The organism is Dissulfurimicrobium hydrothermale (assembly GCF_022026155.1).
Taxonomy (GTDB): domain Bacteria; phylum Desulfobacterota; class Dissulfuribacteria; order Dissulfuribacterales; family Sh68; genus Dissulfurimicrobium; species Dissulfurimicrobium hydrothermale.
In genome coordinates this window covers 861,531-976,873 of the sequence record NZ_CP085041.1, presented here as the reverse complement: position 1 = coordinate 976,873, position 115,343 = coordinate 861,531, and the positions used below count along the sequence as shown (strand labels likewise).

The window sequence follows — 115,343 nt, the reverse complement described above, 5'->3', positions numbered from 1 at the left end:
TGCGCCATCGAACCCACCGGTCCGGCAGGTCTTCCCATATCCCGCCGCATCGTCTCCGACCTTTCTAACGCCGGTTTTCCAAAAAGACCAATCCTGCCTCACACACAGATAGTCCACGACCGCCTTGGCGTGGAAATTGCCAGGGGATGCACACGCGGCTGCAGGTTCTGCCAGGCAGGGATCATCTATAGGCCTGTGCGGGAACGTACCCCTGAACAACTAATGGATATATTTGAAAGCGGACTCAAGACCACTGGCTGGGAGGAGATATCCCTTCTTTCTCTCAGCACTGGCGACTACGGGTGTCTGGGCCCACTCCTTTGCACCCTTATGGAGAGATTTACACAGGAGAACGTATCTGTGTCCATGCCGTCTCTGCGTGTCGGGACCCTTACGCCAGAGATGATGGCCCAGATAAGGCGGGTCAGGAAGACCGGCTTTACGCTTGCCCCGGAGGCCGGGAGCGAGAGGCTAAGGCGCGTGATAAACAAGGGGATCACAGAAAAGGACGTTCTCGAAACCGCATCCCAGGTCTATGCCATGGGCTGGAACGGAATAAAACTCTACTTCATGATCGGGCTTCCAACAGAAACCATCGAAGACGTCCTTGCGATAAGCGAGCTTGCTAAAAAGGTCCTCGCCCATGCAATAAAAGGAAGACAGGGCTTAACGGTAAGCGTGGGGACCTTCGTCCCTAAACCTCACACACCGTTCCAATGGGAAAGACAGATCACAACCGACGAATCATGGGAACGGATCAGACTCTTAAAGACAAAGATAAGGGGCCATGGCCTTAAACTGAAGTGGCATGACCCAAGACAGAGCCTCCTCGAGGGCATATTTGCACGAGGAGACAGGAGGCTCCTCCACGTCCTTTTAAAGGCGTGGCGGCTTGGGGCAAGACTAGATGCCTGGAGAAATCACTTGAGGGCTGACCTATATTATGAGGCGGCAAATGAGGAGGGGATTGATCTTTCTAGCTATCTTAACACCATCGAAATAGGCAGGGTGCTTCCATGGGGCCACATCCAAACAGGCGTAAGGATGGACTATCTCTTAAATGAACGCGAGCTAGCATTTAAAGAGGCGTACACACTGGATTGCAGAAGCGGGGCCTGCTATGGCTGCGGTGTATGCAATTTCAAGGAAATAAGGCCGATCTTGTTTAAAAAATGTAGTCTTTCTCCTGAGAAATCAGATGACGCCGAAAAGGCGAAGAGGTGCACAGGGGGGAGATATTTTTACAATATTGCATTCATACAGATGGGAAATGCACGATTTATCGGCCACCTAGATCTATCCCATACCATCCACCGGGCGGCAAGAAGGGCCGGCCTTCCCCTTCTGTACTCGCACGGCCATCACCCGATGCCGCATATCTCATTCGGCCCCCCCATCCCACTCGGCATGGAGTCCCTTTGGGAAACCATGATAATAGGACTTACGGAGCCGATCGAGGAGTCGGACGTATTCCAAGCGCTGGAAAGAGAAATGCCTGATGGGATAACGCTTACATCGATAAAACTCACGACCTCACCCCGCATCCATTATACTGACGAAAAGACCGCTTATCTTATATACCTCCCGGGATTGGACACCGAACAATGTAAAAGGGCAATTGACCGTTTCATGAAGGCGGGGTCATGGCCTGCAATGCGGCACAAAAAGGGCATTGAGACCGTGTTGGACCTCAGGAAGGCTGTGAAGTCCCTACACATCCTTATGCCTGATAAATTCGAAAACGATCAAGCAATCCATCCATGGATCTCCAGCCTTGCTGAAGAGACAAAAAATAATGATATAAAACAAGCCTTTCTGGGCCTTGAAATGCAGCGCATTAACGGACCACAACCAAGACCATCCGAGATAGCAGCGGCCCTCTTCGGTCTGACGGACGGAGAGGTGCTGAAGCTCAGAATACTTAAACTGGCCCCGAATAATGGACTATAGAAAAATCATATCAAAACAACGAATTATATCCGAAATTTCTATTAGACACATCGACATCACGTGTTTAGATTAACTTCGACATAGGGATGGTGAAAGATATGGAAACACGGGATTGCCGCGGCCTTGCATGTCCAAAACCGGTACTTGTGGCCAAAGAACTTATCGAGACACATCCGAACGAAATAATCGAGGTCATCGTTGACAATGAGGCATCAAGACAAAACGTCACCCGCTTTTTAAAGAGCCAGGGCTGGGAGACTGCTGTAAAGGCATCAGAAAATGGGGTATTCGTCATAAGTGGGGCACCCCCCACATGCGCCATCGAATTAGGCGCCAAAGGGACAGGACAAAAAAGATCAGAGGCCGCAGAAGGACATCAAAAGATACTCATCATTATACCTACGGATGTATTCGGCCAGGGGGACGAAGACCTCGGCCGCGCCCTGATGAAGAACTTTATTTCCACGCTCAAGGAAATGGGAGATGACCTCTGGAGGATCGTTCTGCTGAACAACGGGGTAAGGCTCGCCATAACCGGCTCAGAACACCTTGATGAATTAAAAGGGCTTGCACACAGAGGTGTTGACATACTGGTATGCGGCACATGCCTCAATCACTTCCGTCTTCTTGAGAAAAAGGCTATTGGCGAGACCACTAACATGCTCGACATCGTCACATCTATGCAGCTTGCCACGAAGGTCATAAGGATTTAGACCGGTTATCAATCAGGGCCGGCAACTAAAAATCTCGCTAATAGCATGGTTGCATAAGGGTCTTTCCCTTACGAAAATGCCCTCCCGATGCATATACCATCACACCCCCCCCTGAGAAATATCTTGAAATGGCACTGCATTTTGTGTTAATTATGCAATTAGATCATGTCATGAATCCCTCCTTTATCACCCTGAAAGACGATAACCAGCCCATCCTCATACTAAGCGGCCGATGGCTGCTTGGAAATCTTTCTTCCATAAAAAAGGAATTTGAAGGCCTTAAGGCCAAACTCCCAAGGACCGGGGTCATCTTTCTCGACTGTAAGGACATCGAAGAGATGGACACGGCATCGATGCTCTTTTTTATCAGTATGCGCAAGTCATTGAAGTCCGGTCTCAAGGTCTCGGCAAAGGGGCTGAACCCTTCTTTTTTAAGGCTCTTTAAGGTCATGTCGCTCTGCTATGTCGAGGCCGATTTTAAACCAAGGCATCCAAGGCTTGTCTCGCGCCTGCTCTATCATATCGGCGAAAATACCGCCCAAGCGGTAGGCGACTTCCGCTCGTTTCTGGATTTTACAGGCCGTTCGACGCTGGCCTTTCTAAAAGACCTGGCCCATCCAAGCGGCATCCGACTGAATGAGCTCGCTGTTAACATTCAAAATATTGGCGTCATGGCCGTACCCATCATTGCGCTTTCCGCCTTTCTGATCGGGGTCGTAATCGCCTTTCAAAGTGCCGTACAACTGAAAAACTACGGGGCGAACATCTTTATTGTGGACATGGTGGGCATCTCCATACCAAGAGAGCTCTCTCCTCTCATCACCGCTATCGTGGTTGCAGGCCGAAGCGCATCCGCCTTTACCGCGCAGATCGGGGCCATGAAAGTCACCGAGGAACTGGACGCAATGGAGACCCTCGGCTTTGACACCTATCGCTTCATCATCCTCCCTCGCATTTTGGCCACGATCATTACCCTTCCGCTCCTCATCTTTTTTGCAGACATAGTCGGCATCTATGCAGGCATGCTCGTCTCAAGCCTTCAGCTCGACATAAGACCCGCACAGTTTCTGGAGCGCCTTGAAGAGGCGGTGAGCATAAGACATTACCTCATCGGTCTGTTAAAGGGCCCGTTTTTCGCCCTGGCCATTGCATCCATTGGCTGCTTCAGGGGCCTTCAGGTCTCTCGAAACACGCAGAGCATCGGCCGCTACACCACTGTAAGCGTGGTAAATTCCATCTTCGCAGTCATCTTTTTGGATGCAGTCTTTTCGATCATCTTTACGGAGCTTAAACTGTGAAAAAGGCAGTTATCGAGACGAAACACATAGAAACCCGTTTCGGCGACACCGTCGTTCACAAAGACGTCTCCTTTACCGTATATGAAGGTGAGATATATGGCCTTCTCGGTGGAAGCGGCTCAGGTAAGACCACCCTCCTGCGGCAAATGATCATGTTGAGCAGGCCATCCAATGGGAGCATAACGGTGCTGGGAAGAAATATACTTTCTATGACCGAAAAGGAAGCCCATGCCCTAAGGACGAAATGTGGGGTATGTTTCCAATTCGGGGCGCTTTTTACATCCCTTACGGTCTTCCAGAATATAGCGGCTGTATTAAGGGAATACACCGACCTAGACGAAGAAGACATAGACCGCATAGTCCGGGCGAAACTCAAGATGGTAGGGCTTGAACCGAGAGCGGGGGATCGTTATCCATCGGAACTGAGCGGAGGCATGGTAAAGCGTGCCGCACTTGCAAGGGCGCTCGCAATGGACCCAAAACTACTCTTCCTTGATGAACCCAGCTCAGGACTTGATCCAGTAAGCGCCGAGGCATTTGATAACCTTATACTTACGTTGAAAAATCTTCTCGGATTAACCATTGTAATGATTACTCACGACATGGATACCATCTTCAATGTCCTGGACCGGATGGCTGTTCTGGCGGATGGCGTTGTGGCGGCGGAAGGCAGGCTCGACGACATCTTGAAAAAAAATGACCACAGGTTCATTAAGGAATTTTTTGGCACGAACCGTGCGTTAAGCAGGGCAGAAAGGAGGAAGGCTCCATGGAAACCAGGGCTAATTACACCATAGTAGGCCTCTTTGTAATGATTTTTACAATAGGAGCGCTGGTATTCGCCATGTGGCTCGGCGGCTTTTATAAGAAAGACAGGTTTAAGTACTATTACACGGAACTTAAAGAATCGGTGTCCGGACTGAATAAAGATGCGCCTGTCAAATATATGGGCGTGACCATCGGAAGCGTCAAAGACATAATGATCGATCCTTCCAACCCCACAAAGGTGCGGATACTGCTGGAGGTCCAAAAAGACACCCCTATTCTCCAAGGCATGTATGCGACCCTTAACTTTACCGGCATAACCGGCATCGCATATATTGAGATCAGAGGCGGCAAGCAAGGCGCCTTGCCCTTAACGGCAAAAAACGGTGGGATCCCCGTTATCCCTTCAAGGCCGTCCCTCTTTTCAGAGGTAGGGATGTCAGCGGCCAACATAACTGGCAAGCTCGAACAGGCAATCGATCGCATAAACAGGCTGATGACCGATGAAAATGCAGATCATCTCAATGCCTTCCTGCAACATCTCGATGAACTGTCAGGTCGGTTGAACGACGGATTTTCTCCAAAAACTATAGACAACATCCGTTTACTCGTAGAAAATCTAACTGAGGCCTCGCAAAGACTGAAAAACATCGCGACGGAGGCCGACAGCCTGAGACCTATGGCCAGGGAGCTGTCCCAAAAGGCAGACCTCACCCTGGACAGGCTTGCCTCCGCCTCTTCAAATATCGACGAATTAAGTCTAGAACTGGACAAAAAGGTAAAGGCAGGCGACTACGATATAAAACCCATGCTTGAACCGTCTGTCTTTATGCTGAACGACACACTTCGCGAGGCTAGATCCCTGCTTTCGACACTGCATGAAGAGGCAAAGGCGATCGGAAACAGCCCAGCCGACCTCCTCTTAAAGAGATCACGTCCACTCCTCGGACCAGGCGAGGAATCGGAAAAATGAAGACGAAAACAGTAAAAATAGTCCTTTTCTTACCTGTTTTTTGCCTTTTCTTGTCCTCGTGCGTAAAAGTAAAAGAGGTCCCGCCTATCCACTATTACCGCATAGCTATAGAGACCAGGGGGCTTAAAGCCGTCGATATACCGGCCTATGGCTCAATCAAGGTGACAGTGAAGGGCATGATGAGCAGGTCGATATATTATCTAGACAAAAAATACGGCAAAAACGCCTTTTACTTGAACAGATGGGCGGAACCGCCGGATGATATGATCAAGAAAAAGATAATTTTAGCTATTAAGGAAACCGGTCTTGCAACCGATGTCCTGTCCGCAGACTCCCTAGCCTCGACGCAATATCTTCTCGAGATAGAGATAGACGACCTTTCGATGCACATACAGGATGATGGCGGCGAGGGGGTTGTGGTAATTTCAGCAGTCCTTGTCGATACAAAGCATTCCAGACCGATAAAAAACAGTCTTTTCAGGTGCGGCAGCCCCTCGAGCGCTGTAAGCCCGATGGACTCTGTGGATGCAATCAACAAGGCTGCGGACAGATGCGTGACAAGGATTTATGACTGGCTTGCAAAGTAGTCGCTAGAAACGCGACCTTGCTGAACTGATATTCTTAAACGCCAGGCGAACCTTACTGGAGCCAAGACAAGATCCATCCAGGCCGTAGTAAATTTGTATGGATGATTGTGCAATAATCAGGGACCTCATTGCTTGTCCGGATGGCTGACGTTCGATGATGTAGAATTCTGAGGACCGCCGCCTCCCAACACCTTATATAAGGTCACCAAATTCGTCAGACGGGCCAAACGGATGGCGATCAACCCCTGTTGGGCGGCATAGAGAGATCGTTGGGCGTCCAGTACGTTCAGATAGCTGTCGATCCCTTTTTCATAGCACGACATGGAAAGATGATATGTCGCAGCCGCTGCATCCGTCAACGACCGCTGCGCCGCCGCCTGTTCATCAATAGTCCCTCGCTGGGCAAGGGCATCGGCCACCTCTCTAAATGCCGTCTGTATCGCCTTCTCATATCTGGCCAATGCAATATCGCGATCAACCTTTGCCGCCCTCAGATTGGCGCTCGATGCACCGGCATCAAAAATCGGAAGGATCACCTGCGGCACGAAACCCCAAGTATCCGATCCTGACTTGAAGAGTCTTGAGAGCTCCTCGCTCATTAGGCCGATATTGGTAGTGAGGGTAATACGCGGAAAAAAATCTGCACGGGCGGCGCCAATGTTTGCATTGGCCCCCTTGAGGATATCCTCGGCCTGGAGGATATCAGGACGCCTCAACAGGACATCTGATGGCAGGCCTGGGGCAACCTCTTTCACAGCAGCCAGTGTTTCGGAAAGGTCATGCGGAAGCAACTCAGGAGGAACTGACTTTCCTACAGCCAGATTCAAGGCGTTTTCATCCTGCGCTACAAGGGTGGTGTAGCGGGCTACATCAACTTTCGCCGCCTCCACCTGCATCTGAGCCTGCCGCAGGTCCAGTTCAGAGGAAACGCCCAGCTCGAAACGGCGCCGAACCAGCTGATAGGCATCCTGACGGTTCTTCAGGGTGTCTTGGGCCAACTTAAGCTGCTCTTGGTCGGCGGCCAGCGCCAGCCAGGTGTTTGCAACTTCGGCTACCAGAGATATCTGCACACCCCGCTGTGCCTGTTCCGTAGCGGAAAATTGCTCCAAGGCCTGTTCTTTCAAGCTCCGGATGCGCCCAAAAATATCGAGCTCCCAAGCGCTTATCCCTAACTCAACGCTATAGCGTTTGATTGTAGGACTTTGCGCCCCTCCTGGGAGACCGCTGATCAGTTGGTGTTCCTTACTCCAGCTGCCGGATGCATCAATACCCGGGAAAAGCTCTGAGCGTTGGATCTGGTACAAGGCGATCGCCTTTTCTATATTGAGGGCCGCCACTCGCAGATCACGGTTGTTCTCCAAGGCCATAGCGACCACTTTACGCAATTTAGGATTGATAAAAAACTCTTGCCATGAGATAGAAGGTTGAACGCCAGACCAGCGGGCCTTATATGCCTCTCCTTTAGGCCACTGAGCCGAAACCGGGGCCGCTGGTCTGAGGTACTTTGGGGCCAAAGAACAACCGCCAAGGCAGAGAAAAAACCCTGACATGATACAGAAACAGATGACCGTCATCGTGCGTACCATATCAATTTACCCCCCGGACGTCCGAAGAAGTAATGGATTTTACAGAAAGCGGTCCCGGCTGCCCTTTCCTGAACAGTCTTGATATCAATACAAAAAAGAATGGGATAAAGATCAAATCGATAAAGGTGGCCGAGAGCATCCCGCCGGTGACTGCTGTACCGATGGCGTTTTGCGCCCCGGCGCCGGCCCCGTGGGTGAGGGCCAACGGCAAGGTGCCGAAAAAAAACGCCAATGAGGTCATAAGGACCGGACGAAGCCGGATCTTTATCGCGGCGAGTGTAGCTTCAATCAGACCAACCCCTTGACGCAATTGGTCTTTGATGAACTGAATGATCAGGATTGCGTTCTTTGTAGAAAGTCCCATGGTGGTCAAGAGCCCGATCTGGAGATAGACGTCATTCGACAATCCACGTAAAGTCGTCGCCGTAACAGCCCCGACAAGGCCCAGCGGCAGCATCAGCATATTGACAAATGGTATGGTCCAACTTTCATACAACGCAGCTACAGATAGAAACACCACCAGGAGCGAGATGGCATAGAGCGCAGGCGCCTGTTTTCCGGCCTGCTTTTCTTCATATGAAAGACCAGTCCATTCATAGCCGATCCCCGATGGCAGTTTGGCAGCCAGCCTCTCCATCTCGGCCATGGCCTCGCCTGTGCTCACCCCAGGCGCCGCCTGCCCCATAATCTCAACAGAAGGGATGCCATTATAACGCTCAAGCCGCGGCGAGCCATACTGCCATCTGGCGGTCGAAAAGGCTGAGAAAGGAACCATCCTACCCTGTTTATTGCGTACATACCATCTGTAGATATCTTTGGGCAGCATTCGGTACGGCGCATCGGCCTGAAGATAGACCTTCTTGACCCTGCCGTTTTGAATGAAATCATTGATATAAAGACCACCCCATGCAGCGGACAGGACATTATTGATGTCATCCAAGGAAATCCCCATACTGGCCGCCTGTACATCGTCGATATCGAGCTTAAATTGAGGGGTGTCATCCATACCGTTGGGCCGTACAGCCATCAATTTCGGATCTTTCATGGCCATACCCAAGAGCTGGTTGCGGGCCTCCATCAACCTTTCATGACCAAGGCCGGCCCGATCTTCAAGCTCGAAATCAAAACCGTTGGCCTGTCCCAACTCTATGGCCGGCGGCGGAATAAAGGCAAATACCACCCCGTCCCTGATTCGGGAAAATCTGGCCATGGCACGTCTCAAAACCGCAGGTGCCCGCAGTTCCGGGGACTGGCGCAACTTCCAGTCACGCAGCTTGATAATGGCCAACCCCATGTTCTGGCCACGGCCGGCGTAGCTGAAGCCGGCCACGGTGATCACCGCATTCACCGCCTTTTTCTCATCCTCCAGAAAATAGTGCTCGACCTGTTTCATCACATTCAATGTTCGTTCAAAGGTTGCCCCGGCAGGCAGCTGTATCAAACTATAAATAATGCCCTGATCCTCATCCGGCAGAAAGGCAGTGGGCAGGCGCAAAAAGAGAAAGACCATACATGCGACAATTATGCAGTAAACAATCAGATAACGTGCCGTCTTGCCGAATGAACGCCTGACGATCGACTCATATTGAACCCTCCTGCGATCGAACCATTTATTGAACCAGCGAAAAAAACCCTTCAACAAACCAAATTCGCCGAAATGATATCCCCTTTCCACCGGCTTGAGCATGGTAGCGCATAAGGCCGGGGTCAAGGTCATTGCAACAAAGACCGAAAGGATCATAGCGGAGATGATAGTAATTGAGAATTGACGATATATGACACCTGTGGAACCACCAAAAAAGGCCATCGGCAGAAAGGCTGCTGTCAGCACGGTGGCGATACCCCAGAGGGCGCCCGTGATCTGCCCCATGGACTTGACCGTGGCGTCATGCGGCGACAGCCCCTCTTCCGACATAATCCGCTCAACATTCTCCACCACCACGATGGCGTCGTCAACCAGGAGGCCTATGACAATGACCATTGCGAACATAGTCAAGATGTTGATTGAAAAACCAGCTGCATATAACACCCCGAATGTGCCCAAGAGCACCACCGGAACCGCTATGGTCGGTATCAGTGTGGCTCGGATGTTCTGGAGGAATAGAAACATGATCACAAAGACCAGACATACCGCCTCGAACAAGGTCTTGACCACCTCTTCGATGGAGATCTTGACGAATGGGGTGGTATCATATGGATAAACTACCTTCATATGTGGGGGAAAATATCTTGACAACTCCTCCATCTTGGCCTTGATCCGGCCGACCGTCTCCAGCGCATTCGCTCCTGACGCCAGCCTTATGGCCATAGCCCCAATCGGTTTCCCATTATAGAAGGCCTGTACGTCATAGCTCTCGGTACCGATCTTGCAGTCGGCCACATCCCTCAATCTGACGGTGGAACCATCACTGTTCGTCTTCAAAACGATCGCGCCGAACTGCTCCGGTGTCTGCAACAAGGTGCGGGCTGTTATGACGGCGTTCAGCTGTTGCCCAGGCGCAGCTGGAGCGCCGCCAAACTGACCGGCAGAGACCTGAACGTTTTGGGCCTCTAGTGCAGCGATAACATCGTTGACGGTCAAATGATAGCCGTACAACTTGAAGGGATCCAACCATATCCGCATGGCATTCTGGGTGCCGAACAGCTGCACCTCGCCCACACCTTCAAGCCGGCTGATGGTGTCCTGGATATTGGAGATCAGATAATCAGTCAGGGCGTTGCGGTCCATGGACCCGTCTTCTGACACCAGACCAAGTACCAGCAGGAAGTTCTTGGTGGACTTGACCACCGCAATCCCTTGTCTTTGCACAACCTGAGGCAGCAGCGGCATGGCCAGCTGCAGCTTGTTCTGTACCTGCACCTGGGCGATGTTCGGGTCGGTGCCGGGCTTGAAGCTCAGGTTGATGGCCGCCGCCCCTGATGAATCGCTAGTGGACGACATGTATATCAGGTTGTCGATCCCGTTCAGCTTCTGTTCGATCACCTGCGTTACCGTATCCTGCACCGTCTGCGCCGATGCCCCTGGATACATGGCGTTGATGGTGATCATGGGCGGTGCGATAGGAGGATATTGAGAGACCGGCAGGGTCTTGATCGCCAAGAGACCGGCCAGCATGATCATGATGGCTATCACCCAGGCAAATACAGGGTGGTTTATAAAAAATCTGGGCATGATGCACCTTTACTTTTTGATCACCGCAGGCTTTGAAATGCCGGCAGGAGCTGCGGATTGAGGGACGCTGAATGCCACGACCTTGACCGGCGCTCCCGGGCGCACCCGCTGGAGCCCTTCCATAACGACCCGATCGCCTGCCTTAAGCCCTTCATTCACCAGCCACTTATCGCCAATAGTACGAGATACTTTAATAATCCGCGGTTCAACCCTTTCTCCGGCCCCTACCACCATGACCACGGCATCACCTTTTTGATCGCGGGTCACAGCGCGCTGTGGGACCAAGATCGCATGCTCATCGACCCCTTCTTTTACAATCCCGCGGACAAACATCCCTGGCAATAGTATATGTTTTGGATTTGGGAAGACGGCCCGCATAGTGACTGAGCCGGTATCCTGTTCCACCATAACCTCCGAAAACTTCAGGACGCCAGGCAATGGGTAGCGGCTTCCGTCTCCCATAAGCAATCCGACCTGCCCCAGATCGGCGGATGCGCTGCGTTTGAGCACGCCTTCCGCCATCTCACGCTCCAACTGCAGCATCTCAGCGCTGGATTGAGTTAGATCGACATAAACGGGGTCAAGCTGTTGGATCGTGGCCAATGCAGCAGGTTGATCGGCCGTTACAAGCGCACCGGCCGTCACCGCCGAGCGCCCGATGCGCCCTGAGATCGGCGCCCTTACCCTGGTGTAGCCCAGATTGATCCTGGCCGTCTCCACTGCGGCCTTGGCTGATGCAAGCTCGGCTTCGGCCTGCTTAAATGCGGCATAGGCATCGTCGTAGTCCTGCTGGCTCACTGCCTTGATCTTAACCAGTTCTCTGTAGCGCTCTTCCTTTAGACGGGCCGGGATCAAATTGGCCTCAGCCTTGGCCAAAGCGGCCTTTGCGTTGTCGTAGGCCGCCTGAAAGGGTGCGGGGTCGATCTGATACAGCACCTGCCCGGCCTTGACATCCGAGCCCTCGGTGAACAGCCGTTTCTGGATGATGCCACTTACCTGCGGGCGCACCTCTGCAACACAAAAGGCCGATACCCTGCCAGGCAATTCAGTGGTGAGTTCAACTTGTTCAGGTTGCACCGTTATCACAGCTACCTCAGGGGTTCTAGGCTGTGGCGGACCGGCCCCCTTTTTTTGCTCGCCGCAGCCGTACAACAATAGGCCGACGGCGAGGACCGCGGCCATCACAAACCTCACCCTGTTCATATTTCTCATGCCTAGCCCCTATTTAAATTTTTTGATCGTCGGAATTGTTTTCGGATGCCCGATCCCTGGCCAAAGATCCATTAAGAAACAGATCGACAATCAGCTGGGTACTCATTCCATAAGCATGTCGGTCCAATTCCTCCAGCCAAAAAAAGAGAAAGGTTCTGGTCAACCCCTCCAGGGCCAGGGCTAAATGATGAGGATCTATACTGCGAAACACCTTTGTGCGGACGCCCTTTTCCATCACGGAGCTCAGGGCCTTTAAGGTATCTCTATGCAGCTTGCGTATGTCTTGGTCAATACCTGCCTTTATGTTGAAACTTACCCCTTGCGTTTCGGCAAAATAGAGGCGTAGGATGGGTATGTTGTCGGCGAAAAGCCTTGCCTTTGTAACGACATAATCTCTAACGACCGCCAGGACATCGTCGTCTCTAGAGAGGACCTCGTTTAGGGTGTCGTGAAATTCCATGGCCTTTTCAAGCATCAAGGCCCTATATAGGTCTTCTTTGTTTTTAAAAAACTTATAAAGCGTCCCGATAGCAAACTCGGACCTTTCTGCGATCTCATGCATAGAGACGTTGTGATAACCCTTCTCGGAGAAAAGCTCCAGGGCAGCGATAAGCATCTCTTGACGTTGAGCCAACCTTTCCCTTTCCCTACGGGTAGGCCTTATATCCATCATCACTTTGCCCTTGAGACCCATATAAAATATACATGACACCTTATTTTATAAAATGACGTTGATTTCAGATTTTATAACAAGACGTCTATTTTGTAAATAAAAAATAGATCAATAAATGAATCAATCGCATCCGCCTTCGCTGTCCGCGATCTTAAACCTATATCCAACCCCTGGTTCGTTGATAAGAAATCTTGGCCGTGCAGGATCGGTCTCAAGTTTATGACGGAGCTGGGCCATATAGACCCTCAGGTATTGGGTCTGATGGATATAAAGGGGCCCCCATACCTCTTTTAACAACTGACTGTGAGTGAGCACTTTTCCTGCATTGCGGACCAAGGTGGCAAGCAACTTGTATTCGATCGGGGTAAGGTGCACGTCTTTCCCATCCAGAAAGACCCGGCGCTTTAGAAAATCCACCTCTAGGTTGCCGGAAATAAAGCTAGGCTGTTGTCGATCAGCCTTCCTCATCACCATATTGCGCAACGCCACCCTGATGCGGGCAAGCAATTCACCGGCGCCAAAGGGTTTAGTCAAATAATCGTCCGCTCCCAGGTCAAGCGCCCTCACCTTGTCTCTTTCCTGCTCCCTGGCCGAGATAACTATGATAGGGACGGAATTCCATTCGCGCATCCTCTGTATGACGCTGAGACCGTCCATATCAGGAAGGCCGAGATCCAACAAGACCACGTCGGGATTCCTGACAGCCACCTGTGTAAGCCCATCTTCCCCACTGGTGGCCTCGGCCAGCCTATAACCATGGCCTTGAAGGATTATCTTGAGAAAACGAAGCATCTGGGGCTCGTCTTCTATAAGAAGTATCTGTTCTTTATCACCGCTGGTCATGCCACATTCCGCATCTCTTCCTCAGGTTCCGGCATGGACGGCTTACCTTCAATGGGCAGGGTGAATTTAAAGACAGCGCCGCCTCCAGGCCTGTTTTCAGCCCATATACGCCCCCCATGCGCATTAACAATGGCACGGCAGATGGTCAGCCCCAATCCTATCCCCCCCCCCCCCTGCGACAGAACCACGCACAAACTTTTCAAATATCCTCTCTTCATCACCCGCCGGGATACCCTTTCCCCTATCCGCCAATTCCACAAGAAGGACATCTTCCTTGATCCTGGCGGTTAAATTGATCTGGGTACCAGCTGGGGTGTATCTGATGGCATTGTCCAGCAGGTTCATGAGCACTTGCTCGATAAGTAATGGATCAAAAGGGACCAGCGGAAGGTCGGCAGGGATATCTACTTTGAGCTCGCGGTCTTTCAGCTTTTCGGAAAGACGGTTCAGCACCACCCCGACGACCTCTTCAATCGATTGCCACTCCTTTTTTACGCTTATAGCCTTGGTCTCAAGCCTGATCATATCGAGGACATTGCGTATAATCTCATTGAGATGTTCAGCCTCTTCATATATAGTCGAGATCAATTCATGCATACCTTGCTGATCAATGTTTATATCCCTCTGAAAAAGTGCTGTTGCAGCCCCGGTAATAGCCGCCAGAGGTGTGCGCAAATCGTGGGAAATGGAGCTGAGCAAGGTATTCCTGAGGCTCTCTGTCTCGGCCTTTAAGACAGCGCGTTGCGCCTCTTCAGCGAGGAAGGCCCGTTCAAATGCAACGGCTATTTGGTTGGCAAAACTCTCAAGCAGCTGTATATGCTCCTGATCAAAAATACTTGCCGGTTCGTTAGGCAGAATACCCAAGACACCCACCGTCCTCATCGAGGTAGCAAGGGGTAGATACAAAGCCATCGCACCTGGCAGCGTATCTGTTCCCAGACCAGCCCGTTGTCTGTGTTCAAAGACCCAATGGGCAACACTGAACTCCCTCTGATCAAGGGCGAAGGTCTCTTTGCCAGTGACAGGAACGGTCAGGGCACCTTTTTCATCCGGTACAAGGATGACAACCTTGCAAGACAAGACCTCGTTCAGATGTTTTATGATGGTAGAACTCAGCTCAGGGATCCCACGTTCATGCACCAGCTCGCGGCTTAGCCTATAGAGGGCCGCCGTCCTTCTTTCCCGCCGCCTGGCGGCATTTGCCTGCTCACGAACCCGCAGGGTGAGTTTGCTGATGACAAAAGCTACAAAAAACATGACGATGAACGTAAAAAAATACCTCATATCCAAGACGGAAAAGGTGTATACAGGGGGTACAAAGAAGAAATCTAGGGCTGTGATGCTGGACATCGTCGCAAAAAGAGATGGCCATTTGCTTGTACGGCTCGCCACAAGCACAATGCCGAGCAGGTATGTCATCGCCACGTCTACAAGCGTTAAATAAGGACGCATAATAATAACAAAAACAGTGAAAGCTGCGACAATTCCGATGCTGAAAAACCATTCCTTTGCATCCGTCCGCCGTTGCTGCGGCCTAGCAATGGGACTCGGCGACGGCTCGCCTGAGTCACCTGTAATCACATAAACGTCTATATCGCCGCTCCCTCTGACCACTTCATCCAGGAGGGAACCGAATATCCTGTCCTTCCAGCGTGGATGGGTCGGCTTTCCTATAATGAGTTTGGTGACATTGCGGGAACGGGCATAATTGAGTATCTCTTCGCTGGCCTTATGACCGGAGAGTATTACCGCCTCCGCCCCAAGACTTTCAGCAAGCCGCATATGTTCGGATAGCCGCCTAAGGTCGTCTTTCGATGGCTTCACCGTCGATGGGGCCTCAACAGTAACCGCTATCCAGTCCGCCCTGAGGCCTGCCGCCATCCGCCTGGCAGCGCGGATGAGACGGATCGAACGCGGATTTGCCCCAATACATACCATGATACGTTCCGCTGCTGGCCATATAGCCTTGACTCCTTTCCCGATCCTATATTTCAGCATCTGATCGTCAACACGTTCAGCAGTACGGCGCAATGCAAGCTCCCGCAAGGCCAAAAGGTTGCCCTTCCGGAAGAAATTCTCCCTTGCGTGAATGGCCACCTCAGGGATATAGACCTTTCCTTCCTTTAGGCGCTGAAGCAGTTCATCAGGCGGAAGATCTATGAGCTCTATGTCATCAGCACGGTCGAGCACGGAATCCGGCAAGGTCTCACGAACCCTGACCCCGGTAATCTGGGCGACTACGTCATTGAGGCTTTCAAGATGCTGAACATTCAGCGTAGTGTATACGTTTATCCCTGCCGCAAGCAGCTCAAATACGTCCTGCCAACGCTTCTTGTGTCGGCTCCCTGGCGCATTGGTGTGGGCCAGTTCATCAACAAGAATTATCCCAGGTCTGCGGGCAAGCGCCGCATCAAGGTCGAATTCCCTGAGAACAGTGCCTAGGTATTCAACCTCGCGCCTTGGGATAATCTCCAGGCCCTCAAGCATGGCCCCTGTCTCAGGGCGACCATGGGTCTCTACTATTCCAACTACGATATCGGCGCCCTCGGCAAGTTTCTTTCTAGCCACATTGAGCATGGCATAGGTCTTTCCGACACCAGGGGCGGCTCCGAAAAAAATCTTTAATTTCCCTTCTTTTTTTCGCCTCTCTTCCTCTTGCACCTGCGCTAAAAGGAGATCAGGGCTTGGCCCGGCCTCTTCCATTCTTCTTTTCCTCGTCTCATTTAATGCACGATTACCCGTTCATACCATGGCTTAGCCCGACAGTCTTTTTCCAGCTGTGGACATCCTGTGCACAAAACACACAGAGGCCATCCGGGCCTCCTTGTTGTCGAGATCCAGATCCTCCCAGAACAGTGGCACAACAATACAGAGGTTTTATGATTTTATAGGTCATCGAGTGCCAAATTCAACTTAAGGACATTGACCCTGGGTTCCCCCAATATCCCGAATTCACGTCCTTCGGTATTCGCAGCTATAAGGGCACGAATCTTTGCCTCACTGATACCACGCGCCAAGGCGACCCTCCGTACCTGATATTCCGCCGCAGCCGGGCTTATATGCGGATCAAGACCGCTGCCTGAGGCCGTGACCAGGTCCACTGGTATCTTTGCCGTATTGCCTGGGTCTGCCGCATGGAGGGCCTGAATCCGTGCCTGTACCGCCTTTATAAGTTCAGGGTTGTCAGGCCCCAGATTGGAGCCAGAAGACAAGGAACCATTATAGGGATAGGGAGTGGTCGCAGAAGGTCTTCCCCAGAAGTATTTCGGGTCGTCGAACTGTTGACCGATCAGTGCAGACCCTACCGGTTTGCCGTTCTTTACTATGATGCTGCCGTTTGCCTGATATGGAAATATTGCCTGCGAAAGTCCGGTCACAAGCAGTGGATATGCAATTCCAGTAAGAAGCGTGAGCAGGATCAAAGCCATGAACGCTTTACGAATTATTATGAACACTTTAATATCCTCCATTTTTTTATCAACCTCAATCTTATCAATGCAATAGGCTGTTATACAATATGCAGGGCTGTTATCAGCATGTCGATCAACTTGATCCCGATGAACGGTATAACGAGCCCGCCACCGCCATAGATCAGAACGTTATTGCGCAGTACTATCTGTGCGCCCATAGGACGATATTTTATACCGCGAAGCGCAAGGGGAACCAGAAAAAATATGATCAGGGCGTTAAAAATCACCGCGGAAAGGATGGCGCTTTGCGGAGAGGTAAGCCTCATGATGTTCAACACCCCGAGTGACGGATAGATCGAAATAAAGGCGGCAGGCAGGATGGCAAAGTATTTGGCCACATCATTCGCTATACTGAAGGTGGTAAGTGCGCCGCGTGTCATGAGGAGCTGCTTTCCGATCTCAACGATCTCGATCAACTTTGTCGGGTTTGAGTCCAGATCCACCAGATTGCCAGCCTCCTTCGCGGCCTGTGTCCCGGTATTCATGGCCACAGCGACATCCGCCTGGGCGAGCGCGGGCGCATCGTTTGTACCGTCGCCTGTCATGGCGACCAGCCTGCCGCCTGCCTGATACTCCCTTATGAGCTTCAGTTTCGCCTCAGGCGTTGCCTCGGCCAGAAAATCATCAACCCCTGCCTCTGCAGCAACCGCGGCCGCCGTGAGCGGATTGTCTCCTGTTATCATGACCGTCTTGATTCCCATCTTCCTCATTTCCGCAAAGCGCTCCTTGATACCGCCCTTGATTATGTCGTTTAAACGAATAATACCGAGCACCTTTGCCCCTTCAGCCACAACGAGAGGCGTAGCTCCCTGCTTGGCTATATCGTCGGCCATGGTACGGACAACATGCGGGAATATCCCCCCCTTTGATGAGACATATTTTTCCACGGCGTCCACAGCGCCCTTGCGTATCTCCCGTCCCTCGAGATTTACGCCGCTCATACGCGTCTGGGCGGTAAAGGAGACAAATGTTACACCAAGCGAATGAATATCCCGTTCTCGAAGACCGTATTTTTTCTTTGCCAGAACCACAATACTCCTGCCCTCAGGAGTCTCGTCTGCAAGGGAGGCGAGCTGGGCTGCATCGGCCAGGGTCTGGATGTTGATTCCAGGTGCAGGCAGAAACTCAGTGGCCTCCCTGTTGCCCAGTGTTATAGTCCCTGTCTTGTCGAGCAGCAGTACATCAACGTCGCCGGCCGCCTCTACGGCCCTGCCGGACTTTGCAATCACATTGGCCTGAATCATTCGATCCATGCCTGCTATGCCTATGGCTGGAAGCAGCCCACCTATGGTCGTTGGTATAAGGCAGACCAAGAGTGAAACGAGGACAGTGATGGTTACAGGGCTACCTTGAGCTGCGACCTTGGCGCTGAATATGGAGAAAGGAAGAAGCGTCACGGTTACCAGCAAAAAGATGATGGTCAGACCTGCCAAGAGGATATCCAGGGCTATCTCGTTAGGTGTCTTCTGGCGTTTCGCACCTTCAACCATTGAAATCATTCTGTCCAGAAATGTCTCTCCGGTATCAGCGGTTATCCTTATGACAAGCCAATCCGAGAGGACGATCGTCCCTCCTGTAACCGCGCTTCGATCCCCTCCGCTTTCCCTAATTACAGGCGCACTCTCTCCGGTTACGGCGCTTTCGTTGACAGAGGCCACTCCGGCAATGACTTCACCGTCGCTGGGGATGATATCCCCGGCCTCCACCAGGACAATATCCCCTTTTTTGAGCCGTGAAGAGACAACCTGAGTGACTTCCGCATCTGGCTCGGGCTTTGAGAGCTTTTTGGCCATGATATCTCGGCGTGTCTGGCGCAGTGCATCGGCCTGTGCCTTGCCGCGCCCTTCTGCCATGGATTCTGCAAAGTTTGCAAAAAGCAAGGTGATCCAGAGCCAGACTGATATTTGCAGGATAAAAAGGGGCGATTCCCCGGTGTTTCCTAAGAGAGAGCGGATAAAAAGGAATGTGGTAAGCATGCTTCCCGCCTCGACGACAAACATCACAGGGTTCTTGATTTGATGGGCTGGGTTCAGCTTACTGATCGAATCTAACAATGCCCGCTTCACGATGGCCGGCTCGAAGAGAGAGCTTTTAGATTTTCTGTTCATTATTCCCTCGCTGATAAGATATTATCTACCTATCATCATGTTCATGTATTCGGCGATCGGTCCAAGGGCCAGACTGGGCAGGAAGGCCAAGGCCCCTACTATAAACACGACCCCGATCAAAAACATGATGAACAAGGGGGTATGCGTCGGCAACGTCCCAAGGCTCGCAGGCACATGCTTCTTCCTGGCCATAGATCCCGCGATCGCAAGGACCGGGAGTATCACCCAGAAACGGCCTAAAAACATCGTAATTCCAAAGGCAGTGTTGTAAAATACCGAGTTTGCATTGAGACCGGCGAAGGCACTGCCATTGTTATTTGTAGTGGATGTAAAGGCGTAGAGTATCTCTGAAAATCCATGGGGTCCAGGATTTGCAATACCAACAACACCAGCCTTTGTAGAAACCGCAATTGCCGCGCCAACCATGACGAGTCCATTGACAATCAGGATCACCAGCGAGGCCATCTTCATCTCAAACGCCTCGATCTTCTTACCGAGATATTCAGGCGTGCGGCCTACCATCAGTCCGGCGATAAAGACAGTAATAATTGCAAATATAAGCATGCCATAAAGCCCTGAACCCGCACCCCCGAATACAACCTCACCCAATTGCATCAGAAACATTGGACAGAGACCGCCGAGGGGCGTGAATGAATCGAACATAGAATTTACCGAGCCGTTCGAGACGGCCGTGGTCACTGCTGTCCAGAGGACGGAATCGATGATTCCAAAGCGTGTCTCCTTGCCCTCCATGTTGCCGCCAGGCTGAAGCGCGCTCGCTGTCTGATCAATGCCGAGCGTGGCGAAATTTGGATTGCCGCGCTGTTCGCTCCACAGACACAGGGACATCAGCGCGATTAAGATGATCAGCATAGCTGCAAATAGCGCTCGGCCTTGTCGCACATCGCCAACCATTTTTCCAAAGGTTATACAAAGCGCAGCCGGTATCAGCAAAATCGCCAGGAGCTCCAAAAAATTCGACAGCGGCGTCGGGTTCTCAAAGGGATGGGCGGAATTAGCACCAAAAAACCCCCCGCCGTTTGTGCCGAGTTGCTTGATGGCGATCTGAGAGGCCGCGGGTCCAAGCGGTATAACCTGTTCCCTTGTCTGCACCTTTTCAACAACAGGTTTGCCGCTTGCGTCAATGACCGGCCTTCCGTCGCTGTCGAGCCTTACCCTGTCGTAGCTGACGCCCTGGACGAGCCTTACAATCTTATACCCGCTTAGGCTCTGTACCACACCTTGAGATACGAGGAACAGCGATAATATCAGCGATAGTGGCATAAGGATATATAATATCGATCTAGTGAGATCGACCCAGAAATTGCCGATGGTCTGAACGGAACGCCTCTTGAACCCGCGGATCAGGGCCACGAGTACGGCCATTCCCACAGCTGGCGAGACAAAATTCTGCACAGTAAGCCCTATCATCTGCGTCAGATAACTCATCGTAGCCTCTCCACTATAGGCCTGCCAGTTAGTGTTTGTCACATAGCTTACAGCGGTGTTAAAGGCAAGGTCGGGAGGGACTGCCGGAAAGTTCTGAGGGTTAAGGGGCAAGACGCCCTGGATGCGCTGCAGAAAATAGAGCAGGAATATACCGCCAACATTGAAGATAAGCACAGCCATGGCATATTCCTTCCAGTCCATCTCTTCGTTTTGACTGACGCCGCAAAGCCTATAAAAAATCCGCTCCACCGGCCCTGCTATGCAATCCAGGCAGCATGGCTCTCCTTCATAAACATGGGCCATATAAACTCCCAGCGGTCCTGCCAGGAGCAATAGGACGCCAAAATATAAAACAACTTGTAGGATGCCGTTTAATGTCATGAGAACATCTCCGGTTTCAAAAGTGCTATTATGAGGTAAACAAATACCCCAAACGTCACTATACCCACTATCCAATAAAAGATATCCATCTTTCCTCCTCTCCTTAGATGCCTTCCAGTAACTTCAGGAACAACCATGACAACCCTAAGAACGCCATAACTAAAGCGGTATAAAATACATCCATAAAACTTCCTCACCGACTTATTTTTTTAATAAGGATATCAAAAGAGAGATAAAATTGATGCAAAAAATGGGCTGAAAGATATAAAAATTTTATAAAGATCATGAGCGCCGCTTTGAACGTTTTCCAAACCCACTCTATGGGAGGTGCTGATACATATTTACAAATCAACACTAATTACATTATAGTCATCGGCCATTCCCCGGAAAGGAGCAATGACCTTGACTGAAACGGAATGGAATGGGGCCTCTCCGGAAACTGGATACGCCCACTGGCAGACAGGTTCATTAAAGGTATTAGGGGCCATCAGTTTTTCCCATTTTTTGAACGACACCATCCAATCATTGATCTTTGCAATATATCCCCTTCTAAAAAACAATTTTGCGCTCACATTTGTCCAGGTCGGTACGATCTCCCTAGTCTATCAGATTACCGCCTCTCTGCTCCAACCGATGGTAGGGTTCTATACGGACCGGCATCCCAGGCCTTATTCCCTGGCCTTTGGCATGGGCTGTACCCTATGCGGCCTCCTGGTCCTGGCTATGGCCTGGAACTATGACGCGTTGCTCATCGCTGCCGCCATGGTAGGCATGGGGTCATCGGTCTTTCATCCCGAATCCTCACGCGTTGCGAGAATGGCATCAGGCGGAAAATATGGGTTTGCACAGTCCATTTTCCAAGTAGGTGGCAATGCGGGCACTGCCATGGGGCCCCTAATGGCGGCCTGGATCATTATCCCATGTGGGCAACACAGCATCTTATGGTTTTCGTTTCTTGCCATGCTTGCAATCGTGGTACTTATAAATGTAGGGCATTGGTATGGACGCCGCCGCACATATAAAGGCGGGGGATCCAAAGGCCATCAGGATGCAAAATCAGCGTTTTCCAGGCGCACAGTCACCATCTCCCTACTGATCCTTTTGGCGCTCATATTCTCCAAATATTTTTATCTGGCAAGTATCACCAATTACTTCACCTTTTATCTAATGCACCGCTTTCATCTGCCAATGCAGCAGGCACAGTATTACCTCTTCACATTTCTATTCGCCGTTGCGACGGGTACGCTCATCGGCGGGCCAATCGGCGATCGGATAGGGAGAAAAAAGGTCATCTGGCTCTCTATCCTCGGGGCTGCACCATTTACCCTTGCCCTGCCCTATGCAAACCTGACATGGACTGGTATTCTGGCCTTTGCAGGCGGTTTCACTCTGGCATCCGCCTTTTCCGCCATCTTAGTGTTCGCCCAAGAACTCATTCCAGGCAAGGTGGGCACCATTTCCGGCCTGTTCTTCGGACTTGCCTTCGGTATGGCCGGTATAGGCGCTGCCGTGCTGGGGAAACTGGCTGACATGTATGACATTGAATTCGTCTATCATATCTGCTCATATCTCCCATTACTTGGGGTGCTGGCCGTATTCCTGCCGGATATCCGACTTAAAAAAGGGATAGACGATTAATTTATCTTGGCAATTTATGACGGCCATTTATACTTAGATAAAAATCCGAGAGATTTTTTAAAGAGGCCCCTGCATGGGATTGTGGAGCGATATGGACATTGACGATAATTTTATTATCACGGACGATGCTGGCGGACAGCAGACAATAGAAATACCGGATGAGCTGCCACTTATGGCGCTGAGGGATGTAATAGTATTCCCTTCAATGGTAGTCCCGCTCTTTGTCGGCAGAGAGGCCTCAGTAGCGGCTGTAAACGAGGCGCTGAGGTCAAATAGACTTATCTTTCTAACGGCCCAGAAAGACCCAGCTGAAGAGACCCCGGACAGAGACGACTTTTATCATCTAGGCGTGGCGGCTGCAATCATCAGGACGCTTCAGCTCCCTGATGGGCGACTGAAAATCCTTGCCCAGGCCTTAATAAAGGGCGAGATATTAGAATTCCTACAGGAAGAACCATATATCAGGGTGCGCATAAGACCAATAAAAGAGGAGGAACCCGGCGAGATCACAGTAGAGATCGAGGCGCTTATAAGAAATGTCAAAGAACAGGCCGAGAAACTCTTTGCCCTGAAAGGGGTCTTCAGCCCAGAGATAGGGGCTGTATTGAACAATCTCTACGAGCCTGGCCGGCTTGCCGATATGGTGGCATCAAATCTGAAGTTAAAGCCTGCCGACGCACAGAATCTTTTAGCAGTTGCAGACCCTGTTGAGAGACTAAAGGTTGTAAACGACCTCCTTGCCAGGGAACTTGAGGTCACGACCGTACAGGCCAAAATCCAATCCGAGGCCAAGGAGGAAATGACCAAGACCCAACGTGAATACTTCCTCAGGGAGCAGTTGAACGCCATAAAGCGCGAGCTCGGCGAGATAGACGACAGGACTGAAGAGCTCAGCGAGCTCAGGAAAAAGGTCATAGAGGCCCGCATGCCGCCCGATGCCGAAGAAGATGCGTTAAAACAGATAGGGCGTCTGGAATCCATGCACCCCGATGCCTCAGAGGCCTCGATAATCAGGACCTATCTAGACTGGTTGATTGAACTGCCGTGGTCCAGATCCACAAACGACAAACTGGATGTCGCAAGGGCACAGAAGGTATTGGATGAAGACCACTATGACCTCGAAAAGGTCAAAGAACGCATCATAGAATACATAGCTGTAAGGAAACTGAATCGATCTGTAAAAGGACCTATCCTTTGCTTTGTCGGACCGCCCGGCGTCGGCAAGACCTCCCTCGGCCGCTCTGTGGCAAGGGCCCTGGGTCGCAAATTCGTCAGGGTCTCGCTTGGCGGCGTAAGGGATGAGGCGGAGATACGCGGTCACAGGCGCACCTATATAGGGGCACTCCCAGGCAGAATCATCCAGGGAATCAAGAGGGCTGGGACCAACAACCCTGTATTTATGATGGATGAGGTGGACAAGATTGGCACTGACTTCAGGGGCGACCCCGCTGCTGCCCTCCTGGAGGTTCTTGATCCAGAGCAAAACAACACATTTTTCGACCACTACATAGACCTTCCGTTCGACCTTTCAAGGGTTCTCTTTGTACTGACGGCCAATGTGACTGACTCTATCCCGTCCGCCCTCCTGGACAGGCTTGAACTCATAAGGCTATCAGGTTATACGACCGACGAAAAGGCGGCCATTGCAAGGCGCTATCTCCTTCCGCGCCAAATCAAAGAACACGGCCTTAAGAAAGATACACTCGATATACCTGACACCACCCTTATGAAGATAATAGAGGAATACACACGTGAGGCCGGTCTCCGTGAACTCGAGCGTCAGATAGCAGCGGTCTGTAGAAAAGCGGCCCGCCGTATCGCAGAAGGGGAAAAGGGGCCGTTTAAGGTCACGGCCCTAAGTCTCAGCAGATATCTCGGCATCCCACCGTATCAACCTGAGCTCGCCCAAGAAGAGAGTCAGGTTGGGGTGGCGACGGGTCTTGCGTGGACACCTTTCGGCGGAGAGGTCCTGAGGATTGAGGCCACACTTATGAAGGGTAAGGGCGGCCTTACCCTTACAGGTCTCCTTGGCGAGGTTATGAAGGAATCTGCCCAGGCCGCCCTGAGTTTTGCAAGATCAAGGGCCGAGTCCCTGGGTATTGATCCACAGACATTTGAGAACAAAGACATCCACATACATGTCCCGGCAGGGGCCATACCAAAAGACGGGCCTTCTGCCGGCATAACCCTCACGACCGCCCTTGTCTCCGCGCTGACAGACCGGCCTGTAGATAAAGACGTGGCAATGACGGGGGAGATCACCCTAAGGGGCCGGGTGCTCCCCATCGGCGGACTCAAGGAAAAGGCCTTGGCCGCCCTGAGGGCCGGCATCTCAAGGGTTGTGATCCCTGAAGGAAATTTGAAAGACCTTGAGGAGATACCTCGTCATATCCGAAAAAAAATAACCTTCCATGTAGTAAAATATATGGACGAGGTACTAAAGATCGCTATCAAACAGGACGTGGACAAAAATGAGAAAAAAAGAGATAAGACCTGATTTAAGGCGCCTTTCTGATACCTTTATGGAGCTTGTCAAGATCAACAGCCCGTCCAGGGAGGAAGCTGCGGTCTGTGCGTGGCTCAGGAGACATTTTTCAGACCTTGGATTTGAGGTAATCGAGGATAAAACCAAGTCCGAGACTGGATCCAGCAGCGGCAATCTAATAGTGCGCACCCCTGGCGTGAAAGACGTCCCTCCACTCTTTTTCAACGCCCACATGGACACGGTCGAACCAGGAAGGGGTATAAAACCCATCTTCAAAGAAGGTGTCTTTTCCACTGACGGCTCGACAATCCTCGGCTCTGACGACAAAGCGGCCATAGCCATCCTGATAGAGGTTGCAAATCTCTTAAAAGAATACGATGTGGCCCACGGCCCTGTGGAGTTCCTCTTTACTGTTTGCGAGGAGATAGGGCTCCTGGGTGCCAAGGCTTTTGACCCTGCGCTTCTTAAAGCCAGGGCAGGCTATGCCCTTGACGCCACCAACCCGGATATGCTCATCACCATGGCCCCTGCCGCGATCAGATTCCATCTAAAAGTAGTTGGAAAGGCCGTGCATGCAGGCATCAGGCCGGAAGACGGGATAAACGCCATAAGGATTGCGGCCAATGCCCTCTCTACAATCCCGATGGGACGCATAGACGATGAAACAACGGCGAATATCGGGGTCATCCGGGGCGGCAATGCGACAAATATCGTACCAGGCGAAGTGGAGATGGACGGTGAGGTGAGGAGCCATAGCCCGAAGAGGCTCCGTGAGGTGGAGGACGAGATCATAGGGCGCTTTCACAAAGTGGCCTCTGAATTCAGAAAGGATGGCTTGGACGGCCTCCCGTTAGTACAGGCTGAGGTAAGAGACGACTACCCTGCCATGTCCGTCCCCGACGACCACCAACTTGTCAAGGCCGCGATGGATGCTGCAAGGGTCTTGGGTAGGGATATTAAGACCGGAAAGACCGGCGGCGGGAGCGATGCCAATATCTTTAACGGCAAGGGGCTTTCAACTGTTATCATGGGGATAGGTATGCAAAATGTCCACAGCACCAGTGAATTCATAAGACTGGAGGACATGGCAAGGGTTTGCAGGCTTGTGATTGAGATAATCAAGAGCTGGCCAGGTTGTTGAAAAAACCCTTCTGCTACTTTACATCCTGCCCATGGCTCGCCGTTGCAGCGTACTTTAGGCGCCCACGCCTCACCATTTCTCGCACGCCTCCATCTGACGTTTGAAAACCCGAGAGGATTCTTAGCGGCGGCCGGAGCCAGCAATGAATTGTTTTCTACACCTTTCAGAGCAGAAATAATGGATCTTGCCATCCATTATAAGCGCAACAGCCTGCCTTTTCGGGACAAAGACCCCACAAACAGGATCCCTTACGAGTTCATCGTGGATGGGTGGTGGAGGCTGGATCGCACCCCTCGTATTGCCAGTCGCACCGCGATAGCCCCTTAAGAAGGGTTTGATGAAGGAGAAATAGATTACCCCATATAGCAAGATAAAGAAAATAAATTTCAAGACCGCGATCCCTTATCCATCATCCTGACCGACGGTATTTCTGGCAGTCGGCTTAAAAGCATTGCGACCGTTTCACCTTCTGGGCCGATATTGAGATCAGGCGCTATTTCGACCAATGGGGCAAGGACAAAACGCCTCCCAGACGCCCTTGGATGAGGAAGTGAAAGGCCGCCTTCGTCTATCTTAACGCCTTCATAATAGAGGAGATCAATGTCTATCGTCCTGTCAGGGCCTTTTGACCTGTCCCTCCCGAGTTTATGTTCGATCTGCAAGAGCATATCAAGGAGGGGGTACGGCAGAAGACTGGTCTCTATTCCAGCTGCCGCATTTACAAAGAGATGCGTTGTGTCGACCCCTACAGGCTCTGTCTCGTAAAATCTCGACATGGAGACAACCCTGATCTCAGGCGTCTTTTTAAGGAGCTCGATCGCTAAAAGACAATTTTTGCGCCTTGGCCTTAGATTCGCTCCAAGGCCTATGTACGCCATCTTCCATGCCATTTCTGTTAGTTCAGCACCTTTTCAAGCCGCCCAATGGCCTCTTCAAGCCTCCCGACCGGCACCGTTAGTGCCATTCTTACGTAACCCTCGCCCGGTGCACCGAAGCCGCTTCCAGGGGTACAGACTATCCCAGCCTTTTCAAGAAGCAGACCCGAGAAACTCTGGGACGTATGGCCCTTCGGCACAGAGGTCCAGACGTAGAAGGTGGCCTTTGGAAATGGGGCCGCAATCCCAAGACGCCTGAGCCCCTTGACCAACATGTCCCGCCGCTCCGAATAGACCTTCCGCATCTCCTCTATAAAGGACTGATCGCTTTGGAGTGCGGCTATGGCCGCCTCCTGTACTGCATTGAACTGTCCGGAATCCACATTGGACTTCACCTTCTTGAGCCCTGCTATCAGATCCGGATGTCCTATGGCAAAACCAATCCGCCAGCCTGTCATATTGTAGGTCTTGGAGAGCGAATGGAACTCTATGCCCACGTCTTTTGCTCCGGGAATCTCAAGAAAGCTCGGCGCACGGTACCCATCATAAGTCATCTCGCTGTAAGCCGCATCGTGACAGACAATGAGCCTGTGCTCCTTTGCAAATGCAACCACCTTTTCGTAAAATCCTTCCGGTGCAATCGCCGCCGTGGGATTATTGGGATAGTTGAGCCACAGGACCTTCGCACCTTTGAGCACCTCTGGGGCTATGGAGTCAAGATCGGGAAGGAATGCATTTTTTTCAACAAGCGGCATGAAATGGGTCTTTGCGCCTGCAAAGAGGGTACCTATGTGATAGACGGGATAGCCAGGGGTTGGAACCAACGCCACATCGCCAGGGTTTAAAAATGCAATCGGGAAATGGGCGATCCCCTCCTTTGAACCGATCAGACATGCAACCTCTCTATCAGGATCAAGCACCAGACCGAAACGCCTCCTGCACCACTCCGCGACCGCACACCTGAATTCCGCCATGCCGGCGGAGGACGGATAGCGGTGATTCTGCGACCTTCCCGCCGCCTCTTTGAGCCTCTCCACAACAAACTGCGGGGTTGGGAGGTCGGGGTCTCCGATACCCAAGTCTATGACATCTACGCCCCGTCTCATCACCTCTTCCTTCTTGCGGTCAAGCTCCACAAAGAGATACGGCGGGAGCGATGAAAGCCTTTCTGATATCTTAAAATCCATATCGACCTCTTATATGACCTTGTTTCTGAGTTCGCCTATGCCCTCGATACTTACAATGACCTCGTCTCCAGGATCCATCGGTCCTATGCCCTTTGGCGTCCCAGTGGATACAACATCGCCAGGTTCAAGCGTCATTATATGTGAGATGAAACTTATCAATTCAGGAACATCGTGAATGAACTGACTGGTCCTCGACGACTGTTTGAGCTCACCGTTTAACCTGCATTCGACAAGGGCGTCGGATGGATCGAACTCCGTCTCTATCCATGGTCCGATGGGGCAGAATGTGTCAAAACCCTTCGCCCTGGTAAACTGCACGTCCTTCATCTGCAGATCCCTGGCCGTTACGTCGTTTATGCAGGTATAGCCTAGGATGTAACCCTTTGCCATTTGCGGAGGCACATTTCTTGCTTTTCTGCCTATAACCACGCCTAACTCTGCTTCATAGTCCACGCGATTTGACTGTCCGGGCCTCACGATCTCATCGCCTTGACCTATCACAGAAGAAGGGGGCTTTAAAAAGATAAGCGGCTCATCCGGCAGAGGCATCTTGAGCTCTTCGGCATGGTCCTTGTAATTCAATCCGACGGCCACTATCTTTGATGGTGTGCATGGGGCAAGAAGGATGACCTCATCGGCCTGGTACGTCTCGGATGTCCCCACGATCATACCCTCGAACGGGTCGGCTACGATCACACGGACATATCCGTCCCGCCAGATGCCGTAACGGGGCGACTTTTTTTCTTTTGTCATAAACCTGACCAGTTTCATCTGCCTCCCTCCCTCATTCCAACGGAAGATCAGGTCAATGCCCTTTTATTTCAAGCCCAGGACATCCTGCATATCGTAAAGGCCGGGGCCCTTTCCAACAACCCATTTTGCGGCCCTGACCGCACCCTTTGCGAAGGTATCACGGCTTGAAGCCTTGTGTACCAATTCAATGCGTTCGCCGATCCCGCCGAAAAGCACGGTGTGTTCGCCTACGATGTCGCCGGCGCGGACGGTCTGGATGCCAATTTCCTTAGCTGTCCTCTCGCCTATCAACCCATGTCTGGCATAGACACCCACCTCTTCAAGCTTCCTTCCCACAGCAGCAGCTGCAACTCTACCGATCTGCAAGGCCGTACCGCTCGGCGCGTCTTTTTTCATCCTGTGATGGGCCTCGATTATCTCAATATCGTAGTCGTCACCAAGGGTCTTTGCTGCCATCTCGACCAGTTTGTACAAGAGATTGACGCCAACGCTCATGTTCGGGGCGAGGACGCATGGAAACGATCTGGCCAGATTTCTGATCTCATCGATCTCAGCGGCGGAAAGACCGGTAGTGCCTATCACCATAGGCTTTTTGGCGCCGGCTGCAATGCGGGCATGATTCAATGTGGCCTCATGGAACGTGAAGTCGATTAGTACATCCCCCTCATCGATCACGCCTTCAAGACCTTCTTGGACAATTATACCGAGGGCCCTATTGAGCCCTGCGACTATGCCAGCGTCCTGTCCCGCGAACCGTGATCCCTTTCTCTCAAAGGCGGCGGCAAGCGTAATGTCTTTATCGGCCTCTATAATGTTGATTATACGACCGCCCATGCGGCCCCCGGCGCCTGCTACTATTGCGCGGATCATATCTTCCCCCCATGGTAGGCTGTTGAAAAAACGCCTGTCGCTGCATTGCGCTCACGGTTCATCATTGCGGCGCGCCATAACTACGCCTCATCATTCACCTTTCGCGCCCTTATACCAGACGCTTTTGAACAGCCTGCATAATTTTAGTCAGCTATTGAAAACCCCCACACCGGATATTTTTGCACACCGTGCATTTTAAATCAGATAAGCCCGTAACCCTTGAGCACCTCTTTCAATCTTTCCTGATTTGCATTGCCCATCTGGCAGAGCGGCAACCTCAACTCGCCGGACGGTATCTTCCCCATAAGCGCTAAAGCAGCCTTGGCCGGCACAGGATTTGTCTCGATAAACAAGGAATCGAACAGGGGAAAGAGTTTTAGGTGCATGTCTCTGGCCTTATCCATATGACCGCTCAACGCTGCATCCATCATGGCAGCCATCTCCTTCGGCATAACGTTTGACGCAACTGATATGACGCCCTCTCCGCCTATCGCAACAGTCGGCATGGCCGTGAAATCATCTCCGGAAAGCACGATAAAGCCCTTCGGACACAGCCTTATCACATTCGTAACCTGTCTCAGGTCGCCTGTCGCCTCTTTTATGCCGATTATATATCTGTTTTGGGCACAGCGCGCGACCGTCTGTGGGAGCATATTTACGCCTGTTCTGCCCGGGACATTGTAGAGGATCATCGGGAATTTGCACTCATCCGCCACCTTTTTAAAGTGTTGATAAAGCCCTTCCTGCGTAGGCTTGTTGTAGTAAGGTGTTATGACCAAGGCCGCATCAGCCCCTGCCTTTTTGGCGTGCCTGGTCAACATGATGGTCTCGTCAGTGGAATTGGACCCTGTACCTGCTATGACCGGCACGCGCCCGTTTACTGCAGCTACGGTGACCTCGACGACCTTCATGTGTTCTTCGTGGCTGAGCGTCGCCGACTCACCAGTGGTCCCGCAAGGCACGATCCCATGGGTTCCAGACTTTATCTGCCACTCAATAAGGTCTTTCAACGCCTGCTCATCCAACACCCCATCTCTAAAAGGAGTGACAATCGCAACAATGGCACCCCCTATCTTCTTATCTTTTTTCATCGTTGCACCTTCCTTTTTGCACGCCCTGGCGCTGCATGCCATGATCGGACCCTCCATATATAGTTTTGGCCAGATCGGCCTTCCAAATGCCTTTTGACCAGATTAAGATAAATTATTAAAGGGTTTGTAGAAAATGGGCAAGTAGTTTAAACAGGTTATTTATGATGACCGAAAAAGACTTCCTGGGCCATGGGGCGCTTAATCTGGATATCATCTATGAAATAGACGACCTTGATGCCCTGCGCAACGATGGTTTCGCCCTTGAACCAGGACACGAAATCACAGGCAGCCACGAAGACGCCATCAGGCTCTTAAGGCGTCTTGACACCTGCGGAAGGCTGATTACAAAAAGCGGCGGCGGCTCTTCCGCAAACACGATCTGCGCCCTGGCGCGTCTCGGATTCAAGACAGGCTTTCTGGGCGCTGTAGGCAAAGACATCGCTGGGGAATTCATTCTTGGCTCCATGTCGGGCGTAGAGACCTCCATGGTGACTCGCGTGGGCAGGAGTGCCATATGTGTGGTAGTTCTCGACACGGCAAGCCGCGACAGGGCGATGATGGTCATCCCGCCTGATCAGGAATTCACCCTTACTGACTGGGCACCAGCCGATTGTTTAAAAGGGACGCGCTGCCTCCATCTTAGCTCGGTAGTGACGAAAAGAGGTCTCGAGAACCAGATCAGGCTGGTGAAGGCCTTACTTCCAGACCAGATATTGAGCTTTGACCCTGGTGAAATATACGCATTGATGGGCCTTGAAAGACCTATCATAGAGATATTCAAGAGGACTGATATCCTCTTCGTCACAAAGACGGAGGCAGGCCTTTTCACAGGAAAAACCGGCACCGAAGCCGCCAATTGCCTGCTCCCCATGTTGAATCACGATCCCATGTTATCAAAAAGGCGACCGTTTTTCACTGAGACAAGGGGGCCTGCAATAATCCTGAAACAAGGGGCAATGGGGGCATCTCTCCATTCAAGAGGGCTTACCGCTCATGTCCCGACGGAACCGCTTAAATTTGAAATAATTGACAATACTGGGGCAGGCGACGCCTTTAATGCAGGCGTTTTGGCAGGCATATTCAAAAACAAAGACGTCACGGCATCTCTTGCAACAGGGGCGCGACTTGCAGCGCATTCTCTTTCGGCCTTTGGCAGGACATGGATGGATGGACTCGACGGCCTTATTATTTAATTTAACATGCAGATCGGTTGATTCAAACGGAGGTGATTCAACAAGATGAACGTCATACCGACTGTCATCCCCGAAGTACTCATCATCGAACCGAAGGTCTTTGGGGATGAGCGTGGTTTTTTCTTCGAAAGTTACAATAAAAAAAGGTTTATGGAGCTTACCGGCATAGACCGTGAATTCGTACAAGACAACCACTCACGCTCAATCATGGGCGTGCTCCGCGGCCTCCACTACCAGATCAGGCAGACGCAGGGGAAACTCATCAGGGTCATCGTAGGTGAGGTCTTTGATGTCGCGGTTGACATCAGGCGCAGCTCGCCGAACTTCGGGAAATGGGTGTCGGTAAGGCTCAGCGCGGAGAACAGGCGCATGTTGTGGGTGCCGCCCGGATTTGCCCATGGGTTTCTAGTCCTGTCCAAGGTGGCTGAATTCCTTTACAAGACCACGGACTACTGGGCACCTGAATTCGAACGCACCATCATCTGGAACGACCCTGACCTCGCCATAGACTGGCCGATAAGCAACAAACCCATCCTTTCTCCAAAGGATATGGCCGGTAAATTCTTCAAGGACGCAGAGGTATTTGCTTGATGAAAATCATCATAACAGGCAAAAATGGACAGGTAGGGTGGGAACTTGCGCGTACACTGACCACCCTTGGGGATGTGGCTGCACTTGGCAGAGAGGCCATGGATCTTTCGGATCCGGCCTCGATCAGGACAGTCATCAGTGGACTGAGGCCTTCGATTATTATAAATGCAGCCGCATATACCGCTGTAGACAGGGCCGAAGAAGAAAAAGGACTTGCCATGGCTGTCAATGGGATCGCGCCAGGCGTAATGGCGGAGGAGGCCCGGCGTCTCGGCGCCCTGCTGGTGCATTACTCAACCGATTATGTATTCGACGGCACAAAATGCGGTCCATATACAGAAGAAGACCCCACCAACCCGATAAACACCTATGGAAAGACCAAGCTTGCCGGAGAAGAGGCCGTCCGGTCTTCCGGCTGCAACCATCTCATATTTCGCACAAGCTGGGTCTATGGGACAAGGGGTGCAAATTTTCTCCTGACCATGCTCCGATTGCTTAGGGAAAGAAACACCATCAAAATAGTGGACGACCAAAAAGGTGCGCCCACTTGGAGCCGCATGATAGCAGAAGTCACCGCCCAGGTGCTTTCAAGATTTGTAACCGCTGGCGGGGGGTTTGAGTTTCCGCCAGACCACGCTGGACTTTACCACTTGAGCGCAGGCGGGACGACCACCTGGTATGGCTTCGCCTGCGCCATTTCAAACGCCACCGGACGAGGCTGTGCATGCAAAATCATGCCTATTCCCTCCGAGGGTTACCTTTGTACAGCCAAGAGACCCAAAAATTCGATCATGTCAAACGAAAAACTCTTCAGGGCATTCGGCATTAAGATGCCGAATTGGGACGTCCAGTTCAATCTCTGTATGGAAGGGCTGAGGGCGCCATCCCAACCATTTCATCCTCCTGCCAAATGAGGTGTGATTATTGCCGAACCCGGCCCCTGCTCTGCAGATCGAAACCTTCCTTAATTCAGTTGCGGTCTCCATGTCCGCGCCCATGGCCGTGTTCATGCCATTCGCCGCGACCTTCATTCCATTCAATGCGCCCATGGCGCCTCCATTCCTTCTTCAGCTGTCCGTATGGAATACGGTGCTCCCTCTCATAAATAATCCGGTAATTGCTATGATGATAGATCCTGGATAAAGGGGGCGGTACATGACGCCTCTCCACTATCATCCACGGTCCATTATACGTCCTTGCACAATACCAATGCCTCCCGCGCGGCGACCACCAATATCCGTTGTAAAAAAATACGTCGATGTCGAGATCCGGGACGAAATAGACCGGCGAATCCGGTATCATGATCACCTCCGGCGGCGCATGAAACACAATCGGCGGCGGGCCGAGATTGATATTGATGTTCACACCTGCAGAGGCCTCCTGCGCTGTACAGGCAATAAAAAATACGCCCAAAAGGGCGGCCAATCCAAATAACCTATAACCATTTGTCTCCATTTTTACCTCCGGTCAAATCGGGCCTTCCGGCCGTATTTATGGGAACTCCTAGAAATCCATTGTCTGCCGATTATGTGCGGGCAGAATCCCAAATCCGAGATATACTTTATAATAAAAAATTATAACATAAAATCGATATCGAAATAAGAGAAATAAGATGGGATCTCTTTTCAATCCTTTTTGACCCATTCCAACGTTAAAAGAAAAAGGAGGAGGGTTAAAAGATCAGCTTGTCAAACGAATATCCCATGACTATATAAATTGGACAAGCTGGATCTCGCGGTTCAAATTTTGCCGTTTTTGACAAACAAAGAAAAGACGTAGGTTTATATCGTCAAAACCGCACGGAACAAAATAAAGGGCGTGAAATGACCGGATCAGAAAATAAATTAAGCCCTGACCTGCTGAAAGAGATACTGACCAGAAGCCTCAACGAAATCTATGTCTTTGACGCCGATACCCTGAAATTCCTCTTCGTCAATGAAGGGGCCTACAGGAATCTGGGCTACAGCCTTGACGAACTCTATAACCTGACCCCTTATGACATAAAGCCAGGGTTTACCCAAGAGGCCTTCCGCTCGACGCTCGAACCCTTGCTAACGAAGGAGCTGGATCAGCTCGTTTTTGAATCCATGCACCGCAGAAAAGACGGCTCCGAATATCCGGTTGATGTCCACCTTCAGATGATGGAAAAAGATGGCGGACAGGTCTTTCTTGCCATCATAAATGACATCACGGAACGCAGACAGACCGAGGACCGTCTCCATAAACTAAACCGCGTTTATACCCTCCTGAGTGAGGTCAATCAGGCCATCGTACGTATCAGGGAGCCGCAGGCGCTGTTTGAGGATATCTGCCGCATCGCCGTTGAAAAAGGCGGTTTCCGCATGGCGTGGATAGGCATTGCCGATCCCTCGACACAAAAGGTTGACGCAGTGGCCTGCGCCGGCGTTACAAATGGTTACATCGACAAGCTCGGCATAATTTTGTCCGATGAGTTGCGCGGCAACGGCCCGACAGGCAGGGCCCTGCGAGCCGGAGCACATGTTGTGTGTAACGATATCAAGAATGACCCAAGGATGGGACCCTGGCGCGAAGACGCCATCCGCATTGGCTACCGCTCCTCTGCCGCCCTTCCTCTGAATGTAGCAGGAAGGCTCAAAGGTGTCTTGAACCTCTACAGCGATAAAACAGGTTTCTTTGATGAAGAAGAGGTCAAACTGCTTGATGAGCTGGCGATGGACATCTCGTTTGCAATGGAGGTCGCCGAAAAAGAGACGGAACGCAGAAAGGCCGAGGATGCGCTCAAGGAGAGCGAGGCCAGATACCGCGGCCTTTCAGACCAATTCAGCGCACTCCTCGACGCAATACCCGACAACCTGACCCTCCAGGCCCCTGATCTTACGGTGCTCTGGTCAAACAAGGGCGCCGCCAACAGCCTCGGTAAAAAACCGGAGGAACTCGTGGGCAGACACTGCTACGAACTGTGGCACCAAAGGACCATGCCGTGTGAGATCTGCCCTGTCCAACAGAGCTTCACGACGGGCCTACCTTTCATGGAAATCGTCACCACGCCGGACGGCAGGATATGGGAATTGAGGGGCGTGCCCATCAAGAAAGACGGCAAGGTCACCCATGTCATCGAGCTTGGAAAGGATATCACCGAAAAGATCCGTCTCGAAAAGCAGCTCCTTCACGCCCAGAAGATGGAGACAGTGGGTACCCTGGCAGGCGGCGTAGCCCATGACTTTAACAACATCCTTACGGCGATCATCGGCTATGGCCAGGTGGCCTTGATGAAGATGCCAAAGGACGACCCGAACCGGAAATACATCGAAAGCATGCTTGAGGCCTCTGACAGGGCGGCCAATCTTACTGGAAGCCTCCTGGCCTTCAGCAGAAAGGGCATAAGCGACAAGAGGCCCGTAGAGCTTAATGCAGTGATAAAGGATGTGGGAAAGCTGCTTAGAAGGGTCATAAGCGAGGGCATAGAATTAAAGACTGAATGCGGGGAGGGGGAGATCACGGTCCTTGCCGACAGAAACCAGCTCGAACAGGTGCTCATGAACCTTGCCGTAAACGCCAGGGACGCCATGCCCGATGGCGGGACGTTCACCATTACAACGGCAAAGACAACGATCGACGAGGGGTTCGTAAAGGCCCACGGCTACGGAAGACCTGGAACCTATGCCCTCATCACCGTAAGCGATACCGGCATAGGCATGGATGAGGAGACACTGGGGCACATCTTTGAGCCCTTCTTTACCACAAAGGAGGTGGGTAAGGGCACGGGGCTTGGGCTTTCCGTGGTCTATGGGATAGTAAAGCAGCACGATGGGTTTATAAACTGTTACAGTGAACCAGGAAATGGGACTACGTTCAGGATATACCTGCCGGCCATCCAACCCGGCGCCATAGATGCGCCGCACGAGGAGACCCAGGCTGTAGGCGCCGCTTCCCTACAGGGGACCGAGACCATACTCCTCGCGGAGGACGACGACGGCGTGAGGGGGTTTACGAAGACCATGCTCACCGATGCAGGCTACAAGGTCATAGAGGCGGTGGACGGGGAGGATGCAGTGAGGAAGTTTATGGAAAATAAAGACGCGATCCGTCTGCTCATCTTTGACCTTATCATGCCCAAGAAGACAGGCAATGAGGCCTACAACGAGATAAAGGGGCTTGCGCCGCAGATAAAGGCCATTTTTGTTACAGGGTACTCGCCTGAGCTGGCAGGCCGTAAGACCTCGCCCGGAGAAGGCGTGCCTGTGGTATATAAACCCATCTCGCCCAAGGACCTGCTGAGGGAGGTGAGGGGGGTGTTGGGGTAGAGGTGACCCGTGGGTCCCGAAGGTCAGAGACAGCTCGTCCTGGTGGTGGACGATGACAGGTATGTCCTTGAGTCGGTTTCCATGCTGCTCGATGCAGCCGGGATAAACATCCTTACAGCCCAAAGTGCAGCAGAGGCCCTTGAGAAATTTCGAAAGAACGAGATAGATTGCGTCCTGAGCGACATCAAAATGCCTGAAGTCTCAGGCGTTGAGCTTCTGGAAATGCTCCATGATGTCGACCCTGAGGTCCCTGTTATCCTCATGACCGCTTATGCGGACATAGATATCTCAATAGACGCCATACAAAAGGGCGCATTCGACTTCATTATAAAGCCGTATAAACCAGACTACCTCACTCATTCGATCAGAAAGGCCCTGCGTTTCCATAAAATGGGCAAGATCGAAAAAAATTACAAAAAAAACCTTAAGGCCGAGGTTAGGAAAAAAACGGCCCAACTTACCGACCTTTCAAGGGAACTAATACATCGCCTGACGGTAGTGGCGGAATACAGAGATACCGATACAGGCGGCCATATCTCCAGGATCGGTCTCTTTTCCACGGTCATCTCTAATGCCCTTGGGATGCCCAAGGATTTTAGCAAGAGGATAGGCCTTGCAAGCGCGCTTCATGACATAGGAAAGGTGGCGATCCCTGACAGTATCCTCCTTAAAAAGGGGCCGCTTACTAGAGAAGAATTCGAGGTGATGAAGACCCACACGACCTTGGGGGCCAGGATGCTCAAGGATTCCAAACAACCTGTAATACAGATGGCGGAGTGTATTGCGCTGAACCACCACGAACGCTGGGACGGCACAGGCTATCCAAATGGGTTAAGGGGAGAAGAGATACCCATAGAGAGCAGGATCGTCATGCTCGTTGACCAATATGACGCATTGAGGAGCAGGCGGCCGTACAAGCCCGCATTTGACCACGAACAGGTCGTGAAGATCATCACCCAGGGGGATGGCCGTACCATGCCGGGGCACTTTGACCCCCGGATTCTGGCGGCATTTAAAAAAGCAGCCCCCAAATTCGAAGAAATATACGCGGCAAACCTGTCTTCGGATATCCTTAACCCCCATGGCGGCGTTGCATAAATCACTAAGGGCATTTATATTTTCAAACAAATCCCTAAAGGCGGCCCCTGGCAATCCCATTGCGTTCGCCCAAGTTCCGAATGCAAGGCGCCGCAATCCCTGAGGAATGGAATGAGGCGTACTTTTAGGTGCGCCGCATGGGCGAAGGATGCAGCGCAACACAGCAGATGGAGACTTTTTACGACGCCATCAAGGATATTCCATGAAACAGACCATAAATGTCGGCATCTTAGGCTTTGGAACGGTCGGAAGCGGCGCGGCCTTAATACTTCTAAACAACAGCCGCCTTTTAGAAGAGAGATCTGGGGTAAAGATCAGGCTTAAACGCATCTGTGACCGGAATATCAAGGACTTAAAGGACCTTGACGCCCCTGGCTGCGCGCTGACGGCAGATGCGGCTGACCTGATTAATGACCCTGAACTGGACATATTCGTGGAGCTGATTGGCGGGATTGAACCTGCCAGGACACTTATCCTCTCCGCCATAGACCGGGGCAAGCACGTGGTCACGGCCAACAAGGCCCTGCTTGCCACACACGGCCGCGAGATATTCGAGGCCGCAAATAGACACAAGGTAAGCGTCGGCTTCGAGGCAAGTGTGGGTGGCGGCATTCCTGTTATAAAGACCCTGAAGGAAGGGCTGGTGGCGAACAGGTTTCAGGCCGTGATGGGCATCATGAACGGCACTGCCAACTACATCCTGAGCCGCATGACGGACGAGGGCCTGGCATTCGAAGAAGTCTTGAAAGAGGCCCAGACCATTGGCTATGCCGAGGCCGATCCGGCCTATGACATAGAGGGTGTAGATACGGCGCACAAGCTCGCGATCCTCGCCACCCTGGCCTTTGGGACCAGTGTCGGCGTGGATGACATCTATATCGAGGGCATCACCGGTATCTCACCCCTCGATATAGAATTCGCAAAGGCCTTCGGCTACAACATAAAACTCCTGGCCATAGCAAGGGACAGCAGCGAAGGCCTCGAACTCAAGGTTCACCCCACCATGGTCCCACGGGACCACCTGCTCGCACAGGTAAGCGGGGCGTATAATGCCTTTTATCTTATAGGCGATGCAATTGGGAAAATAATGCTATATGGCCTTGGGGCAGGCAAGATGCCGACAGGTAGCGCAGTCATATCGGATATAGTTGATATTGCCAAATCCATCGCAAGCGGCGCAAAAAATAACGGGCTTACGGAAAGCCGGCTCCGCACACTCCAGCCTCTGAAAAGGCGTCCTATTGCTGCAACTCAAGGCAGATATTACTTCCGCTTCTCAGCTGTCGACAAACCAGGAGTACTTGCAAAGATAGCGGGCGTTTTGGGAGAATTTGGGATCAGCATAGAATCGGTGGTGCAAAAGGGCCGAAGGCGCGATTCGTCGGTCCCTATAGTCATGCTGACCCATGAGGCCATTGACGCAAAGGTGCTGGAGGCGTTAAAGATCATAGACAATCTTGATATAGTCCTGGGGAAGACGGTACTCATCAGGATCGAAGACCTTATTGCCATTTGACAACAAGGAGCCAGCTGCTGTGAACGAAACAAATGAAAGTCATTTAATAGGATATGAAGGCCAGAGAAGAGATGTCACGAACGGCGACGATGCTGGCAAGGAATACACTACAGCCAGGATGCGGCCAGCCGAAAAATACGTCATCCTAGTTGGGGATGGAATGGGCGACTATCCGCTGGAAGAACTGGGCGGCAAGACCCCTCTTGAGGTAGCACGCACACCAGCCATGGATAGACTCACAAGACTCGGCGAACTAGGGAGGGTGCAGACCATACCCATAAACTTCCCTCCCGGCAGCGACGTGGCGAACTTGTCGCTCATGGGTTACAATCCAGCTGAGTACTACACCGGACGCGGACCTATGGAGGCGACCGCGATGGGCATAAAGATGAACCCCGAAGATGTAGCCTTCAGATGCAATCTGGTAACGCTGTCATTCAGAGAGGGTCGGGTATACATGAAGGACTACAGCGCGGGTCACATCACCACAGAGGAGTCACATGCCATCATACATGATTTGGCGGCGATAATACCAACAAGATCCTTTGCACTCTATCCAGGTGTAAGTTACCGCAATCTGCTTATGTGGAGAGGCGGGCCTGAGGGCATAGCCACGGTACCGCCGCATGACTATACCGGCAAGGATGTCACCGAGTCTTGGCATGTATATGAAGAAGAACCCCTGCTCTACAACGTACTTACCAAGGCCATCGCCTTTCTGCACCGCCATCCTGTAAATGAAAGGCGCAGGGCCGAGGGAAAGCTTCCAGCTAATTCCCTCTGGCCATGGGGTCAAGGCAGGAGACCAACCACTCCGACCATCTACGAACGATTTGGCATAAACGGCGCCGTTGTAGCCGCGGTGGACCTCATCAAGGGAGCAGGCATATGGGCGGGCATGGAGATCATAAACGTCCCTGGCGCAACCGGCTACATTGATACCAACTATGCGGGAAAGGCTGCTGCCGCGCTCAATGCCCTGAAGGAAAAAGACCTGGTCTTCCTGCACCTTGAGGCCCCGGACGAGGCGGGCCACATGGGAGATGTGCGCGAAAAGATACGCGCCATAGAGCGCTTCGACAAGGAAATAGTAGGACCTGTAATGGACGAACTCAAAGAATTCGGTCATTCATACAGGGTTATGGTGGTGACCGACCACTATACGCCAATAAAATTGAAGACGCATACTGCTGAACCTGTGCCGTTTGCAATCTTCGACAGCCTTGATCCAAAAGACAATTCAAGTGCGGCCTTCAATGAAAAGACAGCTGCGATGTCTCCCATCTTTATAAAAAAAGGGCACACGCTCCTTGAGAGGTTCATAGGTATTGAACCAATGACATAGGACAGGAGGACCCGTGAGCGCATACAGATACGAACCAATAGAGATGTGTCAGCCTGTACTCAAACTGCAGCACAGAATTATATATGCGGACACAGATGCAGGCGGGGTGGTATATTATGGCAATTATATGCGCCTCCTCGAGATGGGGCGCACTGAATTCATGAGATCAATGCTTGGCGTACCATATCAGAAACTTCAAAAAGAAGGTGTCATCTTTCCTGTAAGCGAGGTCTTTTGTCGCTATAAGACGTCGGCGGTATATGACGACCTTGTAGAGATATATACCTCTCTTTTCAACTTTACAGGGTTTACTATAAGATTCCACTATGAAATCAGGAGGACTGAAGGCGGTCGGCTGCTTGTTAGGGGCTATACGGTCCATGCGGCGGTCGATAGAGAGGGAAGACTCTGCCGCATACCTGAATCCCTGCTTACGGCCATGACCAGGCTGGAAAAGGGCGATTGATCAGAGTGCGGCCAAAGGCCTAACTCTAAGGTAAGCGATAAATTGCACATCCCACAAGACATCATAAGAAACATACTCGATACAGCCAATATAAGGCAGGTGGTCGAGGAATTTGTCCCCTTAAAAAAGACGGGCAGGAACTGGATGGGCCTCTGCCCTTTTCATGCTGACAGAGACCCCTCTTTTTCCGTCAATGAGGAAAGGGGGATATTTTATTGCTTCGGCTGCGGACAAGGTGGGGACGCAATCGGTTTTCTAATGAAGATGCAAGGCCTTAGCTTCGTCGGGGCTGTAAGGAGGCTTGCCGACCGCTATGGAATAGCCTTGCCTGAATCTGCGCCGTCGCTTTCGGAGATGAAGCTGAGACGGGAGTCGGAAGAGCTCATCATGGCGAACAGGGTGGCGGCGAGATTCTATCAAGACAACTTGGTAAGATCCAAAGACGCACTCCACGCCCTTGAATACCTTAAGAAACGTGGCATAAGCAGCGATATCGCAGCGCGCTTCGGACTTGGTTATGCAGGACCTGGCTGGAACCTCCTTCTCAATCACTTGAAATCTAATGGAATATCCCCGGAAGTCGCGGAAAAGGCGGGACTTGTCGTTCAAAGAGAAGGCGGCGGTCACTATGACCGCTTTAGAAACAGGCTGATATTCCCCATACATGACAGGAGTGGAGAGATAGTGGCCCTCGGCGGACGTACGCTTGAAAAAGACGGGGCTCCAAAATATCTGAACTCACCAGAGAGCCTGATTTACAAAAAAGGGCGGGTTCTATATGGCCTCTATCAGAACAAAGACAGCATAAGACGATCGGGCTACGGTTACGTGGTCGAGGGATACATGGATCTCCTGGCGCTAGTCCAGGCCGGGATAGACAATGCCGTAGCAACACTCGGAACCGCTCTGACCTATGACCATATAAAACAGATGAAAGGCCTTGTAAAGGACTGGACCCTTGCATTCGACGGGGATGAGGCCGGCCTGAAGGCATCGCTCAGGGCCATGCCGCTCTTTTATGGGGCCGACATAAGACCAAAGGTATTGTCCATGCCAGCCGAGGATGATCCAGACACATTTGTCCGCAGGGAAGGCAAAAATGGATGGATCAAGGCCGCGCAAAGTTCACCTGCCGGGATTGATTTCGTAATGGCGCATGGGATCAGGAGCTACGGTACGGATCCGGAGGGCAAGGCCAGGCTGATCGATGATCTCATCTCCATACTGAAACCTATTGAAGACCCTGTAAAAAAATCCCTGCTCGCCGGCTATATCGCGCAAAAGATGGCGGTAAGGGAAGAGGCGCTCTGGAAACGCCTGGCCTCTGAAGACCAGGCATACGCGAATAAAGATCGGGCACACCATAACCTGTTGATCGGCAGGGATCTCGTGCCACATCAGCGCCCAGACGGCCGGAATCTGAATAAGGCAGATGCCAAACTGATTGGCTTCCTCATCGAACACCCTCAATACATCGATCATTTCATTGATTCCGGTATGGAGTTGTGGATAAAAGAACAGCGCCTTAAAGACCTATGGCTCTCCATGCTCCAGCAAAACAACGCTACCGGCGGCCTCGACTTTCATGGATTGATGGAAATGCTTGAACCGGTTCCAGAGCTCAAGGTGGTCGCCGTTGAAGTCTCGAAATGCTCACCGCCATGCCAAGACGCTGAAGAAATGGCAAAAAAACTCAAAAAATATTGTGAAAACCGCAAGATCAAGGCCTTAAGACAGTTAATAATCAATGAGATAGAAAATTCCGATAACGAGGAGGAGAGACAAAAACTGCTGGAAAAGATGCAACGGCTCAGATGATTCTTCAAAATGCTTCGACAATTGGACTGCTTAACCTGCACTTGGGAGGGCAATAAATGAAAAGAGACAATGTAGCCGGCTGTATGGTCATATCAAAGGAGGCGCAGAATGAATTCGACAGCGCACCGATCGAAATCTTTGAAGATCCTGAATCGGTTGTCGCACCAGGAGAAGAATGCATATCAATAACGGATATACCCGCGGTCCAGGCGCCCAAGGCGCCGGATGTCGACCCATTGAAAATATATCTGAAGGAAATGAAGGACAGCAAGCCCTTTGATCGCGAAGAGGAAATAGCAGTCTCCAGGGCCATAGAAGAAGGCGAAGCGCTCATGATGAAGACGGCCTTCAGTATCCTACCTATAGCGGAAGCCGTCTTAAAAGAAATATCCGCCTCATCCAAGACAAAATCTTGCAGACCAACAGATATACAGCAAGACCAAAATCAGTGCGATGCAGACGAAAAGATAACTGGCAATACCCTCAATAAAAAACATATCTGGGAAATCGCCAGGAAAATCAAGCCTATACTTGAAGAAAACCGAGATCTAGTCGGCCTCCTGCGCAACCGCGAAACGGCCGAAGACGATGAAGAAGTAAAGGCGATCAGGCTCAAGCTATTTAAAAATAGCGAGGCAATAGCAGGCCTATTCGAAGGCGTCAGGGTTGAAAAGGCCTTGCTGAATGTAACCTCCAGGATATTCAAAGAAGAACGGGACAGGCTAAACTGCATCACGGACAAGACGCTCTTTGAGGAAAGCGGACTTACTAGGGCCGAATTCGACCGGATTTCGTTTCTGCATCAAAAGGGCTGTACAGAGGCCTCCACGGCAAAAGACAAGCTCATACAAGCCAACCTTAGATTGGTTGTAAGCATAGCAAAAAAATACTCACACCATGGACTCCAGCTTGCCGACCTCATTCAGGAAGGCAACATCGGCCTAATAAAGGCGGTTGAAAAGTTTGAATACAAAAGGGGTTACAAATTCAGCACCTATGCCATCTGGTGGATAAGACAGGCCATCACAAGGGCTATAGCCGAACAATCGCGGACTATCAGAGTGCCGGTCCACATGGTTGAAACTATGAACAGGGTCATACGCAAGATAAACGATCTCTTCCAGGAAAAGGGTGGGGAACCGACCATTGAAGACGTAGCCAGGCATACCGGTCTTTCAGAGGCGAAGGTAGAGATGATATTTCAAATGACCAGAGACCCTATTTCACTTGAGACACCGGTTGGGGCGGGCGACGAGAGTCATTTGGCGGACTTCATCGAAGACCTTAACGTCCAAAGTCCTGATCGTCTTGCATTAGACCAGAGCCTTGCGGAACAGATGCGTCTGACCCTCTCCACCCTAACGCCTAAGGAGGAAAAGGTCTTGAGAATGAGATTTGGAATAGGAGAACAGAGCGATCACACGCTTGAGGAGGTAGGAAAGAGCTTTATGGTGACGAGGGAACGTATAAGACAGATCGAGGCAAAGGCCATCAGGAAACTCAAACACCCTTTGAGAAATGCGATGCTCAAGGTGTTTTTTGAATAGCAGCAACGCGCATCACCTCATCAAGAGAAGTGATGTGCCTGAGCACCTTCTGAAGGCCGTCATATTTAAGCGGCATCATACCTTCTTTAAGGGCCTGCGTCTTAAGTTCGGCATCGCCCTTGGCCGCATGTATCATCATCTTTATGGTCTTTGAGGCGGTAAACACCTCATAGATACCTATCCGACCCCAATAACCTGTATTTCGACACCTGGAACAACCCCTGCCCCTTGCTATCCGGTAGCCGTCGCATTTGAGCCCGGACCATAGGCCATGAAGCTGTACGGCCTGCACGTCATATGTCTCTTTACAGTTCATACAGATCATACGCACAAGGCGCTGGGCAACCACGCCGATGAGAGTTGACGAGATGAGGTACGGCTCTATGCCCAGATCCATCAGTCTTGTCACTGCCCCGACTGCGTCATTAGTATGAAGCGTCGAAAAGACCAGGTGTCCGGTCAACGCGGCCTGGACGGCGTATCTTGCAGTGTCGGCGTCTCTTATCTCGCCTATCATCACTATATCCGGATCCTGCCTAAGGATGTTTCGGAGGATGGATGAAAAGGTCACATCTATCTGCGGCTGAACGGCTATCTGGTTGAAATCCTCATAGACCATCTCGATAGGATCTTCAATCGTCACAATATTTACCCCAGGAGAGCTTAAATACCTCAAGGTCGAATATAGTGTAGTTGACTTACCGCTGCCTGTCGGACCTGTGATAAGGATCATTCCATGGGTATGACCGAGCCAGCCTTTGTATTCGTCAAGGTCCCTATCTGAAAGTCCGAGTTCGCCAAGCTCGCTGAAGAGTATCTCCGCGCTCTGAAGCCTCAAGACAACCTTTTCTCCAAAGGCGACTGGTACGGTCGAGACCCTGACCTCGGCATCACTACCTCTCCATGCGATCTTCATACGTCCGTCCTGAGGACGCCGTTTTTCAGCTATGTCAAGCCTTGAAAGGGCTTTAATCCTTGTGCACAGGGCCTCGTGGACCACCTTTGGCAGATGATAGACTGGATGTAGCACACCATCTATACGGAACCTGACGCATGAATCTCCCCTCTTCGGCTCTATGTGTATGTCACTAGCCCTCTGGTCGAGGGCGTACTGGAACAGGTGGTCCACCGCCTTTTGTATATATTTGTCAGAGGCGGCGGCCTCTGGCGAAGAAAGTCTCACATACTGCTCGAGATTCGATATATCAACCAAGGGGGCCTTGAGGCTGTGCTCAGCCGCCCGAATAGACTGCTTGAAATCAAAAAATTCGCTTATAATCCGTTCTATATCGCGCCTTGGCGCCACATGAAGACGCATCTTTGCCTGATGGGCCTTTTCAAGATCTTCTCTCAGCTCCTGGTCCACAGGGTCATAACATGCAATTAAAAGATCACCATCTTCCCAACAAACAGGAAGCACCAGACGTCTCTTTGCAAAAGAGGCAGGAAAGGTCTTGGTAACGACATCGAGGTCCAGCTTGAGCGGATCAAGCCGCATGAAGGGCCAACCGCGATCCGCTGCAACAAGGGCCAATATGTCAGCCTCTTCTATTACAGCTTGCTGACCATGCTGACCATGGGCCGGCATCTTTTCAATCTTGAGGGAATCCACCCACTGGACAACATCCACCGACGCTCTATGCTGTGGAAGATGGCGTTTCAAGAGCCTCATCGCGCCCTTTTCGTCTAGAAGACCGGCCTTTTTCAGAAGAGAGGTTATATAATCGAGATCAAAATATGGATGAGCCATTCAGCACCGCGCCATTTTTTTATATATTATCAGATTTCAAATTTTTAAAGATTTAATTGCTTTTAAAAACCCCTTTAAGCTTATAATATATCACCCATGAAGATAAAAAACCAAAACTGGGCCGAATTTACCATAACCATACACAGGGAACTGGCTGACGTCCTTTCGGAATATATCGTCTCCAGACTTGGAAGGGGTATCTTTGTAAAAGATACCGAAGATGCAGAGATCGTGCGTCTTGTAGCCTATCTGAGCGATGAAGACCTCGAAAGCAACGCCGCAGATGAAATAACAAGGTTTGTCTCCAGACTGAACGCCATGAACGCCGGGCTTCCCATGGGGGTTTGTAGTCAGAAAGAGATAAAAGACGAGGATTGGGGCCAGAGCTGGAAGCTCGGCTTCAAGCCCGTTCATATCGGAAAACGATTCGTCATAAGGCCAAGCTGGGAAACATATAAAGCAAGACCGGGTGAGCTCGTGATTGAGATAGACCCAGGTCAGGCGTTCGGCACAGGCACACACCAGACCACCGCAATGGTGTTAGAGGCCATGGAGACCCTGTGGGAAAAGAAAGGCTGGGATAAAAAGGGGCAAGGGGTGCAGGATGTCTTGCCCGATGTCATCGACGTAGGCACAGGCACCGGCATACTCGGCATAGGGGCAAGACTTCTTGGGGCAAAAAAAGTCCTTTGCGTGGACATAGACCCCGTAGCAGTGGAGGTGGCGCGGGAAAACATGAAAAAAAACGGGCTTGGAGACGTACTTGTAACAAACGCCAAACTTGAGAATATTAATGATAAATTCGATGTAATCCTTGCTAACCTCGACAAAAAAACGCTTATGACCCTCTCGAGCCTCTTTAAATTGCATCTTAAGACCAGCGGCGTCATAATCCTTTCAGGCATACTTGCCGAACAGAAAAACGAAATTGTAAAGACGTTTGAGGCAGAAGGCCTCGCGGTCGAGATGGTCATGACAGACTTGAAAGAGACTGAGTGGGTATGTATCGGCCTATCAAACAGGACATGAAACCGCCGCATTTCGCTGTAAAAGGCGTATTGCCACTCCTGATTGGTGAACGCGTGGCCTTGACGGGCAAGGAGGCTCATCATATGAAGGATGTCCTGCGCCTGGGGCCAGGAGACCTTGTCAATCTCATTGACGCCGCCGGATACAAGGCGATGGCCAGAATCATGACCATTGACACAGAATCGGTTGTGCTGGAGGTGTTAGAGGATGCAACATTCCAAGATGACCGCCTGCCAATAGAGCTGATTGCATCTATAATAAAATCGGACAAGATGGATTGGTTGATCCAGAAGGCCACTGAGCTTGGGGTCACTGCAATAAGGCCGGTTCTTACCGCCCACACAGTAGTCAGGCTGGGTGTCGGACGGAGGGAACAAAAGGTCGCCAGGTGGCACGAGATAGCCATCCAGACCCTGAAACAGTGCAAAAGCCTAATGCCACCGAAGATACACGCAATAACCCATCTTGAAGACACTCTCATTGAAGTCTGCAGGGCATCCGATCCGAAGGCACTCATCCTCCTAGACGAGAAATATAAAGATAAAGGCCTGATAGAGGTTTGGAACGAATTGAACAAACCGACTAAAGTTGTTATCCTCACGGGGCCTGAAGGCGGACTCTCAGACAAAGAAACTGACATGTGCAAAAAGGCCGGCTTTGTGCAGGCATCCCTCGGCTCAAGAATACTAAAGGCTGAAACCGCCGCTGTGGCCGCGATCTCCATACTCGGCGCGCTGATACTACATGACACAACAAGACGCTAACAGATATCATGCCATCATCCTCGCCGGCGGACTCGGTACAAGACTATGGCCCAGGAGCAGGACCTCTAAACCCAAACAACTCCAATGCATCGAATCGAGTACCGAGACACTGCTCCAACAGACCGCCGCAAGACTTGTCCCTATCTTCTCATGGGACAGGATATGGGTGATAACAAAACCAGGGTATAAAAAAGAGGTCTCCAGACAGCTCCCCGGACTGGATAAGGGGCATATATTGATCGAACCGACACCAAAAGGTACGGCTGCCGCGATCTCATGGGCGACCGCCAGGATAGAGCTCTTGTTCAAAGACCCGGTGATAGGTATATTTCCGAGCGACCATCTGATCAACAGCGATAGTCGGTTTAAAAGCTATGTCCTTTCAGCCCTTGAATGGGTTGAGAATAACCGCGGCATAGCATTGCTGGGCATCAAACCCCTGAGACCCGAAACTGCCTATGGCTATATAGAAAGCGGGGAGACCCTGGACCGTATCAGGGGCAATGAGTGCAAAAGGGTGCGATCCTTTCATGAAAAACCAAACGAGGCCGCGGCAAGGGAATATATCCTGAACGGCAGGACTTTTTGGAACAGCGGCATATTTTTCTTTAGGACCGAGATACTCTTTGATGCCTTAAAGGCCGTAACACCCGAGATATGGCAACATTATGGGACAAGGCGCGCAAGACGCCCCCGCTACAACCTGATGCCTGACGAATGTATAGACAGGCTGCTCATAGAGAGGCTTGCGCCGCCATGCAGTACCGGAAAAAACGAGGCCGGACACGGCGCCCTTCACTCAGACTGCAATGAAATCACGCTTGCGGTCTTTCCAGCCGACCTCGACTGGCACGACATAGGCATCTGGGAGACCTTTTACTCCATCCTTGAAAAGGATGCAGCTGCAAACGCATCAAGCGGCCTTACTGTAACCCTCGACTGCTCAGATTGTCTAATTGTCTCAGGTAAGGGCGTACTGACCGCCGCTCTCGGGATCAAAGGGCTTGCGATCGTAGCGGACGGCGATGCAGTCCTTGTGTGCCCAAGAGAGAGGCTTGGCGAGGTCAAAAACCTAGTCGAAGAGATCAGAAAAAGGGGATTAAAAAAATACCTTTAGATTACCACAAAAGATTATGTACGATCTTGCCGCATGAGACGGTCAGAACCGCCCTGCCTTTGAGCGTCTTGCCGAGAAACGGGGTATTCAAGCTGCGGGACCTCAGGTTTTCCCTGTTTACAACAAACATGGCCTCCGGGTCTATGACGCATAGATCGGCCGCCCCACCAGGTTTAATACGGCCGCCCTGAATACCAAGTATCTTCCGTGGATTAAGGGACATACGCCTTATCAATTCAAGAGGGGTCAAGACCCCGGCCCTTACGAGCTCAAGCGCGAGCGGCAGTGCGGTCTCGAGACCTATCATCCCGTTCGCCGCCGTCTCAAACTCCTTTTCCTTTTCAAGGATGCTGTGTGGGGCGTGATCAGTCGCTATCACATCTATCGTACCGTCTCTTAATCCATCGATTACCGCAAGCCTGTCCTCCTCGGTCCTCAAGGGCGGATTCACCTTGGCATTGACGTCATAACCCAAGACAGCCTCTTCGGTAAGACTGAAATAGTGTGGAGCAGTCTCTGCGGTAACCTTCACACCCATCGCCTTTGCCTGTCTTATGATCTGGACTGCGCCAATTGTGCTCACATGGGCTATGTGAAGCCTGGCGCCTGTAAATTCGGCAAGACACACGTCCCTGAAAACAGCTATATCTTCAGCCGCACTCGGTATGCCCTTAAGTCCCAAGATGGTCGAGATCCTACCTTCATTCAAGACCCCCCCGCTCGAAAGTGCCAATTCCTCTGCATGAGAAATGATGAGCGCCCCCAAACCCTTCGCATATTCGAGGGCTAGGCGCATCATACCTGGGTCCGAGACTGGGTAGCCGTCGTCCGAAAAGGCTACGGCGCCAGCCCCCATAAGATCGGCAAATTCGGAAAGCTCTTTACCCTTAAGCCCCTTTGTTATAGATGCAACAGGGTACACAGAGGCATATCCGGCGCTTATAGCCCGTTCGATAACAAACCTCGTGACAGCAGATGTATCATTTACCGGATTTGTATTCGGCATAGAGGCAACAGCCGTAAAGCCACCTGCCACAGCGGCCAACGTCCCGGTCTCGATGGTCTCTTTATATTCCTCACCAGGCTCTCTTAGATGGACATGCATGTCCATCAGCCCTGGGGCCGCCCACATGCCACTACAGTCCACCATACGAACGTCGTCAGGCGGAGAAATTTCATCCCCGATCGCAGCTATACGGCCATCCATGATAAGGATATCTCCAGTGACATCCAGCCTCGTTTCAGGGTCTAATATCCTGAGGTTCTGCAAAAATATTGGCCTCATTGCAACCTCAAACCGTTTCAGGGAGTATAAGCGACAAAATGGCCATCCTGACCGCTACGCCGTTTGTCACCTGATCAAGGATGACCGAAAACGGCCCATCCTGCACCTGGGGCGCTATCTCCACACCGCGGTTTACCGGGCCTGGGTGCATGACTATCGCTCCAGGCCTGGCAAGTTTAAGCCTCTCTGACGTAAGGCCATAGACTGATGCATACTCCCTGACGCCTGGTATTAAAGATCTTCCCTGCCGCTCTTTTTGGATACGAAGCGCCATAACCACATCAGCCTCTTTAATGGCATCCTCAGGCCTTAAAACTACGGTCGCCCCCAATGCCTCGACCTGAGAGGGAAACATGGTGGCAGGGCCTGACACAAATACATCCGCTCCCATCTTGGCAAAGGCCCTGATATCCGAATGGGCTACGCGGCTGTGCGCGATATCGCCTATAATGGCTACTTTAAGACCTGAAAGCCTGCCAAGATGCCTTTTCACGGTAAAAAGATCGAGAAGGGCCTGGGTTGGATGTTCGTTCATACCGTCTCCAGCGTTTATTACCGCCGCCCTCTCCATATATCTCGCCATCAAATGAGAAGCGCCCGAACAAGGGTGTCTGAGCACGACGACATCAGGTCTCATGGCCTCTATGTTTTTAGCCGTATCTATCAGGGTTTCGCCCTTCACGACACTGCTCGCCGCAGCCGAAACGCTGACCGTATCGGCGCTTAGACGTTTTGCTGCAAGCTCAAAAGAGAGCCTCGTCCGGGTAGAAGGTTCAAAAAACAGATTGACAATGGTGCGACCCCTTAAGGGGGGCGCTTTTTTTATGGGTCTTGTCAATATCTGGCTTAATGAATCAGCCGTATCAAGTATAAGCTCTATATCTTTTTGGCCCAAGTCGGAGATGCTCAGTATGTGTCTTGACGAGAGGCGATTCATCCTAAAAAAAGGCCTCCTTTTTGAGATGAAGGAGGCCTTTTTTGCCAACAGGTCTTACGGCTGGAACAGGTTGTGATTGCATTTATTTATTAAAACTAAATTAACTCATTTCAGCCAATTTTACTATCTTTTCATACTCTGTATCTACTCTGTTTTGAATATAAGAAATCTGCTCATCTGTCAAGTGACGGAAACGGCGCTGCCCTTTCAAATAATCGCTTACCGGCTTGGGCTTCGTGATCTTGCGACTTATAATATAGCGACCTTCTATAACCTCATAGAGCGGAAAGACCTTTGTTTCAACTGCAAGACGTGCATATTCCACTGATTTGTCCCCTGCGGAACCCCATCCAGTCGGACATGGGGAATAGATATGGACGTATGCCGGCCCTTTCACCAACGCCGCCTTTTTGACCTTGTTCATGAGATCAAGATAATAGGCCGGTGATGCCGTGGCCACATAAGGGATACCGTGGGCCGCCATGATGGCAGGGATATTCTTTTTCCACGTCACCTGTCCAAAACTCTCCTTGCCTGGAGGGCTCGTGGTTGTCATGGCCCCATAGGGTGTACAGCCGGAACGCTGGATGCCTGTATTCATATATGCCTCGTTGTCCAGGCAGACATAGAGGAGGTCATGTCCGCGCTCAAAGGCCCCGGATATCCACTGAAGTCCGATATCACCAGTCGCACCATCTCCGCCTACGGCCAATATGTCAATATGCCTCTTTGGGATCCTGCCCTTGCGCATTAAGACCTTCCTGCCAGCCTCGACCCCGGAGGCCACGGCCGCCGCATTTTCGAATGCGACATGTATCCACGGCACATTCCAGGCCGTCTGGGGAAACGGCGTGGTAATGATCTCCATGCAGCCGGTGGCATTGCATACGATAACCTCGCGCCCAAGGGCCTTCATCACCATCCTCAAGGCCAAGACCTCTCCGCATCCTTGACATGCCCTATGGCCCGAGGCCAACGGCTCGTCTTTTGGAAGATTTTTTGCCGAGAAACCCTTAAATTTTTCAAATTCAGGTATCATTGTTCGCGCACCCCTATAACTTCATAATTTTCAACAGGACGTCTCTTTGCATATGTCCTGGCCTTCTCAACGATCTCTTTAAAGCGGTCAACTGTCACATCGCGGCCGCCTAGACCGGCCACGAAGCTGAATATCTTCGGTGCCCCTGGCACCTTATAGAATAGACTTCTGAGTTCGGCGCCTACGGGACCACATACCGCACCAGGTGGCAGGCATCTGTCTATTACTGCAAGCACCCCGGCCTTACCAATCGCCTTTTTAAATTCAGGACCAGGAAACGGTCTCCAGAGGCGTATCCTGACAAGACCCACCTTCTGGCCTGCATCCCGCATGGCGTCGACAGCGGTCATGGCCGTCTCAGAGATGCTGCCCATAGTAACCAGGATGACCTCTGCATCTTCACTGCGGTATGTCTCGACAGGATTATACTGACGGCCAAAGAGGTTGGCAAACTCCTTCCATGCCTGGACAATCACCCTTTTCGACGCCTTTAGCGCCTCGTTGTGCGCCACCTTCGCCTCTGTGTAGACCTCTGGCACGCCCACAGGCCCTATAGATATAGGCTTTTTGGTGTCCAAACGGAAACGCGGCTTAAAGGGCGGCAGGAACCTGCCAACCTCTTCTTTGCTCAATATCTCGATCGGTTCTATGACATGACTCAGGGTAAAACCGTCAATATTGACGATCATGGGGAGTGAAACCCTACGGTCTTCTGCAACCCTGAAGGCATGAAGCGTAAGATCAAAGGCATCCTGCCCGTTTTCCGCAAATGTCTGTATCCAGCCTATATCCCTCTGAACCATTATGTCCTGATGGTCGTTCCATATACTGATCGGTGCAGCCAGCGCCCTGTTCGCCACCACCATGACTATGGGAAGCCTCATGGGGCCAGGGTGATAAAGTATCTCGCTCATAAGCGAAAGACCCTGAGAGCTCGAAGACGTAAATGTCCTCGCCCCTGCTGCTGAGGAGCCGCAGCAACAGCTCATAGCTGCATGTTCTGATTCCACAGGTATGAATTCAGCGTCAAGCTCGCCGTTTGCGACAAATTCCGACAGATGCTCCACAATATGCGTCTGGGGCGTAATAGGATACGCAGGCACGACATCCACATCAGCCAGCCTGACTGCCTCTGCTACCGCTATCGAAACCTCTATCCCTACTCGTTTAGCCATTTTATCTACTCCTCCTCAGGCGACATTGTTATGGCATCCTTGGGGCACTCATTGGCGCAGATACCACAGCCCTTGCAGTATTCCATATCAGCCTCGAAATAACCCTCAGGGGTCTGACGATATGCCATATCCGGACAAAATATCCAGCACATACCACACTTTATGCACTTTTCTCTATCTGTTGAAGGACGCTGAGACCTCCAGTCCCCGGTCCTGAACCTGGCTGAATTGCCCGGTTCCAACACATGACACCCAAACGGTAATGTCTTCCATCCAACAATGGCGTCTAATATTGCCATATCAAAACTCCTTCATACTTTATTCTCTCGGCCATGGCCATCTCAAGCCATAAAAAACCAACCCTCAACCATTGTCATTTGTCATCCCCCCCCACTGAAAGTTCATCTATCCTTTCTCATAATTGGGAGGGAATTAAGGCAAGGTAAGAGGAAATCGTTGAAAATTGCCCTGACAGCAGCATCAACCAGCAACCACCGTCTCTTCGTACGCCCTACGCATAGCGGCCTTGTTCTTCTCGGCCAATCTACCGAAGCGCCTGTCAAGGGCGTCGCTCAAGGCATCCATGCCCACTATTCCGGTGGCCTTCAAAAGGGCGCCAAGCATAGTGGTATTTGTAATGGGCATGCCTATAACCTCTCTCGCTATTGTGTTGGCATCGACCATCGCGAGCCTGCCCCTGATTCCGAATTTCTCTCTCACCTCGGCCTCTTTAAGATGGGTATTCAAGATCACAATCCCACCTTCGCGCAGACCGTCTTCGACCTTGACAAGACTTGGGAGAGACGAATCAAGCACAACCACTATATCCGGATTGTAGACCTTTTCCCTGGTCCTAATCTGGCTATCGCTGACCCTTATGAAGGCCGTAACAGGGGCACCCCTACGCTCAGGTCCGAAACTCGGGAAGGCCTGCGCGTATTTACCCTCGTCTATAGCCGCTATCGCAACAAGCTCAGCGGACGTAACGCCACCCTGACCGCCGCGACCATGAAGTCTTACCTCTTTCATCGAAAGATCTCCTGTGTAAATTTAGACTTGATCTCTGTGTTAACATGTTGTTTTTTGCTTTGTCAAGCGGTTCTAAACCGCCAAATCAACCCTTTACACATATTCACGATGTGGGTATGTCGCACAAAATTTAATGCTTTCCTTGACATATCATGTTTATCTGGTTATCAATTTAAACCTTACACAATCATATCGTGATCATAAATATATGATCGAAATTTTTCTAAATTTTTCTAAAAAATTCTAAATTTTCAAGGGGTTATCTCAATGAAAATGACATTCCAACCAAGTGTGCTAAAGAGAAAAAGGACGCATGGATTCAGAAAACGCATGAGCACAAAAGGCGGACGCCTTGTGCTTAAAAGCCGCAGGGCAAAAGGCAGATACCGTCTCTGTGTATAGCGTATATCCTCCTTTGCTTGGTGAAAAAAAACATCCGAATCAAGCAGGCTGGTCTGCTGAGGTCTGAGCGGTTATGCGGCAAAGGGGCCTTTGGACCGATATTCAAGGCACGGAGGCGAGTAAGGCTTCCTTGTCTGACAGTGGTATATGCCCCAAACGGTCTGTCTTACCGAAGGATGGGTATAAGCATAGGTAAGAACTATGGTAACGCCAACGCCGTTGAAAGGAACAGGGTCAAGAGATTAGTTAGAGAACTCTTCCGAAGGAACAAAGACATCTTTCCGGTAGGATGCGATGTAGTTTTCATACCGCACGTCGGATTTTTGAATATCGAGATCAACACCTATTGCAGGATGTTTGAAGATCTATTCAAAGACATCAGTAGCACACACCGTAAGACGGACGATAAAGATAAAAATGAGATCTAAAATAGCGACAATAACAGGCAAGACGATTGGATGTGCGATCATATTTACGATCCGCATTTACCGCATATTGTTTTCCTCGATCCTTCCGAGAAGCTGCCGCTTCTTTCCAAGCTGTTCAGTTTATGGAGAAGAGGCGATAAGACGGCATGGACCGCTCATAGGGTCCGCCATGCTCGCCAAGAGGCTCATACGCTGCCATCCTTGGCACCCTGGAGGATACGACCCAGTCCCTTGACACCATCACCATGGCGGATCCTTCATCCAGACCATATTCCATTTGTCATGAAAGGCTTCAAAATCTTTTAAAGGCTCAGGAAAATAGACATGGAATTCCGTTCACTCTTAGCGATAATCTTATCAATGCTCGTATTGATAGGCTTTCAGTATCTCTCAGGCAATCTGCCGGGCCATCCTGTCGAACAGGCCCCAAACCGATCCGGCATGCCTCCAACTGCTCAGACAAAAAATGCTGGCTCACTGGAAGGACAGACGGCGCAAATGCAGAGACCGAACGGCACGGCCATCCAACAACCACCGGCCGGCCTCATTCCCAAGGTGTCTCAGAGGATAGCAAGGGACATCACTGTCGAGACAGATCTCTATCGGATGGTATTTTCAGAACGAGGCGCCGTCCTTAAAGAATGCCTCCTGAAACGCTATTCTACAAATATGAAGCCGGATTCGCCGCCTGTGAACCTTATAAACACGTCGCAACCCGACCTTCCTTTGGGTATCGAGCTTGGAACGTCACCGCCCGTCGATCTTTTGGATCAGACGTTCGATGCCGACAAACCTGGGCTCGTCTTGACCGACTCCAAAAAGGAGGGGAGCTTGAGCTTCTCGTACAGACTGCCTAATGGATCTTCTGTTTTAAAAACCTATACATTCCACCAGGGGAGCTACTGGGTAGACCTCTCCATAGAGGTCAAAGGACGACCTGGTGCGCCCGTGACCATATTTATGTACAACAGGCCCTTTTCCAAGGAGACAAGTTATGTATTCTCAGGGCCTGCCTACTATGCAAAAGACGCCTTGACAGAGGTAAAACTCAGCAAGCCAGGGGAAAAATCGAATCATTCAGGGCCAATAGACTGGATCGGCTATGAAGATAACTACTTTTTGGCTGCCATAATACCGCTGGACCAATACGGCGGTGCTAATGCCACTTTTGAAAAAAAAGATGCATCCGGACTTACGGCCATCAGCCTTACATTACCCCTCAAGTCAGACGAGGCGGGAGATTCTGTAAGGCTTGGGCTTTATTACGGGCCGAAAGAGATAGAGACATTGAAGGCACTAGACCACCATCTGGCCGATTCGATAGATTTCGGCTGGTTTACACCTATTGCAAAACCCCTTCTGTATCTTCTCAACTTTCTCTACAGTTATTTTCATAACTACGGCATTGCCATCATAATCATCACACTGCTGATAAAGATCGCCTTCTGGCCACTTGCGCACAAGAGCGCCAAGTCTATGAAGACCATGCAAAAGCTGCAGCCGAAACTCGCCAAGTTGAAAGAAAAATATGCAAACGACAAAGAGGCCCTGAACAGAGAACTTATGCAGCTCTATAAAACATACAAAGTCAATCCTATGAGCGGGTGCCTGCCCATGTTACTGCAGATACCGGTATTTTTCGCCCTTTACAAGGTGCTTCTACAGGCAATCGAACTCAGACACGCCCCATTCGCCTTATGGATAAAAGATCTGTCCGCGCCTGACCGTCTAATGATACCAGGGGTCGTCATACCTATCCTTGGCGGCATCCCGGTCCTTACGCTCTTCATGGGCGCCTCAATGTATCTGCAACAGAAAATGACACCCAGTTCTCTTGACCCCACCCAGGCCAAGATGATGCAAATCCTGCCGGTGGTCTTCACATTCATGTTTATAAATTTTCCATCCGGTCTCGTACTCTACTGGCTTGTAAACAACCTGTTTTCCATAGTGCAGCAATACTATATAAATAAATTCACTGAGTAAACCCGGATATCGCCATGTCAACCGCTATTGTTTCAGCAGTATCAGCAGCATCAATGGAATTTGAAGGTAAGACCGTCGAACAGGCCACTGAATTAGCCTGTAAACACTTTTCATTGCCTGCGGACGAACTCGATATAGAGATACTCTCTAAAGGCTCTTCCGGTATATTCGGCCTAGGGGGCAGAAAGGCAAAAATAAGGGTCACACCTAAACGCCAGGCCGTGAAGGCACATAATGCATTAAAATCACCTGACGAACCTCTAGTTGAGTCTTCACCTTCAAATGCCCCAAGCAATGCCGAACCAACTTCAGATCTCGCTTATCTCAATGCAGTCAGAGAGATGACCGAAGGACTTTTAAAAAAAATGGGGCTTGAATGTAACGTCGAGCTGAAAAATGAAAAGACCGGCCCGAAGATAGAGATATCCGGCCAGGATACGGCGATAGTAATAGGCCGCGAAGGAAAGACCCTCGAGGCCATCAAATATCTGGTCAACAGGGCCGCAGCAAAACGACTTGGGGGCCGAGATGGCGCCATCTCGGCCATTCCAATCGATGCAGACGGCTTTCGCTCCAGTAGGGAGGAATACCTCGTCAAGCTCGCCCGTTCCAAGGCGGAACAGGCCAAAAAGACAGGCCGGACAGTTGTCCTTCCCCCCATGAACCCGGCTGAAAGACGGTTTATACACCTCACGTTGAAAGACACTGATGGTGTACGCACCACCAGTACAGGGAGTGGTAATATGCGCAGGGTGATAATCATACCGACAAACCGTACCCCCCGCGGTCCCAGTAAAGGCCTAAATCAACAGCACGGCCGGATAAGCGCCCGGCAGCACAAAAAAGAGAGTGAATGACCTCTTTAAAGAAGAAGATACCATTGCAGCTATAGCAACCCCTGTTGGCACAGGCGGGATAGGGATTATAAGAATAAGCGGAACGTCCAGTCTGGATATACTCCGCAAGATATTCAGACCAAAAAGGGCCGGTTCATCCATCGAATCCCACCGCCTTTATTACGGACACGCCATAGATCCGAGAGATGGCATAGTAATAGACGAAATACTCGCTGTCTTTATGAAGGCACCCAACACCTACACGAGAGAAGATACGGTCGAACTCCATTGCCACGGGGGGCGGGCGGTATCGAAACATCTCCTGGAGGCGGTAACAGGTCTTGGCGCCAGGATTGCGGAACCAGGGGAGTTTACAAAAAGGGCCTATCTAAACGGCAGGATTGACCTTTCCCAGGCGGAGGCGGTCCTGGAAATCGTCCAAGCAAAGACCGAAAAAGAACGCAGCCTTGCTGCAGCCGCGCTCGAAGGGGCGTTGACCAGCCGGATAGAGGCGGTCAGACAGATAATAATCCAGACGCTCGCTCATATAGAGGCTGTGATCGACTTCCCTGAAGATGAAATCAGACCCTTTGACGCCAACACTATGCTGACGAATCTCATGGAACAGGCCATTTCACCGCTCAGCAGCCTCCTGGATGCCTACAGCCATAGTCGGATCCTACGGGAAGGTGCAAGGATCGCCCTTGTCGGCAGGCCCAATGTCGGCAAATCGAGCCTCTTCAACGCCATGCTCGGCTCATGTCGGGTCATAGTAAGCCCGATTCCTGGCACCACTAGAGACACGATCGAAGAGACCCTAGAGCTAGAGGGCGTATCCGTGACGCTAGTCGATACGGCCGGCATAAATAAAGACAGCCGCGATCCTATTGAGGCTATAGGCATGGGGCTTTCTTTGGAGGAGATCAAGAGGGCCGATCTCACAATCGCCGTCTTTGATACAAGCCGCGACATTACGGAAGAAGATATGGCGCTCATGGACATATTGCCGACTGGTAGACCCCTGATTGCAGCGTTGAACAAGGCCGATATCGTCTGCCGACCGGATCTGGAACGGATCAAAGAGGCAGTGAGCGCCAGGCTGGCAGCAAGGGACACTGAGGCAGGCCTTGTGATAACCTCGGCGTCGGATGCACAAGGACTCCATGAGCTTAAAAGAGAAATCATAAGGCTACTGCTCAAGGACTCGAGTAACATCCAAGGCGTACCTGTTTTTATCCCGAACATCAGGCAAAAAAACGCCATCGAACAGGCGACGGCCGCCATCCAAAGGGCGTGCGGCAATCTTAAAGACAGGGCCCCGGAAGAGCTGATAGCCATTGACCTAAACGACGCCCTCAAAAAACTGAACGAGGTGCTTGGAATAGAGATGGGGCAGGAGATACTTGACGAGATATTCAGCCGTTTCTGTATTGGAAAATAAAATAGCCATTAGGATAAAATTATGACAAACGAAAAAGAGGGGATTCTAATATACGAAGACCCTGATGCCGCCCATTCCCTCTTGAAAACAGCGGAACAGGCTGCATTGAAGGCGGGAAAGGTCCTTAAATCCCTATTCGGCCGCATCAAGGATATACGACACAAGGGCAGGATAGATCTTGTCACAGAAGCAGATGTCGCATCGGAAAGGGTCATAATTGAGGTATTAAAATCAACCCACCCTGGCATCCCGGTCCTTTCTGAGGAGACAAACCCCGAGTATCGTTCAGCCTCAAAAGACGACTTCTTTTGGATAGTCGATCCGCTGGATGGGACCACCAATTTCGCCCATGCCTTTCCATGGTTCGGTGTGTCCATTGCCCTTGCCAGCGGGGACAAGGTCATCCTGGGCATAATCCACTGTCCGGTCCAACAAGAGACGTTCTCGGCAAGCCTCGGCAAAGGGGCGTGGCTCAACGGCCGACCAATCAAGGTCTCAAATACGCCTACCATTGAAGACGCCCTTTTGGCCACCGGGTTCCCTTATGATGTCCAGGAAGACGCTGCAGATGTAATGGCCGCATTCAAGGCCGTAGTAACAAAGGTCCAGGGGGTAAGGAGGGCCGGGGCGGCAGCCCTTGACCTCGCCTATGTGGCATGTGGCAGATTCGACGGTTTTTGGGAGATAAAACTGAAACCATGGGATACCGCCGCAGGTAAACTCCTCGTGGAAGAGGCCGGCGGCAAGGTAACCGATTTCAGGGGCAGCGTCTATTCACCTTTCATGCAGGAGATAATGGCAACAAACGGCCTGATACACAGGGAATTAGGCAACATCCTCATGCCTTTCAGCCAACATCTAAAAAGAGGCGTCACCTGCATGACAGCTTGAAAGGGTTGTTGCACCTCATTAATATTATACCAGATCCTGCAAAAAACCTACCTGACAACAGGATAACAGGTCCTGTCAATTAAATTAATATCGAAAAGAAGACTGGAAGATAAAGATGTCCACATTCCGAGAAATCACCTGCCCAAGGTGCCAAGAAAAGATAAAGATCCACGCAAACCCCATCCCGACCGTAGATATAATCATAGAGACCGCGGGGGGGATAGTCCTTATCGAACGAAAGAACCCGCCTTTTGGCTGGGCCATACCTGGGGGCTTTGTAGATTACGGCGAATGCGTGGAGGCGGCTGCAATAAGAGAGGCCCTTGAGGAGACTGGCCTAAAAATAAGGCTCAAGACCCTTCTAGGCGTCTATTCAAACCCAGACCGGGATCCTCGAATGCACACAATCAGCACGGTATTCATAGCAGAGGCCCAAGGTGAGCCACAGGCTGGAGACGATGCAAGATCAACCGAGATCTTCCCTCTCAACAACTTCCCTACCGACCTTGCTTTTGATCATAAAAAGATACTTGAAGAGTATATAAAGCTCAAAATGGCAACGGCAACCCCTATGTCATAGCTAATCGGGGGGGGGGGGGGGGAACTTATTTTGCTCGCAATTGCAACAGTCTCCGCCTTTGAACGCTTCGAGTTTGAACCGCCTGTAACGTCCTTAGCAACCACCTTGTCGCCGCCAGTCTTCTTAGCCACATACATGGCCTCATCGGCCTCGTGTATCAAGCTGGTTACATCGTCTCTCAGCCTCTGCGACGTCTTTTTGAACCCGGCCACCCCGACACTTAGGGTGGTCTCGCCCCTATCTTTGTAATTGAGATAGTTCCTGCGTATACGTTCAGCTATCATCTCCGCCTCTTTAGCACCTACTTGAGGCAGTATAACTGCAAATTCGTCGCCGCCGATCCGGCAAGGTGTATCTACGGAATTCCGAATGGAGCTTTTTAACACCTCCCCCAGAGAGATCAAAACCTTGTCGCCAAACTCATGACCTTTCTGATCATTCAATGCCTTGAAATTGTCTATATCGACAATCGCAAGATAAAGGCCATAACCTTGTCTAGCCGCCCTTTCAGCCTCCTCCTCAAGCCTTTGGTCAAAGAAACGTCGGTTATACAAATCGGTAAGGGTGTCTCTTAATGAGAGCTGCTCAAGCTTGTGCCTTAACGCCCTCTCCTTCATCAATCTCAACAATTTGGCCTCGAATTCATCAAGACTGAACGGCTTCTGAATAAAGTCGCTTGCTCCTGCCTTTATTACGTCTGTATATCTAAAATCTTTTGTAAAGCCGGTCATAACGATTATATCTGTATCGGGCCACCTTGCCTTAACCTTGCTTGTGAGCTCAAGACCATTCATATTGGGCATCAATAGATCCGTGACTATAACGGCTGCCGGTACCCGCTCCATCGAGACTATAGCTTGGAGACCGTCCCTTGCCAGGCTGCAAGGAAGACCGATTTCGCTCAAAAAATCCCTTAAAAGCCGTAAGATCGCTTCATCATCATCTACTATCAGTAGGCGGTCTTCTTCTTGCAACAATTCATCAGACATATCGGACATGAAGATATCATCCTCCCAGCCGCCCTAAAAACCCACCGCAAAACTAAAGATCGGGCGCACACTGGGCGAACGCGATAAAGTAAAACTTATCTCCTGTCAGGTCAGGGCCATCAGAAATTTCTTCGCAGCAGACACCTTTGCCATAAAGGTACTATAAAAAGCAGCAAAATTAAAATATATTACTTAAATTACCTTCGAACAGAAATCAATATCTTTACTTCAAAAATAACATAATACCCTCTTCATTTCAGAGATTAAGATTGGGTTACAAGCAGCAGAGGACATCGGTTATAAAACGTCCTGCCCCAATGCCCATGCACAATTATTAAAGTCAGATGTCGTGACAACGACCAAAGAGGCTGGGGATTGCGCCAAGCCGGACAGATATTATAATAATATATCTTTTTTGAATTCTATCTAAAAAATAATGAAGCGATCAAAAAACAAAAGGGGGCTGAGATGGCCAGGATAACAGTTGAAGACTGCCTTGAGAAGGTAAGGGATCGGTTCTCGCTTGTATATCTCGCTGTAGAGAGGGTCAAACAGCTCAGAAAGGGTGCTGCACCCCTCGTGCAATGCAAAAACAAGGAAATCGTCACCGCCCTTAGGGAAATAGCAGCCGGCAAGGTGACCTATGAAAATCTAGACGAACTTGGCCGCGAGGCAGAAGAACAAAGGGCCTACAAGAGTTTTCAGCCAGAGGCCTTTCTGTCCGAAACGCCTCAATAATTAAAAGAACCTCCGGACAGGATCATGAAAAGGGACTATTACGACATATTGGGTGTCTCGAGGACCGCCTCTCCTGAAGAAATTAAAAAGGCCTACAGGAAACTGGCCCTTAAGTACCATCCCGACAGAAATCCTGGCGACAAGGAGGCTGAAGAGAGGTTTAAAGAGGCCGCCGAGGCCTATGAGGTACTTCAAGACCCGGAAAAACGCAGGGTGTATGACCTTCATGGACACGATGGCATGGCCGGAATGGGTTTCAGCGGTTTCAGCCGCCAGGAAGACATCTTTAGCGCGTTCAGCGACCTCTTTGAGGATATCTTCGGTTTCTCGACCGGTCGCCGCCATCAAGGATCTGGATTAAGGCCTGAACAAGGGGCGGATCTGAGATACGATCTCTCCATCTCTTTTGAAGAGGCGGCAAGGGGCGCAGATAAAGAAATAGAGATAACAAGGCTTGAATCCTGTCAAGAATGCCTGGGAAGCGGACTCAGGCCAGGTACCCAGCCGACGGTCTGCCATCTCTGCGGCGGCAGGGGCCAGGTTATAAGGGCTGAGGGTTTCTTCAGGATTGCAACCACCTGCCCGAATTGTCATGGCAGAGGCGTTATTATAACAAACCCATGCAATGCATGCGGTGGGCAGGGCAGGATCCGCGAGAAACGCAGGGTGAAGATAAGAATCCCGGCAGGGGCTGACGACGGCGCCAGACTTAGGCTCCGTGGAGAAGGCGAAGCTGGGGTCAGAGGCGGCCCAAGGGGAGATCTATACATTATACTCCATGTCGAACCACATGAATTCCTTGAGAGACGTGGAAACGACCTGCACTGCCGGATACAGATCTCCATGACGCAGGCGGCCCTTGGAGACGAGATCGAGGTGCTCACCTTGGATGGTCCCCACAAACTCAAGATACCGGCCGGCGTCCAATCCGGGGAGACATTAAGGCTCAAGGGGCTAGGCGTCCCTGACCTTAGGGGTCTAGGAACAGGAGACCAGGTCATCGAGGTAGCGGTTCTGACCCCGACAAGACTCACAGAAAGACAGAAGGAACTGCTCAGGGAATTCGCGTCGCTGGAGAAAGAAAAGGATGAGGGTGGTATATTTAGGAGGTTTTTCAAGAGGTTTGAAGGCCATGAGATGGCAGGTAAAAAGGAGGGGGCGATTTGAGCAATTCGGGCTTTTCACATCTGGACAAAAAGGGACGGGCCTGCATGGTCGATGTGAGCCACAAGACCGCAACGCAACGGGAGGCCGTGGCCTCCGGTAGGGTTATGCTGGGGGAAAAGGCATTCAATGCCCTTACCGAAAACGGCGTACCAAAAGGAGATGTCTTGGCCGTGGCTAGGGTGGCAGGAATAATGGCCGCCAAGAAGGTGGACGCGCTGATCCCCCTTTGTCACCCCCTGCCGCTTAGTTCGATCGAGATCGATTTTACCCTTGATCCAATTGAATCTTCAGTAGTAATACAGGCTAAGGTAAAGACAAATGGCGTCACAGGGGTGGAGATGGAGGCACTGACCTCAGTTTCCGTCGCTGCACTTACAATCTATGATATGTGCAAGGCCTTAGAAAAAGGTATAGTCATAAGGGAAATACGTCTTGAATCCAAATCGGGCGGGAAGAGCGGCGCCTGGAAGAGATGATCATAATAAAATTAGGAGGCATTGGTGGATAAGGCTCAACTTGAACATTTCCGCAAGATACTTCAGCAAAAACTGAACGAGCTCCTGGGCGAGGCGGACAGGACTATCGATGAGATGACCGGTATGGACGAAAACTTTCCTGACCCGACCGACAGGGCATCCGTTGAATCAGACCGCAATTTTGAATTACGCATAAGAGATAGGGAGAGAAAACTCATAAAAAAGATACAAAAGGCCCTTGAGAAAATAGACAACGGCACCTATGGAATATGCGAAAAGTGCGGGGAGGAGATCAGCATCGGCCGTCTTGAGGCTAGACCGGTAACCACACTGTGTATAGAATGCAAATCCAAAGAGGAACGGGAAGAAAAGGCTAGAGGCCTTTAAATGTATGAAGCTCTACTGCGCCCTTGTCTGGCATATGCATCAACCGCTTTATCTTGACCCTGTAAGCGGCCGTTTTGCAATGCCGTGGGTACGTCTCCATTCTGTCAAGGCATACAACGATATGCTTTCGTGCCTGAAAGGGAGACGTGAGGCAAGGGTTACATTCAATTTCGTCCCATCACTTCTCTATCAGATCGGGCTTTACCTCGAAGGCAAAACTGACGAGTTTCTGGAGATCAGCCGCAAGAAGACCTCGGAGCTCTCTAACCCGGAAAAGGAATTCATACTTACCCATTTCTTCAGCTGCCACTGGCCTACTATGGTTGAACCATACCAACGCTATGTGCAGCTACTGGCCTTAAGAGGCAGGGACTTCGTCCCTTCAGATGCCTCGTGGACCAGAAACCGTTTTTCAGAGCAGGATCTGCTGGATCTCCAGGTCTGGTTCAATCTCACATGGATGGGTTTTGCGGCAAGAAAAGACCCTTTTATAAACGGTCTTTTCCAGAAAGGACGGCTCTTTACCGAAGAGGAAAAGGCACGGCTCCTGGATGCCCAGCTTGATATAATGAAGGAACTTATCCAATCCTACGCCGAAAGATGGACCGACGATCAGATCGAGATAACAACAAGCCCGTTTTATCACCCAATATTGCCTCTCCTCATGGACACCGATTACGCAAAAAGATGTGCGCCTGGCGTCAGACTCCCACGCCGCTTTTCATATCCACAGGACGCCACTGCCCAGCTTAAAAGAGGTAAAGATTTCTGTCAAAAAATATTCAAAAAGGCCCCAAGCGGCCTCTGGCCTTCCGAAGGTTCAGTGGCCCCTGAGCTTATCCCTGCCGCCAGCGAGGCCGGTTTTTCATGGTTGGCCACAGACGAGGCGATTCTCTACAAATCCATCGACAGCCCTGGTCCCGATGCGCTCTTCCAGCCTTACAAGGCGCAGATAGGTGATAGCTCTATGGATATAATCTTCAGACACCATGAGCTCTCCGACCTTATAGGCTTTGTGTATAAAGAAAACGACCCTGAAATAGCCGCGGTCGACTTTATTACAAGACTGAACGAGATAAGACGGAGGCTCTCTGCAACAACGGATCGTCCGCCTTTCGTGGCCGTCATCCTTGACGGTGAAAACCCATGGGAATACTATATGGACGGCGGTGAGGGTTTTCTCAGCGCACTCTATGACGGCATTATCTGCAACCCCGATCTTGAGCTCGTAACGGTAAGCGATTATCTCAAACGATATCCGCCAAACAAAACCCTGACACGCCTCCATACTGGCTCTTGGATAAACGGTGACTTTGGTATATGGATAGGGGGGGAGGAGGAAAACAGGGCGTGGGAGGTCCTTGGAGAGGCAAGGACTGCCGTGGAGGATGCAATCAAGACCGGCATCCTTGGTGAAAATGAGATATCCAATGCAATGGAATCCATATTCGCGGCAGAGGGAAGCGACTGGTTCTGGTGGTACGGCGACAAATTTTCAACCAGCTATGCCTATGAATTTGACAGCCTCTTCAGGCTTCATCTACAAGGGGCCTATAGGGCGCTTCGGCGCGCCGCCCCTGCTGATCTCTCGATCCCGCTGAGGCGGCCTAAGGCCATCCTGCCAGCCGCAACACCGGTTGCGTTCATAACACCCATAATAGATGGCAGGATAAGTTTTTATTGGGAATGGAATGGGGCTGGTTCAGTCTCGCTTGCCGAACAGGGCGGCTCGATGCACAGGAGCGCCTCAAATCTAAACAGGATATTTTACGGATTCAACATAAATTCGCTCTTTCTGCGACTCGACCCTGCCAAAAAAAACTTCTTGGAATGGCCTGCTGGTCTCGGCATAAGCCTATCAATTACTACAGCCAAAGACAGGGTCGCCATAGAGGCATATCCAGCCCAGGTCGGGATGGATAAGCTCGGGACAACGACATGGCGGTGCCAAATCAAGAAGAACGACCTTGAGATCCCGCTTCACGAATCAGGGATCAGGTTCGCCATAGAAGAAATAGCCGAATTCGAGATACCATTTGTCTTCCTAAACCTTATTGCAGGCGAGGAATTAAGTCTTAACATTAAAACGATCCAAGATGGATTGGTACAGGACACATGGACAAGGGCTGGCTATCTATCGATCAAGATGCCAGATAAAGACTTTGAACGAAGGCTCTGGCTGGTATAAAAAGGAGTAAAAAGATGCCAGAACTGCGCAGAGATCCGATAATAGGCAGATGGGTCATCATAGCCAAAGAACGCGGCAAACGCCCCAGTGACTTTGTAATAGAAGAAGAAAAGACAAAGGGAGGATTCTGTCCGCTGTGCCCCGGCAATGAACACACCACACCACCGGAGGTCCTGGCCTATGGGAGACAGGGTTATGCCCCGAACACACCCGGCTGGACCTTGAGGGTGGTGCCCAACAAATTTCCGGCCCTCATCATTGAAGGCGATTTGAACAAACAAGGCGAAGGTATTTATGACATGATGAACGGAATAGGGGCCCACGAGGTCATCATAGACACCCCCAACCACGACGAAACCATACCCCGGATGTCCGAATTCCAGGTCAAGCAAATACTCTTCGCCTACAGGGACAGGATGCTCGATTTGGCAAGGGATATAAGGTTTCAATACATAATCATATTCAAAAACTTTGGCAAGGCGGCAGGGGCCTCGCTCGAACACTCCCACTCCCAATTGATCGCCCTTCCGATCGTGCCGCAACTCATCCAGGAAGAGGTGATGGGGTCCTTGCGTTATTACGAATACAAAGAACGCTGCGTATTCTGCGACATAATACATCAGGAATTAGCTGGGAACACCCGTGTTGTATGTGAAAACAAAGACTTCTTGACCATCGCTCCGTTTGCACCAAGGGCGCCGTTCGAGATGTGGCTCCTGCCTAAGAGGCATTATTCTTCATATGTCTCCATGGATGACGGCATGTTCGACTCCCTCGCGAGGATATTTCTTGAAACAATGCGCCGTCTTGACAAGGCATTGCCCAAGGTACCTTATAATTATATGTTGCATACAGCCCCTCTCAAAAACCTCTCGATGGACTACTATCACTGGCACATAGAAATTATGCCTAAACTCACAATGGTAGCAGGGTTTGAGTGGGGCACCGGATTTTATATCAATCCCACGCCGCCTGAGGAGTCAGCCAAGTTCCTAAGGGAAATCAGGATATAAAGATGGCCGGCATAGGCTTTGTCAGGTAAATAACAGATCTCGGAAATAGCCTAGAAAATATATGGACAAGCCAAAATTCTATAGAGGTGCATTATGGCGGATGAGAAAAAAAAGATACTGATAGTAGACGATGAAGAAAGCATACATCTCCTGTACAAAGAGGAACTAGAAGAAGAAGGTTACGAAATCCAATCAGCAATGAACGGAGACGATGCGCTTAGATATTTTGACAGCTATAGGCCTGACTTGGTCGTCCTGGACATCAACATGCCGGGGATGGATGGAATAGAGGTACTCCGCCAAATGAAGCAAAAGAGGCCGGCAACCCCAGTAATATTGAGTTCGGCATACCCTGAATACAAACAAGATCTGGCCTCTTGGGCCTCGGACGATTATATAGTAAAGTCATTCAATCTGACCGAACTCAAGTCTTCCATTAAAAAACATCTATCAAAATAAAGGCGATGGAGTCGACGGCCATTGGAGTTGGACGGCCTGAGATAAAGGCAATCCTCGAAGGACTCTTGCTGGTCGCTACAAAACCGCTTGGTCTTAAAGAACTAACAGGCCTGCTACCTGAATTCAGCAAAGATGACATACTCATTGCGTTAAAGCTACTTCAAAGAGAATATGACGACCAGTGTCACGGCCTCGAGATAAGAGAGGTAGCTGGCGGCTGGCGGCTGCAGTCAAAAAGCAAGGTCAGGGAATGGATATTGCGGCTCAAAGAATCGACTCCGGCCAAACTCGGCCGCTCTTCACTTGAGACCCTCTCCATAATCGCCTACAAACAACCCGTAACACGCGCTGAGATAGAACATCTGAGAGGCGTAGATTCGAGTGGACCTTTAAGGATACTGCTCGACAGAAAACTCATAAAGACGGCCGGAAGGAAAGAGGTCCCTGGACGCCCCCTTATCTACCGTACCACAAAGCGTTTTCTTGAGGTATTCGACCTGAAAGACATCTCGGACCTCCCGTCCCTCGCTGAACTGTCAGATATGGAAGACACCCATGAGCTACCGCTTTTCAAATAATCTGAGAAAAAGGGGGCTTTTATTTTTATGGACAGAGATTGCTTGTTGCCCTACCCGTTTCCAATTGTAATCCATTTTCAGGATCTGAACGGGCTGTCAAACAAGGCTGCAGGCCCCAATTCCGCCTCGATCTCCAAGAGCCTATTGTACTTGGCTATGCGCTCGCTCCTACTTATGGAACCTGCCTTTATCTGACAGCCGTCCATCGCCACAGTAAAATCAGCTATGAAGTCGTCTTCCGTCTCGCCTGATCTATGGGAGACCACAAAATCCCAACCTGCCGCCCTGCACATACGAATGGCATCTACAGTCTCGCTGACCGTGCCGATCTGATTCAGCTTTATCAACGCGGCGTTAGCAGCCCTCTCCTTTACGCCCCTGGCTATAAACTCGGTGTTTGTGACGAATATATCGTCCCCGACTATCTGGATCTCTTGGCCGAGCTCCCTTGTCATAAGGGCAAAACCGTCCCAATCATCTTCTGCGAGGCCGTCTTCTATGGAAATAATCGGATACTTTCTCACCCATTCTTTATAGAGCTCGACCATCTCAGCGCTCGTCTTTTCGCCGCCGCCTGAACGAGCAAGGACGTACTTTCCATCTCTAAAGAATGAACTGGCTGCAGGATCAAGCGCTATAGCTATGTCTTCTCCCGGCCTATAACCAGCCCTTTCTATGGCTGCCACGATGAGCTCGCACGGCTCCTCGTTACTCTTAAGATTGGGTGCAAAACCACCTTCATCCCCCACGGATGTGGCATAGCCCTTATTCTTTAAAATGGTCTTTAATGCATAAAAGGTCTCGGCACTGTATCTTAGCGCCTCTCTAAACGTGGGGGCACCGATAGGCACGATCATGAATTCCTGGAAGTCCACACTACAATCGGCATGTTTGCCACCGTTTAAGACATTCAACATAGGAACTGGAATGCGGTTTGAACAGGCCCCTCCAAGATAGGCATAGAGCGGCAGACCTACGCTCTGAGCTGCCGCCCTGGCAACCGCCATCGAGACTGAGAGGATGGCGTTTGCCCCGAGCCTGCTTTTATTGGACGTCCCGTCCAAATCTATCAAGACCTGATCGATTTCCTGTTGTATCGTGGCATCCAGACCTTGGAGCGCTAAAGCTATGACATCTTCTACATTCTCCACCGCCTTTAAGACACCCTTGCCCCCATATCTCGACTGATCTTGATCCCTGAGCTCAAGTGCCTCATTCTCACCGGTGGACGCCCCAGACGGGACAGAGGCGATCCCAAGACTCCCGTCCTCAAGAGCGACATATGTGCGAATGGTGGGATTCCCCCTGGAATCCAATATCTCCATCGATTCTATCTCTACAATCTTGCTCATCGGCTCCTCCCGCTATCTGGTTTATTTATTAACTTTCGTTTATAATGACTTTAATCTCAAGTCAAGCAAAAAGGTGAACATATGTGTCAATCCAGCGTATACCTGTTGAAGGATGGGAAGGAAGAGGAGATCATGCGGGACGTGATACTGGTTGAGCCTTGCCCCGAAGGTGTGAAGGTGCAGGGTCTTTTCGAGCCGCCCCGTATTATAAGTGCAAAGATATCAAAGATAGACCTCCTGAAACACAAGGTTATTCTTGAATCATCCGGACAGAGATCACAAAAAATTTAAATCTGACCAAAAAATAAAGTAGATGGGGATCGAAAATGACCGAAATTGAAAAATTGCGCATACTCTTGCCGCATCTTATAGAACACAATGAAGAACATGCCAGGGAATTTCTGCGATGGACATCCGTACTCGAGGAGGCGGGCATGCCCGATGCAGCTGCTGCCCTCAAGAAGGCTGCGTTCTCCTCAGGAGATGTAACAAAACATCTTAAAACCGCAATGAATCTCGCCGGAGGCCCTATATCAGGCCATGAAATAGGACGTCACCACCACCATCATCACGAGCACGAATAAGCCATCAGGGAGACAACAAAAAAATAAATGAAATACATAAGCACGAGGGGCGGAATCGAGCCAATATCCTTTAAAGACTCCGTGATGATGGGCCTTGCGACAGATGGCGGCCTCATCCTGCCTGAACAACTCCCTACGGCTGGACCAGAGATTATAGAAAAATGGGAAGGACTCGACTACCATGAGCTTGCCTATGAGGTCATATCGCTCTTTATAGACGATATCACCTCTAAAGACCTGAAGGCCATGATAGACAATGCCTACAAAAATTTTGACACGCCGGAGGTCACACCCCTTGTCAAAGTAGGCGACTTGCACATACTTGAGCTCTTCCACGGCCCGACCCTCGCCTTTAAGGACATTGCCCTGCAGTTCCTCGGAAACCTCTTCTCATACCTATTGAAGGAACGCAACGAGAAGATGAACATATTAGGTGCAACATCAGGCGACACGGGCAGCGCCGCCATATATGGGGTCAAGGGTAAAGAAAACATCAACATCTTTATCCTGCACCCCCATGGCAGGGTAAGCCCCATCCAAGCCCTTCAGATGACGACCGTACCTGATAAAAACGTATTCAATATAGCGATAAATGGGACCTTTGACGACTGCCAGGCGATAGTAAAAAACATCTTCAACGACATCCCTTTCAAGTCCCAATACAAGCTTGGGGCTGTCAACTCCATAAACTGGGCTAGGATCCTCGCCCAGGTGGTATATTATGTCTATTCATTTCTATGGATTAAAAATAAAGAAGGCGCAGAGCGGGTTGATTTCTCTGTCCCGACCGGAAACTTCGGAGACATCTTCGCCGGATACGTGGCAAGGCGTCTCATCTCGCCGCACATCGAACGGCTTATCCTCGCCACCAACGAAAACAACATCCTCACACGCTTTATCATGGAGGGCCGCTATAAGATCGCGCAAAGGGTCATCCCGACCGTAAGCCCTTCCATGGACATACAGATCGCAAGCAATTTCGAGCGATATATCTACTATCTCTTCGGGCAAGACCCCCAAAGGGTGAAGAGGGCGATGGAGCAGTTTGAAAAGACCGGCGAGATCGTCTTCAACCCTGACGAAATGACCATGGCGCGGGAAGACTTTGCCTCGGCGTCAATAAGCCAACCCGAGACCATTGAGACCATACGAGCCGTATACAGAAATACAGGCTATGTGCTGGACCCTCACACGGCAGTCGGCGTAGCGGCAGCAAAAAGACTTTCATCCGCCCTTCTGCGCCACAGTATCGTGTGTCTAGCTACGGCCCATCCAGCCAAATTCGCAAGGACAGTAAAAGAAGCAATCGGCCATGAGCCGAAGAGGCCTGCTTCGCTTGAAGACATTGAAAAAAGGCCGACCAGGTTGAAGCTACTTCCTGCAGACATAGGCGCGGTGAAGGCATACATACAGCAACAGGCGACTTAGTGCTTATCGTAAATGATCCCAATTTTTCTAAACGCGACTATGGCGCCAGTCCTGTGCAACAACGCCTCATATCTTTTCATGCCTTTCTTCAGCAAGTCTTTCAAATCTCGCTAAGATCTTCTGGGCCTATTGGACCATGAACGGACGACCTCGATGCTTCTTAGGTTGGATTGTTTTCCTTTACCTAATTTTTTCCTTTCCGCTCCATATTGACTGACATCGTGACAATCTCTACGTTTCAACTATTTGAAACCGACATCCCACGCTCGCCTACAGGAAATGCGCCGCCTCCGCTTTTTCATTATCAATCGGTTGCGGCTGGCCTACAGATTCTTGAGCAGGCGGAGCCTTGATTGTGATTTATATCGCGACTGCTGGATCTATAAAAGGTCTCATGTAGCTCTCAATATAATTCGGATGTACCCGGCGTTGAGGAACTCGAGCAGGAAAAGAACTTGACGAGGATATAATAAAACGATATTTCCATCAATACTGGTTGGTCAGTATTGGTTCTATCTTATTGAAACAAATGAGGCTGATATGAAAGGAATGCGCCAATATCATCTTCAATTCACATGGCGGAGGTGGAGCGGAAAGGATGATCAAGATGATCAAGTCGATTGCAAATCGATTTGCGGCTGAAGGCGTAAGGCCAAATTTCAATCTGACCAAATGATGTTAGATGTTAAGGGTGAGAAAGATATGCAAGTCATAGATGAACGGAAACGAGCTAAAATCCTTTCGGCGGCGGCCGGACTTTTTGCCACGCAACCCTTCCACAAGGTGCTGTTGAGCGACGTGGCTAAGGCGGCGGAAGTAGGCAAGGGAACACTATACATCTATTTCAATAGCAAAGAAGACCTTTATATTTCAGTGCTTTATAACGGATTTTCTCGGCTGGTAGACCGGCTTCGCGAACGGATAGATGAAGATACTCACAGTCCAGCGGAAAATCTTGAGATGGTGATTCGTGAGATGGTCAATTTTGCTTATCAAAACCCCCACCTGTTCGAGCTGATACGTACGATTCCTGTCTGGAAAGCTATTGACCGGGCCAAGTGGGATGCTAAACGTACAGAGCTAAAAGACATGATCGAATCTATCATCCGCCAGGGCATTGCCCTGGGAATTTTTATCGATTCCCATCCGGAATTTACCGCCCGGTATATTCCCGGGTTCATCCGCTCAGTGCTGCTTGAAGGGACTGAAACAGTCGACCGTGAGGTACTGATCGATCATATCCTGAATTTTGTCAAGGCTGCAATTACTGTCAAGGAGAAGGTGTGTTAAGACCGCTGCAGTGGGGATTGGCCGGCCTGGCGCTGTTTTTTCTCAATAGATGCGCAGTGAATCAAACACACGATGTGCAAATATATTGGCATGTGCTTAATACTGGAAGATCCGGATCAGTCTTACCCTACCATACCGAAGATCCCCTCACGTTAAAGAACGCCCTGATACTGGCCAATACGCATAACGAGCAGATGGCCATAGCCGGTGAGGATTACCTTCAGACATTGATCGACAAGGATCGCGCCTTTGCCGCCTTTCTACCGACCATCAGCTTTGCTCCAACATTCATGCTCCAGGGGAAGACTGCATATGCGGCCAATAACCCCCTGATCGCCGAGTTTGAACCCAATCACACGACCGATCTGCCAGTGGCTGGAAATATGGATCTGCACCTGTTCCGCGATGTGCCGGCCCTACAAACAGCCGGGGCTTTCGCTAAGATGCAGCGGGCGGTACTCCTGGATCGCCAGGCCCTTCTCATGCTGGATGTGGCCAGGACCTATTTTCAAGTGATGCACTCAGAAAAGCAGGTTGCGGTTTTAAAGTATTCAATCAAAGTCGCCCGACAGCGGCTCGCAGACATTCAAGTGAAAGAGAAGACTGGTGTGGCACGGCCGGTGGATGTCTTTCTAGCCGAATCACAGCTGGCGAAGACGCAAAACGAGTTGATTCAAGCCAAGGCCGATGTAAAAAACGGCCGGGCGATGCTGGCATTTTTAATCGGTGTACCGGCAGTCAAGGGACCGCTCACCGGCGGACTGAAAATTCCGTCGATAAACTGGCACATCGACACCTTGTTGAAGCTAACCGAGACGCATCGACAAGACCTAACGGCTGCCCATGAACGGGTGAAGGCTGCGGCCGCCGCACTGGAAGCGGCCTGGGGCGAATATTTCCCGTCGGTCTCCCTCAACTTGATGCGCTACCTGTCCCGGGATACCTTCCCCAACGATGTGGATTGGACCTCCATGATCCAGGTCAATGTCCCTATTTTTCAGCCGGATTGATTCATGCGGATGTCCGCACCGCTTATTCGCGCCTGCGGCAAGCTCGACTCTCCGAGATGTATATCCGCCGGCAGATATTGAAGGATCTACGAATGGCTGTGGAAAATCTCCAAAGGGCTAGGCAACAGATCGATCAGCTCGATATCCAGGTCAAAGCGGCCCGGGAAGGGGTGCGGCAGGCAACAGCCGCATTCAATGCCGGACTTGGAACAAACCTTGAGCGGCTAATTGCCCAAGAGGGTCTGCTATCCGCGGAACTGTCCCTTTCAACTGCAAAATTCAATCAAGATGTTGATTATTTGAAACTCTTGCGCGTGACAGGAGAATTGAATCCAGAACTTTTCCTTATGCCACCACCTACAAAAAACAACTTTCTTGAACCTAATGAAATGGGTAGAGATGACAGAAAAAAGCCGAAATAGCGATATAGCCGCCAATGAAACGGAATCTATGGGACCCAACAGTTCCTCGGCAGGGCCTTTCCACCGTAAAAAAATCGTCTGGTGGACGGCGGGCGGGCTGGTAATTCTAGCACTGATCATCGGCATCCCTTACTATATCCATTCATTATCTCACGAATCCACCGATGATGCCTTTATCGATGGAGATATCATTCCAATAAGCCCGCGGGTGTCCGGCTATGTAGCCCATATCTATGTGCAGGACAACCAATGGGTCAAGGCAGGCGATCTGCTGGTCGATCTGGATCCGCATGATTTCCAGGCCCGTCTGGATGGGGCGGAGGCCGCGCTGGAAGCGGCAAAAGCCGCTAATCGGGCACGCAACATCAGTGTCGAACTAACCCGGATCACCGCCACGGCCGAATTGAATGAAGCCAAAGACAATGTGGAATCGGCAAGAGCGGCAGTTCAGGAGGCCAAGGCACGACTTGCCCTGTGTGAAGCAGCACTCGCCCAAGCAAAGGCAGAGGCCGAATCCGCAAGGGGGCGGTATCGGCTGGATGCGACGAACTTAAAGCGGTACCGCGAGATGGCGAAGACGAAAACAGTATCACTTCAAGACCTTGATCGCGCCGTAGCCGCTGAACAAATGTCCGCTGCAGATTTAAGGGCGGCGGAAAAGAAGGTTGACAAAAGCATCTGTTCGTGAAGCCAAGGCGGCGATCAAGGCTGCAGAAGCCAGCCAGCGACAGGCCAATGCCCGCTTGACTGCGGCACAGTCCGCACCCCAGCAGATCAAACAGAGCCGTTTTCAAGCGAAAGTATCTAGTGCTGATATCGACCAGGCCAAGGCCAATGTCGCCCAGGCCAGTCTGAATCTTTCCTATACAAAGATTTATGCGCCATGCGACGGTTTTGTGACCAAAAAAGATGTCGAGCTCGGGCAGTTCGTGCAGCCCGGACAATCGCTCATGGCACTGGTGCCTCGGAATGTATATGTTACGGCCAATTTCAAGGAAACACAGCTGACACACATGCGACCCGGCCAGCCGGTTGAAATCTCGGTGGATGCATACCCAAATTTCACCTTCCACGGCCATGTGGACAGCATCCAGCATGGGTCGGGCGCCCGCTTCAGTCTGCTTCCGCCGGAAAACGCCACAGGCAATTATGTCAAGGTCGTCCAGCGGGTACCGGTCAAAATTGTTTTCGACCGTCCGCAAGAGACTAAAAAGTGCTGTTGGTCCCGGGGATGTCAGTGGTACCAGACGTGGATATCGGCGCCGTGGGATGGCCGTCCGACGGATCGAAATATATCTCGAAAAACAAGGCTCCGCTCCACACGAAGAGTGGGGCCGCAGCAATAAAATGAACGGCGCATCCGAAAATACCACCACCAAGTTAATCGAGGTAAATAAATGGCTGGTGGCAGTCACGGTCATGTTCGGCGCGTTCATGGCAGTCATGGACGTCAGTGTCGTCAATGTGGCCATGCCGCACATGATGGGTACCTTTTCCGAGGATCTCTCATCGATAACCTGGGTATCCACAGCCTACAGCATCGCCGAAATCTGGTGACCATGGCCGGCTGGTTCAGTACGCTCATCGGCCGCAAGAAGCTCTAATGTGGTCGTTCGCAATGTTCACGGTAGGGTCGGTTCTGTGCGGTACAGCGGTTTCGTTTCCACAGATGTTGTTCTACCGGGTGCTGCAGGGGATCGGCGGCGGTTCGCTGATCCCAGTTTCGCAGGCAATTCTTCGGGAGTCGTTTTCCAAGGAGGAGCAGGGGATGGCCATGGCCATATTTGGCATGGGGGTCGTTCTGGCACCAGCGATTGACCGATTGTGGGCGGCTGGCTGACGGATTACTATGGATGGCCCTGGATTTTTTCATCAACATCCCGATAAGCATCATCGGTATTTTCATGATCGGCGCCTTTGTTCACGATCCGCCGTATCTGCGGCGCGGGATCAGAAAATCGACTGGATCGGCATCGGTCTGCTGGCGGTCGCCCTGACCACCATGCAGATCGTACTGGAACGGGGACAAAGAGAGAACTGGTTCGATTCGCGCCTGATTGTGCTAGGGACCGTTGTTTGTGTACTGGCGCTGATCAGCCTAGTGATTTGGGAACTGATTGCGCCGGAACCGGTAATCAATTTCCGGATCCTGCGCAATGCCCCGCTGGCCATCGGCTCTGCCATAGGGATAATCTTTGGCATCGCCCTTTTGGCACTACATTCATTCTGCCTCAATTTACACAGGACCTGCTGGAATATCCTGCGTTCCAGGCAGGGCTGGTGATTGCGCCGCGGGCATTCATGCTGCTGCTCTTCATGCCAATCGTGGGCCGACTTTACAACCATATCGATGCACGGGTGCTGGTGATATTCGGCGTCGGGATCACCTTCTGGTCCTATTATGATCTCGCCGGATTGTCGCTTGCCGCAGGGTTCTGGAACCTTGTCCCCACGCTCTTGATCATGGGTATTGGCATGCCGTTCGTGTTCGTGCCCTTAAGCACCCTTTCACTGTCCACTGTACCCAGCCCTGACATGACTGATGCAACCGGCCTTTACACCCTGGCGCGTCGGGTCGGTGGCAACATCGGATACGCGCTGGCGGCCACGATGGTGGATCGTGGCCAGCAGATCCACCGATCCTATCTGGTCGATCATGTAAACCCCTTTAATATGCCTTATGCCGAATACAATCGAATTGCCGGAACCGCACTAAGGCATGCAGGACTCAATACCCAGGGTGTGCAGCATACAATTTATGCGCTGACAAATCGGATTGTGGACATGCAGTCAACCATGCTGACATACAACGATATATCCTGGGTGTTTGGCCTACTGTTTTTGAGTATCATACCACTGGTACTGCTGCTGGCCAGGGCGTACCGCCCTGGCCAGCAAATCCGCCAAGGCATCCGGAAACTGACGGGGTCAACGATCACAAAGCGCATCTTGTTCCACTGATCTCGGTCCTGCGGGGTCAAGATTCAAAAGGGCCCGATGAAAAAGACAGAGATCCTGTAAGGATATCAATGAAAAACTGAAATACATGGACTTAATGCCGCAGCGCAACAAGACAGATCACCAATACTGGATATGAATAAAATATCGGGCTGTCCGTTTGCCTTTATTACAATCCTTCATTCTGTAACTTGAGTACAAGCTCCTTCTGGGCGACGGTAAGCCTCTTCGGGACGTCCACCATGAGCCGCACATATTGATTGCCGCTCCCCCCTTTGCCATCAGGCAGACCCTTGCCCTTTATACGCAGCTTCTTTCCAGGCCCGGTCCCGGGTGGTATCTTGAGCCTGACACTGCCGCCGAATGCAGTCGGAACCTCGATCTCTCCACCGAGGCATGCGCTGCTGAAACTTATCGGCTGATCTATCTCCAGGTCCAATCCATTGACCCTGAAGCGACTGTCAACCTGTGGACGGACCACGAGATAGAGGTCCCCTCTTATGCCGCCTGCTCCAACCCCGCCCTTCCCAGCCACGCGGATCTTTTTCCCTGGGCCAACCCCAGGTGGTATCTTTACAGATATCCGTTCCTCAAGCCCGCCGGCATCAAAGGCAAGCCTCTTTTCACAACCTTCAGACATCTCTCTTGGAGAAAGGGGTATCTCAAGCGTTATATCCTCGCCAGGCCGAGCGGAGGCAAAGCGGTCCGCCTTTTCATATCCTTCGCCTACGCCACCTGTCCCCTGACTGAAGATCTGGCTAATCAAATCGTCGAATGAGCCTACGCCACCCGGTCTCCCGCCAAAACTGACCCTCCACGCCCTGGCCCCGCCTTTGCCGCCGATGCCGAATTCCTGGAAGATATCACCAAAATCGAAGTTTCTGAATATATCTTCTTGAGTATAACGACGGTTGAATTCAGAAGAACCGAAGGTATCATACTGTTTCTTCTTTTCAGGATCGCTTAAAACCGCATAGGCCTCGTTTATCTCCTTGAAACGTTCCTCCGCGGCCCTATCGCCCTTGTTCTTGTCAGGATGATACTTCATTGCAAGCCTACGAAAGGCCTTTTTTATCTCATCGGGGGTTGCGGTCTTTGATACCCCTAGTACTTTGTAATAATCCTTTGCATTTTCCATATCTGCATCCAAAATTTATTAAAACTCATTGAAATATTATAAAATTTGCATTTCAATTTAATGATATGCAGCACAAAGTCAAGGTAGACCCTCTTAAAAGAACAGGTTGAAATTATATGTCCCTAAAAATAGCGCCCTTTGCCCCTTCAAGCCCACCTGATCCGCAAAAAATCAAGGAAGGACTTGAAATAATCGACATTGAAGGACCTGAACTGATATGGACCAGAGACCCCTTTGGACCAACATCTCGCAGTGGACCGTTCGACTATCTGGCCGAAGACGATGAAGTACAGGCCGCCCGTTTTTCCAAATATATGCAGGATGTCTCAAACGATTTTATCTGGACCATGCGGGGCGGCTATGGGTCGTCGAGATGGATAGATAAGATCGATTGGGGCAGAGTGGCGGGATCTGCGCATCCTTTAATTATAGGCTTCAGCGATATCACATTCCTACATGCCGCACTCAACTCAAGGGGGCTGCGTTCCATCCACGGCCCGCTTATAACCACACTTCCGAAGACAAGCCCGGCGTCAAGGGCTGCGCTCTGGTCCTGTCTTGAAAAAGGCAAGTTCCCGCCACTTCCTGCCAGACCGTTGATAAAAGGAAAAAACCGGCTCGTTTACGGCAGGTTGATAGGCGGGAATCTTACATGCCTTGTCCATACCCTGGCGACCCCTTACGAACCGCCATGGGACGATGCCATCCTGTTTATTGAAGATTATAATGAGGCACCGTACAGGCTTGACCGCATGCTCACCCATCTTGTGGCCTCTGGACGACTCTCAAAGGTATCTGGCATTGCCGTCGGACGCCTCACAAAGGACCAGTCTTCAGATTTCAGCCCTGAACAGCTCCTCAAAGACAGGCTTTCCAGCCTGGATATCCCGGTAATCATAGATATCCCTGCAGGCCACGGCGAAGACAACTTTCCGATGCTTCTCGGGGGTGTATATGAATTGAACGGCGATGTCGGCATACTAGCCCCGGCTTAGGAATATCAGCCGCCGCTGTCCGCCAGGGGAACGGGCTCGCCAAGGAGCCTCGCCAAGGCTGTGATCTTTGCAGTATGTTCAAGGCATTCCATCAGCTCGAAGGCCTTCATCAAACTCGGCCCGCGGGTTATCGCGCCGTGGTGCGCGAGTATCTGGGCTGGCCCCTTGTCAAGGACCCCAGCTACGGCATCGGCAAGCAATTTGCTTCCAGGCGGTGCATACCCTACCACAGGGACTTCACCCAAGAACATCATTCCCTCGACCATGAGGTGAGGGGTAAACTTAAACCCTGCAAGACTCAAGGCCATTGTCCACGGGGCATGGGTATGCACCACGGCCATTGCACCTGAATCCTTTCTATAAATGGCGAGATGAAGCGAGATTTCGGAAGACGGCCTTTGCCCTTGATCCTTACCGGCATCGCCTGCTGGATCACCCTTCTCGTCCACCATGACGAGGTCACTTTCAGACAAAATGCCCTTGTGTGCACCGGTTGGTGTAATCAAGATAAAACCATTTCCAAGTCGGACGCTCACGTTGCCATCCGGCCCAGCAATAAGCCCCTTCTGATAAAGCAGCCTGCAGACAAGCACCATCGACCTGCGAAGGCCGGCCATTTCTATATTGACGCTCAATTTAAAATACCTCGGAATTCATCTTGTTGCGCCCCGATCCCAATGTGCAACTATATAATATAATATTCCTTTTTCTTTGTGACCTCTTTTTTTATGCGGTTAAGGGTCAACGAAAGCGCACTGATCGTATTGTCCCTTATATCACCGGCCACGCCGAGGAGCATGACATCATCGCCCACATTCAAGCGCCCCTCACGTATCTCTGTATCAACAGCGACAACGCCGGGAAGCCGCATTGCATCCCTGATAATCTCATCTAGACGCTTGCGATCGACCTCGATATCCACTGCGCATACAGGACGTCCATCCCTTGAATGGTCCCGTACAACTCCGTTATGGATGAGCACCATGCCAGCCTTGCCACCTGCAGCATCTTTAAGTCTTTTTAAGAATGAGTCTATATTCATAACGTTTCTCCTTACTTTAAAAAATTTTTAAGGAATTTTAATGTTGACATAATGACGATTTAATTATATTTAATGAAATGTCAACTGTGTGACAAATGTCACCTGTTGATCGGGCGTTAATCTTCTTGAAGGCCGCGATCGCTTTAGCTGTTTCCTTTAATGTAGTAGACTAAAAAAGAGAACTAAAAAAACAAAAGGAGGGCAAGAAACGATGAAGAAACTGTTAGTAGGGATCATGGTATTGGTCATGCTGATACCGGCCATGGTATTGGCATCACCTACGCCAGAAGAGCTCATGAAAAAGATCGACGCGCTTAACGCTGAGCTCGCAAAGGTGAAGTCGGAACTGGAAAATGTCCAGACCAAACAGCAAGAAACCAGCCAGACAGTCGAGAAGGTCTCTCAGAAGGTGGGAGGCGGACTGGCCAAGACCAACTTCTCTTTCGACGGAGGCGATTTCAGATTCAGGGTGGATTCAACCAGGGCGCATGTGCCTGGTTACTATGATGAAATGCAGTACATGAGCGCCTTGCAGGCATGGCAGCAGGGCGGCATGAAGGGCCCGATGCCGACTATTAACCAATTTTATCAGAGGAGCTATAGCCCGAAAAATGACGACCTCTACACCACAAGGCTCCGTCTGGACATGAGCGCCAAGGCAACCGAGAACATAATGTTCAAGGGCCGTCTTGCCATGTACAAGATATGGGGCATGGAGACGGCTAATGCAACAGCCGCCCCGTTCTTCGCCTCAAACGGCTATCTCTGGGATCCAAACATTAGCCGCAGGCCAAACGACAACACAGTCAGGGTTGAGATGGCCTATGTGAACTGGACAAATATAGGCGGGTATCCGATATGGTTCTCAGTTGGCCGTAGGCCGACTGTTGACGGGCCTCCGCTCCAGCTCAAGGAAAACTTGCTGCACCGCTATGCAACCCCTACAGCCCTTGGCGTGGACTGGACCTTTGACGGCGCAACCGTTGGCTACGCCTATTCTAATCCATTCCCAGGTAAAATCAGGATCTGCTACGGCCGCGGTTATCAGACAGGATTCCAAGATGTCCCCTATCAGCAGAAGATAGACAATGTCGATCTATACGGTATAAGCTGGGATGTAATCGACGACCCTGATAGAGACATGTTCGCAAACCTCCAGCTCTTCAAGGCCGGAGACATCCCGGATACAATGGAAAACATAAGCACAATGTTCTCCCCAGTTAATGCTTACAATAACTTGGTCATGTTTGGCAAACCGTCGAACAACCTGGGTGATATCTATCATCTGAGCGGTGTATTCATGCACAAACTTCCCGCACAGTTCTTGAATATCGATTACTTCCTGAGCGCTGGCATGAGCTATACTGACCCACGCGGCGTAAGCAGGGAATATATAGGTCTTATCAATCCAGGTGACCCATCACAGGGTATAGGCGGCTACGGACTACTTAACAACCCGGGTGAGGATCAAAAACACTGGGGCTGGGCAGCGTATGTAGGCTTTAGGGTACCTATCGAGCAGCTTCGCAGCAAGCTTGGCGTTGAGTATAACTATGGCTCACGGTACTGGATCAACTTCACTCCTGCATCCGATGACCTTTATCTGTCAAAACTCGCCACCCGTGGTCATGTAGGCGAGATCTACTGGATATGGGATATTCCAGACACACCACTTTCAAAGCTTGGCCGCGCATTCATCAGGGCAGGCTATCAGTATTACTGGATAAACTACACAGGAAGTGGAAACTGGGTGGGTAAACCGATTGATATCGACAACCTGAAGGATCCACAGAATGCCTCTTACATGGGCCAGCCAGGGGTTGACCGCATGGATAACGCCTACCTGACCTTCGAGGTATACTTCTAAAACCATCGAATCAACCAGGAAGATAATATAAAAAAGGGGGAGGCTTCGCCTCCCCTTTTTTATAGAGGGATAAGCTATGCCGATACATGAATTCAGATGCAGAAGTTGCAATTCCGACTTTGAACTGCTACTCATAAGTAAGGTAGAAATAGTAGATGTGCGATGTCCGATGTGCCAAAGCCCTGATGTTCAAAAGGTTTTAAGCGCAGCCAACATATCCGTGGCAGACGGAGGGAATAAAAAGACAAATATGTCAAGATCAATGGCTACGTCTAAGGCATCTACCGGGTGCACTATACAGGAAAGGTCGTGCGGGTCGGGCAGCTGCGCCACATTTGAACTATCGGGTCATAACAGAGAGAAATAGAAAAACAGCCACCTATTTTATCTTTACTTGGGAGTAAGCCTCGTAAGTAAGATCTGAAAAGACTCGTCTTCACCTGAATGGAGTGTAACTTCTTTTATAGCGATATCGTAGCACCCCGAACAGAACCCCAAAAACCCTGCAAGGCTCTTGCGTCTTTTGTCATGGGAAAGATAAATCACGCCATTCGGCGCAAGAAATATCTCAAACACCTTCAGGAGGGGTGCGAAGAACCTTGAGTTAAAGAGTATCTCAGAACCTATTATAATCTCAAACTTACCGAGTGAGCCGTCAGGCTCAAGCCAATCTAGCCTCTTTTGAAACACGCCTTCACAGCCATTGACCGCGGCAGATACCCTTGCAAAATCCAATATCTCATCGTCAAAATCCGTTACCGTAACACAGTGGCCAAAAGCAGCCGCCACAATACCGGCCACACCCACACCGGCCCCGAGCTCAAGGATACGCCTACCAGGGTCCGTCGGCATCCTCGCCATAAAATCCGCAAGCACGACCGCCGCCTCCCATATCTTGACCCAGAAAGGAAAATCGGATACGTCAGCGAAGATGTCTCTCCCCTTGATCAGCGGTTCTATATCGCCTGGATGGAGAAAATTAAAATGCCTGCCCCTTACAGTCAGTGGTTCAAATTCCAATGAATATCTGGAATCCAGACGTTCATAAACCGACTTTACACAAGGAGGTATAAGCTCCGACATCGATCGTTCTGGTTCTGTATTCATGACGTTGCAGCAGCGGCCCTGCGGCACTCTTTCTCGTCATAAAAGACCCGTCCTGTCCCCGCCGGAATCAATCGGCCCATTATGACATTTTCCTTAAGACCCCTCAAATAATCTATCTTGCCGGCAATTGATGCATCGGTAAGGACTTTCGTCGTCTCCTGGAACGAAGCTGCAGATATAAAGCTGTCAGTCGTCAAAGAGGCCCTAGTTATGCCGAGCAACATCGGCTCAGCGGTTGCAGGTTGCCGGCCTTCGGCGATCAACTTCTCGTTTTCCTCTTCAAATCTATAGCGTTCCACCTGTTCGCCGAGCATAAACGTACTGTCGCCCACGCTTGTAATCTTAACCCTGCGCACCATCTGCCTGACTATCACCTCGATATGTTTGTCGTTTATCTTGACACCCTGCAGCCGATAGACCTCTTGGATCTCATTTACCATATAACGGGCCAAGGCCTTTATACCCTTGACCCTCAGGAGATCGTGCGGATTGATTACGCCATCCATTAGTGGTTCGCCTGCACGTATATAGTCACCTTCGTGGGCATTTATATACTTGCCTTTCGGTATCATGTATTCCTTGGGTTCGCCGACTTCAGGGGTAATGATCACACGCCGTTTGCCCTTTAGGTCCTTACCGAAAGACACAACACCGTCTATCTCGGATATAATCGCATATTCCTTCGGCTTTCTCACCTCAAAGAGCTCCGCAACCCTAGGAAGACCTCCTGTAATATCCTTTGTTTTTGTCGTCTCCCTAGGTATCTTTGCAATAATCTCTCCAGCCCTGATCTCGTCACCCTCATTCGCTACAACGATGGCACCAACCGGAAGAAGATAGCGGGCATCTCCCTTGCCGCTTGGCAACTTCAATGTCCTTCCCCGCTCATCCTTAATCGAAATTCGAGGCGTATAGTCGGAAGACCGATGTTGTATAACCACACGACTCGCCCTACCCGTAAGCTGATCCACCTTTTCTTCTATAGTGACCCCATCTATAAGATCCCCGAATTTCACCTTTCCAGACACCTCTACAAGGATTGGGTTTGTAAACGGATCCCACTCAGCCAACTTTTGACCCGGCTCAACAGCCGCCCCATCTTCAACCAATAGCTCTGCCCCGTATATTACTGGATAACGCTCCCTCTCCCTGCCGTCATGTGACATGATCACCAGCTCGCCGTTCCTGTTTAGCACCACCATGCGCCCTGCAGGATTGCGCACCGCGCTAATCCTTTCATAACGCACGACTCCACCCCCTCTTGCCCTGATATCCGCCTGCTCGACCTTGCCACCAGCTGCGCCACCTATATGGAATGTCCTCATGGTAAGCTGTGTACCAGGTTCTCCGATCGACTCTGCGGCTATAATACCTACAGCCTCACCAATAGCTACCATGCGCCCTCTTGCAAGGTCACGCCCGTAACACTTAGCGCACACCCCATAAGGCGACCGACAGGTAAGAACCGACCTGATCTCAACCCTGGAGATCCCGGCGTCTTCTATCTTGACTACAGCATCTTCATCTATCTCCTCATTGGCCTTGACCAATACCTCGCCAGTAACCGGATCCACAATATCCATGAGGGCTACACGACCCAATATGCGTTCTCCGAGACGCTGTATGATCTCACCGCCCTCTATAAGATGCTCCATCTCAATCCCATCAATGGTACCACAATCCTCTTCATATATCGTAGAGTCTTGGGCCACATCAACGAGCCTTCTAGTCAGATAGCCGGAATTGGCTGTCTTCAGCGCCGTATCTGCAAGACCCTTTCTTGCGCCGTGAGTAGAGATAAAATATTCAAGCACGCTCAAACCCTCACGGAAATTGGCCTTTATAGGCGTCTCAATGATCTCGCCGGACGGCTTAGCCATCAACCCACGCATACCGGCAAGCTGCCTTATCTGGTCCTTGCTACCCCTTGCACCTGAATCAGCCATGATGAAAACCGGATTAAAGCTTGGTGATGAAACCACCTCACCATTAGCGTTGCGATGGTACTCAACGGAGATACCTTCCATCATTTCTGAGGCGACCTCGTCAGTAGCCCTTGTCCAGATATCTATAACATTATTATATCTCTCGCTCTCCGTAAGCAGACCTTCCTTGTACTGCCTATCAACTTCTGAAACGGCTTCCTGGGCCTTCTCAAGTATCTCTTCCTTGCGCACAGGCACGGCGAGATTGTTTATGCAAATAGAAATGCCTGCCAATGTAGCGAACCTGTAACCCATATTTTTCAAGGCGTCAGCCAATATGATGGTCTGCTTGGCACCAGCAAGTCTGTAGCTTATATCAATAAGCTTGTTTATATCCTTTTTACGCATTACTTTATTAATATATGAAAATGGCACATATTCAGGGAGGATGTCAGACAATATCACCCTTCCTACGGTGGTCTCTACAAGCTCGTCCCTAATTCTTGCCTTGATCTTCGCCTGCAAGTGCACGATGCTGGCATCCCAGGCCTGAATCACCTCTTCCTTTGAAGCAAATATCTTGCCCTCACCCTTTACGCCTGGCCGTTCCCTGGTCATATAATAGATACCGAGCACAATGTCTTGACTGGCCTGTATAATAGGCTCACCGTGCGCGGGCGAAAGTATGTTGTTGGTGGACATCATAAGTACCCTTGCCTCGGTCTGGGCCTCGACAGACAGAGGCAGATGGACCGCCATCTGGTCGCCGTCAAAGTCTGCATTGTATGCAGTACAGACTAGTGGGTGCAGGTGAATGGCCTTACCCTCGACAAGAATAGGCTCAAACGCCTGAATACCCAGCCTGTGCAATGTAGGTGCCCTGTTCAACATAACGGGATATTCCTTCACCACCTCATCCAAGGCGTCCCAGACCTCTGGAACCTCTTTTTCCACCATCTTCTTCGCACTCTTTATAGTGGTCACAAGGCCCTTTTCTTCAAGTTTATTGTAGATGAAGGGCTTAAAAAGCTCAATCGCCATACGTTTTGGAAGGCCACACTGGTGCAGTCTCAGTTCGGGACCAACGACAATTACTGTGCGGCCCGAATAATCGACACGCTTGCCAAGGAGATTCTGTCTGAAACGTCCCTGTTTCCCCTTCAGCATGTCAGAAAGGGACTTAAGAGGTCTTTTGTTGGGACCAGTCACAACACGCCCTCTGCGTCCATTGTCGAACAGTACATCAACCGCCTCCTGGAGCATCCTCTTCTCGTTACGCACGATGATATCAGGGGCGTCGAGCTCCTGGAGCCTCTTGAGGCGGTTGTTTCTGTTTATGACCCTTCTATATAGATCATTGAGGTCAGATGTAGCAAAGCGTCCACCGTCAAGGGGAACAAGGGGCCTCAAGTCCGGCGGAAGCACAGGGATGACATTAAGTATCATCCATTCAGGTCGGTTGCCCGAGTCTTTAAAGGCCTCTATCACCCTCAAGCGCTTCCCGAGCTTCTTGCGTTTCGCCTCCGACTTGGTCTTGATCATCTCGTCTCTCAGCTCCCTTGAAAGGGAATCGAGATCTATCCTTGCAAGGAGCATCTGGATGGCCTCTGCACCTATACCTACTTCAAACTTGGAGCCGTAAAGATCAAGGTTTTTTGTGTAAAGTTCCTCTGATAATATGGTGCCCACAGCAAGTTCAGGCACTTGGGAAGAGAGCACTATATGGGATTCAAAATACAGGACCCTTTCCAGTTCCTTGAGACTAAGGTCAAGAAGGGCGCCAATCTTGCTCGGAAGGCTCTTTAAAAACCATATATGCGCCACAGGGGCGGCAAGGCTTATGTGGCCCATACGTTCGCGCCTAGCCTTCGCCTGAATGACCTCTACGCCACATTTCTCGCAGATTACACCCCTGTGCTTCATTCGTTTGTACTTGCCACACAGGCACTCATAGTCCTTTATAGGACCGAATATCCTGGCACAGAAAAGGCCATCCCTTTCAGGCTTAAAGGTACGATAATTTATGGTCTCAGGCTGCTTAACCTCACCAAAAGACCTCTCGAGCATCTTTTCGGGTGAGGCTATAGATATCCTGACCGCCTTAAAATTTAAAGGATCTTTCGGTTTTGAAAAAAAAGAAAGGAGATCTTCCATTCGATAAACCCTCTATTCAATAAGTTCCATGTCCATGCAAAGACCTTGGAGTTCTTTAACCAAAACATTAAATGATTCCGGAAGGCCGGCCTCAAGGAAATTGTTACCCTTGACTATCTTTTCATACATCCTTGACCTCCCGGCTACGTCGTCAGACTTGACTGTAAGGAACTCCTGGAGGGCATGTGCTGCACCATAGGCCTCAAGGGCCCAGACCTCCATCTCACCCAAGCGCTGACCACCGAACTGGGCCTTACCTCCGAGCGGCTGCTGCGTGACCAATGAATAAGGACCTGTTGAACGGGCATGTATCTTATCATCAACAAGATGATGAAGCTTGAGCATATACATAACCCCTACTGTTACAGGTTCGGCTATCGGCTCACCCGTCTGTCCATTATAAAGTGTAACTTGACCCAATTCGGATTGTCCTGAATCAACAAGCAAACCCCTGATGACCGACTCATCGGCACCATCAAAGACAGGCGTTGCCATCGGGATCCCATGCTCAAGTCCCATTGCAAACTGTCTAAGACTATCGTCATCCATCTTGTCAAGCATGGCCTCCAATTCGCCATCTCCTTTAAAGATGTCACCAAGCCTTGCCTTGACCCTTTTTATGTCATTTTCCCTTGCAAGACGTGCCACCTGCTCACCCAAATTCTTGGCCGCCCAGCCAAGATGTATCTCCATAATCTGTCCAACATTCATTCGCGATGGCACGCCGAGTGGATTCAAGATAATATCAACCGGCGTCCCGTCTTCAAAATACGGCATATCCTCAATCGGTACGATCTTCGACACGATGCCCTTGTTTCCATGCCGTCCGGCCATCTTGTCGCCTACCTGGAGCTTGCGCTTCATGGCCACATAGACCTTTACCATCTTGATGACACCTGGCGGTAGCTCGTCACCCTTTTTGAGACGCTCGATTTTGCCTTCAAAATGCCTTCTTATACGCTCATCTTCTTTATTATACCAAGCCAAGATATCGGCCACTGCAGGATCAAGCCTCTTCTGGCCCTCAAGAATCAATTCCTGGAAACGATAGATAGGCGTCCTTCTCACGGCCTCGGCGTTCATCTCTTTGCCGGCCTCAAGGAGGACATTACCCCTGCTGTCTTTTATGGAAACAGCCGGCCTCTTCCCGGCAAGTTGTCTTACCAACTTCTCTATGGCGACATGCTGTATTATACTGAGCTCATCCGCCTGGTCTTTCTGGATGCTGGCTATCTCAACATCTTCAATGGCCTGGGCCCTTGCATCTTTTTCTACGCCCTTTCTACAAAATACCTTGGCGTCTATTACCACACCTTCTATGCCAGGCGGCACCCTCAAGGACGTATCCTTGACGTCGCCCGCCTTTTCACCAAAAACGGCCCTTAAAAGTTTTTCCTCAGGCGACAGCAATGTCTCACCCTTGGGCGTTACCTTTCCTACAAGGATATCGCCAGCCTTGACCTCGGCACCTATGCGGACAATCCCGCTCTCGTCGAGATTTTTCAGCGCCTCTTCCCCGACATTCGGTATATCCTTTGTTATCTCCTCCTTACCGAGCTTGGTGTCTCTGGCCTCTACGCTGAATTCCTCAATATGGATAGACGTATAGACGTCTTCTTTGACGATCCGTTCATTTATAATGATCGCGTCTTCAAAATTGTAACCTAGCCAGGGCATAAACGCCACAACTACATTCTTGCCAAGCGCAAGCTCGCCCCTATGCGTTGAAGGCCCATCCACAAGCACCTGACCCCTTCTGATCCTTTGTCCTGGGTGAACTAAGGGTTTCTGATTCAATACGGTGGTCTGATTTGACTTCTGAAACTTCTTGAGCTTATGTATCTCGACCTCAATAGGCCTACCCTCCGCCTCATCTCCTTCATAGACAACGACGAGTCTGGTCGAGTCGACATAATCCACCCACCCGTCCCGTTTCGCTATAATCGCAACGCCCGAATCCTTGGCTACGGTGGCCTCCATTCCTGTCCCGACCAGCGGGGCCTCTGACACAAGGAGAGGAACGGCTTGGCGCTGCATATTGGAACCCATAAGCGCTCTGTTTGCATCATCATTCTCAAGAAAAGGTATCAAGGCGGCTGATACGCTCACTAACTGATTCGGCGCCACATCTATGGCAGTTATTTCATCTGCGGGCACCATTAAGAACTCGCCTTTGATCCTCGCACCAACCTGATCATCAACAATCCTCCCGTTCGCATCGAGCTCAATCGTCGCCTGGGCTATAGTCTCATGGTCCTCCTCGGACGCGGTCATATAGACCACTTCACCGGTAACCCTCCTGTCCTTGACTATGCGATAAGGCGTCTCTATAAAGCCATAATCGTTTACACGAGCAAATGTGCTAAGAGATACTATAAGGCCTATATTGGGCCCTTCAGGGGTTTCAATAGGACATATACGTCCATAGTGGGTTGGATGCACATCCCGCACTTCGAATCCTGCTCTCTCCCTTGAAAGTCCACCCGGGCCCAAGGCTGAGAGCCTCCGCTTATGAGTAACCTCTGAAAGGGGATTTGTCTGGTCCATAAATTGAGAAAGCTGACTGGAGCCGAAAAATTCCTTCATAACAGAATTTACAGGCTTTGGATTGACAAGATCATTAGGCATAAGGGTTTCCACCTCTTGGAGGGTCATCCGTTCTTTTATTGCCCTCTCCATCCTGACCAACCCAATCCTGTACTGGTTTTCTATCAATTCACCGATAGACCTCACTCTCCTATTGCCAAGATGATCTATGTCATCAACAGGCCCTCTCTCGTCTTTCAACCTAACAAGCTCCTTGATTGTATTAAGGATGTCTTCTGGTGTAAGGGTTTTTACATTGAGTGGTATATCGGTTTTAAATCTCTGATTTATTTTGTACCTGCCGACCTCGGAGAGATCATATGTATCAGGATTGAAGAAAAGGGATTGAAAGAATTTTTCAGCGACATTTATTATGAGTGGGCTACTTGGGCGGAGCCTGCGATATATTTCAATAATGGCCTCTTCTCGATTCCGGGTCTTGTCAAGCAACAATGTGTCACGTATGGATGAACTGACCTTTACACCATCGATAAAAAGGGTTGATACCTGAGATATCCCCTTTTCCCTCAATAGATTAAGATCTTCGGCCTTGATCTCCGTATTGCTGCCCAAAAGCACCTCACCGGTTAAGGGATCTACAACATCCTCCGCGACGATCTTTCCAATAAGTTCCTGTTCATCGACAGGGATGCGCGTCACACCGAGATCCTCAAGCTTTTTAAGTACTGTTTTTGAAAACTTCAGGTCCTTTCTTACTAAGACATCGCCGGTCTGCGGATGCAAGACATCCATACTCGCCTTTTGCGCCTGCATCGTCTTTGGATTCACTTTGCGATAAATGAGTTGACCCTCTATCAGATAGTTATCTTTGTCATAAAAACTACCTAAAATATCTTCATACCCAAGGGCCTTAAGCAGTACGGTCACAGGGAATTTACGCTTACGATCTATCCTGACGTATAAGATGTCCTTGACATCGAATTCAAAATCAATCCATGACCCACGTACAGGGATGATCCTTGCCGAATAGAGGAGCTTCCCGCTGGCGTGTACCTTGCCGCCGTCATGATCAAAAAAGATGCCCGGGGACCTTTGGAGTTGACTCACGACCACCCTTTCTGTACCGTTGATAATAAATGTGCCGGTGTCGGTCATGAGTGGTATGGTCCCGAAATATATCTCCTGTTCTTTTATATCACGTATACTCTGGACCCCGCTTTCCTTGTCTATATCATATGACAAGAGCCTGACCACTATCTTGACCGGTGCCTCATAAGTCGCCCCGCGCGACATACACTCTTCAACCGTATACTTGGGATCGCCGATTGAATACTGGACAAATTCAAGGGAAAAGGTGCCAGTAAAATCAGTTATAGGGAAGACACTTTTGAATGCAGCCTTGAGTCCTGCATCCTCCTTGACATCAAACTCACTGTCCCTCTGCAAAAATCTTTCGTAAGAACGTTTTTGCAATTCGATCAAGTATGGATAATCTATGACCTTTTTGACACGGCCAAATCTTTTTCTCACAGGTAATAATTGCAATTGATTCATAGGATGCCGCCTCAGATTGGCTTTAAAAAATTGAAAATTTAATTAAAAATTAAATTCTTCAGAAAACTATTTTTTATTGAATTCTCAAAAACTGAACAGCCGAAATGAATTTAACCCGGTCCGTGGGCGCACCTAACCCTCCAGACCGGGCGTCTTAATATATGACAATGCCGTATTTATGAAACGCTTCAAGATCAAGAGATTACTTAATCTCAACCTTTGCGCCTGTCTTCTCTATAATCTCCTTGATCTTGGCAGCCTCCTCCTTGGAAACACCCTCTTTGATGGGCTTCGGAGCACCCTCAACTAAATCCTTAGCCTCTTTTAAGCCAAGGCCGGTGACGGCCCTAACCTCTTTGATAACCTGAATCTTCTGGCTGCCCACATCGGTAAGTATGACACTAAATTCGGTCTGTTCCTCAGCCTGGGCCGCTCCTTCAGCAGACGCAGAGCCGGCCCCAGGGGCAGCGGCCACCGCCACAGGGGCGGCGGCGCTTACGCCGAATTTTTCTTCAAGTTCCTTTATGAGCTCAGATAGCTCTAGTACCGTCATATTGGAAATGAAATCAATTACATCAGCTTTTGTAATAGACATTGCAAATCTCCTTCTTAAATTTTAAAAAATCTCCAAAGCTTGATAATTATGATGTCATGCCTTCTTTTCGGCAATCGCCTTTAAGGCATAAAGCAGTTTCCTCGGCACCCCGGCCAATACATTTACAAAGGCGGTCGGAGTGGCAACCAACGCAGAAAGCAATTGGGCCAAAAGAAACTCACGGCTCGGCATAGCCGACAAGGCAGCAACACCGGCTGCATCAATCAATTTGCCAGAAAGTACGCCGCCTTTTATCTGAAGGGCCTCATTTGCCTTAGTGAAATTTACAAGAACCTTAGCCATAGCTACAGGGTCGCCATATGAGATGGCCACAGCCTTTGGTCCCTCAAAGAGGTCTTTGATGACCTCGGCTTGCGTCCCTTCAACCGCTTTTTTATATATGGTATTTTTAGAAACCCTGAACTCGGCGTCTATCTCTCTAAGGGTCTTACGCAAACTATCAGAATCGGACACCTTGAGCCCAGAATAATCAACCATCACCAATGCGGTTGATCTGGCAAACTTACCATGCATACTCTCAAGCATGGCCTCTTTTTGTTTACGCTTCAAAGCCAAATTTATCACCCCCTTCTACCCACAGGCAGTTTTTATACTGCCAAAGGCAGAGGCTGCACCTGTCTCGGTAGGTGGGACAACCAAAAATCCCATTAAACACTTAGGCGTACCTACTGTCTTTGACCTGTAAAAATTAATAATCAAAATAATATATTATTAGTTCAATCTGGTAGTTGCGGAATCTACCTTTATGCCTGGCCCCATTGTTGAAGAAAGCGATATGCCTTTAATATAAACGCCCTTTGCTGTCGATGGTTTTAGACGATTCAGGGTATCCAAAAAGGCCATAAAATTTTCTCTGATCTTTTCCTGCCCGAAAGACACCCTCCCCAATGGGACATGGACGACACCAGCCTTGTCGACCCTGAAATCAACCTTACCTGACTTGATCTCCTTCACAGCCCTTGCTACATCAAATGTGACAGTGCCTGTCTTTGCATTCGGCATCAATCCCCTTGGACCAAGTATCCTGGCCACCTTTCCGACCATGCCCATCACGTCCGGCGTCGCAATAACACGATCGAAATCAAGCCAGCCTTCCTGTATCTTTGCAATCAGCTCCTCACTGCCTACAAAATCGGCTCCTTCCTCTTCAGCCTCTTTGAGTTTTTCGCCCTTTGAGATGACCAAAACTCGAGGAGTACGACCTGTTCCATGTGGGAGCACCACGGAACCGCGAATGTTTTGATCAGCCTTTTTAGGGTCTACGCCTAAAATCACAGCAGCATCTACACTTTCGTCAAACTTGGCGTAATGTGTCTCAAGAACCAACCTTACGGCATCTTCCAGCGGATACCTCTTAACTCTGTCGACCTTGTCTCTGGATAAACGATATTTTTTGCCGTGCTGAGCCATTGAATTTCTCCTTTAATCAACTATATCTATCCCCATATTACGGGCCGTACCTGCAATGGTCCTGATTGCAGCATCAATGGTTGCTGCCGTAAGATCGGGCATCTTAAGCCTAGCTATCTCTTCAACCTGTTTTTTAGTGACAGTCCCCACTTTATCTCGGTTCGGAACACCGGAACCCTTCTCTATCTTTGCCGCCTTTTTGAGCAAGACAGACGCAGGCGGGGTCTTGAGTACAAAACTAAAAGACCTGTCCGAATAAACCGTTATAACCACGGGTATAATCATGCCTGCCTGATCCTGCGTCTTTGCATTAAAAGCCTTCACAAATTCCATAATATTGACGCCATGTTGTCCCAGGGCAGGACCAACAGGAGGCGATGGGTTGGCTTGACCTGCAGGTAGCTGCAATTTTATATATGCGGATATCTTTTTTGCCATTTCCTTCTCCTTTAAACGCCGCCCCTACATAACCTTTTGGACGTGCGCGAATTCCAATTCAACAGGGGTTGACCTGCCGAATATAGAGACCAAAACTCTGACCTTGCCCTTTTCAGGCTTGACCTCTTCAACAACACCATGAAAATTGGCAAAGGGACCCTCAATTACAGTCACACTATCACCTTTTTCAAAACTATATTTAGGCACCGGCTTCTGCGCCCGTTCCTCCATCTGATGTATAATCTTTTCAGCCTCTTCATCCGAAAGCGGCACAGGGTGATCATGCCCTCCTACAAATCCGGTAACCTTCGGGGTCTCTTGAACCAAATGCCATGTCTCATTGTTAAATTCCATTCTTACAAGGACATAGCCTGGATAAATCTTTCTAGATGATGTCTTACGATCCCCCTTGATAATCTCTATCACATTTTCTGTAGGGATGACAACGCTCGAGAAATATCCTTCAAGGCCATGCTGCTTTATCCTCTCTTCAAGGGCTTCTTTTACTTTAGTCTCAAAGCCGGAGTATGTATGTATTATATACCATCTTTGCGCCATAATTTTTAATTCAGCCGCAAACAAGGCCTGACATCTTTTTCTTTAGAATCAGCCATTCCTTCCACGACTGCCTCAATCAACTAGCCCTTTATAAGAAATCTTACAAGTTTAGATAATATTAGATCGACTACGCCAAGATATGCCGCAAAAAAGATCGATATAGCCAAAACGGCCATAGCCATAGAAACGGTCTCCTTTTTATTTGACCAATTAACCTTGTCAAACTCGGTCTTCACATCTCTCAAGAAAAACCTGGCCTTTGGAATCCATCCCTTGATCTCGCCCATCCGATCACCTGCAAGGCCTGTCTTTATATCTAATGAATCAACATCTTCGGCTTTTATGTTTTTTACCTTATTAGCCACTATAAACCCCCTTGCCCATCGACGGAGCAAACAACCCACGGTGCCCTTGCCCCTGGCAGGCCAGGAGGGATTCGAACCCCCAACAGCCGGATTTGGAGTCCGGTGCTCTACCGTTAGAGCTACTGGCCTGTCGATACAACAAATCAGCAGCAAATCGACACCAATTATTTAGTTTCTTTATGGAGAGTATGTCTCTTATCAAAACGACAATATTTTTTAAGTTGTAATTTATCCGGGGTCGTCTTTTTATTTTTAGTGGTTGTATAGTTACGGCGCTTACATTCAGTACAGGCCAAGGTAATTATCTCTCGCACATCCAACCTCCTATTCTATAATCTTACTCACCACACCTGCGCCTACGGTACGGCCCCCTTCACGGATGGCGAACCTGAGGCCTTCTTCCATGGCTATGGGCTGTATCATATCAACCTCTATGGAGACATTATCCCCAGGCATGACCATCTCAACCCCTGCAGGAAGCGTAACTATTCCGGTGACGTCCGTGGTCCTGAAATAGAACTGGGGACGGTAACCCGAGAAGAACGGGGTATGTCTGCCGCCCTCTTCCTTGCTCAGGACATAGACCTCCGCCTTGAACTTCTTGTGAGGGGTGATGCTGCCCGGCTTTGCAACCACCTGGCCGCGCTCCACCTCGTCCCTCTTGGTACCTCTCAACAGTACACCTATGTTGTCTCCGGCCCGGCCTTCGTCAAGTATCTTCCTGAACATCTCAAGGCCTGTACATACAGTCTTTTGTGTGGGGCGTATACCTACAAGCTCCACCTCGTCACCCACCTTTATCACACCGCGCTCCACCCTGCCGGTGACCACAGTGCCGCGGCCGCTTATACTGAAGACATCCTCGACAGGCATCAGGAAGGGCTTGTCTATGTCGCGTTTGGGCTCTGGTATGTAGTTGTCTATTGCATCCATAAGGTCCAAGATGCACTTGGTCTTTTCAGGATCAGTTGGGTTGTTGAGGGCCTCAAGGGCGCTACCCCTTATTATAGGCACCTCATCGCCCGGGAACTCGTACTTGGTAAGGAGCTCCCTTAACTCGAGCTCTACGAGCTCCAGGAGCTCCGGATCGTCCACCATATCACACTTATTCAGAAACACCACCATGGCCGGCACGCCTACCTGACGGGCAAGGAGTATGTGCTCCCTGGTCTGGGGCATCGGGCCGTCATCAGCGCCTACCACCAATATGGCGCCATCCATCTGTGCGGCACCGGTTATCATATTCTTTATATAGTCGGCATGGCCAGGGCAGTCCACATGGGCATAGTGGCGCTTGTCGGTCTCGTATTCTACATGGGCGGTGGCTATGGTTATGCCACGTTCACGCTCCTCAGGGGCCTTGTCTATCTGGTCGAACGGAACGAACTCAGCCTTGCCCTTCTCGGCCAGCACCCTTGTTATAGCTGCAGTCAGCGTCGTCTTGCCATGATCGATATGGCCTATCGTGCCTACGTTAACATGCGGTTTTGTACGCTCAAACTTCTTCTTGCTCATGACTCTATTTCCACTCCTGAAATAAAAATTATGTATTAACCTCGCATATAATCCAGATGCTGGAGCCCACGACCGGGATTGAACCGGTGACCTCTTCCTTACCAAGGAAGTGCTCTACCAACTGAGCTACATGGGCACTGGCCCGCTTAACAACTGGAGCGGGAAACGGGACTCGAACCCGCAACCCTCAGCTTGGAAGGCTGATGCTCTAGCCATTGAGCTATTCCCGCCTTCATAATCATCCCAATCTCTTATGATCATGGTGGAGAGGGGAGGATTCGAACCTCCGAAGGCGTCGCCAGCAGATTTACAGTCTGCCCCCTTTGGCCACTCGGGTACCTCTCCTAAATGAAATGGAGCTGGCGATGGGACTCGAACCCGCAACCTGCTGATTACAAATCAGCTGCTCTACCATTGAGCTACGCCAGCCGTCCCTGACTTAAAAAGGGTATAATAGCGTGCTCTTTGAAAAAAGCAAGTCTTTCCACTCTCAGCACAGCAATATCTGTAAAGCAGATTACATGATTATATCGAGATCTCTAAAGTCCATGTCTTGCCTTTCTTCCTTTGTCTTTACATACTGGATCTGGATCCAACGAAATAACGCAGGTCTCCCCACTGCTCCATAAATGATCGGACCTGGACGCCTGGCTTAAATAGCAGAGGGTACTAATAAAGTAATTAAAAGCGGCGAAGATAGACCATATCTTACGCCGCTTTTAATGCATTGCCAAATTGGCTAATAAATAAGTTAATGGGCCTCTTCAACTGCTATAGGTTTCTCAAGGCCAAATCCAGCCTTCCCAGCCTTTACGTCATCCGCCCACATTTTAAAGATATAAGCTGTCGTCCTATATACAAGATGCCCAAACTTTGTATATGGGAGCGACAGGAATAGTACGGCAACGCAGGCAAGGTGAAAGACATATATCGGATATGCTATCTGTGCCACATTGATGAGCCTAAATACTTCTGATGCTATACCAGTAGCACCGACCGCAAATATCAACCATATAAGTATCCAGTCCTGAGATGAACTTTTGAGCACCTTTTCTTCTGTCTTTTTATCGCGCATAGTCTTGATAAGCCAGATACCACTTATCATCAAGATCGCCCCAAAGTTGGCTAGTAACTTAACGGGGTGATAAAGAGGCATCGGGGTTACAGGGCCGATTAGATGTAAGGCGTTATGCAGCAGGTCTTCTGCTATAAATACAAAGTTCGTAACCAAAAACAGGATTATAAAGGCCCAGAGTAGCCACAAATGACCCCTTGCCCTTTCGACGGTCTGGCCGCATTTTTTGAAACGGGCATGGCTTAATATCTCAAGGATGGCTGGCCAGGTATACCTCCCAATAAGCACACCGAACGGTGGGACAGGCACTGAACCGGTATAAGATGTTGGCAGACCGGCCCCTTTGCTTATATCTAACCAGAAATTAGTAACGCCATTATAGCAAACAAAAAGCACAAAAGCTGCTATAGATAAGAATATCGCATCAATGGGGATTACACTCAGGAACTTGTGGTACACCACGTCTCCCTCAGGGAACGGAAAGCCTTCACCTGTAACCTGCGACCATGCGGCAGCCACTACCAAAACCAGCACTGCAGCAGCAATTATTGCGCCTATGACGCCTCCAGGGCTGCTAAGCATATCTGCAAGGGCCTTTGGTTTAGCATAATAGCGAATAGCGCTGGCACGGACTGCCCCGAGCACATCCCCTGGCCTGGCATCCCTAGGACAATAAACAGTGCAATCCGCACATTGATGGCACAGCCATACATCCACATCACCTGCGACCTTGTCGGCCAAGCCCCATTGTGTCCAAAGCATTTCCTTGCGAGGGAACGGACTCTCAGGGGTGGACAGCGGACATACCACTGAACAAGTAGCGCATTGGTAACATGACTTTACCGTATCCCCGCCCGAATCTATAACGTTTCTTACAAAAGACAGATCGGGCTGTACCTTCGTATACTCAGCCATTACCTTACCTCCTGCTCCTAGAAACCTTTAAATGGATTTGGTCCCATTGATACAATCTCTTCGACAAATTCATCGATCACCTTTGGCACGGCGTCATATTCGTCGATGGCGACCTGCGCCAATTTAACACGTTCGGGTTCCATGCCAAGGGACTTTAACGTCTCGGCTACGTTTTCCATCCGACGATTTGCAAGTTCACTGCCCTTTACAAAATGACACTGATAGTCATCACCAAACTTACAACCAAGAAGCAAGGCACCGTCTATGCCGCTCGACATCGCATCTTTGATCCATGCAACATTGACGGATCCAAGGCATCTGACCGGGATGATTCTAGGCAGGGGCGACCAGGTCAAACCCTTTGCCGCCGCCATATCAAGGCACGGATAGGCGTCATTCTCGCAGGCGAAAATTACCATGCGCAACTTTTCTTCATCGTCATCAGGGACTTCAATCGACTTGATCATCGATCCGACGACATCGATATTGTAATCCTTGAAACCTATTATACGCTCAGGGCATGCACCCATACATGTGCCACAACGTCTACATCTGGTTGGATTTGGTTTCGGCGTACCTTTTTCGTCATCATCAAGGGCACCGAAAGGACACTCCTCCGTACAGCGCTTGCATTGCGTACATCTTTGGAAATAAAAATCAGGATAATCAAAATCCCAAGTACGCGGATGTACCGCATGACCATCTTCGGCCGCCTTCACCGCCTGAATGGCCTTCAAGGCAGCGCCTGCTGCATCTTCCATCGACTCTTCGATTGTCATTGAACGGCGCACAGGCCCTGCTGCATAAATACCAGTCCGCCTCGTCTCATATGGAAAACATATGAAATTTGAATCACAGTATCCGCCGAAGAGTTCGAGATCCCTAAAGGCAGGACCCTGGCGATAGGCAAGATTGATAACCGCCTCATCTTTTGTGGTTGGAATCATGCCTGTTGCCAAGACGACCATATCCACATCAACCGAGATATTTCCGCCAATCAATGTATTCTCAACATTGACAGTAAGGCCGCCTTCACCATTGTCTTTTACCTCGGTCACAGAGCCCTTAGTTAAAAATATGCCTGGGTCATTCTGGAGACCCTTGTAAAAATACTCATACTGTCCAGGGGTGCGCATATGCTGATAAAATACATAGGCACGGCCATCCTGAGGCTGATCCTCGCGAAGATATTTAGCCTGCTTAAGGGCCACCATACTGGTCACAGCCGATGCATAAGGAAAGTCAGCATCGTCGTTATTGCCACCCGGACTTTGGATAAATGCAATAGTCTTTACCTCTTTACCATCTGATGGGCGGATTATCTTGCCTGCCTTTGCGATCTGTTCAAGCTGGTGATTTGTAATGACATTTGGATGCCCCCATGATAAATGCGGATAATCACCTTCCGCTGGTATATAAGGCTTCCAACCAGAGGCAAGGACAACGGCACCAAATATCTCGGCATTCGGGTCCTGCTGCATGTAATCATTGCGACCCTCGTTTTTGGCGGCATATATCTTCTTTTGATCTTCGGCCGAGAGCTCTTTACCGTTGGCATCCAACTTTTCTTCAGGGGTAAGCGGCACAGGGGCATCCCATTCGCTCTTGGCACCAGCAGCCTTAAAACTCACCCTGTACTGGCCTGGGGCATTTCCTATACGGGCAACCTCTGTGCTAGTCTTTACCTGTATCTTGTTGTTAGCCTTGACCTTTGCGACCATATCCTGGACTATTGGAGCGACAAGCTCGGAATAGTTTGGACCAAGAGGGATCTGCTTTCTAAGCCTTGCAGCATATCCACCAAGCTCGGCCTCCCTCTCAACAATTGTAACTTCATAGCCGGCTTCAGCCGCCTCGATGGCTGCAGTCATGCCCGTTACGCCGCCACCGATCACCAATATCCGCCTGCTGGGATTCTCAAGCTTGTCAGGAGTCGGTAGCTGGGCCTTGGTCAGCCTCGTAACAGACATGCGGATATAATCCTCGGCCAGTTCCTGTATATGCTCCTTTTTGGCATCTGCCTTCTCGTCGTCAGGGGCTATCTTGTGACTCCAGACGACCAGCTCCCTGAGACTTGCCTTTTCAAGCAATACCCCAGGGAAATCAAATGCCTTATACTCATATCTTGGCGATATGCCAGCCAGTACCACGGCATTTATGCCTTCATCTTTAATGTCTTTTTCAACCATCGCCACGCCGTCCGGCGAATAAAGATCCGCATGCGTACGGACTATCGGCACATTGAGCTCGCCCGATGCCAATTTCACAAGCCTTTCCACATCAATGGCATCGGCAATACCATCCCCTGTATATATGTAAAGTCCAATCTTATTTGCCATTAGCCTGCCCTCCTGACCAGCGTCTGTATAGCCTTTAATGCCGCCGCAGTCGCGCTCTGCGCTGAAGAAACCACATCGATCGGCCTTTTTGCGCACCCGCAAGGTATAATCCCATCTTTTGACACAACAAAACCGTCGGCATCATATTCAATGCCCGGGATCGGATCAAAGGCGCCCGTAGGCTGCATTCCAGTCGCCAGCACTGCAAGCTCAACCTCTTGCTCGATCTTGCCACCACCGATCGTATCCTCAGCGACGAGTATAATATTCCCTGGCGATGAACCTTCTTTTACCTCGGCCACCTTACCTTTGATAAAATGTATCTTTTTATCTTCCTTTACCTTTTTATAAAATTTTTCATATTTCATGCCCGGAGAACGTATATCTATATAAAATATATAGATCTCGGTATCTGGTGACTGCTCCCTGAGATAGAGGGCCTGTTTCAAGGTTGCCATACAACAGATATAAGAACAGTAAGGCAGGTGATCCTTGTCACGGGAGCCAGCGCACTGCACGAAACCAACACTTTTTGGCTCTGCCTTGTCAGATGGACGTTGTATCCTGCCCCCTGTAGGTCCAGATGGAGAAGCCATCCTCTCAATCATCATATTGGTGACGATATTTGGATACTTGCCAAAACACAACCTGTCCATTCTAGTAGCGTCGTATGGCTTCCAACCAGTAGCTACTATTATGGCCCCTACATTCAATGTCACCATCTCAGACTTCTGCTCAAGGTCTACATGGCCCGGTGGCATCGCCTCTTTAATCTTCTTTGCCTCATCGGACCCGACAATCGATGAATCTACTACGCACTGATTTGGAAATGCCATCGGATGCGGCATATAGATTGGCTTATGCCTATCCATGCCGAAATTGAATTCATTGGGCAGCTCAGTTGTCGCAACCGCCTCCCCTGGCTTGCAGTTATTGCACTGCGGTGCGGTGTAGCGCGGATTTATGTTGATTTCAACCTTAAAATCCCCAGGGCCGCCTGAAATCGAACGCACATCAGCTTGTGTGTAAAAGATGATCCTTGGATTGGTTTTAACCCGCCTGAAATTGATCTCAAGACCGCATGTTGGTGGACATAACTTCGGGAAATACTTGTTAAGCTGAGCCACTCTCCCGCCTAGATAACTCTCCTTTTCTACCAAATAGACATCATAGCCCATTTCAGCGGCCTCAACGGCGGCTGTCAGCCCACTAAAGCCACCGCCTACCACGAGTATGCTTCCACTCATCTGCCCGCTCCTTTTTAATTTTCTTTAATTGGCACTGCCGACATCGCCAGCCAGTGATCCGCGTTCTGCCTGGGGAAAACCAGCCAATACGCCGAGCACGGATTGACGCCGAAACACAAGGAAAAAATACCAGGCGCCGGTTCAGACCAGCGCCTGGATGTTTAATCTAATCAATAGATCTCTCAATTACAAGCACAAAAAGATCCATTCTTAATCAGCTATAATCTTGTGAAGCTTTTTCTTGAAGGTCTTCCACTCCCCGGTCTCGGGATTGTACTGGGAGTTGACGAAGCACTTCCACCCGCCCTGATCCATGTCAGTGTCGCTGACGTTGTTATAGTCACCGCGATAGTAGAAACCGGGATAACGGCTCTCCTCACGGAACTGGATATGGCGGAGATGATCCTCGACGCACCATATACGATGGAGATTCTCCCACGCGCGAAGCAGCTCATGCAGACCGCCTGCGGCCATTTTGTCAGAGTCCTCACGGAGCATCTGGAGGTGATGCATGGCGATCTCAAGGAGCTTGCCGTTTGTCATGTAGTATGGTGACCAACCACCGCCATACTCGTCTGTGTACTTCATCAAGCGCTCCATCATGTGACGGGGCTTGATGTAGTTGGGGTTTACCATTTCGTGCGTGGTCTTCTGATAGTTCTCGTAGTAGACCTTCACAGGCCTATATATCTCGGCCTTCAGCTCTTCAGCGGTCTGTTTGAGGGTGGGCTTGAAGCCTGCATTGTCACGGATATACTTGGCCATGGCCTTGGCCGCGATACGACCTTCTGCATGAGAACCTGATGAGAACTTGTGACCGGATGCACCTACGCCGTCACCTGCAGTAAAGAGACCGTTGACTGTAGTCATACGGTTATAGCCCCACTTGTAATCAGCCGGGACCCAGTCTTCATCTGGACCGGACACCCAGATACCGCAGCAGCCTGAGTGTGAACCAAGCATGTAAGGCTCAGTGGGCATGATCTCGGAACCGACCTTCTCGGGCTCTATATTCATAGACGCCCAGAGACCGGCCTGGCCGACTGACATGTCAAGGAAGTCCTCCCATGCCTCGCTCTCCAGCTCTTTCCAGTACTTCTTGAGCTCCTTTTCGTCCATGCCGGACGCCTTCTTCTCCTCGAGGAAGGCCTTAAGGGCGGCCGCTGTGTCCATAAAGATGGGGCCACGGCCCTCTTTCATCTCAAAGAGCATGAGGTGGTTACGCAGACAGGTCGGCGTGACAGCAGCCTGACCATATGGAGAATATTTGGCTAGCTCGGCCTTGGCGGCGTCGCTCTTTATATAGTGTTCACCTTTGCCGTTGGTGACAGTAGCCTTAAAGAGCAAGAACCACGCACCAACCGGGCCGTAGCCATCTTTGAAGCGGGATGGGGTGAAACGGTTTTCCATCATGGTCATCTCGGCGCCGACCTGCATGCACATGGTGTAGGTGGAACCGGCATTCCATACGGGATACCAGGCGCGACCCTTGCCTTCGTCTGTGGTGCGCGGGCGAAAGATGTTGACCGCACCGCCGCAGGCCACCAACATCGCCTTGGCCTTAAAGACATGAACCTTGTTTTCACGGACGCTGAAGCCAACCGCACCGGCGATGGTGTTGGGCTTGTTGGCATCCAGCAACAACTTGACGATGAAGATACGTTCGAACAGATCATAACCCATTTCAGCAAGGGCCGCCTTTGCCGCCTCGGCCACTATGCACTTATATGACTCGCCGTTGATCATGATCTGCCACTTGCCGGTACGGACAGGCTCACCACCCTCGACCAGCTTCTTGCCCTCAGAACCCTTCTTCTTCCAGACGGGGAGACCCCACTCCTCAAAGAGGTGAACGGAATCATCCACGTGACGGCCCAAATCGAAGATCAAATCCTCACGCACAACACCCATCAAGTCATTTCTTACCATACGAACATAATCGGAAGGTGTGTTCTCCCCGATATATGTATTGATGGCTGAAAGACCCTGCGCAACTGCACCGGAACGCTCCAACGCCGCCTTGTCAACCAAGGCCACCTTGGAACCTTTTGGCATCCATTTGCCTATCTCGTAAGCCGCACCACAAGCAGCCATACCACCACCGACAATAAGGGCATCATATTCATGCTCAACAACCGGGACCTTGGATAGATCCGGCTCAGCCAGGAGTTCCCAATTTGGTTTATTAGGTAACGCCATATCTTCCTCCTTATAAAAAATAATTTTGTTTTTTAATAAAAACTAATCAAGCGGACGACCTACTTGTAGTCAGCTGGCGTGGCAAGTTTCTTGCCTGCTTCGGTAAACAGAAGACCATCGTCGAGATTGCCGCCCTCAGGCTTTCCTGCATAGGGCTTGATCGAACCCTCTGCGGTCGTCCTGATCGGGAACTTAAAGCGCTTCATATTGCCGTTGCGGAACTTGACCGTCCACATGATGGAATCGGTACCGCGCATGGGCTGAACATAACCACCCATCGGGGCTATGTCGGCATAGTGACGCACTTCGATGGCGCCCTGGGGGCAGATCTTGACACAAGAATAGCACTCCCAACACTGATCCGGCTCCTGGTTGTAGGCCCTCATGGCATCCGGGTTCAAGACCATGAGGTCATTGGGGCAGATGTACATACATGCTGTCTTGTCCCCGCCCTTGCAACCATCACACTTTTCCGGGTTGACAAAGCTTGGCATAACATTACCTCCTGACTTTTATTTTTTAATTTTTCTTAACCAAAATTTTTATAAGGAAGGGGTCCATCCCCTCCCTGTATGCACACACAACAGCCCACTTGCAATTACTTAAGCTCCTCAAACGCACCCTTCTTTATCTTTACCTTGGTCTCGAGATTCTGATAATAATCCCTCAAGATGGCCAACACCTCAGGACGACTGAACTCAGGCGGTACTTCCCCACCCTCGCTCATCATGCGGCGGAACTTGGTGCCGCTGACAACAACGCGGTCCTCTTTGGTATGAGGACAGGTCTTGAGAGAGGCCATGCCGCCACACTTCTTGCACCAGAAGGTCCAGTCGATCTTCAGGGGTTTAAGCTCAAGGGCACCCGGCCAGAGCCTGTCGTATATCTCCTGGGCCTCAAACAGACCATAGAAGTCACCGACACCGGCATGGTCACGGCCGATTATCAGGTGTGAGCAGCCAAAGTTCTGACGGAAGATGCCGTGGAGCAGGGCCTCTTTCGGGCCGCCATAGCGCATCTCTAATGGATACACGCCAAGGACAGTGCGCTCCATGTTGAAATAGTTGTCAAGAAGCGCCTTGTAGCACTCCATACGCTTCTCGCCAGGGATGTCGCCTGGCTTGAGTTTGCCGACAAGGGCATGTATGAATACGCCGTCAAGGACCTCCTGGGCTATCTTGCATAGATATTCGTGTGAACGATGGATCGGGTTCCTGGTCTGGAATGCAGCCACCTGGCTCCAACCCTTGTCTTCGAAAAGTTTTCTTGCGACAGCCGGATGCATATAGGCGTCACCGTATTTCTGCCTGAAATCCTTTTCAGAAAGGGCCTTGATCGGGCCGCCGACATAATACTTGCCCGAATTCATTATTTGCTGTACACCTGGATGATCCGCCTCCGCAACCTCCCAGAACTTCTCTGAGTCAGGACCGGCGCCCTTGAAGCAGAGCTCGCACTCCTTGCGCTTGTCAGGCTCCCATATCTCCTCGACCTTCATTGTGGCCATCAGGTCCCCTGTCTCTTTGTCATAAAGGGCAACCTCTTCACCAACTTTAAGGGATTTCTTAGTCTCTTCGTCAACAGCAAGTGTAACCGGCAGAGGCCACATGGTCCCTGGGTCAACCTTGCGAAGCTTCATCTCCTCTATACAGCCTTCATAATCATCCTTGCACATAAATCCATTGAGGGGGGTAAAGGCGCCCATCCCGAGCATCAATATGTCTCCTGACTCCTTGGAGGTTATATCGACCCTCTTCATCTTGCCAGCACGCTTTATCTCCTCTTCACGCTCCTTACCCGTAAGCAAAAGCGGCATAAGCTTTTTCTTCGATCCGTGTGGATTGACTAACGCCATGATCTTCTTGCTCCTTTCGACATTTTAATTTGTTATAAAATTACCGGATCCCAAAATTAGATCGGACTAGAGACCGGCCATACATATCTTTCTACTTTGATGATCTCGACATCCCTGACGGCCAAAATTACCTGTCAACTACTGAATTACTCTTCAGTACTGTAGTTGTTTTATATTCACAGTCACAGGAATTGTCAAGGGGAAAATACGGTAACTGAACAGAAGACCAAAAAAAGAAGAGCCTTATTTGGATCGCCATTATAGATAAAAATTAGGCTGATCACAAAGAATTTCAAAAAATTTCTTTGCCAGACTCCGATGACAGAGACCATGACTTGCAAAAAAGATGATTGATTAATAAGGTAGCCTATGCAATCAGTTTAAAATAGGCCGTTACCTTAAACAAGACGCCTGTACAACGCCATCAAAACTGAATTGGCAATCATTTTTGGATTCCTTACAAAAACGCCTAAGGTATGATTAAGATGCCCAAAAAACCTTATGGACATAAATGTGGATTCAGAACCATGGCTGTGCTTGCTGGGGGCAGGAGCAGCCGCTTCGGAGACAACAAGGCCCTCGCACGCTGGCTGGGCGGAAATGTCATAGATGCCGTCATATCGGCGGCCCGCATCGTTTCGGATGAAATTTTTATCGTCTCAAATGATACTGGGTCCTATAAATATCTGGGCCTACCGATCATAAAAGACGCCGTGGTCAACACTGGCCCGATAGGCGGGATATTGGGCGCACTCAAAAGCGCAAATGGCAACAGGGTCTTTATCACTGCCTGCGATATGCCGCTCTTAAACCCAGGACTCATAGAATGGATGTGGTGTATCGAGACCTGGGCCCCTGTCGTCATCCCAAAGACACCGGGCAGGATTGAGCCGCTACATGCAATATATCACAGATCACTTATCCCGCTCATCGAACATTCGATCAGACACAACCGGTTGGGTCTTCAAAAATTCCTTACAAATATACCGAGGCATGAGGTGCCGCCCGAAGACATAAAAAGATTCTGCCCTGATCTCTCATGCCTTAAGAGCGCCAACACAAGAGATGAGCTTGAGACCCTGAAGCGTGTTATATCATCAGATGAATCTGGCGTTGCCAAGCCATGCATCATGCACTAAGGTAAAAAGATATATCTAAGTCTCTAAAAAACAATCCGGGATGACTATTATGGACATTTCAGAGGCCAAAAAAAAGGCTGATATGGCGCTTAAAAGAGAAAAGCTGGGGAGCGTGATAGACCCGGTACGTCTTGAAAAAAAAGATACGTTCAGATTCCGCTGCCACCCTGGTGTGTCTTGTTTTACGCATTGCTGCCGCAATATGAATATAATCCTTACGCCTTATGACATCATCAGACTCAAAAAAAGACTCGGCATGCCTTCTAATCTCTTTTTGCACCTCTATGCCCAGCCTGAAATACTCGCCCAAACGGGTGTCCCTGTAGCACGTTTAAAGATGCTTGAAAAAGACGGCAAGTGCCCATTTGTAACCCCTGACGGCTGCCAGGTATATACCGATCGACCTGTATGCTGCAGGTATTACCCGATAGGCATCGCGAGTCTCAAGCAGGACAAAGGGGCATCTGAAGGGGAGGAGTTCTTCTTTCTGATCAAAGAAAGCCACTGCCATGGCTTTAAAGAACAGACAGAATGGACGGTTGACGCGTGGAGAGGAGATCAAGAGGCCGATCTCTATGACTCGATGAACAGAGGTTGGCTCGAGCTGCTCCTACGCAAATGCTCATTCGGCGAGGAGACTGAGATGCCACCGAAGGCTAGACAGCTATTTTATATGGTGACGACAAACATGGAGCGCTTCAGGGCATTTGTCTTTGAAAGCCGTTTTTTAAATACATATATTGTGAAAGATGAGATCCTAAAGGAAATACTCGAAGATGACGTTGCCCTTATGCAATTTGGTTTCGAGTACCTCAAGCAGGCAATATTCGGTGTGGAATCAAACAGCTTGAGGTTAAAGGAAGATATCCTGAACAACCAAATTAAAAAGACACTTGAAAAAAGAAAAAATAAAAGGTTTGCGGCTTGGTAAGGGGCATGATGCGCCACTCCCCCTATGTACATTACATGTAAAGACCTTTCCTATTCCTATCCCGGGGTACCGACTCATGTCTTCAAGGGAATCAATTGCTCCCTAAGAGGACCTGGGTTTTTCTCTCTCTTCGGGCTTTCCGGAGTAGGCAAAAGCACACTTGCAAGACTTTTAAGCAATGGACTTACCGCGGAAAGCGGCAGGGTGGAGACCGACCTTGGCCGAATACTCTACGCCCATGACTCTGAGAGATTGCCTGGATGGCTTACGATAGGAGACCACTTCAAGAAGATAGCCGATAATAAATACGCCAAGCTCCTTCAAGGCCTTATAAGTGACTATGGCCTCAAAGAGTCCCTCTCCCGCAGATTCACATCCCTATCTATGGGCCAAAGAAACAGGGCGAACCTCATCCGCTACCTCGTGCAAGACTTTGACTTACTTATTACCGATGAAGTACTCGCCAACGTGGATGAACCGACCAGATATGGGATACTTGGATCCATGAAACATATATTTCCAAAAAAAATGTTCCTCTATATCTCTCATAATGCCATAGAAGTAGCGCGTTTCTCCAAGACCATATTCGTATTGCCCCAGGCGCCCGACGGTGCGACAGGTCTTATCGAAATAAGCGGCCTTGACCAGCAGGCCAACCGCAGCCCATCGGACGAAATGGTCCAAAAAAAGATATATGAGATATTAAGAGCTGCAAGTGCAGGAGAAGATTCAACAAGGTGAAGATGCTCAGCCGCCTAATCCAATTCATAATCATCTATTGCCTGTCCATCGGGCTTCTGTGGACTGCAAAATACGCCATGCGTCTCTCTGACTATCTTATACCAGCACCCATTGATCTACTTCGGGCAGCAAGGGATGACGGACCGAACTATCTCATGGCCTCGCTGGACACCCTCCTGGTGGCAATCGAAGGGCATTTTGCAGCCATCCTCCTTGCCGGAACGGTGGGCTTCGTAGGGAGCCTCCGCTCCACAATAGGCGCGGTCACCAAGACTGCGGCATACAACCTCCAGGCCTACCCGATTGTAGCAGTCAGTCCCATTATATTCATATTTTTGGGGGACGGCCTGGCATCGAGACTCCTCATCGCTGCCCTTATCTGTTATTTCCCCCTACTCTTAAGCCTTCTTGGCATATTTTCTCAGCCCGTAGAGGATGTCGAACATTTCTTCAACGAAACAGGTCGAATGAACTGGAAGTTGAGACTCGGGATCCGGATCTTTGAAAACATCGAAAAGCTCATAACCGTTCTGGTAGGAAGTGGCACAATGGCCATGGTAGGTACCATTGTGGCCGAATTCCTTGCCGCGACGCATGGAATAGGTTATGAAATAAAAAAGGCCCTGTATCAAGACAATCTTGCAGATATACTCCTTGCCCTCTTTCTGATCGGGCTGTGTTCATCCATGTATCTGTCCGTAATAGAAACGATAGGGGCCGTAATAACAGCAAAGGTCCAAGGGGACACAGGGTAGCCGCCGAATGAGGACTGAAACATACCCCAGCCTTATAGGGTTTGCAGGTATTGTAATCACATCAATTATTCTGGTCCTCGGTCTTTCTGGATGCTCATCAGAAAATGGTGGACGGAGACAAAAAACCGGCAATAGGGCGGTAGAGCAGATAGTCTGCCGACTGAAGTGGCTTCCCAACGTCAGCGCTGCAGGTGAGATATGGGCCAAACAGAGCGGTATATTTAAAAAAGAAGGGATGAATGTAGAATTAAAAGAAGGTGGGCTCGAACACGACGCAATAAGGGATTTAGAGCTCGGTCGGGCCGACTTCGGCGTGGCATCGGCCGACCAGGTATTGAGGGCCAGCGAAAAGGGGGCGCACATAGTGGTCATCGCCCAGATATTCCAGAAAAATCCGCTCAAATGGATCTACAATTCGTCAAGGATACATATAAAAACGCCAAAGGATCTGCAAGGCCTGAAAATCGGTATCACCTATGGCGGAAACGATGAGGCGATCTTCAAGGCGCTCATCGCCCGGTATGATATCAGCAAGGATGATATACAAACCTACGCAGTCCATCAGGACTATGGCCCTTTCTGGAGGGGCGAAGCCGACTTGTGGCCTGTTTACAGCAATGTAGAGGGTATAATACTCGCTGAAAAGATGATCCAAAATGGGGCCAAGCCTATGTTTTTTGACCCAGCGGCGTTTGGTGTGAGTTTCGTGGCAAATTCGCTTATCACCTCAGAAAAATTATATAAAAAAAGACCAGGGCTGGTAAAAAAATTTACCCAAGCCGTGATCAAAGGCTGGCAGGAGGCGCTCTCAAAGGGGCATGAACAGGATGCAGCGAAGGCCATCCATGAGATGGACGAGACAACGCCAATAGAGATCATCAAAAGGCAGCTCGCGGCCACAAGAAGTTTGGTGCTGCCGCAGAACGGCAAAGGCCCCATCGGCAGAATAGATAAAAAGGCATGGCAGGAGACCGAAGATATCATGATGGCCCAAGGCCTTATGCATCGCTATGTTAATCTGCAAAACCTTCTGGCAGGACCTCCTCCTTGAGCATGCAGCAAGCTATACGTGAGACAGGTCTTCCCTTCTCGTCATATTGGATATTGCCTGGATGAAGAATGCGGTTGAATACGCACCCCTCTGGTATCGTAAGCTGAAACAGCTCTCTTTCGGTAAGAGGCGGCCTCTCAAGGAGATGTCCGCCTTTTATCTCAAATGAATGCACAGGGTAGTCCTCACAGAGCGGACAACGGTATACCCTGCCGTTTGGAAATACAAAATAATTCATGGCGGCCACGCCTGCGCATATGAAAGGCTCATCCGGCCCTAAAAACACCTTTGGATAAGTAACATGGATGCCCATCTTGGCTGCAGCCACAGCAACACGCGGCATCACCTGCTCCCATTCGTTACGCTCAAACTGAAGCGACACTGTTCTAGAATCGACCTCGGACGACCTGCCCCTGATGCCTATCACCTGGATGAAAAAACGCTTGACGCCCAATCTTTTAAGAAGCCCTGGCATATTTGCCAGATCATAGAGATTCATTCTACTCGCTGTGAATATAACACTTACATTGAAGCCCCTTGAAACGGCCTTTCTTATACCGGCGGTACAGATCTTGAACACACCACTGCCACGGATGGGGTCATTGACCTCCGGACATGAACCATCCAAACTAAAACTCAAGTAATTGAGCTCATCAGGCCCTATCTTATCCAGGATATCGTAAAAAAGAAAACCGTTCGTATCCACCGTAATGGAACCGTAACCAAGCCTTTTGGCCTCTTTGATCGCCAAGGGAAGGGCCTGATTCAAGGTTGGTTCCCCACCCAGAAAGATCAAGTTGGTCTTATCCGCCCAATTTATGTGATTTAAGGCGGATTGCGGCCTACCTGGCTTATAGACGAATAAACCTAGCCATTCTTTTATAGTATCCGCATCAAGGATGTCCGCGCCATGCTCGTCTTGATTAATGTAACAATGACGGCATTTCAGATTGCATCTTGTTAGAATATGCAGGAAGACGTTTCTGGTGTCAGGCTTGAATTCAACGGTACGGCGCATCAGGTCCATCTTTCTATTTATTCGGCAGCTCCGTATAGGCGGCAAACAAACTGCCCCTCCAATAGCTGTTTGCCGGATCAGAGAAAAATGCCCTAAAAAGCGAAAGGCTTTCGCCCCTTCTGACCCCGCCTATGACCTTGACATGGGCCATTCTATTATATAAAGATTCGGTATAAAATCTGACAGGATCTTCTGCACGTGAGACCAAAAATACTGAATTGCATGTAGACAGATCAAGGCCGCAGGCCCCCCCCATTACATCTTCATAGGCAAAGACAATCCTTTTTACGCCGTTAAGAACCAATGCCCCAAGACACATAAGACACGGCTCAAGCGTGCTGTATGCGGTCAAATCATGCCTATCTCCGCAGCCGGCAGCCGTAATACACGCCTCCCTCCTTACCAAATCTCTGAGCGCAATGATCTCCGCATGGTCCAGCTCATTTGCACTGCCCCCCTTGCTATTGAGCCTCATACCCTCTCCAACCACCCGTTCGCCGGAGACCAGGACGCATCCCACAGGAAATTCCCCATTTGACAAGGCGCGGGAGGCCAGCTCCAGCGCCTTGCCCATCCACCTTTCATCATTAAAATCACAACTGCCTTGCATAACCATGCATTGACACCCTACAAAATTGTCAAGGGCCGACAGGCTACCAGCCCGTTACACGTTTCCATATCTTATTCAGAATCCATGTCCAATCAGCCATTTCTTCAACGCCTCTTCTAGGGCGAAACCCGCCACTGCCTCCCTCCCTATCTTCTCCTTAACACGCATAATGGCGTCTTTGGCAATCCGTTCATTGAGCCTTTTACAGATATAGTTTACACAGATCAAATGGCGGGCGGCAATCAGACAGCCTCTCTCGCCAAGAAACATACATCCGGTCTGGTCAAATCTGGCGGTCGGCAATCGGATCCCCATAAAGAGGTTTATAAGAAGCAATGTGGCGTCAAATCGGTCTTCAATACCCCTGCCGCAGCAGCTTCCACCATCATTTATGGCACAGTCCATGCATTGGGCCGACACCCCGGCCTCCGACATCGCGCTCCAGGTATCTTTGATAGCAACTCGATAGCCTTCAATGAGACCTGAGATTTCCGTGTCTTCCAAAATCACGGATCCAACGGTCCTCATAATTTTTTGTGCCCATTCGATCTTTTTATCAATCGGATGATCAATACCCAACAATATCTAACATCCCCTTCGAATTCTAAGGAGTTTGAGGGTGCAACCCCTCTTACAATAAACATGGATCAAACTCATCATAAAACAATCCTTCTAAATTTTAAATGGGCATCTGCCTGAAAAAGAATCAAGCCTTGTCTTTTGATTTCAAAAAACGCCGCATTTTCATATTTGCTGTATGTAACAGCGTGAGAAAAGATATCAGGGCAACAAATCGAGATTGACTTTACCCGCCATAACGTTTAGTTAATAGTTTGTTTTTTAACATATACGAGGTGGGACATTGAACAATAAATCACATTACACCTTGGCTGGCGTAAATATAGATAAGGCCAATGAATTTATATCAAATATAAAACCGCTCGTCTCTTCCACTTTCAAACGCGGAGTGCTCACCGAGATAGGGGGATTTGCAGGTCTCTTTGCCATTGATACTGCAAGATACCAAAGTCCAGTCTTGGTCTCTTCTACAGACGGCGTGGGCACCAAATTAAAAATCGCGTTTATGTCTGACATACACGACACTATAGGTATAGACCTAGTGGCTATGTGTATAAACGACATAATTGTATGCGGCGCTCAGCCCCTCTTCTTTCTGGACTACTTCGCAACAGGGAAACTCGCGCCAGATGTCGCGATAAGCGTAATAAAAGGCATTGTGGAAGGCTGCAAGATAGCCGGCTGCTCCCTTATTGGCGGCGAGACAGCCGAGATGCCCGGATTTTATGCCGACAATGAATACGATCTGGCTGGCTTCGCTGTAGGCGTTGTCGAGCGCGACAAGATTATCGATGGCTCTGAAATCAGCGTGGACAATATCCTTGTCGGGCTTTCCTCCAGCGGGTTGCAC

General features: G+C 50.3%; 109 protein-coding genes and 5 tRNA genes (2 of these 114 cut by a window edge). 59 read left to right on the top strand and 55 right to left on the bottom strand.

The features are described from left to right. From LGS26_RS04735 to LGS26_RS04710, 6 genes are all read left to right on the top strand, one after another. Positions 1-1,950: the 3' portion of a TIGR03960 family B12-binding radical SAM protein gene (locus tag LGS26_RS04735; protein ID WP_237889720.1), read on the top strand. 657 nt of this gene lie to the left of the window's left edge; the window shows 1,950 of its 2,607 coding nt (coding positions 658-2,607); its start codon lies off the left edge, out of view; it ends in the stop codon at positions 1,948-1,950. A 98-nt stretch (positions 1,951-2,048) separates the two neighbouring features. Continuing rightward, on the top strand, positions 2,049-2,663 hold the full coding sequence (yedF, locus tag LGS26_RS04730; protein WP_237889719.1) for a sulfurtransferase-like selenium metabolism protein YedF: 615 nt from the start codon (positions 2,049-2,051) through the stop codon (positions 2,661-2,663). A 170-nt stretch (positions 2,664-2,833) separates the two neighbouring features. Next, positions 2,834-3,961 carry an ABC transporter permease gene (locus LGS26_RS04725; protein WP_237889714.1) on the top strand — a complete coding sequence of 376 codons (1,128 nt, stop codon included), beginning with the start codon at positions 2,834-2,836 and terminating at the stop codon, positions 3,959-3,961. Then, entirely contained in the window at positions 3,958-4,758 is an 801-nt protein-coding gene (locus tag LGS26_RS04720) for an ABC transporter ATP-binding protein (protein ID WP_237889710.1), read from the top strand. The genes LGS26_RS04725 and LGS26_RS04720 overlap by 4 nt, the downstream gene beginning before the upstream one ends. Further along, the gene (locus LGS26_RS04715) at positions 4,731-5,699 is read left to right on the top strand and encodes an MlaD family protein (protein WP_237889706.1); all 969 of its coding nucleotides are present in this window, start codon (positions 4,731-4,733) and stop codon (positions 5,697-5,699) included. The genes LGS26_RS04720 and LGS26_RS04715 overlap by 28 nt, the downstream gene beginning before the upstream one ends. Beyond that, positions 5,696-6,286 (top strand): ABC-type transport auxiliary lipoprotein family protein, encoded by a 591-nt coding sequence (locus LGS26_RS04710; RefSeq protein WP_237889704.1) that lies wholly within the window; start codon positions 5,696-5,698, stop codon positions 6,284-6,286. Before LGS26_RS04715 ends, LGS26_RS04710 begins: the two co-directional genes overlap by 4 nt. A 125-nt stretch (positions 6,287-6,411) precedes the next feature. On the opposite strand, the gene LGS26_RS04705 is transcribed toward LGS26_RS04710, so the two are convergent. From LGS26_RS04705 to LGS26_RS04660, 11 genes are all read right to left on the bottom strand, one after another. Further along, entirely contained in the window at positions 6,412-7,872 is a 1,461-nt protein-coding gene (locus tag LGS26_RS04705) for an efflux transporter outer membrane subunit (protein ID WP_237889703.1), read from the bottom strand. A gap of 1 nt (position 7,873) precedes the next feature. Beyond that, positions 7,874-11,044, bottom strand: coding sequence for an efflux RND transporter permease subunit (locus tag LGS26_RS04700; protein WP_237889701.1), 3,171 nt, complete (start codon positions 11,042-11,044; stop codon positions 7,874-7,876). Positions 11,045-11,053: 9 nt separating this feature from the next. Next, positions 11,054-12,256 (bottom strand): efflux RND transporter periplasmic adaptor subunit, encoded by a 1,203-nt coding sequence (locus LGS26_RS04695; RefSeq protein WP_330873335.1) that lies wholly within the window; start codon positions 12,254-12,256, stop codon positions 11,054-11,056. Between the two features lie 13 nt (positions 12,257-12,269). Beyond that, positions 12,270-12,890 (bottom strand): TetR/AcrR family transcriptional regulator, encoded by a 621-nt coding sequence (locus LGS26_RS04690; RefSeq protein WP_237889700.1) that lies wholly within the window; start codon positions 12,888-12,890, stop codon positions 12,270-12,272. A gap of 159 nt (positions 12,891-13,049) precedes the next feature. Continuing rightward, positions 13,050-13,772, bottom strand: coding sequence for a response regulator (locus LGS26_RS04685; RefSeq protein WP_237889698.1), 723 nt, complete (start codon positions 13,770-13,772; stop codon positions 13,050-13,052). Continuing rightward, positions 13,769-13,927, bottom strand: a complete 159-nt coding sequence (locus LGS26_RS09740; protein WP_330873334.1) for an ATP-binding protein — start codon at positions 13,925-13,927, stop codon at positions 13,769-13,771. Before LGS26_RS09740 ends, LGS26_RS04685 begins: the two co-directional genes overlap by 4 nt. Then, positions 13,896-16,475, bottom strand: a complete 2,580-nt coding sequence (locus tag LGS26_RS04680) for a sensor histidine kinase KdpD (protein WP_330873333.1) — start codon at positions 16,473-16,475, stop codon at positions 13,896-13,898. The genes LGS26_RS09740 and LGS26_RS04680 overlap by 32 nt, the downstream gene beginning before the upstream one ends. 182 nt (positions 16,476-16,657) lie before the next feature. Then, positions 16,658-17,227 (bottom strand): potassium-transporting ATPase subunit KdpC, encoded by a 570-nt coding sequence (gene kdpC, locus LGS26_RS04675; RefSeq protein WP_269137062.1) that lies wholly within the window; start codon positions 17,225-17,227, stop codon positions 16,658-16,660. Positions 17,228-17,280: 53 nt separating this feature from the next. Then, a complete protein-coding gene (gene kdpB, locus LGS26_RS04670) occupies positions 17,281-19,350 on the bottom strand; it encodes a potassium-transporting ATPase subunit KdpB (RefSeq protein WP_237889695.1) in 2,070 nt (689 codons plus the stop codon). Positions 19,351-19,371: 21 nt separating this feature from the next. After that, complete coding sequence (gene kdpA, locus LGS26_RS04665) at positions 19,372-21,180, bottom strand: potassium-transporting ATPase subunit KdpA (RefSeq protein WP_237889694.1); 1,809 nt, start codon at positions 21,178-21,180, stop codon at positions 19,372-19,374. Then, positions 21,177-21,269 carry a potassium-transporting ATPase subunit F gene (locus tag LGS26_RS04660; RefSeq protein ID WP_237889693.1) on the bottom strand — a complete coding sequence of 31 codons (93 nt, stop codon included), beginning with the start codon at positions 21,267-21,269 and terminating at the stop codon, positions 21,177-21,179. The genes kdpA and LGS26_RS04660 overlap by 4 nt, the downstream gene beginning before the upstream one ends. 307 nt (positions 21,270-21,576) lie before the next feature. Here LGS26_RS04660 and LGS26_RS04655 point away from each other — a divergent pair, with 307 nt between their 5' ends. The 3 genes from LGS26_RS04655 (at position 21,577) to LGS26_RS04645 (ending at position 26,444) form a co-directional block, all read left to right on the top strand. Next, positions 21,577-22,818 carry an MFS transporter gene (locus LGS26_RS04655; protein ID WP_237889692.1) on the top strand — a complete coding sequence of 414 codons (1,242 nt, stop codon included), beginning with the start codon at positions 21,577-21,579 and terminating at the stop codon, positions 22,816-22,818. A gap of 73 nt (positions 22,819-22,891) precedes the next feature. After that, positions 22,892-25,315, top strand: coding sequence for an endopeptidase La (gene lon / locus LGS26_RS04650; RefSeq protein ID WP_407932044.1), 2,424 nt, complete (start codon positions 22,892-22,894; stop codon positions 25,313-25,315). Beyond that, positions 25,290-26,444 (top strand): M20/M25/M40 family metallo-hydrolase, encoded by a 1,155-nt coding sequence (locus LGS26_RS04645; RefSeq protein WP_237889691.1) that lies wholly within the window; start codon positions 25,290-25,292, stop codon positions 26,442-26,444. Before lon ends, LGS26_RS04645 begins: the two co-directional genes overlap by 26 nt. Positions 26,445-26,564: 120 nt before the next feature. On the opposite strand, the gene LGS26_RS04640 is transcribed toward LGS26_RS04645, so the two are convergent. The 6 genes from LGS26_RS04640 to dapA form a co-directional block, all read right to left on the bottom strand. Continuing rightward, positions 26,565-26,834, bottom strand: a complete 270-nt coding sequence (locus LGS26_RS04640) for a hypothetical protein (protein ID WP_237889690.1) — start codon at positions 26,832-26,834, stop codon at positions 26,565-26,567. Next, positions 26,831-27,334: a 2-amino-4-hydroxy-6-hydroxymethyldihydropteridine diphosphokinase gene (gene folK / locus LGS26_RS04635; RefSeq protein WP_237889689.1), complete on the bottom strand. Its 504-nt coding sequence runs from the start codon at positions 27,332-27,334 to the stop codon at positions 26,831-26,833. The genes LGS26_RS04640 and folK overlap by 4 nt, the downstream gene beginning before the upstream one ends. 5 nt (positions 27,335-27,339) lie before the next feature. Next, entirely contained in the window at positions 27,340-28,506 is a 1,167-nt protein-coding gene (locus tag LGS26_RS04630) for an LL-diaminopimelate aminotransferase (protein WP_237889688.1), read from the bottom strand. 9 nt (positions 28,507-28,515) lie between these two features. After that, entirely contained in the window at positions 28,516-29,277 is a 762-nt protein-coding gene (locus tag LGS26_RS04625; RefSeq protein ID WP_237889687.1) for a fumarylacetoacetate hydrolase family protein, read from the bottom strand. Between the two features lie 45 nt (positions 29,278-29,322). Next, positions 29,323-30,129: a 4-hydroxy-tetrahydrodipicolinate reductase gene (dapB, locus tag LGS26_RS04620; RefSeq protein ID WP_237889686.1), complete on the bottom strand. Its 807-nt coding sequence runs from the start codon at positions 30,127-30,129 to the stop codon at positions 29,323-29,325. A 200-nt stretch (positions 30,130-30,329) separates the two neighbouring features. Next, positions 30,330-31,220: a 4-hydroxy-tetrahydrodipicolinate synthase gene (gene dapA, locus LGS26_RS04615; protein WP_237889850.1), complete on the bottom strand. Its 891-nt coding sequence runs from the start codon at positions 31,218-31,220 to the stop codon at positions 30,330-30,332. Between the two features lie 161 nt (positions 31,221-31,381). Here dapA and LGS26_RS04610 point away from each other — a divergent pair, with 161 nt between their 5' ends. Genes LGS26_RS04610 through rfbD form a run of 3 tightly spaced genes read left to right on the top strand, consistent with a single transcriptional unit; the run spans position 31,382 to position 33,918 of the window. Beyond that, positions 31,382-32,413 (top strand): carbohydrate kinase family protein, encoded by a 1,032-nt coding sequence (locus LGS26_RS04610; protein ID WP_237889685.1) that lies wholly within the window; start codon positions 31,382-31,384, stop codon positions 32,411-32,413. A gap of 45 nt (positions 32,414-32,458) precedes the next feature. Further along, positions 32,459-33,004 (top strand): dTDP-4-dehydrorhamnose 3,5-epimerase, encoded by a 546-nt coding sequence (gene rfbC / locus LGS26_RS04605; protein WP_237889684.1) that lies wholly within the window; start codon positions 32,459-32,461, stop codon positions 33,002-33,004. Further along, positions 33,004-33,918 (top strand): dTDP-4-dehydrorhamnose reductase, encoded by a 915-nt coding sequence (gene rfbD, locus LGS26_RS04600; protein ID WP_237889683.1) that lies wholly within the window; start codon positions 33,004-33,006, stop codon positions 33,916-33,918. Before rfbC ends, rfbD begins: the two co-directional genes overlap by 1 nt. A gap of 55 nt (positions 33,919-33,973) precedes the next feature. On the opposite strand, the gene LGS26_RS04595 is transcribed toward rfbD, so the two are convergent. Continuing rightward, positions 33,974-34,459 carry a hypothetical protein gene (locus LGS26_RS04595; RefSeq protein ID WP_237889682.1) on the bottom strand — a complete coding sequence of 162 codons (486 nt, stop codon included), beginning with the start codon at positions 34,457-34,459 and terminating at the stop codon, positions 33,974-33,976. Between the two features lie 368 nt (positions 34,460-34,827). On the opposite strand from LGS26_RS04595, the gene LGS26_RS04590 reads away from it, so the two are divergent. The 7 genes from LGS26_RS04590 to LGS26_RS04560 all read left to right on the top strand — a co-directional run bounded on the left by LGS26_RS04590 (position 34,828) and on the right by LGS26_RS04560 (position 45,080). Continuing rightward, positions 34,828-37,290, top strand: a complete 2,463-nt coding sequence (locus LGS26_RS04590; protein WP_237889681.1) for a hybrid sensor histidine kinase/response regulator — start codon at positions 34,828-34,830, stop codon at positions 37,288-37,290. Between the two features lie 9 nt (positions 37,291-37,299). Next, positions 37,300-38,388, top strand: coding sequence for an HD domain-containing phosphohydrolase (locus LGS26_RS04585; RefSeq protein ID WP_237889680.1), 1,089 nt, complete (start codon positions 37,300-37,302; stop codon positions 38,386-38,388). A gap of 202 nt (positions 38,389-38,590) precedes the next feature. After that, positions 38,591-39,904, top strand: a complete 1,314-nt coding sequence (locus LGS26_RS04580) for a homoserine dehydrogenase (RefSeq protein WP_237889679.1) — start codon at positions 38,591-38,593, stop codon at positions 39,902-39,904. 19 nt (positions 39,905-39,923) lie between these two features. Continuing rightward, positions 39,924-41,249, top strand: coding sequence for a cofactor-independent phosphoglycerate mutase (locus LGS26_RS04575; protein ID WP_237889678.1), 1,326 nt, complete (start codon positions 39,924-39,926; stop codon positions 41,247-41,249). Positions 41,250-41,262: 13 nt separating this feature from the next. After that, on the top strand, positions 41,263-41,715 hold the full coding sequence (locus LGS26_RS04570; protein ID WP_237889677.1) for an acyl-CoA thioesterase: 453 nt from the start codon (positions 41,263-41,265) through the stop codon (positions 41,713-41,715). A gap of 42 nt (positions 41,716-41,757) precedes the next feature. Continuing rightward, positions 41,758-43,533 (top strand): DNA primase, encoded by a 1,776-nt coding sequence (dnaG, locus tag LGS26_RS04565; protein ID WP_237889676.1) that lies wholly within the window; start codon positions 41,758-41,760, stop codon positions 43,531-43,533. Positions 43,534-43,589: 56 nt separating this feature from the next. Further along, positions 43,590-45,080 (top strand): RNA polymerase sigma factor RpoD/SigA, encoded by a 1,491-nt coding sequence (locus tag LGS26_RS04560; RefSeq protein WP_237889675.1) that lies wholly within the window; start codon positions 43,590-43,592, stop codon positions 45,078-45,080. Here the strand turns inward: LGS26_RS04560 and LGS26_RS04555 are convergent. Then, entirely contained in the window at positions 45,061-46,830 is a 1,770-nt protein-coding gene (locus LGS26_RS04555; RefSeq protein WP_237889674.1) for a GspE/PulE family protein, read from the bottom strand. The genes LGS26_RS04560 and LGS26_RS04555 overlap by 20 nt on opposite strands. Before the next feature lie 96 nt (positions 46,831-46,926). Here LGS26_RS04555 and prmA point away from each other — a divergent pair, with 96 nt between their 5' ends. From prmA to LGS26_RS04540, 3 genes are read left to right on the top strand one after another with little or no spacing between them, the layout of a single operon-like run. Continuing rightward, the gene (gene prmA, locus LGS26_RS04550) at positions 46,927-47,859 is read left to right on the top strand and encodes a 50S ribosomal protein L11 methyltransferase (protein WP_237889673.1); all 933 of its coding nucleotides are present in this window, start codon (positions 46,927-46,929) and stop codon (positions 47,857-47,859) included. Further along, the gene (locus tag LGS26_RS04545) at positions 47,832-48,623 is read left to right on the top strand and encodes a 16S rRNA (uracil(1498)-N(3))-methyltransferase (RefSeq protein ID WP_237889672.1); all 792 of its coding nucleotides are present in this window, start codon (positions 47,832-47,834) and stop codon (positions 48,621-48,623) included. The genes prmA and LGS26_RS04545 overlap by 28 nt, the downstream gene beginning before the upstream one ends. Next, positions 48,604-49,740 (top strand): mannose-1-phosphate guanylyltransferase, encoded by a 1,137-nt coding sequence (locus LGS26_RS04540; protein WP_237889671.1) that lies wholly within the window; start codon positions 48,604-48,606, stop codon positions 49,738-49,740. The genes LGS26_RS04545 and LGS26_RS04540 overlap by 20 nt, the downstream gene beginning before the upstream one ends. Position 49,741: 1 nt before the next feature. On the opposite strand, the gene LGS26_RS04535 is transcribed toward LGS26_RS04540, so the two are convergent. From LGS26_RS04535 to LGS26_RS04510, 6 genes are all read right to left on the bottom strand, one after another. Then, on the bottom strand, positions 49,742-51,025 hold the full coding sequence (locus LGS26_RS04535; RefSeq protein ID WP_237889670.1) for a dihydroorotase: 1,284 nt from the start codon (positions 51,023-51,025) through the stop codon (positions 49,742-49,744). 7 nt (positions 51,026-51,032) lie between these two features. Then, on the bottom strand, positions 51,033-51,962 hold the full coding sequence (locus tag LGS26_RS04530; RefSeq protein ID WP_237889669.1) for an aspartate carbamoyltransferase catalytic subunit: 930 nt from the start codon (positions 51,960-51,962) through the stop codon (positions 51,033-51,035). A 100-nt stretch (positions 51,963-52,062) separates the two neighbouring features. Then, positions 52,063-53,001 carry a pyruvate synthase subunit PorB gene (gene porB / locus LGS26_RS04525; RefSeq protein ID WP_237889667.1) on the bottom strand — a complete coding sequence of 313 codons (939 nt, stop codon included), beginning with the start codon at positions 52,999-53,001 and terminating at the stop codon, positions 52,063-52,065. Beyond that, complete coding sequence (locus LGS26_RS04520; RefSeq protein ID WP_237889665.1) at positions 52,998-54,176, bottom strand: transketolase C-terminal domain-containing protein; 1,179 nt, start codon at positions 54,174-54,176, stop codon at positions 52,998-53,000. Before LGS26_RS04520 ends, porB begins: the two co-directional genes overlap by 4 nt. 5 nt (positions 54,177-54,181) lie before the next feature. Then, entirely contained in the window at positions 54,182-54,475 is a 294-nt protein-coding gene (locus tag LGS26_RS04515; RefSeq protein ID WP_237889659.1) for a 4Fe-4S binding protein, read from the bottom strand. A gap of 181 nt (positions 54,476-54,656) precedes the next feature. Further along, entirely contained in the window at positions 54,657-55,205 is a 549-nt protein-coding gene (locus LGS26_RS04510) for a 2-oxoacid:acceptor oxidoreductase family protein (protein WP_237889657.1), read from the bottom strand. 267 nt (positions 55,206-55,472) lie between these two features. Here LGS26_RS04510 and rpmH point away from each other — a divergent pair, with 267 nt between their 5' ends. The 8 genes from rpmH to LGS26_RS04470 all read left to right on the top strand — a co-directional run bounded on the left by rpmH (position 55,473) and on the right by LGS26_RS04470 (position 61,769). Next, positions 55,473-55,607, top strand: a complete 135-nt coding sequence (gene rpmH / locus LGS26_RS04505) for a 50S ribosomal protein L34 (protein WP_237889648.1) — start codon at positions 55,473-55,475, stop codon at positions 55,605-55,607. Positions 55,608-55,627: 20 nt separating this feature from the next. After that, positions 55,628-56,035, top strand: coding sequence for a ribonuclease P protein component (gene rnpA, locus LGS26_RS04500; protein ID WP_237889641.1), 408 nt, complete (start codon positions 55,628-55,630; stop codon positions 56,033-56,035). After that, on the top strand, positions 56,025-56,270 hold the full coding sequence (yidD, locus tag LGS26_RS04495) for a membrane protein insertion efficiency factor YidD (protein ID WP_237889639.1): 246 nt from the start codon (positions 56,025-56,027) through the stop codon (positions 56,268-56,270). Before rnpA ends, yidD begins: the two co-directional genes overlap by 11 nt. Before the next feature lie 89 nt (positions 56,271-56,359). Further along, positions 56,360-58,021 carry a membrane protein insertase YidC gene (yidC, locus tag LGS26_RS04490; RefSeq protein WP_237889637.1) on the top strand — a complete coding sequence of 554 codons (1,662 nt, stop codon included), beginning with the start codon at positions 56,360-56,362 and terminating at the stop codon, positions 58,019-58,021. Between the two features lie 14 nt (positions 58,022-58,035). Continuing rightward, positions 58,036-58,878, top strand: coding sequence for an RNA-binding cell elongation regulator Jag/EloR (gene jag / locus LGS26_RS04485; RefSeq protein WP_237889635.1), 843 nt, complete (start codon positions 58,036-58,038; stop codon positions 58,876-58,878). Further along, on the top strand, positions 58,871-60,298 hold the full coding sequence (mnmE, locus tag LGS26_RS04480; RefSeq protein WP_237889633.1) for a tRNA uridine-5-carboxymethylaminomethyl(34) synthesis GTPase MnmE: 1,428 nt from the start codon (positions 58,871-58,873) through the stop codon (positions 60,296-60,298). The genes jag and mnmE overlap by 8 nt, the downstream gene beginning before the upstream one ends. A 21-nt stretch (positions 60,299-60,319) precedes the next feature. After that, entirely contained in the window at positions 60,320-61,189 is an 870-nt protein-coding gene (locus tag LGS26_RS04475) for an inositol monophosphatase family protein (protein ID WP_237889626.1), read from the top strand. A gap of 115 nt (positions 61,190-61,304) precedes the next feature. Beyond that, positions 61,305-61,769: an NUDIX domain-containing protein gene (locus tag LGS26_RS04470; RefSeq protein WP_237889624.1), complete on the top strand. Its 465-nt coding sequence runs from the start codon at positions 61,305-61,307 to the stop codon at positions 61,767-61,769. Here the strand turns inward: LGS26_RS04470 and LGS26_RS04465 are convergent. Beyond that, complete coding sequence (locus LGS26_RS04465; RefSeq protein WP_237889622.1) at positions 61,706-62,767, bottom strand: GGDEF domain-containing response regulator; 1,062 nt, start codon at positions 62,765-62,767, stop codon at positions 61,706-61,708. The two genes, LGS26_RS04470 and LGS26_RS04465, sit on opposite strands and share 64 nt — an antisense overlap. Positions 62,768-63,226: 459 nt before the next feature. Between LGS26_RS04465 and rpoZ the strand changes: the two genes are divergently transcribed. From rpoZ to scpB, 8 genes are all read left to right on the top strand, one after another. Then, positions 63,227-63,496: a DNA-directed RNA polymerase subunit omega gene (gene rpoZ, locus LGS26_RS04460; RefSeq protein WP_237889614.1), complete on the top strand. Its 270-nt coding sequence runs from the start codon at positions 63,227-63,229 to the stop codon at positions 63,494-63,496. Between the two features lie 24 nt (positions 63,497-63,520). After that, complete coding sequence (dnaJ, locus tag LGS26_RS04455) at positions 63,521-64,663, top strand: molecular chaperone DnaJ (protein WP_237889606.1); 1,143 nt, start codon at positions 63,521-63,523, stop codon at positions 64,661-64,663. After that, positions 64,660-65,139, top strand: a complete 480-nt coding sequence (gene moaC / locus LGS26_RS04450) for a cyclic pyranopterin monophosphate synthase MoaC (protein WP_330873331.1) — start codon at positions 64,660-64,662, stop codon at positions 65,137-65,139. The genes dnaJ and moaC overlap by 4 nt, the downstream gene beginning before the upstream one ends. A 24-nt stretch (positions 65,140-65,163) precedes the next feature. Continuing rightward, a complete protein-coding gene (dksA, locus tag LGS26_RS04445) occupies positions 65,164-65,526 on the top strand; it encodes an RNA polymerase-binding protein DksA (protein WP_237889604.1) in 363 nt (120 codons plus the stop codon). 4 nt (positions 65,527-65,530) lie between these two features. After that, positions 65,531-67,714: a glycoside hydrolase family 57 protein gene (locus tag LGS26_RS04440; protein WP_237889597.1), complete on the top strand. Its 2,184-nt coding sequence runs from the start codon at positions 65,531-65,533 to the stop codon at positions 67,712-67,714. Between the two features lie 14 nt (positions 67,715-67,728). Then, positions 67,729-68,727 (top strand): galactose-1-phosphate uridylyltransferase, encoded by a 999-nt coding sequence (gene galT / locus LGS26_RS04435; RefSeq protein ID WP_237889595.1) that lies wholly within the window; start codon positions 67,729-67,731, stop codon positions 68,725-68,727. 93 nt (positions 68,728-68,820) lie between these two features. After that, positions 68,821-69,186, top strand: a complete 366-nt coding sequence (locus LGS26_RS04430) for a response regulator (protein WP_237889593.1) — start codon at positions 68,821-68,823, stop codon at positions 69,184-69,186. Positions 69,187-69,191: 5 nt separating this feature from the next. Next, positions 69,192-69,764: an SMC-Scp complex subunit ScpB gene (gene scpB, locus LGS26_RS04425; protein ID WP_237889586.1), complete on the top strand. Its 573-nt coding sequence runs from the start codon at positions 69,192-69,194 to the stop codon at positions 69,762-69,764. Positions 69,765-69,841: 77 nt separating this feature from the next. On the opposite strand, the gene eno is transcribed toward scpB, so the two are convergent. Continuing rightward, complete coding sequence (gene eno / locus LGS26_RS04420) at positions 69,842-71,116, bottom strand: phosphopyruvate hydratase (RefSeq protein ID WP_237889579.1); 1,275 nt, start codon at positions 71,114-71,116, stop codon at positions 69,842-69,844. 81 nt (positions 71,117-71,197) lie between these two features. Between eno and LGS26_RS04415 the strand changes: the two genes are divergently transcribed. The 12 genes from LGS26_RS04415 (at position 71,198) to LGS26_RS04360 (ending at position 78,811) form a co-directional block, all read left to right on the top strand. Continuing rightward, a complete protein-coding gene (locus LGS26_RS04415) occupies positions 71,198-71,407 on the top strand; it encodes a CooT family nickel-binding protein (RefSeq protein WP_237889577.1) in 210 nt (69 codons plus the stop codon). 35 nt (positions 71,408-71,442) lie between these two features. Then, the gene (locus LGS26_RS04410; RefSeq protein ID WP_237889570.1) at positions 71,443-71,700 is read left to right on the top strand and encodes a hypothetical protein; all 258 of its coding nucleotides are present in this window, start codon (positions 71,443-71,445) and stop codon (positions 71,698-71,700) included. Between the two features lie 27 nt (positions 71,701-71,727). Beyond that, the gene (gene thrC / locus LGS26_RS04405; RefSeq protein WP_237889568.1) at positions 71,728-73,128 is read left to right on the top strand and encodes a threonine synthase; all 1,401 of its coding nucleotides are present in this window, start codon (positions 71,728-71,730) and stop codon (positions 73,126-73,128) included. Between the two features lie 702 nt (positions 73,129-73,830). Further along, positions 73,831-74,418, top strand: a complete 588-nt coding sequence (locus LGS26_RS04400) for a TetR/AcrR family transcriptional regulator (RefSeq protein ID WP_237889566.1) — start codon at positions 73,831-73,833, stop codon at positions 74,416-74,418. After that, positions 74,412-75,428, top strand: coding sequence for a TolC family protein (locus LGS26_RS04395; RefSeq protein WP_237889564.1), 1,017 nt, complete (start codon positions 74,412-74,414; stop codon positions 75,426-75,428). The genes LGS26_RS04400 and LGS26_RS04395 overlap by 7 nt, the downstream gene beginning before the upstream one ends. Next, complete coding sequence (locus LGS26_RS04390; protein WP_330873330.1) at positions 75,380-75,850, top strand: TolC family protein; 471 nt, start codon at positions 75,380-75,382, stop codon at positions 75,848-75,850. Before LGS26_RS04395 ends, LGS26_RS04390 begins: the two co-directional genes overlap by 49 nt. Next, positions 75,828-76,538: an HlyD family secretion protein gene (locus LGS26_RS04385; RefSeq protein ID WP_237889560.1), complete on the top strand. Its 711-nt coding sequence runs from the start codon at positions 75,828-75,830 to the stop codon at positions 76,536-76,538. The genes LGS26_RS04390 and LGS26_RS04385 overlap by 23 nt, the downstream gene beginning before the upstream one ends. Further along, positions 76,516-77,196 (top strand): HlyD family secretion protein, encoded by a 681-nt coding sequence (locus LGS26_RS04380; RefSeq protein WP_237889558.1) that lies wholly within the window; start codon positions 76,516-76,518, stop codon positions 77,194-77,196. Before LGS26_RS04385 ends, LGS26_RS04380 begins: the two co-directional genes overlap by 23 nt. 1 nt (position 77,197) lies before the next feature. Beyond that, a complete protein-coding gene (locus LGS26_RS04375) occupies positions 77,198-77,407 on the top strand; it encodes a hypothetical protein (RefSeq protein WP_237889556.1) in 210 nt (69 codons plus the stop codon). Between the two features lie 61 nt (positions 77,408-77,468). Then, complete coding sequence (locus LGS26_RS04370) at positions 77,469-77,690, top strand: MFS transporter (protein ID WP_237889554.1); 222 nt, start codon at positions 77,469-77,471, stop codon at positions 77,688-77,690. 9 nt (positions 77,691-77,699) lie between these two features. Beyond that, positions 77,700-78,134 carry a hypothetical protein gene (locus LGS26_RS04365; RefSeq protein WP_237889977.1) on the top strand — a complete coding sequence of 145 codons (435 nt, stop codon included), beginning with the start codon at positions 77,700-77,702 and terminating at the stop codon, positions 78,132-78,134. Beyond that, complete coding sequence (locus LGS26_RS04360) at positions 78,074-78,811, top strand: MFS transporter (RefSeq protein ID WP_237889848.1); 738 nt, start codon at positions 78,074-78,076, stop codon at positions 78,809-78,811. Before LGS26_RS04365 ends, LGS26_RS04360 begins: the two co-directional genes overlap by 61 nt. Positions 78,812-78,977: 166 nt before the next feature. On the opposite strand, the gene LGS26_RS04355 is transcribed toward LGS26_RS04360, so the two are convergent. After that, on the bottom strand, positions 78,978-79,946 hold the full coding sequence (locus LGS26_RS04355) for a DnaJ C-terminal domain-containing protein (RefSeq protein ID WP_237889552.1): 969 nt from the start codon (positions 79,944-79,946) through the stop codon (positions 78,978-78,980). A 116-nt stretch (positions 79,947-80,062) separates the two neighbouring features. Between LGS26_RS04355 and LGS26_RS04350 the strand changes: the two genes are divergently transcribed. Then, complete coding sequence (locus LGS26_RS04350) at positions 80,063-80,941, top strand: S66 peptidase family protein (protein ID WP_237889550.1); 879 nt, start codon at positions 80,063-80,065, stop codon at positions 80,939-80,941. Between the two features lie 5 nt (positions 80,942-80,946). Here the strand turns inward: LGS26_RS04350 and LGS26_RS04345 are convergent, their stop codons facing one another. Together LGS26_RS04345 and LGS26_RS04340 are read right to left on the bottom strand one after the other, a co-directional pair. Continuing rightward, positions 80,947-81,576: a class II aldolase/adducin family protein gene (locus LGS26_RS04345; protein WP_237889548.1), complete on the bottom strand. Its 630-nt coding sequence runs from the start codon at positions 81,574-81,576 to the stop codon at positions 80,947-80,949. A gap of 50 nt (positions 81,577-81,626) precedes the next feature. After that, on the bottom strand, positions 81,627-81,983 hold the full coding sequence (locus LGS26_RS04340; RefSeq protein ID WP_237889547.1) for a molybdenum cofactor biosynthesis protein MoaE: 357 nt from the start codon (positions 81,981-81,983) through the stop codon (positions 81,627-81,629). Positions 81,984-82,194: 211 nt separating this feature from the next. Here LGS26_RS04340 and LGS26_RS04335 point away from each other — a divergent pair, with 211 nt between their 5' ends. Beyond that, a complete protein-coding gene (locus LGS26_RS04335) occupies positions 82,195-83,850 on the top strand; it encodes a DUF3373 family protein (protein ID WP_237889544.1) in 1,656 nt (551 codons plus the stop codon). Positions 83,851-83,926: 76 nt separating this feature from the next. Beyond that, positions 83,927-84,217 carry an FmdB family zinc ribbon protein gene (locus LGS26_RS09780; protein ID WP_407932039.1) on the top strand — a complete coding sequence of 97 codons (291 nt, stop codon included), beginning with the start codon at positions 83,927-83,929 and terminating at the stop codon, positions 84,215-84,217. A 23-nt stretch (positions 84,218-84,240) separates the two neighbouring features. Here LGS26_RS09780 and LGS26_RS04330 read toward each other — a convergent pair whose 3' ends face one another. The 22 genes from LGS26_RS04330 to sat form a co-directional block, all read right to left on the bottom strand. Further along, positions 84,241-84,957 carry a class I SAM-dependent methyltransferase gene (locus LGS26_RS04330; RefSeq protein ID WP_237889543.1) on the bottom strand — a complete coding sequence of 239 codons (717 nt, stop codon included), beginning with the start codon at positions 84,955-84,957 and terminating at the stop codon, positions 84,241-84,243. Further along, a complete protein-coding gene (gene rpoC, locus LGS26_RS04325) occupies positions 84,954-89,036 on the bottom strand; it encodes a DNA-directed RNA polymerase subunit beta' (RefSeq protein ID WP_237889541.1) in 4,083 nt (1,360 codons plus the stop codon). Before rpoC ends, LGS26_RS04330 begins: the two co-directional genes overlap by 4 nt. Before the next feature lie 12 nt (positions 89,037-89,048). Continuing rightward, positions 89,049-93,137, bottom strand: a complete 4,089-nt coding sequence (gene rpoB, locus LGS26_RS04320; RefSeq protein ID WP_237889539.1) for a DNA-directed RNA polymerase subunit beta — start codon at positions 93,135-93,137, stop codon at positions 89,049-89,051. 202 nt (positions 93,138-93,339) lie between these two features. Beyond that, positions 93,340-93,732, bottom strand: a complete 393-nt coding sequence (gene rplL, locus LGS26_RS04315) for a 50S ribosomal protein L7/L12 (RefSeq protein ID WP_237889537.1) — start codon at positions 93,730-93,732, stop codon at positions 93,340-93,342. A 54-nt stretch (positions 93,733-93,786) separates the two neighbouring features. Then, positions 93,787-94,302, bottom strand: coding sequence for a 50S ribosomal protein L10 (gene rplJ / locus LGS26_RS04310; RefSeq protein WP_237889535.1), 516 nt, complete (start codon positions 94,300-94,302; stop codon positions 93,787-93,789). 162 nt (positions 94,303-94,464) lie between these two features. Continuing rightward, complete coding sequence (gene rplA / locus LGS26_RS04305) at positions 94,465-95,163, bottom strand: 50S ribosomal protein L1 (protein WP_237889534.1); 699 nt, start codon at positions 95,161-95,163, stop codon at positions 94,465-94,467. Positions 95,164-95,175: 12 nt separating this feature from the next. Next, positions 95,176-95,601 (bottom strand): 50S ribosomal protein L11, encoded by a 426-nt coding sequence (gene rplK, locus LGS26_RS04300; RefSeq protein WP_237889532.1) that lies wholly within the window; start codon positions 95,599-95,601, stop codon positions 95,176-95,178. A 24-nt stretch (positions 95,602-95,625) separates the two neighbouring features. Beyond that, positions 95,626-96,159 carry a transcription termination/antitermination protein NusG gene (gene nusG, locus LGS26_RS04295; RefSeq protein WP_237889530.1) on the bottom strand — a complete coding sequence of 178 codons (534 nt, stop codon included), beginning with the start codon at positions 96,157-96,159 and terminating at the stop codon, positions 95,626-95,628. An 80-nt stretch (positions 96,160-96,239) separates the two neighbouring features. Continuing rightward, on the bottom strand, positions 96,240-96,524 hold the full coding sequence (gene secE, locus LGS26_RS04290) for a preprotein translocase subunit SecE (protein WP_237889522.1): 285 nt from the start codon (positions 96,522-96,524) through the stop codon (positions 96,240-96,242). A gap of 53 nt (positions 96,525-96,577) precedes the next feature. Then, positions 96,578-96,653, bottom strand: a tRNA-Trp gene (locus LGS26_RS04285). A 35-nt stretch (positions 96,654-96,688) separates the two neighbouring features. Further along, positions 96,689-96,838, bottom strand: coding sequence for a 50S ribosomal protein L33 (gene rpmG / locus LGS26_RS04280; protein ID WP_237889520.1), 150 nt, complete (start codon positions 96,836-96,838; stop codon positions 96,689-96,691). A 10-nt stretch (positions 96,839-96,848) separates the two neighbouring features. Continuing rightward, a complete protein-coding gene (tuf, locus tag LGS26_RS04275) occupies positions 96,849-98,039 on the bottom strand; it encodes an elongation factor Tu (RefSeq protein ID WP_237889265.1) in 1,191 nt (396 codons plus the stop codon). Positions 98,040-98,099: 60 nt separating this feature from the next. Next, a tRNA-Thr gene (locus LGS26_RS04270) sits at positions 98,100-98,175 on the bottom strand. 18 nt (positions 98,176-98,193) lie between these two features. Next, positions 98,194-98,269 (bottom strand) — tRNA-Gly (locus LGS26_RS04265). 30 nt (positions 98,270-98,299) lie between these two features. Next, positions 98,300-98,384: transfer RNA gene (locus LGS26_RS04260), tRNA-Tyr, on the bottom strand. A 9-nt stretch (positions 98,385-98,393) separates the two neighbouring features. After that, a tRNA-Thr gene (locus tag LGS26_RS04255) sits at positions 98,394-98,468 on the bottom strand. A gap of 322 nt (positions 98,469-98,790) precedes the next feature. After that, positions 98,791-100,029: a quinone-interacting membrane-bound oxidoreductase complex subunit QmoC gene (gene qmoC / locus LGS26_RS04250; RefSeq protein ID WP_237889518.1), complete on the bottom strand. Its 1,239-nt coding sequence runs from the start codon at positions 100,027-100,029 to the stop codon at positions 98,791-98,793. Positions 100,030-100,046: 17 nt separating this feature from the next. Further along, a complete protein-coding gene (locus tag LGS26_RS04245; RefSeq protein ID WP_237889516.1) occupies positions 100,047-102,368 on the bottom strand; it encodes an FAD-dependent oxidoreductase in 2,322 nt (773 codons plus the stop codon). Beyond that, entirely contained in the window at positions 102,368-103,615 is a 1,248-nt protein-coding gene (locus LGS26_RS04240; protein ID WP_237889510.1) for a CoB--CoM heterodisulfide reductase iron-sulfur subunit A family protein, read from the bottom strand. Before LGS26_RS04240 ends, LGS26_RS04245 begins: the two co-directional genes overlap by 1 nt. A 210-nt stretch (positions 103,616-103,825) precedes the next feature. After that, positions 103,826-105,814 (bottom strand): adenylyl-sulfate reductase subunit alpha, encoded by a 1,989-nt coding sequence (gene aprA / locus LGS26_RS04235; RefSeq protein ID WP_237889508.1) that lies wholly within the window; start codon positions 105,812-105,814, stop codon positions 103,826-103,828. 59 nt (positions 105,815-105,873) lie between these two features. Continuing rightward, the gene (gene aprB, locus LGS26_RS04230; RefSeq protein WP_237889500.1) at positions 105,874-106,308 is read right to left on the bottom strand and encodes an adenylyl-sulfate reductase subunit beta; all 435 of its coding nucleotides are present in this window, start codon (positions 106,306-106,308) and stop codon (positions 105,874-105,876) included. Positions 106,309-106,412: 104 nt separating this feature from the next. Next, positions 106,413-107,669 (bottom strand): sulfate adenylyltransferase, encoded by a 1,257-nt coding sequence (gene sat / locus LGS26_RS04225; protein WP_237889492.1) that lies wholly within the window; start codon positions 107,667-107,669, stop codon positions 106,413-106,415. Positions 107,670-108,154: 485 nt separating this feature from the next. On the opposite strand from sat, the gene mobA reads away from it, so the two are divergent. From mobA to LGS26_RS04200, 5 genes are read left to right on the top strand one after another with little or no spacing between them, the layout of a single operon-like run. Then, on the top strand, positions 108,155-108,808 hold the full coding sequence (gene mobA / locus LGS26_RS04220) for a molybdenum cofactor guanylyltransferase (RefSeq protein WP_237889486.1): 654 nt from the start codon (positions 108,155-108,157) through the stop codon (positions 108,806-108,808). A 49-nt stretch (positions 108,809-108,857) separates the two neighbouring features. Beyond that, positions 108,858-109,739 (top strand): YkgJ family cysteine cluster protein, encoded by an 882-nt coding sequence (locus tag LGS26_RS04215; protein ID WP_237889484.1) that lies wholly within the window; start codon positions 108,858-108,860, stop codon positions 109,737-109,739. Positions 109,740-109,763: 24 nt separating this feature from the next. Continuing rightward, the gene (locus LGS26_RS04210) at positions 109,764-110,480 is read left to right on the top strand and encodes an ATP-binding cassette domain-containing protein (RefSeq protein ID WP_237889483.1); all 717 of its coding nucleotides are present in this window, start codon (positions 109,764-109,766) and stop codon (positions 110,478-110,480) included. Between the two features lie 2 nt (positions 110,481-110,482). After that, on the top strand, positions 110,483-111,235 hold the full coding sequence (locus LGS26_RS04205) for an ABC transporter permease (protein WP_237889847.1): 753 nt from the start codon (positions 110,483-110,485) through the stop codon (positions 111,233-111,235). A 7-nt stretch (positions 111,236-111,242) separates the two neighbouring features. Beyond that, positions 111,243-112,286, top strand: a complete 1,044-nt coding sequence (locus LGS26_RS04200) for an ABC transporter substrate-binding protein (RefSeq protein ID WP_237889476.1) — start codon at positions 111,243-111,245, stop codon at positions 112,284-112,286. Here the strand turns inward: LGS26_RS04200 and LGS26_RS04195 are convergent. From LGS26_RS04195 to LGS26_RS04185, 3 genes are all read right to left on the bottom strand, one after another. Then, positions 112,249-113,304, bottom strand: a complete 1,056-nt coding sequence (locus tag LGS26_RS04195) for a radical SAM protein (protein ID WP_237889474.1) — start codon at positions 113,302-113,304, stop codon at positions 112,249-112,251. The genes LGS26_RS04200 and LGS26_RS04195 overlap by 38 nt on opposite strands. Positions 113,305-113,317: 13 nt before the next feature. Then, a complete protein-coding gene (locus LGS26_RS04190; RefSeq protein ID WP_237889472.1) occupies positions 113,318-113,914 on the bottom strand; it encodes a nucleoside deaminase in 597 nt (198 codons plus the stop codon). A gap of 75 nt (positions 113,915-113,989) precedes the next feature. Further along, on the bottom strand, positions 113,990-114,418 hold the full coding sequence (locus LGS26_RS04185; RefSeq protein WP_237889470.1) for a hypothetical protein: 429 nt from the start codon (positions 114,416-114,418) through the stop codon (positions 113,990-113,992). Between the two features lie 358 nt (positions 114,419-114,776). Between LGS26_RS04185 and purM the strand changes: the two genes are divergently transcribed. Next, positions 114,777-115,343, top strand: partial view of a phosphoribosylformylglycinamidine cyclo-ligase gene (purM, locus tag LGS26_RS04180; RefSeq protein WP_237889468.1) — the 5' portion only. The gene runs 483 nt beyond the window's last position; 567 of the gene's 1,050 nt are visible here — the first part of the coding sequence; its start codon is at positions 114,777-114,779; its stop codon lies beyond the right edge, outside the window.

Coding starts and splice junctions, on each gene's coding strand:
- yedF (WP_237889719.1), top strand. CDS start 2,049: ATGGAAACACGGGATTGCCGCGGCCTTGCATGTCCAAAACCGGTACTT.
- LGS26_RS04725 (WP_237889714.1), top strand. CDS start 2,834: ATGAATCCCTCCTTTATCACCCTGAAAGACGATAACCAGCCCATCCTC.
- LGS26_RS04715 (WP_237889706.1), top strand. CDS start 4,731: ATGGAAACCAGGGCTAATTACACCATAGTAGGCCTCTTTGTAATGATT.
- LGS26_RS04710 (WP_237889704.1), top strand. CDS start 5,696: ATGAAGACGAAAACAGTAAAAATAGTCCTTTTCTTACCTGTTTTTTGC.
- LGS26_RS04705 (WP_237889703.1), bottom strand. CDS start 7,872: ATGGTACGCACGATGACGGTCATCTGTTTCTGTATCATGTCAGGGTTT.
- LGS26_RS04700 (WP_237889701.1), bottom strand. CDS start 11,044: ATGCCCAGATTTTTTATAAACCACCCTGTATTTGCCTGGGTGATAGCC.
- LGS26_RS04695 (WP_330873335.1), bottom strand. CDS start 12,256: ATGAGAAATATGAACAGGGTGAGGTTTGTGATGGCCGCGGTCCTCGCC.
- LGS26_RS04685 (WP_237889698.1), bottom strand. CDS start 13,772: ATGACCAGCGGTGATAAAGAACAGATACTTCTTATAGAAGACGAGCCC.
- LGS26_RS04680 (WP_330873333.1), bottom strand. CDS start 16,475: ATGGAAGAGGCCGGGCCAAGCCCTGATCTCCTTTTAGCGCAGGTGCAA.
- kdpB (WP_237889695.1), bottom strand. CDS start 19,350: ATGAACAGAAAATCTAAAAGCTCTCTCTTCGAGCCGGCCATCGTGAAG.
- kdpA (WP_237889694.1), bottom strand. CDS start 21,180: ATGACATTAAACGGCATCCTACAAGTTGTTTTATATTTTGGCGTCCTA.
- LGS26_RS04660 (WP_237889693.1), bottom strand. CDS start 21,269: ATGGATATCTTTTATTGGATAGTGGGTATAGTGACGTTTGGGGTATTT.
- LGS26_RS04655 (WP_237889692.1), top strand. CDS start 21,577: ATGACCTTGACTGAAACGGAATGGAATGGGGCCTCTCCGGAAACTGGA.
- lon (WP_407932044.1), top strand. CDS start 22,892: ATGGGATTGTGGAGCGATATGGACATTGACGATAATTTTATTATCACG.
- LGS26_RS04645 (WP_237889691.1), top strand. CDS start 25,290: ATGAGAAAAAAAGAGATAAGACCTGATTTAAGGCGCCTTTCTGATACC.
- folK (WP_237889689.1), bottom strand. CDS start 27,334: ATGGCATGGAAGATGGCGTACATAGGCCTTGGAGCGAATCTAAGGCCA.
- LGS26_RS04630 (WP_237889688.1), bottom strand. CDS start 28,506: ATGGATTTTAAGATATCAGAAAGGCTTTCATCGCTCCCGCCGTATCTC.
- LGS26_RS04625 (WP_237889687.1), bottom strand. CDS start 29,277: ATGAAACTGGTCAGGTTTATGACAAAAGAAAAAAAGTCGCCCCGTTAC.
- dapB (WP_237889686.1), bottom strand. CDS start 30,129: ATGATCCGCGCAATAGTAGCAGGCGCCGGGGGCCGCATGGGCGGTCGT.
- dapA (WP_237889850.1), bottom strand. CDS start 31,220: ATGAAAAAAGATAAGAAGATAGGGGGTGCCATTGTTGCGATTGTCACT.
- LGS26_RS04610 (WP_237889685.1), top strand. CDS start 31,382: ATGATGACCGAAAAAGACTTCCTGGGCCATGGGGCGCTTAATCTGGAT.
- rfbC (WP_237889684.1), top strand. CDS start 32,459: ATGAACGTCATACCGACTGTCATCCCCGAAGTACTCATCATCGAACCG.
- rfbD (WP_237889683.1), top strand. CDS start 33,004: ATGAAAATCATCATAACAGGCAAAAATGGACAGGTAGGGTGGGAACTT.
- LGS26_RS04595 (WP_237889682.1), bottom strand. CDS start 34,459: ATGGAGACAAATGGTTATAGGTTATTTGGATTGGCCGCCCTTTTGGGC.
- LGS26_RS04590 (WP_237889681.1), top strand. CDS start 34,828: ATGACCGGATCAGAAAATAAATTAAGCCCTGACCTGCTGAAAGAGATA.
- LGS26_RS04580 (WP_237889679.1), top strand. CDS start 38,591: ATGAAACAGACCATAAATGTCGGCATCTTAGGCTTTGGAACGGTCGGA.
- LGS26_RS04560 (WP_237889675.1), top strand. CDS start 43,590: ATGAAAAGAGACAATGTAGCCGGCTGTATGGTCATATCAAAGGAGGCG.
- LGS26_RS04555 (WP_237889674.1), bottom strand. CDS start 46,830: ATGGCTCATCCATATTTTGATCTCGATTATATAACCTCTCTTCTGAAA.
- prmA (WP_237889673.1), top strand. CDS start 46,927: ATGAAGATAAAAAACCAAAACTGGGCCGAATTTACCATAACCATACAC.
- LGS26_RS04545 (WP_237889672.1), top strand. CDS start 47,832: ATGTATCGGCCTATCAAACAGGACATGAAACCGCCGCATTTCGCTGTA.
- LGS26_RS04540 (WP_237889671.1), top strand. CDS start 48,604: ATGACACAACAAGACGCTAACAGATATCATGCCATCATCCTCGCCGGC.
- LGS26_RS04535 (WP_237889670.1), bottom strand. CDS start 51,025: ATGAGGCCAATATTTTTGCAGAACCTCAGGATATTAGACCCTGAAACG.
- LGS26_RS04530 (WP_237889669.1), bottom strand. CDS start 51,962: ATGAATCGCCTCTCGTCAAGACACATACTGAGCATCTCCGACTTGGGC.
- porB (WP_237889667.1), bottom strand. CDS start 53,001: ATGATACCTGAATTTGAAAAATTTAAGGGTTTCTCGGCAAAAAATCTT.
- LGS26_RS04520 (WP_237889665.1), bottom strand. CDS start 54,176: ATGGCTAAACGAGTAGGGATAGAGGTTTCGATAGCGGTAGCAGAGGCA.
- LGS26_RS04515 (WP_237889659.1), bottom strand. CDS start 54,475: ATGGCAATATTAGACGCCATTGTTGGATGGAAGACATTACCGTTTGGG.
- LGS26_RS04510 (WP_237889657.1), bottom strand. CDS start 55,205: ATGAAAGAGGTAAGACTTCATGGTCGCGGCGGTCAGGGTGGCGTTACG.
- rpmH (WP_237889648.1), top strand. CDS start 55,473: ATGAAAATGACATTCCAACCAAGTGTGCTAAAGAGAAAAAGGACGCAT.
- yidD (WP_237889639.1), top strand. CDS start 56,025: ATGAGATCTAAAATAGCGACAATAACAGGCAAGACGATTGGATGTGCG.
- yidC (WP_237889637.1), top strand. CDS start 56,360: ATGGAATTCCGTTCACTCTTAGCGATAATCTTATCAATGCTCGTATTG.
- jag (WP_237889635.1), top strand. CDS start 58,036: ATGTCAACCGCTATTGTTTCAGCAGTATCAGCAGCATCAATGGAATTT.
- LGS26_RS04475 (WP_237889626.1), top strand. CDS start 60,320: ATGACAAACGAAAAAGAGGGGATTCTAATATACGAAGACCCTGATGCC.
- LGS26_RS04470 (WP_237889624.1), top strand. CDS start 61,305: ATGTCCACATTCCGAGAAATCACCTGCCCAAGGTGCCAAGAAAAGATA.
- LGS26_RS04465 (WP_237889622.1), bottom strand. CDS start 62,767: ATGTCCGATATGTCTGATGAATTGTTGCAAGAAGAAGACCGCCTACTG.
- rpoZ (WP_237889614.1), top strand. CDS start 63,227: ATGGCCAGGATAACAGTTGAAGACTGCCTTGAGAAGGTAAGGGATCGG.
- dnaJ (WP_237889606.1), top strand. CDS start 63,521: ATGAAAAGGGACTATTACGACATATTGGGTGTCTCGAGGACCGCCTCT.
- LGS26_RS04440 (WP_237889597.1), top strand. CDS start 65,531: ATGAAGCTCTACTGCGCCCTTGTCTGGCATATGCATCAACCGCTTTAT.
- galT (WP_237889595.1), top strand. CDS start 67,729: ATGCCAGAACTGCGCAGAGATCCGATAATAGGCAGATGGGTCATCATA.
- LGS26_RS04430 (WP_237889593.1), top strand. CDS start 68,821: ATGGCGGATGAGAAAAAAAAGATACTGATAGTAGACGATGAAGAAAGC.
- scpB (WP_237889586.1), top strand. CDS start 69,192: ATGGAGTCGACGGCCATTGGAGTTGGACGGCCTGAGATAAAGGCAATC.
- eno (WP_237889579.1), bottom strand. CDS start 71,116: ATGAGCAAGATTGTAGAGATAGAATCGATGGAGATATTGGATTCCAGG.
- LGS26_RS04415 (WP_237889577.1), top strand. CDS start 71,198: ATGTGTCAATCCAGCGTATACCTGTTGAAGGATGGGAAGGAAGAGGAG.
- LGS26_RS04410 (WP_237889570.1), top strand. CDS start 71,443: ATGACCGAAATTGAAAAATTGCGCATACTCTTGCCGCATCTTATAGAA.
- thrC (WP_237889568.1), top strand. CDS start 71,728: ATGAAATACATAAGCACGAGGGGCGGAATCGAGCCAATATCCTTTAAA.
- LGS26_RS04400 (WP_237889566.1), top strand. CDS start 73,831: ATGCAAGTCATAGATGAACGGAAACGAGCTAAAATCCTTTCGGCGGCG.
- LGS26_RS04385 (WP_237889560.1), top strand. CDS start 75,828: ATGACAGAAAAAAGCCGAAATAGCGATATAGCCGCCAATGAAACGGAA.
- LGS26_RS04375 (WP_237889556.1), top strand. CDS start 77,198: ATGAACGGCGCATCCGAAAATACCACCACCAAGTTAATCGAGGTAAAT.
- LGS26_RS04370 (WP_237889554.1), top strand. CDS start 77,469: ATGTTCACGGTAGGGTCGGTTCTGTGCGGTACAGCGGTTTCGTTTCCA.
- LGS26_RS04365 (WP_237889977.1), top strand. CDS start 77,700: ATGGATGGCCCTGGATTTTTTCATCAACATCCCGATAAGCATCATCGG.
- LGS26_RS04355 (WP_237889552.1), bottom strand. CDS start 79,946: ATGGAAAATGCAAAGGATTATTACAAAGTACTAGGGGTATCAAAGACC.
- LGS26_RS04350 (WP_237889550.1), top strand. CDS start 80,063: ATGTCCCTAAAAATAGCGCCCTTTGCCCCTTCAAGCCCACCTGATCCG.
- LGS26_RS04340 (WP_237889547.1), bottom strand. CDS start 81,983: ATGAATATAGACTCATTCTTAAAAAGACTTAAAGATGCTGCAGGTGGC.
- LGS26_RS04335 (WP_237889544.1), top strand. CDS start 82,195: ATGAAGAAACTGTTAGTAGGGATCATGGTATTGGTCATGCTGATACCG.
- LGS26_RS09780 (WP_407932039.1), top strand. CDS start 83,927: ATGCCGATACATGAATTCAGATGCAGAAGTTGCAATTCCGACTTTGAA.
- LGS26_RS04330 (WP_237889543.1), bottom strand. CDS start 84,957: ATGAATACAGAACCAGAACGATCGATGTCGGAGCTTATACCTCCTTGT.
- rpoC (WP_237889541.1), bottom strand. CDS start 89,036: ATGGAAGATCTCCTTTCTTTTTTTTCAAAACCGAAAGATCCTTTAAAT.
- rpoB (WP_237889539.1), bottom strand. CDS start 93,137: ATGAATCAATTGCAATTATTACCTGTGAGAAAAAGATTTGGCCGTGTC.
- rplL (WP_237889537.1), bottom strand. CDS start 93,732: ATGTCTATTACAAAAGCTGATGTAATTGATTTCATTTCCAATATGACG.
- rplA (WP_237889534.1), bottom strand. CDS start 95,163: ATGGCTCAGCACGGCAAAAAATATCGTTTATCCAGAGACAAGGTCGAC.
- rplK (WP_237889532.1), bottom strand. CDS start 95,601: ATGGCAAAAAAGATATCCGCATATATAAAATTGCAGCTACCTGCAGGT.
- nusG (WP_237889530.1), bottom strand. CDS start 96,159: ATGGCGCAAAGATGGTATATAATACATACATACTCCGGCTTTGAGACT.
- tuf (WP_237889265.1), bottom strand. CDS start 98,039: ATGAGCAAGAAGAAGTTTGAGCGTACAAAACCGCATGTTAACGTAGGC.
- qmoC (WP_237889518.1), bottom strand. CDS start 100,029: ATGGCTGAGTATACGAAGGTACAGCCCGATCTGTCTTTTGTAAGAAAC.
- LGS26_RS04245 (WP_237889516.1), bottom strand. CDS start 102,368: ATGGCAAATAAGATTGGACTTTACATATATACAGGGGATGGTATTGCC.
- LGS26_RS04240 (WP_237889510.1), bottom strand. CDS start 103,615: ATGAGTGGAAGCATACTCGTGGTAGGCGGTGGCTTTAGTGGGCTGACA.
- aprA (WP_237889508.1), bottom strand. CDS start 105,814: ATGGCGTTACCTAATAAACCAAATTGGGAACTCCTGGCTGAGCCGGAT.
- aprB (WP_237889500.1), bottom strand. CDS start 106,308: ATGCCAAGCTTTGTCAACCCGGAAAAGTGTGATGGTTGCAAGGGCGGG.
- sat (WP_237889492.1), bottom strand. CDS start 107,669: ATGGCGTTAGTCAATCCACACGGATCGAAGAAAAAGCTTATGCCGCTT.
- mobA (WP_237889486.1), top strand. CDS start 108,155: ATGCCCAAAAAACCTTATGGACATAAATGTGGATTCAGAACCATGGCT.
- LGS26_RS04215 (WP_237889484.1), top strand. CDS start 108,858: ATGGACATTTCAGAGGCCAAAAAAAAGGCTGATATGGCGCTTAAAAGA.
- LGS26_RS04210 (WP_237889483.1), top strand. CDS start 109,764: ATGTACATTACATGTAAAGACCTTTCCTATTCCTATCCCGGGGTACCG.
- LGS26_RS04205 (WP_237889847.1), top strand. CDS start 110,483: ATGCTCAGCCGCCTAATCCAATTCATAATCATCTATTGCCTGTCCATC.
- LGS26_RS04200 (WP_237889476.1), top strand. CDS start 111,243: ATGAGGACTGAAACATACCCCAGCCTTATAGGGTTTGCAGGTATTGTA.
- LGS26_RS04195 (WP_237889474.1), bottom strand. CDS start 113,304: ATGCGCCGTACCGTTGAATTCAAGCCTGACACCAGAAACGTCTTCCTG.
- LGS26_RS04190 (WP_237889472.1), bottom strand. CDS start 113,914: ATGCAAGGCAGTTGTGATTTTAATGATGAAAGGTGGATGGGCAAGGCG.